Annotated in this window: 104 protein-coding genes, 5 tRNA genes and 2 rRNA genes (2 of these 111 running past the window's edge); 53 read left to right on the forward strand and 58 right to left on the reverse strand. The window is 31.5% G+C overall.

The genetic code is table 11. The features are described 5' to 3' along the window. The 5 genes from ACXIHB_RS13400 to ACXIHB_RS13420 all read left to right on the forward strand — a co-directional run. A 23S ribosomal RNA gene (locus tag ACXIHB_RS13400) occupies positions 1 to 2167 on the forward strand (it extends 707 nt beyond the left edge of the window). 98 nt (positions 2168 to 2265) lie between these two features. After that, positions 2266 to 2374: ribosomal RNA gene (gene rrf, locus ACXIHB_RS13405) — 5S ribosomal RNA — on the forward strand. A 139-nt stretch (positions 2375 to 2513) separates the two neighbouring features. Continuing rightward, on the forward strand, positions 2514 to 4607 hold the full coding sequence (pta, locus tag ACXIHB_RS13410; protein WP_462098442.1) for a phosphate acetyltransferase: 2094 nt from the start codon (positions 2514 to 2516) through the stop codon (positions 4605 to 4607). Between the two features lie 22 nt (positions 4608 to 4629). Further along, a complete protein-coding gene (locus ACXIHB_RS13415) occupies positions 4630 to 5811 on the forward strand; it encodes an acetate/propionate family kinase (RefSeq protein WP_073184748.1) in 1182 nt (393 codons plus the stop codon). Position 5812: 1 nt separating this feature from the next. Then, positions 5813 to 6604, forward strand: a complete 792-nt coding sequence (locus ACXIHB_RS13420; protein WP_462098443.1) for a tRNA pseudouridine synthase A — start codon at positions 5813 to 5815, stop codon at positions 6602 to 6604. Positions 6605 to 6617: 13 nt separating this feature from the next. On the opposite strand, the gene ACXIHB_RS13425 is transcribed toward ACXIHB_RS13420, so the two are convergent. The 4 genes from ACXIHB_RS13425 to ACXIHB_RS13440 form a co-directional block, all read right to left on the reverse strand. Further along, complete coding sequence (locus tag ACXIHB_RS13425; RefSeq protein WP_349265055.1) at positions 6618 to 8270, reverse strand: ArnT family glycosyltransferase; 1653 nt, start codon at positions 8268 to 8270, stop codon at positions 6618 to 6620. Between the two features lie 3 nt (positions 8271 to 8273). After that, positions 8274 to 9140, reverse strand: coding sequence for a lysylphosphatidylglycerol synthase transmembrane domain-containing protein (locus ACXIHB_RS13430; protein ID WP_239179954.1), 867 nt, complete (start codon positions 9138 to 9140; stop codon positions 8274 to 8276). Continuing rightward, on the reverse strand, positions 9133 to 10083 hold the full coding sequence (locus tag ACXIHB_RS13435; protein ID WP_462098444.1) for a glycosyltransferase family 2 protein: 951 nt from the start codon (positions 10081 to 10083) through the stop codon (positions 9133 to 9135). The genes ACXIHB_RS13430 and ACXIHB_RS13435 overlap by 8 nt, the downstream gene beginning before the upstream one ends. 102 nt (positions 10084 to 10185) lie before the next feature. Next, entirely contained in the window at positions 10186 to 11328 is a 1143-nt protein-coding gene (locus ACXIHB_RS13440) for an acyl-CoA dehydrogenase (RefSeq protein ID WP_462098445.1), read from the reverse strand. A gap of 92 nt (positions 11329 to 11420) precedes the next feature. Here ACXIHB_RS13440 and ACXIHB_RS13445 point away from each other — a divergent pair, with 92 nt between their 5' ends. The 25 genes from ACXIHB_RS13445 (at position 11421) to rfbB (ending at position 37135) form a co-directional block, all read left to right on the forward strand. Continuing rightward, positions 11421 to 12485: an anhydro-N-acetylmuramic acid kinase gene (locus ACXIHB_RS13445; RefSeq protein ID WP_462098446.1), complete on the forward strand. Its 1065-nt coding sequence runs from the start codon at positions 11421 to 11423 to the stop codon at positions 12483 to 12485. A gap of 180 nt (positions 12486 to 12665) precedes the next feature. Beyond that, entirely contained in the window at positions 12666 to 13892 is a 1227-nt protein-coding gene (locus ACXIHB_RS13450; protein WP_462098447.1) for a Glu/Leu/Phe/Val dehydrogenase dimerization domain-containing protein, read from the forward strand. A gap of 172 nt (positions 13893 to 14064) precedes the next feature. Further along, positions 14065 to 14748, forward strand: a complete 684-nt coding sequence (locus tag ACXIHB_RS13455; protein WP_047790255.1) for a MotA/TolQ/ExbB proton channel family protein — start codon at positions 14065 to 14067, stop codon at positions 14746 to 14748. Then, positions 14748 to 15140 (forward strand): ExbD/TolR family protein, encoded by a 393-nt coding sequence (locus ACXIHB_RS13460; protein WP_047790254.1) that lies wholly within the window; start codon positions 14748 to 14750, stop codon positions 15138 to 15140. The genes ACXIHB_RS13455 and ACXIHB_RS13460 overlap by 1 nt, the downstream gene beginning before the upstream one ends. Further along, the gene (locus ACXIHB_RS13465) at positions 15141 to 15947 is read left to right on the forward strand and encodes an energy transducer TonB (protein ID WP_462098448.1); all 807 of its coding nucleotides are present in this window, start codon (positions 15141 to 15143) and stop codon (positions 15945 to 15947) included. It abuts the gene before it with no gap. 31 nt (positions 15948 to 15978) lie between these two features. After that, the gene (locus tag ACXIHB_RS13470; RefSeq protein ID WP_462098449.1) at positions 15979 to 17187 is read left to right on the forward strand and encodes a bifunctional folylpolyglutamate synthase/dihydrofolate synthase; all 1209 of its coding nucleotides are present in this window, start codon (positions 15979 to 15981) and stop codon (positions 17185 to 17187) included. Positions 17188 to 17257: 70 nt separating this feature from the next. Further along, positions 17258 to 17332 (forward strand) — tRNA-Val (locus tag ACXIHB_RS13475). Positions 17333 to 17360: 28 nt separating this feature from the next. Next, positions 17361 to 17435 (forward strand) — tRNA-Val (locus ACXIHB_RS13480). A 107-nt stretch (positions 17436 to 17542) separates the two neighbouring features. Further along, positions 17543 to 18823, forward strand: coding sequence for a nucleotide sugar dehydrogenase (locus ACXIHB_RS13485; protein WP_173359665.1), 1281 nt, complete (start codon positions 17543 to 17545; stop codon positions 18821 to 18823). Then, complete coding sequence (locus tag ACXIHB_RS13490) at positions 18823 to 19755, forward strand: Gfo/Idh/MocA family oxidoreductase (protein WP_462098450.1); 933 nt, start codon at positions 18823 to 18825, stop codon at positions 19753 to 19755. Before ACXIHB_RS13485 ends, ACXIHB_RS13490 begins: the two co-directional genes overlap by 1 nt. A 29-nt stretch (positions 19756 to 19784) precedes the next feature. Next, positions 19785 to 21110: a UDP-glucose dehydrogenase family protein gene (locus ACXIHB_RS13495; RefSeq protein ID WP_462098451.1), complete on the forward strand. Its 1326-nt coding sequence runs from the start codon at positions 19785 to 19787 to the stop codon at positions 21108 to 21110. Further along, on the forward strand, positions 21110 to 22126 hold the full coding sequence (locus ACXIHB_RS13500; RefSeq protein ID WP_462098452.1) for an NAD-dependent epimerase: 1017 nt from the start codon (positions 21110 to 21112) through the stop codon (positions 22124 to 22126). Before ACXIHB_RS13495 ends, ACXIHB_RS13500 begins: the two co-directional genes overlap by 1 nt. A 94-nt stretch (positions 22127 to 22220) precedes the next feature. Next, positions 22221 to 24575 (forward strand): SLBB domain-containing protein, encoded by a 2355-nt coding sequence (locus ACXIHB_RS13505; protein ID WP_462098453.1) that lies wholly within the window; start codon positions 22221 to 22223, stop codon positions 24573 to 24575. Positions 24576 to 24587: 12 nt separating this feature from the next. Beyond that, positions 24588 to 25688 (forward strand): Wzz/FepE/Etk N-terminal domain-containing protein, encoded by a 1101-nt coding sequence (locus ACXIHB_RS13510; protein ID WP_462098454.1) that lies wholly within the window; start codon positions 24588 to 24590, stop codon positions 25686 to 25688. A gap of 58 nt (positions 25689 to 25746) precedes the next feature. Then, complete coding sequence (locus ACXIHB_RS13515) at positions 25747 to 27165, forward strand: lipopolysaccharide biosynthesis protein (protein WP_462098455.1); 1419 nt, start codon at positions 25747 to 25749, stop codon at positions 27163 to 27165. Next, entirely contained in the window at positions 27152 to 28144 is a 993-nt protein-coding gene (locus ACXIHB_RS13520) for a polysaccharide pyruvyl transferase family protein (protein WP_462098456.1), read from the forward strand. The genes ACXIHB_RS13515 and ACXIHB_RS13520 overlap by 14 nt, the downstream gene beginning before the upstream one ends. Before the next feature lie 80 nt (positions 28145 to 28224). After that, entirely contained in the window at positions 28225 to 29181 is a 957-nt protein-coding gene (locus ACXIHB_RS13525; protein WP_462098457.1) for a glycosyltransferase, read from the forward strand. Between the two features lie 13 nt (positions 29182 to 29194). Beyond that, positions 29195 to 30460: a hypothetical protein gene (locus ACXIHB_RS13530; protein WP_462098458.1), complete on the forward strand. Its 1266-nt coding sequence runs from the start codon at positions 29195 to 29197 to the stop codon at positions 30458 to 30460. Further along, complete coding sequence (locus tag ACXIHB_RS13535) at positions 30448 to 31683, forward strand: glycosyltransferase family 4 protein (RefSeq protein ID WP_462098459.1); 1236 nt, start codon at positions 30448 to 30450, stop codon at positions 31681 to 31683. Before ACXIHB_RS13530 ends, ACXIHB_RS13535 begins: the two co-directional genes overlap by 13 nt. A 5-nt stretch (positions 31684 to 31688) precedes the next feature. Further along, positions 31689 to 32441, forward strand: a complete 753-nt coding sequence (locus ACXIHB_RS13540; protein ID WP_462098460.1) for a glycosyltransferase family 2 protein — start codon at positions 31689 to 31691, stop codon at positions 32439 to 32441. A 130-nt stretch (positions 32442 to 32571) separates the two neighbouring features. Then, positions 32572 to 33504, forward strand: a complete 933-nt coding sequence (locus ACXIHB_RS13545; protein WP_462098461.1) for a sugar transferase — start codon at positions 32572 to 32574, stop codon at positions 33502 to 33504. 39 nt (positions 33505 to 33543) lie between these two features. Next, positions 33544 to 34551: a UDP-glucose 4-epimerase GalE gene (galE, locus tag ACXIHB_RS13550; RefSeq protein ID WP_462098462.1), complete on the forward strand. Its 1008-nt coding sequence runs from the start codon at positions 33544 to 33546 to the stop codon at positions 34549 to 34551. Positions 34552 to 34627: 76 nt separating this feature from the next. Further along, positions 34628 to 35506 (forward strand): glucose-1-phosphate thymidylyltransferase RfbA, encoded by an 879-nt coding sequence (gene rfbA / locus ACXIHB_RS13555; RefSeq protein ID WP_462098463.1) that lies wholly within the window; start codon positions 34628 to 34630, stop codon positions 35504 to 35506. After that, positions 35506 to 36060: a dTDP-4-dehydrorhamnose 3,5-epimerase gene (gene rfbC / locus ACXIHB_RS13560; RefSeq protein WP_047790237.1), complete on the forward strand. Its 555-nt coding sequence runs from the start codon at positions 35506 to 35508 to the stop codon at positions 36058 to 36060. The genes rfbA and rfbC overlap by 1 nt, the downstream gene beginning before the upstream one ends. Positions 36061 to 36088: 28 nt before the next feature. Then, complete coding sequence (gene rfbB / locus ACXIHB_RS13565; RefSeq protein WP_159494536.1) at positions 36089 to 37135, forward strand: dTDP-glucose 4,6-dehydratase; 1047 nt, start codon at positions 36089 to 36091, stop codon at positions 37133 to 37135. 57 nt (positions 37136 to 37192) lie between these two features. Here rfbB and ACXIHB_RS13570 read toward each other — a convergent pair whose 3' ends face one another. The 5 genes from ACXIHB_RS13570 to porV all read right to left on the reverse strand — a co-directional run bounded on the left by ACXIHB_RS13570 (position 37193) and on the right by porV (position 43560). Then, positions 37193 to 39022, reverse strand: coding sequence for an amino acid ABC transporter substrate-binding protein (locus ACXIHB_RS13570; RefSeq protein ID WP_462098464.1), 1830 nt, complete (start codon positions 39020 to 39022; stop codon positions 37193 to 37195). 29 nt (positions 39023 to 39051) lie between these two features. Then, complete coding sequence (guaA, locus tag ACXIHB_RS13575; RefSeq protein WP_462098465.1) at positions 39052 to 40587, reverse strand: glutamine-hydrolyzing GMP synthase; 1536 nt, start codon at positions 40585 to 40587, stop codon at positions 39052 to 39054. 71 nt (positions 40588 to 40658) lie between these two features. Next, positions 40659 to 41723: a 3-oxoacyl-ACP synthase III family protein gene (locus ACXIHB_RS13580; RefSeq protein ID WP_462098466.1), complete on the reverse strand. Its 1065-nt coding sequence runs from the start codon at positions 41721 to 41723 to the stop codon at positions 40659 to 40661. 175 nt (positions 41724 to 41898) lie between these two features. Beyond that, positions 41899 to 42381 carry a cytidine deaminase gene (cdd, locus tag ACXIHB_RS13585; RefSeq protein ID WP_047790233.1) on the reverse strand — a complete coding sequence of 161 codons (483 nt, stop codon included), beginning with the start codon at positions 42379 to 42381 and terminating at the stop codon, positions 41899 to 41901. Between the two features lie 81 nt (positions 42382 to 42462). Next, positions 42463 to 43560, reverse strand: coding sequence for a type IX secretion system outer membrane channel protein PorV (porV, locus tag ACXIHB_RS13590; protein WP_462098467.1), 1098 nt, complete (start codon positions 43558 to 43560; stop codon positions 42463 to 42465). Positions 43561 to 43935: 375 nt separating this feature from the next. Between porV and gldJ the strand changes: the two genes are divergently transcribed. Together gldJ and ACXIHB_RS13600 are read left to right on the forward strand one after the other, a co-directional pair. Beyond that, entirely contained in the window at positions 43936 to 45636 is a 1701-nt protein-coding gene (gldJ, locus tag ACXIHB_RS13595; RefSeq protein ID WP_047790231.1) for a gliding motility lipoprotein GldJ, read from the forward strand. A 63-nt stretch (positions 45637 to 45699) separates the two neighbouring features. Further along, complete coding sequence (locus tag ACXIHB_RS13600) at positions 45700 to 46953, forward strand: UDP-N-acetylmuramoyl-tripeptide--D-alanyl-D-alanine ligase (RefSeq protein ID WP_462098468.1); 1254 nt, start codon at positions 45700 to 45702, stop codon at positions 46951 to 46953. On the opposite strand, the gene ACXIHB_RS13605 is transcribed toward ACXIHB_RS13600, so the two are convergent. The 11 genes from ACXIHB_RS13605 to ACXIHB_RS13655 form a co-directional block, all read right to left on the reverse strand. Beyond that, on the reverse strand, positions 46950 to 47801 hold the full coding sequence (locus ACXIHB_RS13605) for an N-acetylglucosamine kinase (protein WP_159615364.1): 852 nt from the start codon (positions 47799 to 47801) through the stop codon (positions 46950 to 46952). The genes ACXIHB_RS13600 and ACXIHB_RS13605 overlap by 4 nt on opposite strands. A gap of 71 nt (positions 47802 to 47872) precedes the next feature. Continuing rightward, positions 47873 to 48388: a DUF2892 domain-containing protein gene (locus ACXIHB_RS13610; RefSeq protein ID WP_167714256.1), complete on the reverse strand. Its 516-nt coding sequence runs from the start codon at positions 48386 to 48388 to the stop codon at positions 47873 to 47875. A 61-nt stretch (positions 48389 to 48449) separates the two neighbouring features. Continuing rightward, entirely contained in the window at positions 48450 to 51596 is a 3147-nt protein-coding gene (locus tag ACXIHB_RS13615) for a cytochrome c biogenesis protein (protein ID WP_462098469.1), read from the reverse strand. Between the two features lie 105 nt (positions 51597 to 51701). Then, positions 51702 to 52580 carry a phosphatidylserine decarboxylase gene (locus ACXIHB_RS13620; protein WP_462098470.1) on the reverse strand — a complete coding sequence of 293 codons (879 nt, stop codon included), beginning with the start codon at positions 52578 to 52580 and terminating at the stop codon, positions 51702 to 51704. 8 nt (positions 52581 to 52588) lie between these two features. Beyond that, a complete protein-coding gene (gene scpA, locus ACXIHB_RS13625) occupies positions 52589 to 54649 on the reverse strand; it encodes a methylmalonyl-CoA mutase (RefSeq protein ID WP_462098471.1) in 2061 nt (686 codons plus the stop codon). After that, the gene (locus ACXIHB_RS13630; RefSeq protein WP_462098472.1) at positions 54642 to 55988 is read right to left on the reverse strand and encodes a methylmalonyl-CoA mutase subunit beta; all 1347 of its coding nucleotides are present in this window, start codon (positions 55986 to 55988) and stop codon (positions 54642 to 54644) included. The genes scpA and ACXIHB_RS13630 overlap by 8 nt, the downstream gene beginning before the upstream one ends. Beyond that, complete coding sequence (locus ACXIHB_RS13635) at positions 55988 to 56305, reverse strand: FtsB family cell division protein (RefSeq protein WP_047790222.1); 318 nt, start codon at positions 56303 to 56305, stop codon at positions 55988 to 55990. Before ACXIHB_RS13635 ends, ACXIHB_RS13630 begins: the two co-directional genes overlap by 1 nt. A gap of 1 nt (position 56306) precedes the next feature. After that, complete coding sequence (gene udk / locus ACXIHB_RS13640; RefSeq protein ID WP_047790269.1) at positions 56307 to 56912, reverse strand: uridine kinase; 606 nt, start codon at positions 56910 to 56912, stop codon at positions 56307 to 56309. A gap of 98 nt (positions 56913 to 57010) precedes the next feature. Further along, positions 57011 to 57084 (reverse strand) — tRNA-Thr (locus ACXIHB_RS13645). 175 nt (positions 57085 to 57259) lie between these two features. Next, positions 57260 to 57334: transfer RNA gene (locus tag ACXIHB_RS13650), tRNA-Pro, on the reverse strand. Between the two features lie 147 nt (positions 57335 to 57481). Continuing rightward, positions 57482 to 57712, reverse strand: a complete 231-nt coding sequence (locus ACXIHB_RS13655) for a hypothetical protein (RefSeq protein ID WP_047790221.1) — start codon at positions 57710 to 57712, stop codon at positions 57482 to 57484. A 366-nt stretch (positions 57713 to 58078) separates the two neighbouring features. Here ACXIHB_RS13655 and ACXIHB_RS13660 point away from each other — a divergent pair, with 366 nt between their 5' ends. Then, complete coding sequence (locus ACXIHB_RS13660; protein WP_462098473.1) at positions 58079 to 58690, forward strand: DUF1684 domain-containing protein; 612 nt, start codon at positions 58079 to 58081, stop codon at positions 58688 to 58690. Between the two features lie 26 nt (positions 58691 to 58716). On the opposite strand, the gene ACXIHB_RS13665 is transcribed toward ACXIHB_RS13660, so the two are convergent. The 4 genes from ACXIHB_RS13665 to ACXIHB_RS13680 all read right to left on the reverse strand — a co-directional run bounded on the left by ACXIHB_RS13665 (position 58717) and on the right by ACXIHB_RS13680 (position 61550). After that, positions 58717 to 59421, reverse strand: coding sequence for a crotonase/enoyl-CoA hydratase family protein (locus tag ACXIHB_RS13665; protein ID WP_047790219.1), 705 nt, complete (start codon positions 59419 to 59421; stop codon positions 58717 to 58719). A 54-nt stretch (positions 59422 to 59475) separates the two neighbouring features. Continuing rightward, complete coding sequence (gene crcB / locus ACXIHB_RS13670; protein ID WP_281980563.1) at positions 59476 to 59868, reverse strand: fluoride efflux transporter CrcB; 393 nt, start codon at positions 59866 to 59868, stop codon at positions 59476 to 59478. A 148-nt stretch (positions 59869 to 60016) separates the two neighbouring features. Further along, on the reverse strand, positions 60017 to 60988 hold the full coding sequence (locus ACXIHB_RS13675) for a BT_3928 family protein (RefSeq protein ID WP_253057100.1): 972 nt from the start codon (positions 60986 to 60988) through the stop codon (positions 60017 to 60019). 16 nt (positions 60989 to 61004) lie between these two features. Beyond that, entirely contained in the window at positions 61005 to 61550 is a 546-nt protein-coding gene (locus ACXIHB_RS13680; protein WP_462098474.1) for a DUF1599 domain-containing protein, read from the reverse strand. 80 nt (positions 61551 to 61630) lie between these two features. Between ACXIHB_RS13680 and folP the strand changes: the two genes are divergently transcribed. Beyond that, positions 61631 to 62449 carry a dihydropteroate synthase gene (folP, locus tag ACXIHB_RS13685; protein WP_462099344.1) on the forward strand — a complete coding sequence of 273 codons (819 nt, stop codon included), beginning with the start codon at positions 61631 to 61633 and terminating at the stop codon, positions 62447 to 62449. 80 nt (positions 62450 to 62529) lie between these two features. Continuing rightward, entirely contained in the window at positions 62530 to 63312 is a 783-nt protein-coding gene (gene cdaA, locus ACXIHB_RS13690) for a diadenylate cyclase CdaA (protein ID WP_047790215.1), read from the forward strand. Between the two features lie 48 nt (positions 63313 to 63360). On the opposite strand, the gene ACXIHB_RS13695 is transcribed toward cdaA, so the two are convergent. The 3 genes from ACXIHB_RS13695 to truA all read right to left on the reverse strand — a co-directional run bounded on the left by ACXIHB_RS13695 (position 63361) and on the right by truA (position 66373). Next, positions 63361 to 63804, reverse strand: coding sequence for a hypothetical protein (locus ACXIHB_RS13695; protein WP_462098475.1), 444 nt, complete (start codon positions 63802 to 63804; stop codon positions 63361 to 63363). Between the two features lie 68 nt (positions 63805 to 63872). Next, a complete protein-coding gene (locus ACXIHB_RS13700; protein ID WP_073184669.1) occupies positions 63873 to 65639 on the reverse strand; it encodes an ABC transporter ATP-binding protein in 1767 nt (588 codons plus the stop codon). After that, positions 65639 to 66373, reverse strand: coding sequence for a tRNA pseudouridine(38-40) synthase TruA (truA, locus tag ACXIHB_RS13705; protein ID WP_047790212.1), 735 nt, complete (start codon positions 66371 to 66373; stop codon positions 65639 to 65641). The genes ACXIHB_RS13700 and truA overlap by 1 nt, the downstream gene beginning before the upstream one ends. A 142-nt stretch (positions 66374 to 66515) precedes the next feature. Here truA and ACXIHB_RS13710 point away from each other — a divergent pair, with 142 nt between their 5' ends. Then, the gene (locus ACXIHB_RS13710) at positions 66516 to 67013 is read left to right on the forward strand and encodes a metallophosphoesterase family protein (RefSeq protein ID WP_047790211.1); all 498 of its coding nucleotides are present in this window, start codon (positions 66516 to 66518) and stop codon (positions 67011 to 67013) included. Here ACXIHB_RS13710 and ACXIHB_RS13715 read toward each other — a convergent pair. From ACXIHB_RS13715 to ACXIHB_RS13730, 4 genes are all read right to left on the reverse strand, one after another. Beyond that, entirely contained in the window at positions 66996 to 68795 is a 1800-nt protein-coding gene (locus tag ACXIHB_RS13715; protein ID WP_253680823.1) for a tetratricopeptide repeat-containing sensor histidine kinase, read from the reverse strand. The genes ACXIHB_RS13710 and ACXIHB_RS13715 overlap by 18 nt on opposite strands. Before the next feature lie 9 nt (positions 68796 to 68804). Continuing rightward, the gene (locus ACXIHB_RS13720) at positions 68805 to 69473 is read right to left on the reverse strand and encodes a hypothetical protein (protein ID WP_073184662.1); all 669 of its coding nucleotides are present in this window, start codon (positions 69471 to 69473) and stop codon (positions 68805 to 68807) included. Positions 69474 to 69734: 261 nt separating this feature from the next. Further along, positions 69735 to 70391, reverse strand: a complete 657-nt coding sequence (locus ACXIHB_RS13725) for a response regulator (RefSeq protein ID WP_073184660.1) — start codon at positions 70389 to 70391, stop codon at positions 69735 to 69737. A gap of 219 nt (positions 70392 to 70610) precedes the next feature. After that, the gene (locus tag ACXIHB_RS13730) at positions 70611 to 71045 is read right to left on the reverse strand and encodes a DUF4293 domain-containing protein (protein WP_167714247.1); all 435 of its coding nucleotides are present in this window, start codon (positions 71043 to 71045) and stop codon (positions 70611 to 70613) included. A gap of 199 nt (positions 71046 to 71244) precedes the next feature. On the opposite strand from ACXIHB_RS13730, the gene rho reads away from it, so the two are divergent. Further along, the gene (gene rho, locus ACXIHB_RS13735) at positions 71245 to 72864 is read left to right on the forward strand and encodes a transcription termination factor Rho (protein WP_047790207.1); all 1620 of its coding nucleotides are present in this window, start codon (positions 71245 to 71247) and stop codon (positions 72862 to 72864) included. 48 nt (positions 72865 to 72912) lie between these two features. Here the strand turns inward: rho and ACXIHB_RS13740 are convergent, their stop codons facing one another. Genes ACXIHB_RS13740 through ACXIHB_RS13755 form a run of 4 tightly spaced genes read right to left on the reverse strand, consistent with a single transcriptional unit; the run spans position 72913 to position 74996 of the window. Then, entirely contained in the window at positions 72913 to 73461 is a 549-nt protein-coding gene (locus ACXIHB_RS13740) for a 5-formyltetrahydrofolate cyclo-ligase (RefSeq protein ID WP_462098476.1), read from the reverse strand. Between the two features lies 1 nt (position 73462). Continuing rightward, a complete protein-coding gene (locus ACXIHB_RS13745; RefSeq protein ID WP_173359691.1) occupies positions 73463 to 74023 on the reverse strand; it encodes a hypothetical protein in 561 nt (186 codons plus the stop codon). Further along, on the reverse strand, positions 74020 to 74385 hold the full coding sequence (locus tag ACXIHB_RS13750; RefSeq protein ID WP_462098477.1) for an MmcQ/YjbR family DNA-binding protein: 366 nt from the start codon (positions 74383 to 74385) through the stop codon (positions 74020 to 74022). Before ACXIHB_RS13750 ends, ACXIHB_RS13745 begins: the two co-directional genes overlap by 4 nt. Beyond that, positions 74385 to 74996, reverse strand: a complete 612-nt coding sequence (locus ACXIHB_RS13755) for a DUF4230 domain-containing protein (RefSeq protein ID WP_047790203.1) — start codon at positions 74994 to 74996, stop codon at positions 74385 to 74387. The genes ACXIHB_RS13750 and ACXIHB_RS13755 overlap by 1 nt, the downstream gene beginning before the upstream one ends. A 148-nt stretch (positions 74997 to 75144) precedes the next feature. Here ACXIHB_RS13755 and ACXIHB_RS13760 point away from each other — a divergent pair, with 148 nt between their 5' ends. The 6 genes from ACXIHB_RS13760 to ACXIHB_RS13785 all read left to right on the forward strand — a co-directional run bounded on the left by ACXIHB_RS13760 (position 75145) and on the right by ACXIHB_RS13785 (position 80098). After that, on the forward strand, positions 75145 to 76242 hold the full coding sequence (locus ACXIHB_RS13760; protein WP_159615394.1) for a sensor histidine kinase: 1098 nt from the start codon (positions 75145 to 75147) through the stop codon (positions 76240 to 76242). Between the two features lie 5 nt (positions 76243 to 76247). Then, entirely contained in the window at positions 76248 to 77573 is a 1326-nt protein-coding gene (locus ACXIHB_RS13765; protein ID WP_462098478.1) for a sigma-54-dependent transcriptional regulator, read from the forward strand. 183 nt (positions 77574 to 77756) lie between these two features. After that, entirely contained in the window at positions 77757 to 77924 is a 168-nt protein-coding gene (locus tag ACXIHB_RS13770; protein WP_156167091.1) for a hypothetical protein, read from the forward strand. A 44-nt stretch (positions 77925 to 77968) separates the two neighbouring features. Next, positions 77969 to 79270 carry a Glu/Leu/Phe/Val family dehydrogenase gene (locus ACXIHB_RS13775; protein WP_047790200.1) on the forward strand — a complete coding sequence of 434 codons (1302 nt, stop codon included), beginning with the start codon at positions 77969 to 77971 and terminating at the stop codon, positions 79268 to 79270. 11 nt (positions 79271 to 79281) lie between these two features. Beyond that, positions 79282 to 79701: a GreA/GreB family elongation factor gene (locus ACXIHB_RS13780; RefSeq protein WP_047790199.1), complete on the forward strand. Its 420-nt coding sequence runs from the start codon at positions 79282 to 79284 to the stop codon at positions 79699 to 79701. Positions 79702 to 79711: 10 nt separating this feature from the next. After that, positions 79712 to 80098 (forward strand): hypothetical protein, encoded by a 387-nt coding sequence (locus ACXIHB_RS13785; RefSeq protein ID WP_047790198.1) that lies wholly within the window; start codon positions 79712 to 79714, stop codon positions 80096 to 80098. 99 nt (positions 80099 to 80197) lie between these two features. Here ACXIHB_RS13785 and ACXIHB_RS13790 read toward each other — a convergent pair whose 3' ends face one another. After that, entirely contained in the window at positions 80198 to 81196 is a 999-nt protein-coding gene (locus tag ACXIHB_RS13790) for a helix-turn-helix transcriptional regulator (protein WP_253680806.1), read from the reverse strand. A gap of 183 nt (positions 81197 to 81379) precedes the next feature. Between ACXIHB_RS13790 and ACXIHB_RS13795 the strand changes: the two genes are divergently transcribed. The 5 genes from ACXIHB_RS13795 (at position 81380) to ACXIHB_RS13815 (ending at position 87368) form a co-directional block, all read left to right on the forward strand. Further along, entirely contained in the window at positions 81380 to 81712 is a 333-nt protein-coding gene (locus tag ACXIHB_RS13795) for a hypothetical protein (protein ID WP_239180025.1), read from the forward strand. 2 nt (positions 81713 to 81714) lie between these two features. Further along, the gene (locus ACXIHB_RS13800; protein WP_073184632.1) at positions 81715 to 82008 is read left to right on the forward strand and encodes a hypothetical protein; all 294 of its coding nucleotides are present in this window, start codon (positions 81715 to 81717) and stop codon (positions 82006 to 82008) included. 20 nt (positions 82009 to 82028) lie between these two features. Continuing rightward, on the forward strand, positions 82029 to 83600 hold the full coding sequence (locus ACXIHB_RS13805; RefSeq protein ID WP_462098479.1) for a PepSY-associated TM helix domain-containing protein: 1572 nt from the start codon (positions 82029 to 82031) through the stop codon (positions 83598 to 83600). A gap of 130 nt (positions 83601 to 83730) precedes the next feature. Next, the gene (locus ACXIHB_RS13810; RefSeq protein ID WP_462098480.1) at positions 83731 to 86094 is read left to right on the forward strand and encodes a TonB-dependent receptor; all 2364 of its coding nucleotides are present in this window, start codon (positions 83731 to 83733) and stop codon (positions 86092 to 86094) included. A 26-nt stretch (positions 86095 to 86120) separates the two neighbouring features. Continuing rightward, the gene (locus ACXIHB_RS13815) at positions 86121 to 87368 is read left to right on the forward strand and encodes a DUF4374 domain-containing protein (RefSeq protein WP_462098481.1); all 1248 of its coding nucleotides are present in this window, start codon (positions 86121 to 86123) and stop codon (positions 87366 to 87368) included. A gap of 124 nt (positions 87369 to 87492) precedes the next feature. Here ACXIHB_RS13815 and ACXIHB_RS13820 read toward each other — a convergent pair whose 3' ends face one another. From ACXIHB_RS13820 to ACXIHB_RS13850, 7 genes are all read right to left on the reverse strand, one after another. Continuing rightward, positions 87493 to 88905, reverse strand: a complete 1413-nt coding sequence (locus ACXIHB_RS13820; protein WP_462098482.1) for a DUF3526 domain-containing protein — start codon at positions 88903 to 88905, stop codon at positions 87493 to 87495. 2 nt (positions 88906 to 88907) lie between these two features. Then, positions 88908 to 90311 (reverse strand): DUF3526 domain-containing protein, encoded by a 1404-nt coding sequence (locus ACXIHB_RS13825; RefSeq protein ID WP_167714238.1) that lies wholly within the window; start codon positions 90309 to 90311, stop codon positions 88908 to 88910. Between the two features lie 2 nt (positions 90312 to 90313). Next, the gene (locus ACXIHB_RS13830; RefSeq protein ID WP_462099345.1) at positions 90314 to 91012 is read right to left on the reverse strand and encodes an ABC transporter ATP-binding protein; all 699 of its coding nucleotides are present in this window, start codon (positions 91010 to 91012) and stop codon (positions 90314 to 90316) included. 612 nt (positions 91013 to 91624) lie between these two features. Then, positions 91625 to 92326 carry a DUF2490 domain-containing protein gene (locus tag ACXIHB_RS13835; protein ID WP_462098483.1) on the reverse strand — a complete coding sequence of 234 codons (702 nt, stop codon included), beginning with the start codon at positions 92324 to 92326 and terminating at the stop codon, positions 91625 to 91627. A 3-nt stretch (positions 92327 to 92329) separates the two neighbouring features. Beyond that, the gene (locus tag ACXIHB_RS13840; protein ID WP_462098484.1) at positions 92330 to 92965 is read right to left on the reverse strand and encodes a class I SAM-dependent methyltransferase; all 636 of its coding nucleotides are present in this window, start codon (positions 92963 to 92965) and stop codon (positions 92330 to 92332) included. Positions 92966 to 93045: 80 nt separating this feature from the next. Further along, positions 93046 to 93909, reverse strand: coding sequence for an AraC family transcriptional regulator (locus ACXIHB_RS13845; protein WP_047790173.1), 864 nt, complete (start codon positions 93907 to 93909; stop codon positions 93046 to 93048). A gap of 116 nt (positions 93910 to 94025) precedes the next feature. Next, a tRNA-Pro gene (locus tag ACXIHB_RS13850) sits at positions 94026 to 94100 on the reverse strand. 224 nt (positions 94101 to 94324) lie between these two features. Here ACXIHB_RS13850 and trxB point away from each other — a divergent pair. After that, complete coding sequence (trxB, locus tag ACXIHB_RS13855; protein WP_047790172.1) at positions 94325 to 95263, forward strand: thioredoxin-disulfide reductase; 939 nt, start codon at positions 94325 to 94327, stop codon at positions 95261 to 95263. Positions 95264 to 95317: 54 nt separating this feature from the next. Here trxB and ACXIHB_RS13860 read toward each other — a convergent pair whose 3' ends face one another. The 15 genes from ACXIHB_RS13860 to ACXIHB_RS13930 form a co-directional block, all read right to left on the reverse strand. Then, entirely contained in the window at positions 95318 to 95929 is a 612-nt protein-coding gene (locus ACXIHB_RS13860) for an aspartyl/asparaginyl beta-hydroxylase domain-containing protein (RefSeq protein WP_349265098.1), read from the reverse strand. A gap of 117 nt (positions 95930 to 96046) precedes the next feature. Continuing rightward, positions 96047 to 96967, reverse strand: coding sequence for a leucine-rich repeat domain-containing protein (locus tag ACXIHB_RS13865; protein WP_462098485.1), 921 nt, complete (start codon positions 96965 to 96967; stop codon positions 96047 to 96049). 209 nt (positions 96968 to 97176) lie between these two features. Beyond that, complete coding sequence (locus ACXIHB_RS13870; RefSeq protein WP_047790170.1) at positions 97177 to 97587, reverse strand: nuclear transport factor 2 family protein; 411 nt, start codon at positions 97585 to 97587, stop codon at positions 97177 to 97179. Between the two features lie 5 nt (positions 97588 to 97592). Beyond that, positions 97593 to 98117 carry a TetR/AcrR family transcriptional regulator gene (locus ACXIHB_RS13875; RefSeq protein ID WP_047790169.1) on the reverse strand — a complete coding sequence of 175 codons (525 nt, stop codon included), beginning with the start codon at positions 98115 to 98117 and terminating at the stop codon, positions 97593 to 97595. A gap of 316 nt (positions 98118 to 98433) precedes the next feature. Then, on the reverse strand, positions 98434 to 99228 hold the full coding sequence (locus ACXIHB_RS13880) for a cation transporter (protein WP_253057082.1): 795 nt from the start codon (positions 99226 to 99228) through the stop codon (positions 98434 to 98436). A gap of 1 nt (position 99229) precedes the next feature. Next, positions 99230 to 101413: a TonB-dependent receptor gene (locus ACXIHB_RS13885; RefSeq protein WP_173359715.1), complete on the reverse strand. Its 2184-nt coding sequence runs from the start codon at positions 101411 to 101413 to the stop codon at positions 99230 to 99232. A gap of 67 nt (positions 101414 to 101480) precedes the next feature. Further along, the gene (locus tag ACXIHB_RS13890) at positions 101481 to 101891 is read right to left on the reverse strand and encodes a Fur family transcriptional regulator (protein ID WP_073184592.1); all 411 of its coding nucleotides are present in this window, start codon (positions 101889 to 101891) and stop codon (positions 101481 to 101483) included. Positions 101892 to 102272: 381 nt separating this feature from the next. Further along, a complete protein-coding gene (locus ACXIHB_RS13895; RefSeq protein WP_462098486.1) occupies positions 102273 to 102671 on the reverse strand; it encodes a hypothetical protein in 399 nt (132 codons plus the stop codon). A gap of 178 nt (positions 102672 to 102849) precedes the next feature. Next, complete coding sequence (locus ACXIHB_RS13900; protein WP_253057081.1) at positions 102850 to 103278, reverse strand: META domain-containing protein; 429 nt, start codon at positions 103276 to 103278, stop codon at positions 102850 to 102852. 11 nt (positions 103279 to 103289) lie between these two features. Further along, complete coding sequence (locus ACXIHB_RS13905) at positions 103290 to 104291, reverse strand: PliI family lysozyme inhibitor of I-type lysozyme (RefSeq protein ID WP_253057080.1); 1002 nt, start codon at positions 104289 to 104291, stop codon at positions 103290 to 103292. A gap of 274 nt (positions 104292 to 104565) precedes the next feature. Next, positions 104566 to 106374, reverse strand: a complete 1809-nt coding sequence (locus ACXIHB_RS13910; RefSeq protein ID WP_462098487.1) for an acyl-CoA dehydrogenase family protein — start codon at positions 106372 to 106374, stop codon at positions 104566 to 104568. 34 nt (positions 106375 to 106408) lie between these two features. After that, positions 106409 to 106765, reverse strand: a complete 357-nt coding sequence (locus ACXIHB_RS13915; RefSeq protein ID WP_167714205.1) for a four helix bundle protein — start codon at positions 106763 to 106765, stop codon at positions 106409 to 106411. Between the two features lie 33 nt (positions 106766 to 106798). Continuing rightward, positions 106799 to 107989: an acetyl-CoA C-acyltransferase gene (locus ACXIHB_RS13920; RefSeq protein WP_125344664.1), complete on the reverse strand. Its 1191-nt coding sequence runs from the start codon at positions 107987 to 107989 to the stop codon at positions 106799 to 106801. A gap of 68 nt (positions 107990 to 108057) precedes the next feature. After that, complete coding sequence (locus ACXIHB_RS13925; protein WP_047790063.1) at positions 108058 to 110463, reverse strand: 3-hydroxyacyl-CoA dehydrogenase/enoyl-CoA hydratase family protein; 2406 nt, start codon at positions 110461 to 110463, stop codon at positions 108058 to 108060. Between the two features lie 17 nt (positions 110464 to 110480). Further along, positions 110481 to 110945 carry a MarR family winged helix-turn-helix transcriptional regulator gene (locus tag ACXIHB_RS13930; RefSeq protein ID WP_047790064.1) on the reverse strand — a complete coding sequence of 155 codons (465 nt, stop codon included), beginning with the start codon at positions 110943 to 110945 and terminating at the stop codon, positions 110481 to 110483. Positions 110946 to 111134: 189 nt separating this feature from the next. On the opposite strand from ACXIHB_RS13930, the gene ACXIHB_RS13935 reads away from it, so the two are divergent. The 4 genes from ACXIHB_RS13935 to ACXIHB_RS13950 all read left to right on the forward strand — a co-directional run. Beyond that, positions 111135 to 112064 carry an ABC transporter ATP-binding protein gene (locus tag ACXIHB_RS13935; protein ID WP_073184572.1) on the forward strand — a complete coding sequence of 310 codons (930 nt, stop codon included), beginning with the start codon at positions 111135 to 111137 and terminating at the stop codon, positions 112062 to 112064. A 3-nt stretch (positions 112065 to 112067) separates the two neighbouring features. After that, on the forward strand, positions 112068 to 113390 hold the full coding sequence (locus tag ACXIHB_RS13940; RefSeq protein ID WP_462098488.1) for an ABC transporter permease: 1323 nt from the start codon (positions 112068 to 112070) through the stop codon (positions 113388 to 113390). An 81-nt stretch (positions 113391 to 113471) separates the two neighbouring features. Beyond that, a complete protein-coding gene (locus ACXIHB_RS13945) occupies positions 113472 to 114413 on the forward strand; it encodes a mechanosensitive ion channel family protein (RefSeq protein ID WP_462098489.1) in 942 nt (313 codons plus the stop codon). A 186-nt stretch (positions 114414 to 114599) separates the two neighbouring features. After that, positions 114600 to 115343, forward strand: the 5' portion of a protein-coding gene (locus ACXIHB_RS13950; RefSeq protein WP_047790067.1) for a sigma-54-dependent transcriptional regulator. Its footprint extends 420 nt past the window's final position; 744 of the gene's 1164 nt are visible here — the first part of the coding sequence; it begins with the start codon at positions 114600 to 114602; its stop codon lies beyond the right edge, outside the window.

Here is a 115343-nt window from a genome sequence, read left to right on the forward strand (position 1 = left end):
CCGAGTGATCTACCCATGGGCAGGTTGAAGCTGTGGTAACACACAGTGGAGGACCGAACCAGTTGACGTTGAAAAGTCTTTGGATGACCTGTGGGTAGGGGTGAAAGGCCAATCAAACTCGGAAATAGCTCGTACTCCCCGAAATGCATTTAGGTGCAGCGTTGAATAAAAGTTTTATAGAGGTAGAGCTACTGATTGGATGCGGGGGCTTCACCGCCTACCAATTCCTGACAAACTCCGAATGCTATAAAATGTTTTTCAGCAGTGAGGGCATGGGTGCTAAGGTCCATGTCCGAGAGGGAAAGAACCCAGACCATCAGCTAAGGTCCCCAAATATATGTTAAGTTGAAAAAACGAGGTTTGACTGCCCAGACAGCTAGGATGTTGGCTTGGAAGCAGCCATTCATTTAAAGAGTGCGTAACAGCTCACTAGTCGAGCGGTCGAGCATGGATAATAATCGGGCATAAACATATTACCGAAGCTATGGACTTTTAAAAGTGGTAGGGGAGCATTCTATATGTGCTGAAGGTGTGCTGTGAGGCATGCTGGAACGTATAGAAAAGAAAATGTAGGCATAAGTAACGATAAAGGGGGCGAGAAACCCCCTCACCGAAAGACTAAGGTTTCCTCAGCGATGCTAATCAGCTGAGGGTTAGTCGGGACCTAAGGCGAATCCGAAGGGAGTAGTCGATGGACAACAGGTTAATATTCCTGTACTTCTTATAATTGCGATGGGGTGACGGAGTACTGAAAGCACCGCGAACTGACGGAATAGTTCGTTGAAACATTTAGGTATTAGACTGGTAGGCAAATCCGCTGGTTTAGCTGAAGTGTGATAGTACCACAAGTCTTCGGATGCGTGGATAGTGTGCCTAAAAACTTCCAAGAAAAACCTCTAAGCTTCAGATTATAAGAACCCGTACCGTAAACCGACACAGGTAGTTGGGATGAGAATTCTAAGGTGCTCGAGAGATTCATGGCTAAGGAACTAGGCAAAATAGACTCGTAACTTCGGGAGAAGAGTCGCCAACAGCAATGTTGGCCGCAGTGAAAAGATCCAGGCGACTGTTTATCAAAAACACAGGGCTTTGCTAAATTGAAAGATGATGTATAAGGCCTGACACCTGCCCGGTGCTGGAAGGTTAAGTGGAGTTGTTAGCTTCGGCGACGCAATAAAATGAAGCCCCAGTAAACGGCGGCCGTAACTATAACGGTCCTAAGGTAGCGAAATTCCTTGTCGGGTAAGTTCCGACCTGCACGAATGGTGCAACGATCTGGATACTGTCTCAGCCATGAGCTCGGTGAAATTGTAGTATCGGTGAAGATGCCGATTACCCGCAGCGGGACGAAAAGACCCCGTGAACCTTTACTATAGCTTCGTATTGACTTTGGATAAGTAATGTGTAGGATAGGTGGGAGACTTTGAAGCGGCGTCGCTAGGCGTTGTGGAGTCATCCTTGAAATACCACCCTTTGCTTATCTAGAGCCTAACTCAGCAATGAGAACAGTGCGTGGTGGGTAGTTTGACTGGGGTGGTCGCCTCCAAAAGAGTAACGGAGGCTTCTAAAGGTTCCCTCAGCACGCTTGGTAACCGTGCGTAGAGTGCAATGGCATAAGGGAGCTTGACTGAGAGACATACAGGTCGATCAGGTACGAAAGTAGAGCATAGTGATCCGGTGGTTCCGCATGGAAGGGCCATCGCTCAAAGGATAAAAGGTACTCCGGGGATAACAGGCTGATCTCCCCCAAGAGCTCACATCGACGGGGGGGTTTGGCACCTCGATGTCGGCTCGTCACATCCTGGGGCTGGAGAAGGTCCCAAGGGTTGGGCTGTTCGCCCATTAAAGTGGCACGCGAGCTGGGTTCAGAACGTCGTGAGACAGTTCGGTCTCTATCTGCTGTGGGCGTTAGAAATTTGAGTGGATCTGACTTTAGTACGAGAGGACCGAGTTGGACTGACCTCTAGTGTATCTGTTGTCTCGCCAGGGGCACTGCAGAGTAGCTACGTCGGGAAGGGATAAGCGCTGAAAGCATATAAGCGCGAAACCCACCACAAGATGAGATTTCTTTAAAGGGTCGTGGAAGATCACCACGTTGATAGGCTATAAGTGTAAGTGCAGTAATGTATGTAGCTGAGTAGTACTAATAACCCATAGGCTTATGTACGTATCCCGGTCCTAGTGGCGGGAGCAAACTCTTTGATGATTTAGGATATGATTTTACTAATATGTTAACTTTTACAGTTGAAATATACTGAAACGATTTAAGGTGATTATCGCAATGGGGCTCACCTCTTACCATTCCGAACAGAGAAGTTAAGCCCATTAGCGCCGATGGTACTGCCACAGGTGGGAGAGTAGGTCGTTGCCTTTCTTTATTAAACCTCAATCTTTTAAAGATTGAGGTTTTTTTTTGATCTTTATTTTAGGATTGCTGTATCTCGTAGTTTTTAATCCTTTGCCCGTTATTTTTATAATTATAAAAGAAGTAATTTTGCTTTAAAAGCAAGAATATGAATAAAGCAATTTATATCGCAGCGAGTGATGCAAACTCTGGAAAATCTATGCTAAGTTTGGGTTTGATGCAGCTGTTACTTCGTAAAAAACCTAAAGTAGGATACTTTAGACCTATAATTGATAATCCGATAGGTAATAAGAGAGATAATCACATAAACACAGTTCTTAATTATTTCAATTTAAAAAGTGAGTATGAAGATTGTTATGCTTTTACACGCTCAGAGCTTATTAGAAAATTGAATGATGACAGAGAGGATGAAATAATTAATATAATCATTGAAAAGTATAAGAAACTAGAAGAAGAAAATGATTTTGTAATTATTGAAGGAACTGATTTTTCTGATCATGGAGCTGTAATAGAAATGGATTTAAATGTACTTATTGCCAAAAATATTGGAGCGCCTGTAATTATAGTTTCAGGAGGAGTGAATAAATCACTTGAGGACTTTATTCAGAGCTTACGATTAACTTATGATTCTTTTGTAAACAAAGATGTACAGGTTATTGCGGTTGTGGCAAACAAAGTACAAGAAAAGAATATTCCAACGATAGTACAAGAAGTAGGTGTAAATTTACCAAAGTCAGTTTCAATAAATGCCATTCCGATAGATCAAAAATTAAATAACCCAACAATTAAGGAGTTCTTAATGGAAATTGAAGGAAAAGTTCTATTTGGAGAAGGATTGCTAAATAATACTACAGGTGATATTAAAGTTGGAGCTATGCAACTATCTCATTTTTTGCATCATTTGACAGATGATAGCGTTGTGGTAACACCAGCAGATAGATCTGATATATTATTAGGTACCTTACAAGCCAATATTTCTAGTAATTATCCATCTATAGCTGGGATTATTCTTACAGGAGGAATGGAGTTAAATTCTTCAATCATTAAACTTATTGAAGGTCTAGAAAAAGTGGTGCCTATTCTTTGGGTTAAAGATGGAACATTTAGTATTGCTTCTAGATTAGGAGCTGTTCGTTCTCATATTTATGCCGAGAATATTGATAAAATAAAAATGTCTATCAATATGTTTGAAAAATATGTTGATGTTGCAAGCTTGAATGAAAAGTTAGTTAGTTATAAAGGATCAGAAGTGTTAACTCCAAGAATGTTTCAATATAACTTATTAAAAAAAGCTAAAGAAGTGCGTAAACACATTGTATTACCTGAAGGAAACGATGATAGGATTTTGATAGCCGCTTCTCAACTACAAAAAACAGATGTTGTTAAGTTAACAATATTAGGTAAAAAAGTAAATATAGAAGCTTCAGTTAAACGATTAAATATTCCTTTTGATTTCGATAAAACTTTAATTATTAATCCAATAGAATCTGAATACTTTTCAGATTTTTCCAATACGTTATATGAATTAAGGAAACACAAAGGATTAAGTCCTGCTATGGCAGAAGATTTGATGGCTGATGTTTCTTATTTCGGAACTATGATGGTATACAAAGGGTTAGCTGACGGAATGGTTTCTGGAGCAGCACATACTACTCAACATACTATAAAACCAGCTTTACAGTTTGTAAAAACAAAACTAGGATTTTCAGTAGTTTCATCAATTTTCTTTATGTGTTTGGAGGATAGAGTTTCAGTGTTTGGTGATTGTGCTATTAACCCAAATCCAACAGCAGAAGAATTAGCAGAAATAGCAATTTCTTCAGCAGATTCAAGTATTGCTTTTGGTATAGATCCTAAAATAGCGATGTTATCATATTCATCAGGTGCTTCAGGTAAAGGAGAAGATGTAGATACTGTTAGAAGAGCTACTGAAATTGTGAAGGAAAAACGTCCAGACTTAAAAGTAGAAGGACCAATTCAGTATGATGCAGCAGTTGATCCTTCCGTAGGAAAAAAGAAATTACCAAATTCGGAAGTAGCGGGGCAAGCCAATGTGTTAATCTTTCCTGACTTGAATACAGGAAATAATACTTATAAGGCAGTACAGCGAGAAACAGGAGCTTTGGCTATTGGACCAATGTTGCAAGGGCTAAATAAACCTGTAAATGATTTAAGTAGAGGTTGTACCGTTGATGATATTTTTAATACCGTAATTTTAACTGCAATTCAAGCACAAGAATAGCTTGTTTATTAATAAAAAATAGATGAAAGTTTTAGTCATAAATTCAGGAAGTTCCTCAATAAAATATCAATTATTTCAAATGCCTCAGCAAGAAGTACTTTGTTCAGGGTTGATAGAAAGAATTGGTTTAGAACTTGGAAAAGTTCACTATAAATCTAACAATATAAAAGTAGAAAAAGAAGTAATTATCGCAAACCATAAATCTGGTTTAGAAAAGGTTGTTGATTTATTATTGGATAAAAAAGTAGGAGTAATTTCTTCTACAGATGAAATTAAAGTTGTTGGGCACAGAGTAGTGCATGGTGGAAGTACTTTTACAAAAACGGCTATAGTAACTGAAGAGGTTAAAAAGAAAATAGAATCGTTATTTTCATTAGCACCTTTACACAATCCTGCAAACTTGGAAGGGATTAAGGTTTCTGAGTCTATTTTTAAAGATGCACAACAAGTAGCGGTTTTTGATACAGCATTTCACCAAACCATACCGGTTGAAGCGTATAAATACGCAATACCTACTAAATTATTAGAAGAGTATGGAATACGTTTGTACGGTTTTCATGGAACAAGTCATAAATATGTGTCAGAAAAAGCAAATGAGTATCTTCAAAAAAAACATTCAAAAATTATTACGATTCATTTAGGAAACGGATGTAGTATTACTGCGGTTGAAAATGGAAAAAGTATTGACCATAGTTTAGGTTTTAGTCCTGTAACAGGTTTAATTATGGGAACAAGATCTGGTGATATTGACCATTCTTTAATTTTTTATCTAACAAATAATTTGGGATATGATATTAATGATGTTAATAACATGTTGCAAAAAGAAAGTGGAATGTTGGGTTTAACAGGGTTTAGTGATTTACGAGATATTGAAGCTGCTGCTGCCAAGGGTAATAAAAAATGTCAATTAGCCTTGGAAATTAATGCTTATAGAATTAAAAAATATATAGGTTCGTATGTTGCGGTAATGAACGGTTTAGATGCAGTTGTTTTCACAGCGGGTATTGGAGAAAATTCTTATGTAATTAGAAAGTTAGCCTGTACTAATATGGAATATTTCGGAATTGAATTAGATGATGAAAAAAATGTTATTAGATCTAAACAAATAAGAGAGATAAATAAAGAAACTTCAAAAGTAAAAGTGCTAGTAATTCCAACTAATGAAGAGTTAGAAATAGCAAAGCAAGCGTACGAATTATTATAATATGAATTATAACTACTCTTATTTAGTACGGTTTCAATATTTAGGGTTTCGTTTACACGGTTGGCAAAAACAACCTAATTTAAAAACAGTTCATTTTTTTGTTGACAAGACATTAAAGTTTGTGTGTAAAGGAATTCGTTGCAAGTCAGTAGGAGTTGGGAGAACGGATGCAAAAGTTTCATCGACTGACTATTGTTTTCAGTTGTTTATTGATGAAAAATTAGACGAATCTTTTTTTATTGAAGATTTTAATCGCAATTCACCTTCTGATATTCGAGTGTTAGCTGTAGAGCAACTTCACGATGAAGAGTTTAATATCATTCAGCATCCTAAAGTAAAAGAGTATCGTTATTATTTTTCCTTTGGAGAGAAAAATCATCCCTACTGCGCTCCTTTTTTAACGGGGTATTTAGATGAATTAGATGTTGAATTGATGAAAGAAGGTGCACGATTGTTTGAAGGTTTTCATAATTTTAAACATTATTGTACGAAGCCATCTACAGAAACCAAAGTAGAGCGTATCATCGATGTATGTAAAATTGAAGAAAATACGGATTTATCTGCTTCTTTTTTTCCGGAGAAAAGTTATGTGTTAATTATTAGAGGAAGTGGATTTTTACGGAATCAAATTCGTTTGATTATGGGAGCTTTAGCTGAATTAGGAAAAGGAAATTATGATTTAGAGTTCATCAAAAAAAGTTTGAGTCCTGAAAATAGTGATATAGACTTTATGAAAACCATCGCACCAGCTTCTGGACTACATTTACATAAAGTAGAATTTAAAAAAGAGTAAGCGGTAAATTATATTAGGTGTCTTTTTTTGACGCTATTTTTAATAAATACGCACTTCCTAATTTTGATTCCCTAGTTTTAGGATTCAAAAATTTTAAGTTAAGTCTTGTTACTCTAAAATGATCAACTCTGTGTTTCTCCTTTATAATAAACCCTTCTTTTTTTATTTTTTCAAGAGAAATATTTCTAATAACAATCCAAACATCATCGTCTATATTTTTTAATTCTTCTTTTGTAATGTGAGGAGTATTTCTCTGCGTATAAAAATCTAAAGGCCAAGAATAATCATTCTCATAAAAAAAGATATCCTTTACATTAATGGTGTTATTTTGATTAACAATGTTTGCTAGTTTAATTCCACCTTGATATTGTAATAATTCAGGGTAGAAGTAAGAGTTAAGTACTACATTTATAAATACCATTAGCAATACTGAGTTGACAACAATTTTTTTACTAAAATCTTCTTTTTGAATTACGTTAATGAGTACTATTAATAATAGAATGGCACTAAACACTATAATTAAAATAGAAGGAGTGTTAAAAGTGCAACATAAAATTAAAATAACTGCAATAGTTAACACTAAAACCATAAAATAAATAACACCTAAGAATATTTTCAGTGTTTTTTGTTGATTGTCCTTTTGAAGATTGTATAAAACTCCTGCTGTAAAAACAGCTAATAAAGCTAATAATGGATTTAAATAATGTGGTAATTTAAATTTTGAAAAACTAATAATAAATAAGGTAATTAATACTCCACCTATAGTTAATAATTCTATACCTTGTACAGGTTTAAATTTGTTTACAATTAACTTTTTTATTTGATAATATAAGCCATAGTACATTAAGAAAGCCCAAGGTAAAAAAGTCCAAAGTAGAGAATGAAAAAAGAAAAAGTAATCAGGACTGTTTTGCTTGAAACCAGTAGCTGTTATTCTCTCAACATTCTGACTCCATAGAATAAAATTCACACCATCCATTCCAAACTGAACATAGTAAGCATATACTACAGGTGTAATAGAAAGGAAAAAAGAAACCAAACCTATAAGAACTTTATAAGAGAATATTGTATTAAATTTTCTAGTATAAAGGATGTGTGAAACTGTGGCAAAACAAATAATACCAACTCCATAAAATCCTTTAGTAGAAAAGGAGATTCCCATACCAATAGCTCCTAAAATAATAGGAACTAGTTTTCTTGTTGAAACATATTCAAACAATTGCCAAATAGCAAAAATAGTTACTCCAGTTAAGACAGCATCAGTACGAACATCGTGGTTAGCTAAAATGATAGATTGACTAGTTAAGAAGATCAGAGAACCAAAGTGAGCAACACTTTTACTATATAACTTTCCTGTTAATTGATAAATAGAATAGGCTCCTAAAATAGTAAATAATAAAGCTGGAATTCGATAAGCCCATTCGTGTAAACCAAATAGTTTAAATGAAATGGCAGATAACCAAAAATGCATATGTGGTTTATCTAAATAAGGATTAGGACCTTTTAGAAGTTCAAAAAAGTTGTCACTTAAATACATGCGCATAGCCATAGTGGCATGTTGTGCAGAATCATTAGCCATTAAAGGAATAAATAATCCTATAACATAAACGATTGCCACTAAAAAATAGAGGTATTTAATGTTTTTTTGCTGGTAAAAAAAGTCCATAAACTATTTATTTATTGAAACAGTTGTTAACCGTACCTTATTTATAATAAAAGCCAATCCTATTAAAGAAATTAAAGCCGTAATAATATTAAATGAAAGTCCAATACTTGTAGCTATTGTTTCTTGGGTATTTAAAAAAGTTGAGGCTTTTAAAAAGATATACTCTCTTGCTCCAAATCCTGCAAAAGAAACTACTGAAAGTACTGATGAAATTAGAAAAACAAAGCAGTAACTAATAATTCCAACTACTTTTAACTGAAAGGCTTTGATAATGCAAACAATAACGCCAACTTGTAATAATTGAATAACTAATGAATAACCAAAACTATAGTTATAATAAGTATTACTGTTTTTAAAAACTCTTATCATAATAAGCTTTGCAATAAAAAAAGAAGCTAAAGCAATAACGATACTTACTAAGAATAATAATGAGTTAGAAAAAAACAAATACCCTCCCATTAAAATTAATAGAGAAAAAATTGCTAATAAACCAATAAGTCTATCAACAAATACACATTTAGTTAACTGTTTTGGTTTCCAACCAAATTGCTTACTCAATATGTATACTTTGTATGCATCCCCACCCACACCTCCAGGTATAAAGAAGTTATAAAACATTCCAACAAAATACAACTTTAAATTGCTAACTTGACTTAGATGAAATTGATTTTGATGAAAAATATAATTTAACCGTAAGGATGAAATAAACTGTGAAGCCATAAATAATAAAATTGCCAATGCTAAATAAAAAGGATTGGATGTTTCATATAATTTGATGACTTGATTAAAGTCAATTTTTGTAAATACCAAGTATAAGAGTAAGATACTTACTCCTATTTTGGCTAGAGTTTTAACAATTTTGTTATTCACTTACATGAATTTTTCTAATAGTATAAGGGCGCTTTTTTTGCGACTCGTAATAAGTTCTCATTAATAAGTCAGTAATAATCCCTACAGTAAAAAATTGCAAGCTAATAATAACGAGCATAACACCAACAATTAATAAAGGTCTGCCCCAAATATCTTGTCCCAATAACTTTAATACTAGTAAGTAGAAATTAATAGCTAGTCCAAAGAACATAAAAAACAACCCAAAATTACCAAAAAGATGTACAGGACGCTGCATGTATTTTCTTTGGAAAATAATTAAAATGATGTCATTGATAACTTTTACAGTTCTTCCTAATCCATATTTAGATTGTCCATGGATTCTCGGATGATGTTTTACAGGAACCTGAGTAATTTTTGCCCCGTTTAGGTGAGCTAAAAGATTGATAAATCGGTGCATTTCACCGTACAAGTTTAAATCTTTAGCTATTTCTTTTTTAAATACTTTTATCGCACATCCTTGATCTTTTAAATCTAAACGAGTAGCTCTTCTAATTAAAAAATTTGCAACTTTAGAAGGAATTGTGCGAATAAAAGAGTCTTTTCTTTTTGCTCTAATTCCTGTAACTACATCCCAATCTTCAGATTCAGCTTTTTCAATCATATGAGGGATATCTGATGGGTCGTTTTGCATATCTCCATCAAGAGTAACGATGTAATCACCTTTTGCTTGGTCAAAACCAGCAGCTAAAGCTAAACTTTGTCCATAATTTTTGCGTAACTCAACCAAAACAACTCGAGGGTTGTTCATGTTAACAACATTTTTCTTTGTGTTATCGGTTGAAAAATCGTCAATGTAAATGATTTCATAATCAAATCCTTTTAAACTATCATCAATCTGTTTAGTTAAAGGAACTACATTGTCTTCTTCATTGTAAACAGGAACAATTACAGATATAAATCCGTAGGATTTTTTATTAGACATAGGTGGTTATTTATTGGGCAAAGTTACTACAAAGAATTTAAAAAAAGTAAAAGCTCATTTTTTAAATGAGCTTTTACTTAAATATAATATCGAAGAGAAAAACTAATCTCTAATTAAACTTCTTGAGATTACAATTTTCTGAATTTCTGAAGTTCCTTCATAAATTTGAGTAATTTTAGCATCACGCATTAAACGCTCTACATGGTATTCTTTTACGAAACCATTACCTCCATGAATTTGAACAGCTTCAACAGTTTGTTCCATTGCTACTTTAGAAGCATATAATTTTGCCATAGCACCTTCACAATCATAGTTTTCACCAGCATCTTTTTTGCAAGCAGCAGCCATTACTAAGTGACGAGCCGCAGCAATTTCTGTATACATATCAGCTAATTTGAAAGCGATAGCTTGGTGGTTGCAAATTTCAGTACCAAAAGCTTTACGCTCTTTAGAGTATTTTAACGCTAATTCATAAGCTCCTGAAGCAATACCTAATGCTTGAGCAGCAATACCAATACGTCCACCAGATAACGTTTTCATTGCGAATTTGAATCCGAATCCGTCTTCGCCAATACGGTTTTCTTTAGGAACTTTTACATCGTTAAATTGTAACGTGTGTGTGTCAGAACCACGAATACCTAATTTATCTTCTTTAGGACCAATGTGGAAACCTTCCATACCTTTTTCAATAATAAAAGCATTGATTCCTCTATGACCTTTAGCTCTATCTGTTTGAGCGATTACTAAATAAGTATCAGCACGTCCACCATTAGTAATCCAGTTTTTAGTACCATTTAATAGGTAGTAATCACCTTTGTCTTCAGCAGTAGTTGCTTGTGAAGTAGCATCAGAACCAGCTTCTGGTTCACTTAAACAAAACGCACCAATTTGCTCACCAGTAGCTAATTTTGTTAAATATTTTTGTTTTTGTTCTTCAGTACCATAAGCTTCTAAACCATAACATACTAATGAATTGTTTACAGAAACCATTACTGAAGCAGAAGCGTCAATTTTTGATAATTCTTCCATAATTAATACGTAAGAAACAGCATCCATTCCACTTCCTCCATATTTAGGATCTACCATTACTCCCATAAATCCTAACTCACCCATTTTGCGAACTAGTTCATTAGGAAACTCTTGTTTTTCATCTCTTTCTATAACTCCTGGCAATAATTCGGTTTGAGCAAAATCACGTGCAGCATCACGAATCATTAAATGCTCTTCTGTAAGGTTAAAATCCATTATCTATTTTATATTTTGTTAAATTCGTAAAAAATGTGTTCAAAGATACTTTTTTAATAGCAATTTTTCAATAGACTTGTTATTTTTACTTTATGCAAGACAACTATATTTATTGTATTGGATTAATGTCAGGAACTTCTTTAGATGGAATAGATTTGGCATATATGAAAATGTATGAAAATTTATACGAAGATTTTAGAATTATACAGGCAGAGACAGTATCATATTCTAATGAATGGAAGAAAAAACTGCAAGAAGCTATAAATTACGATGAGAAAGATTTACAAATTTTAGATGTTGATTATGGTGAATTTTTGGGGAGTATATTGAATAACTTTATAAGAGAACACCGTATTTCTAAATTAAATTTTATAGCGTCTCACGGGCATACAGTTTTGCATCAACCAGAAAACGGAATTACCTTACAAATAGGAAATGGACAAGTCATAGCAAATGTTACTCAGCAAAAAGTAGTATGTGATTTTAGAACTCAAGATGTAGCGTTAGGTGGACAAGGAGCTCCTTTAGTGCCTATTGGAGATAGACTATTATTTACTGATTATGATTACTGTTTAAACTTAGGAGGTTTTGCTAATATCTCTTATGAAGAAAATAAACAAAGAATAGCTTTTGATATTTGTCCTGTGAATATTGTACTGAACCATTACACACGTAAAATAGACTTAGAGTATGATAATGAAGGGGAAATAGCCTCAGAAGGGAAAATTAATATGGGATTATTAAGACGATTGAACGAGCTTTCCTTTTATCAAGAGCTTCCTCCAAAATCTCTAGGATTAGAATGGGTACAGTCAACTATTTTTCCTTTAATAGATAAAGAGGAAGCAGATATATCAACTATTCTAAGAACTTTTGTAGAACATGTAGCGATGCAAATAGGTAATGTTGTTAAAAATGATGCTACTATTTTAGTAACAGGAGGAGGAGCGTTCAATACGTTTTTAATGAAGAGAATAGAGTTTTTTGCACAGACAAAAATAAAACAAGTAAGTACAGAACTCATTGATTACAAAGAAGCTTTGATTTTTGCGTTGTTAGGAGTGCTAAAGACCCAAAACAAAGTAAACTGTTTACAGTCAGTTACTGGGGCAAAGAAGGATCATTCTTCAGGTAATATTTTTTATCCGCAGAAATAATTTAAAGTATTTGAGTAATGTAGTTTTTTATGATAAATTTGTTCGGTAACAACTACACACTAAAACCTATAGTATAATGAATCAACTTTAGCTTCCCCACAGGGGAATAATTACAGCGAATTTTTTGAATATGAAAAAGAAACAAGTAAAGTTGAAAATCATCTATTATAACATTAAACAATGAAAGAATTATTAAAGCAATACGAAGAAAAGCAACCAGAAATAGTATTTAATTGGAAAGACCCTGAAACAGAAGCAGAAGGTTGGACAGTTATTAATTCATTAAGAGGAGGTGCTGCTGGTGGTGGTACACGTATGCGTAAAGGATTAGATAAATACGAAGTAATGTCACTTGCTAAAACTATGGAAGTGAAATTTACGGTATCGGGTCCAGCAATTGGAGGAGCAAAATCAGGGATTAATTTCGATCCGCACGATCCTCGTAAAAAAGGAGTTTTAGAGCGTTGGTATAAAGCTGTTGCTCCATTATTAAAAAACTATTATGGAACAGGAGGAGACTTAAATGTTGATGAAATTCATGAAGTAATTCCGATTACAGAAGATAGTGGAGTTTGGCACCCGCAAGAGGGAGTTTTTAATGGACATTTCAAGCCTACCGAAGCAGATAAAATTAACCGTATTGGTCAGTTACGCCATGGAGTTATTAAAGTGTTAGAAGATGAAAGTTTATCACCAAGCGTAGCCAGAAAATATACCGTAGCTGATATGATTACTGGATATGGAGTTGCTGAAGCAGTTCGTTATTACTACGATATTTATGGAGGAACAGTAGAAGGAAAGCGTGCTGTAGTACAAGGTTTTGGTAATGTAGGTTCAGCCGCAGCGTATTATTTAGCACAAATGGGAGCTAAAGTAGTAGGAATTATTGATCGTGTTGGAGGAGTTATTAAAGAAGAAGGATTCTCTTTTGAAGAAATTCAAGAAATGTTTTTAAATAAAGATGGGAATACGTTAGTGTCTGAAAACATGATTCCATTTGAGGAGATGAATGAGCGTGTTTGGAATCTTCCTTGTGAAGTTTTCGCACCGTGTGCAGCTTCAAGGTTAGTTACTCAAGAGCAAATTAACCAGATGATAAATTCAGGATTAGAAGTTATTTCTTGTGGAGCAAATGTTCCATTTGCAGATAAAGAAATTTTCTTTGGATCTATTATGGAAGATACTGATAAAAAAGTGAGTTTGATTCCAGACTTTATTTCAAACTGTGGTATGGCAAGAGTATTTGCATACTTTATGGAGCGAAGAGTAGAAATGACAGATCAAGCTATTTTTGAAGATACTTCAAATACTATTAAAAAAGCGTTACAAAGAACACATGCTAAGAGTGCTGCAAAAACACAAATAAGTGAAACAGCTTTTGAAATTGCATTAAAAGAACTAGTATAAAGTTCTTTTTTATGACTTCAGAAATACTGTTATTAAGTAATTAAGCATAATAAAAGTAAAAGTCTTCCTTCATTGTTAAAAGTAAGGAAGACTTTTTACATCAAACAATTTTAAATAAAAGAAATCGTTAGTTAAATAGCGAAAACATAATATAAATTCTAATTTAGTATTCATGCTATTATTTCAAGAAACTCAGGAGTTGGTAGAGGAAGTACCTCAAGAAAAAACGTTATCAATCTATAATTTAATTATGGACGGAGGTGTAGGCGGTCAAATTATTATCGCTTTGTTATTCGTGTTGTTAGCCGTGGCTCTTTACATTTATTTTGAACGTTTTTTTGCTATTAAAGAAGCATCAAAAGTAGATGTTAATTTCATGGACCAAATTAGGGATCATGTAACGAACGGAAGAATAGATAGTGCTAAATCACTTTGTGATAATACAGTTACGCCAACAGCCAGATTAATAGGGAAAGGGATATCTAGAATAGGAAAACCTCTTGAAGATATTAATACAGCAATAGAAAATGCAGGAAAACTAGAGGTTTATAAGCTAGAAAGAAATGTGTCAGTATTAGCAACAATAGCAGGAGCTGCTCCAATGATAGGTTTTTTAGGAACTGTAATTGGAATGATTGTTGCGATTCATGAAATAGCAAATTCAGGAGGACAAATAGATATTAAAATGTTATCGGATGGCTTGTATACAGCAATGACAACGACAGTTGCTGGGTTAATTGTAGGGATTATAGCATATATAGCTTATAACCATTTAGTAGTTCGTACCGATAAGGTTGTTTATCAAATGGAAGCAAAATCTGTTGAGTTTTTAGATTTATTAAACGAACCGGTATAATGAATTTACGAGGAAGAAATAAAGTCAATCCAAACTTCAATATGTCATCAATGACTGATATTGTTTTTTTGTTGTTGATATTTTTTATGTTAACATCAACATTGGTTACAGTAAGTGCCATTGATGTCTTGTTGCCTAAAGCTGGAGGTAAAACAGAGAATAATACATCAGTAGCGGTAACTATAACTAATGATGCGTTGTTTTACATAGATAAAACAAAAGTTAGTAACGTAAATTTAGAAAGAGAGTTGTTAACTAAGGTAGGCGTAGATAAAAAGAAAACAGTGGTTATTCGTGGTGATCAAAATGTGCAGTATAAAAATGTAATGCAGGTGATTGATATTGCGAATAGAAACAAGTTAAAAATGATTTTAGCTGTTAAAGGTAAATAAATGACAGTTTTAGATACTCAACATAAACGTAAATCAGCTATTATTACAGCAATTATTCTGATATTATTTGTTATTGGAATACTCAATTACGGAATGAAATATCTCGATCCACCTATTGAATATGGTCTAGCGATTAATTTTGGTACCTCTGAAGTAGGAAGTGGAGAGCCTGTTGAAAAAACTAAAGCACAAGCAACATCACAACAAGAAGAGGTTGTTGAAGAGCAAGTAGAAGAAACCCCAGAGGAAAGAATAAAAGAAGAAATTATTACAAATGATACTGCTGAAGAAGTTCCAGTGGTTGAAAAAAAAGAAGCTGTAAAAGAAACTTCCAAAGAAGAAAAGCCTAAAGAAAAAAAGAAGCCTAAGCCATCAAAAGAAACAACTGATGCTTTAAATAGTTTGTTAAACGGAACGTCAAAAGATGGAGCTAATTCTGGCGAAGGAGATGATAAAAAATCTGGTGTAAAAGGAAATGAAAATGGAGACCCAAATTCAGATAAATATTACGGCAATTCCGGAAGTGGCTCAGGAGGTAATTATAACCTAGCAGGAAGAAAAGCTTTGTCAAAACCTATTCAAAAACCAGACTGTCAAGAAGAAGGTACGGTAGTGGTAAGTATTGAGGTTGATCAAAATGGAAAAGTAATTAAAGCAACTCCAGGAGCTAAAGGGACTACAAATTCAGCATCATGTTTATACGATGCAGCAAAAAAAGCAGCATTAAAAACAAAATGGAATGCAGATGGAAATGCACCATCAAAACAACGAGGAACAATTATCTATAAGTTTTCTCTTTCAAAATAAATACATCTATTTTTTACACTAAAATATTAAGATGACTTATCAACAAGTATTAGATTGGATGTTTGCTCAGTTACCAATGTATCAACGTCAGGGACAAACAGCATTAAAAAAAGATTTAACTAATATCATAGCATTGTGTGATGAGTTAGATAATCCACAAAAAAAGTTTAAAACCATTCATGTAGGAGGAACGAATGGCAAGGGATCTACTAGTCACATGGTAGCTTCTATATTACAAGAAGCAGGTTATAAAGTAGGATTGTATACTTCACCTCATTTAAAAAACTTTACTGAACGAATTCGAATCAATGGAAAAGAAATTTCAAGAGATTCTGTGGTTAAGTTTATAGAAAAGAATAAGATCTTTTTAGAAAAACAAGGGTTATCTTTTTTTGAAATGACGGTAGGAATGGCATTTGAAGAATTTGCGAATCAGAAAGTAGATGTTGCTGTTATAGAAGTAGGTTTGGGAGGAAGGTTAGATTCTACTAATATTATTATGCCAGAAGTTTCGGTAATAACCAATATAGGACTGGATCATACTCAGTTTTTAGGAGAAACATTACCAGAAATAGCGTTTGAAAAAGCAGGGATTATAAAAGAAAATGTTCCAGTAGTTATTGGTGAGCGTCAAAAAGAAACGGAAAATGTTTTTAACACTAAAGCGGAAGAATGCGAAGCACCAATATTTTTTGCTTCAGATAAAAAGCAAAATTATAGGACTGATTTATTAGGTGAATACCAAAAACATAATGTAACAACGGCGGTAATAGCTACTCAGCAATTGAAAGAATTTAGAATTACAGAAGAAAATATTAAAAAAGGATTGTTAAATGTGGTAAAAAACACCAATTTAAAAGGACGTTGGCAGGTGTTGCAAGAAAAACCAAAAGTGATTTGTGATACAGCACATAATAAAGAAGGATTGTTTTATACATTGGAGCAATTAAAAAAAGAAAATTATAAGCAATTACATATTGTTTTAGGTGTTGTTTCAGACAAGGATTTGAGTGAAATTTTACCAATGTTTCCTGAAAAAGCAAAATATTATTTCTGTAAACCGAATATTCCTCGCGGGTTGCCAGTAGATAAATTAAAAGAGCAAGCAAGTGAGTTTGGATTGATGGGGGAGGTGTTTTATTCTGTAAGTCAGTCACTTGCAAAAGCAAAAGTAAATGCATCTAAAGAAGATATGATTTACGTGGGAGGGAGCACATTTGTGGTAGCAGAAATTTTATAGAAAAAAATGTAAAAAAGTTATTGTTAATCTCTAAAACTGTTATATATTTGCACCCGCAATTGACAAGTAAGGGCGCGTAGCTCAGTTGGTTCAGAGCACTTGGTTTACACCCAAGGGGTCAGGGGTTCGAATCCCTTCGCGCCCACAACTCTTACAAAGATTTAATTGCAAACGGGCGCGTAGCTCAGTTGGTTCAGAGCACTTGGTTTACACCCAAGGGGTCAGGGGTTCGAATCCCTTCGCGCCCACTGAAAGTCTCATCTTTTTAGGTGAGACTTTTTTATTTTATAATCATCTCATTCATGCAATTTTTTGTAGTTTTGTGAACTTGAACAATCTTTAAAGAGACTACGTAGTGAATAAGAAAATAGCAATAATTGGGTTAGGGTATGTAGGATTGCCATTAGCAAGGTTATTTGCGATGAAGTATTCTGTGGTTGGGTTTGATATAAATAAAACAAGAGTAGAAGAACTTAATAAAAGTATTGATGTTACTAAGGAAGTAGATTCAGAAGAACTGTTGTCTGTAATACAAAGTGAAAAAACAGAAGAGAAAGGTTTGTTTTGTACATCTCAAGTTGACGATATTAAAGACTGTACTGTTTTTATAGTAACAGTTCCTACACCAGTTGATAAAAATAACAGAGCGGTTTTAACCCCGCTGATAGATGCAAGTAAAACTGTAGGAGGAGTTTTGAAGAAGAATGATGTTGTTATTTATGAGTCAACAGTGTATCCAGGGGTTACAGAAGAAGTGTGTGTACCTGTGTTGGAGGAAGTTTCTGGGTTAAAGTTTAATAAAGATTTTTTTGCAGGATATTCCCCTGAAAGAATTAACCCTGGAGATAAAAAGAATACCATTGAGAATATTTTAAAGGTTACTTCTGGTTCAACATTAAAAATTGCAAAATTTGTAGATGATTTATATAGTTCAGTAGTTACTGCAGGTACTCATTTAGTTTCGAGTATAAAAGTAGCTGAAGCTTCAAAGGTAATTGAAAATTCTCAGAGAGATATTAATATTGCTTTTATGAATGAATTAGCGAAGATTTTTGGGTTTATGAACATTAATACTCAAGAAGTCTTGGAAGCTGCAGGAACAAAATGGAATTTTTTACCATTTAAACCAGGATTAGTTGGAGGGCATTGTATTGGAGTAGATCCATATTATCTAGTGCAAAGAGCAGAAGAGTTAGGGTATCACCCTGGAATTATTTTAGCAGGAAGAAGGATGAATGACGGAATGGGGGAGTATGTAGCTTCTCAAGTGATTAAATTAATGATAAGTCGTGATATCAAAATAAAAAATGCTGATGTCTTAGTTTTAGGCATTACATTTAAAGAAAATTGTCCAGATGTTCGTAATACTAAAGTGATAGATGTGGTTCGTTCGTTAAAAGAATATGGAGCAAAGGTGACAATTTATGATTCTTGGGCAAATATTGATGAGGTTAAAAAAGAATATGGATTACAATCAACAAATAAATTGCCAAGTAAAAAGTACGATGCTATTGTGTTAACAGTAGCACATGAAGAGTATAAAAAAATAGACATTCTTTCTTTAAAGAAAAAAGATTCAGTAGTTTATGATGTTAAAGGGATATTGTCAAAAAAAGTAGTAGATAAAAGTTTATAGTGAAGAATTTTGCACTCATTGGAGCAGCTGGTTACATAGCTCCACGACATTTAAAAGCCATCAAGGATACTAATAATCTGTTGATTGCTGCATTAGATAAAAATGATAGTGTAGGAATTATTGATAGTTATTTTCCACAAGCAGATTTTTTTGTAGAGTTTGAACGGTTTGATCGTCACGTAGAAAAACTGAAAAGACAGCAAAGTATTCAGTTAGATTATGTGAGTATATGTACCCCAAACTATTTACATGATTCTCATATACGTATGGCATTACGTAGAGGGGCAGATGCTATTTGTGAAAAACCCTTAGTGTTGAATCCATGGAACGTAGATGCTTTAGAAGCAATTGAAAAAGAAACGGGAAATAAAATAAATACAATACTTCAGTTACGATTACATCCTAGTATTATAGCACTGAAAAATAAAATTGAAATAGAGAAAAGGGAAGGAAAGTATGATATAGATTTAACTTATATAACCTCACGAGGAAATTGGTATGATATTTCTTGGAAAGGGGACGAAAGTAAATCAGGAGGGATTGCAACAAACATTGGAGTTCACTTTTTTGATATGCTCTCATGGATTTTTGGAAATATACAAGATAATAAAGTACACCTTAGAGAAAAACATAAAGCTTCTGGTTATTTAGAATTTGAAAAAGCACGTGTGCGTTGGTTTTTATCAATTGATGAAACCACTTTGCCAAAGCAAGTTCGAGAAAAGGGGCAGCGCACATATCGATCTATAACTGTGAACGGAGAAGGAATTGAATTTAGTTCAGGTTTTACAGATCTTCATACTATAAGCTATCAAGAGATATTAAAAGGAAATGGGTTTGGGTTACAAGAAGCAAGACAATCAATTGAGATAGTACATGATATCCGTAATTCTAAATTAATAAATACAGGAGAGAAGCATTATCTTTTGTAATATATATATGTATAAAAAAATAGAAAGAAATGAAAGTAACTGTTATTGGAACAGGATATGTGGGATTAGTATCAGGAACATGTTTTTCAGAGATGGGGAACAAGGTTATTTGTGTTGATATTGATCAAGAAAAAATAAATAAGCTTCATCAAGGAATTATTCCCATTTATGAACCAGGCTTAGAAAAAATGGTGTTGAAAAATGTAGAAAAGGAGAATTTATTCTTTACTACTAAATTAGAAGAAGCGATTAATGAAACTGAAATAGTTTTTATAGCAGTTGGAACTCCAATGGGAGAAGACGGATCAGCAGATTTACAATATGTATTGGCTGTAGCTAAAGAGATCGGTCAGAAGATGAACCACAGATTAATTGTGGTGGATAAATCTACTGTACCTGTAGGAACAGCTGATAAAGTAAAAGCTACGATTCAAGCAGAATTAGATAAAAGAAACGAAACGCTTGAATTTGATGTAGTATCTAATCCTGAGTTTTTAAAAGAGGGGGATGCTATTAATGATTTTATGAAACCTGATAGAGTGGTAATAGGAGCAGAATCTGATTATGCTTTTGATAAAATGCGTCAACTATATACGCCTTTTACTATGTCGCATGAACGTTTTATTGCTATGGATGTTCGCTCAGCAGAAATGACAAAATATGCAGCAAATGCAATGTTGGCAACAAAGATATCCTTCATGAACGAAATGGCAAATATCTGCGAGCGAGTTGGAGCTGACGTAAATAATGTTCGAGCAGGAATTGGTTCAGACTCAAGAATTGGTTATAGTTTTATTTACCCAGGCGCAGGATATGGAGGTTCTTGCTTTCCAAAAGATGTAAAGGCCTTAAAAAAGATAGCTGAAGAGAATGGATATGAAGCAAAATTGATTACGTCTGTTGAGGAAGTAAATAATCGTCAGAAATTTGTGATAGCTGATAAAATCATCAATAAATTTGGAGAAGATTTATTAGGAAAAACTTTTGGTCTCTGGGGGTTGGCATTTAAGCCAGGAACGGATGATATGCGTGAAGCGCCTGCAATTTATGTGGTAAAAGAACTAGTAAAGAGAGGAGCTAAAGTACAAGCATATGATCCTAAGGCTATGGAAGAAGCACAACACTTTTATTTAAAAGATGTAGAGAATGTTGACTATAAAAATGCAAAGTACGAGGTGCTAGATAATGCAGATGCGTTGATTTTATTGACAGAATGGAAAGAGTTCCGTTCACCAGATTTCTCTGAGATTGAAAAACAACTGAAAGCTCCAGTTATTTTTGATGGAAGAAATCAATATACTACCTATGGATTGGAAGAAAAAGGATTTGAATACTATCAAATAGGAAAAAACTAATGAAAATTTTAGTTACAGGAGCAGCAGGCTTTATTGGATTTCATCTAAGTCAAAAACTATTAGAGTTAGGGCACACAGTTGTAGGAATAGATAATATCAACGATTATTATGATGTCAATTTAAAGTATGCTCGATTAAAAGAGTTAGGAGTTGAAAGAAAAAGTGCTGAGGTATACTACAAAGAAATAACTAGCAGTACTAGTGAAAAATTTAAGTTTATCAGACTAAACTTAGAAGATAAAAAAGAATTATTTCAGTTATTCACTACAGAAAGCTTTGATGTTGTATGTAATTTAGCAGCACAAGCAGGTGTTCGTTATAGTATTGAAAATCCTAATGCTTATATTCAAAGTAACATTGTTGGTTTCCTAAATATTTTAGAATCTTGTAGGCATCATGAGATTAAACATTTAGTGTATGCAAGTAGTTCAAGTGTTTATGGAATGAATAAAAAGGTACCTTTTTCAGAAGAAGATATAGTCGATAATCCTGTGAGTTTGTATGCTGCAACAAAAAAGAGTAACGAATTGATGGCACATACCTACAGTTATTTATATAAAATACCAACAACAGGATTACGTTTTTTTACTGTATACGGGCCTTGGGGAAGACCTGATATGGCACCGATACTATTTGCCGATGCCATTTTAAATGATCGTCCAATCAAAGTGTTCAACAATGGTGATATGGAGCGTGATTTTACTTATATAGATGATATAGTAGAAGGAGTGAAAAGAGTAATAGAGAAGCCTGTTGAAGAAAGAGATTTGTATAAAGTTTATAACATAGGAAATAATGATTCTGTGGAATTGTTAGAATTTATTACTCAGATTGAAACGAGTATAGGAAAAGAAGCTACTAAAGAAATGTTACCTATGCAAATGGGGGATGTGAAAAAAACTTGGGCAAATGTTGATGGATTAATTAAAGATTATAATTACAGTCCTAATACAAGTTTAAGTAAAGGAATAAAAGAGTTTATTAATTGGTTTAAAGTTTTTTACATTGGAAGTTAAAATGTTATTTAAGAGAATTCTGCTACAAATATTTCTAGCTACTTTTTTGGTGTTAGCTAGTGCTGAGGGACAAGCCCAAAATATTCAGAATCAAATGAGTCAAATAGAAGTTGATGATTTATCTGATGAACAAGTAGCTAAGTACTGGGAAAAAATAAAAGAAGAAGGATATACTCTAGATCAGGCTTTAGCAATAGCAAAAACAAGAGGAATGTCCGAATTACAAGCTCAAAAGCTTAGAGCAAGAATAGAGACGCTTAAAAGTAAACCATTAAATAAAAAAGAGGAAAATGAAGAAGAACTACAAGAAGAAGTAGATAGTACTCAACTTCTTTTTGGGTTAACAGGAGAAGAAGAAAAAAAGGAAGAAAAAAAAGAAGAACTCTTCGGATATGACTTTTTTAATAATCCAAATATTTCGTTTACACCAAATTTAAATATAGCTACACCAGAGAATTATATAATAGGAGCGGGAGATGTAGTTTCAATTGATCTTTGGGGTGCTGCAGAGGTAAATTATGAGAAAAAAGTAAACAAACAAGGAGCAATAAATGTAGAAGGTGTTGGTTATATTCAATTAATAGGATTACCAGTTAGTGCTGCAAAATCTAAAATAAAAAATTACCTAAAAAGAATCTATGCAGGAATAGGAGCTTCTTCTAGTAGTTATAATAAAGTAAATATAGCTGTTTCTATAAAAGAAGTAAGAAATGTTCAAGTGAATATTGTAGGAGAAGTGAAGGTCCCAGGGTCATATTCAATTAGTGCTTTATCCACAGTATTAAATGCTTTATATGCAGCAGGAGGGCCAACAAAGAATGGTACTTTCAGAAGGATCCAGCTTTTTAGGAGAGGAGTGAAGGAAGCTGATTTTGATTTTTATCAGTTTTTAGTAAATGGTTCAGAAGAAGGAAACATAACGGTTCAAGACCAAGATGTTATAATAGTAAAACCTTATGAAAGTAAAATTACTATTGAAGGAGCCGTTAAAAGACCAGGTATTTTTGAGATGAAAGCCGAGGAAAGTGTAAAAGACTTATTAAATTATTGTAGTGGCTTTACCTCAAATGCGTATAGGGAAAAAATTGTTATAGAGAGAATTAAAGGGGTTCAAAAAGAGATTGTGGAGGTTTCACAAAATAATTTTGATTTAGTTAAAATAAAAGATGGAGATTATATCAAAGTAAATGAGATAGTAGATGAGTTTTTGAATAGAGTAAGTGTTGGCGGAGCTGTTTTTCAGCCTGGTAATTACGAATATAAAGAAGGAATGACGGCTTCTAACTTGTTACTAAAAGCTGAAGGGGTAACCAAAGAAGCCTTTTTAGATAGAGGTATTATTGTAAGAACACATGATAAGAGTGATAAGGAAACACTATCTTTTTCTCCGAGAAAGGCAATGGAGAATAAAGAACACATACTCTTAAAAGAAAGTGATAGTATTTACATTTTCACGAAAGAAGAATTGAAAGAAAAAGAGTTCATCACAATTAACGGAGCAGTGAATAAAGAAGGGGAGTTTGATTACATGAAAGGAATGCGTGTTGAGGATTTAATAGTATTAGCGGGAGGATTGAAAGATGGAGCGGATGCAAGCATGATTGATGTATCTAGAAGATTGAAAGATGGAAGTTTTGAAACGGTTAGTGAAAATTTTGATTTAAGTGCAAGTAAAAATCTAGGTACTGATCATTTAGATAATTTTGTGCTAAAACCGTTTGATATTGTTTCTGTAAGATACTTAAAAGGGTATACAGAACAAAAAAGAGTAACTATTACTGGAGAAGTTAATTTTGAAGGAGAATATTCAATTGGTCAAAAAAACCAAAGAATTTCTGATTTAATAGAACAAGCAGGAGGTTTAACAAAATATGCGTATGTAGAAGGAGCCTTTTTAACTAGAAAGAATAACGAAGAGGAAGATGAAAAGCAATCAGACTTTATAGCTGACTTTGCCCAAAGAGATTCATTATCTGGGAATGTTGAAGAGCGTATAAAGAAGAAGAAAGATTTTAAGATTGGAATAGAGTTACAAAAAATATTAGCTTCAGGAGGAAAAAAATCAAAGTATGATATAATTTTAGAAGAAGGAGACGAGTTATTTATCCCTTCTGAAAGACAAACGGTGAAGGTTGAAGGAGAGGTATTGTCACCATCATTGGTAAGATATGAAAAAGGGAAATCATTCAAACATTATATTGAAAATTCTGGAGGTTTTTCAGAAAGGGCAAAAAAGAGCAGAGCATATATAGTGTATGCAAATGGAGATATTAGAACAACAAAAAAGTTTTTGTTCTTTAAATCATATCCAGATGTAAAACCAGGCGCAGTTATTTTAATCCCTAAAAAGCCTGAGGTAACAAATAAAGTTACAACTCAACAAGTAATAGCTATAACTACTGGTTTAGCAACTTTGGGAGTGCTGGTTAAAACGTTAACAGAGAAATAACTTTAACAAACTATGGAAAGTAAAGCTAAATATACTTCTAATGATGAAATAGATTTATTAGAGATATTTAAAACTATCTGGGAGGGACGAAGAACGGTTATCAAATTTCTTATAGTTTTTGTGGTAATAGGTGTGTTTATAGCCGTTTTTTCAGCTAAGGAATATACGGCTTTTACTACCTTAGTGCCTCAAACGAGTGATTCAAAAGTTGGAGGTAATTTAGGAGGTTTAGCAGCCATGGCAGGAATTAATTTAGGTGGAGGAGGGAGTACTGAAAGTATACCTCCTACTTTATATCCGAAAATAGTGCAAAGTGTAACTTTTCAAAGAGAACTTTTAAAAACACCATTAAAATTCTCAAATGTTGAAAAGGTAGTTACTTATCAAGAATACTATGTTAGTTACACAAAGTTTAATTTACTAAAAACTATTAAAGAATACACAATAGGTCTACCAGGAAAGATTACTACATTTATTAAAAGTGATAATGAAACCATAACAGAAGCTGGTAACGATTCAATATACCGAATTACTAAAAACGAAAGTAAGTTGTTTAAGAAAATTCAAGAACAATTAGTAATTGAAAACAACAAAAAGGATGGTTTTGTTAAAATATCATTTTCAATGCCAGAAGCATTAGCAGCTGCTCAAATGACAAAAAAAGCGCAAACGATATTGCAAAAAGTTATCACAAATTTTAAGATTGAAAAAGCAGAACAAGAACTTAACTTTATACAGCAACGATATAATGAGGTAAAGTTAGGTTTTGAGAAAAAACAAGCCGAATTAGCTAGTTATAAAGATAGAAACCAAGGATTAATTACCTCAAGATCTCAATCGTACCTTAGAAGGATAGAGTCAGAGTATAATTTAGCTTTTAATTTGTATTCGGAACTAGCAAAACAACTAGAAACTCAAAAAATTAAAGTAAAAGAGAATACACCTGTGTTTACTGTAATCGAGCCTGTGAGTGTGCCTGTTGAAAAATCAAAACCTAAAAGAGGGGTGGTAGTTGTAGTTTGGTTATTTTTAGGTGTTTTTTGGGGAGTTATGTTTGTTTTAGGGAAAGATTGGATTCAAAATTTAAAGAAAAGTGAGAGTACATTAACATAACTCTTGTTGAATTTAGAATTAAAGAGAAATTTAAATATTAGAAAAATATATTTTTTTAATGATTGACATTAAAAGTAAAAAACTTTTAAAAACAACTTTTATTTATGCTATTGGTAGCTTTGGTTCAAAACTATTAAATTTTGTTTTATTACCTTTTTATAGTTATTATTTAACTAAAGAAGAATACGGTTATTATGACATAGTACTAACAACAATTTCTCTTTTGGTTCCTTTAGTGACATTACAATTGTCTGATAGTATTTTTAGATGGTTAGTAACCTCAGAAAAAAAAAATAAAGAACAAAGTTTTGTTTTAAGTAATGCACTAATGGTGATTCTATTTAATATAATGATTGTATCTCTTGTTTTTCTTATTATAAGAGAGGTTGTTACTATTCAATATTTCTTTTTAATATACTCATTATTAGTAATGTCTTCAATATATCCTGTAATACAACAGGTAGCTAGGGGGTTATCTAAAAATAAACTTTATGCTAGTAGTGGTATAATTTTTTCTTTAGCGTTATTGTTAACAAACATTATATTCTTATTTGCTTTAAAATTATCAATTAAAGGGCTTTTAATTGCCTCAGTTTTGTCGTACTTTATTAGTACGCTTTATTTGATAATGAGATTAAAATTATATAACGTTTTTAACGTTAAGTACATATCTTTTTCTTTAATAAAAGAGTTGTTGGGGTATTCTAGTCCTTTAATTTTAAATACTATGAGTTGGTGGTTGATTGTTTCTGCTAACAAGTATTTAGTGTTATATTTTTTAGGAAAAGAAACTTTAGGGATTTACAGTTTTGCTAATAAATTTCCAGGCTTATTGTTAATGGTAAACTCAATTTTTATTCTGGCTTGGCAAGAAAGTTTAATAGTTAATTTCAATAAAGCAGATAGGAGTCAATTCTTTTCAAAAGTTTTTAATTATTTAATATCAGTACAGTTTTCAGTTACAGCTTTTTTAATTTTAATTTCTGAAATGATGATAAAGTATTTAGTTTCTAATAGTTTTTATTCTTCATGGAAATATATGCCTATTTTATATTTAGGGGTTGCTTTTTCTACTTTATCAAGTTTTTATGGAGCCATTTATTTAGGCTCAAAAGATACTAAAGGATCCTTAAAAACCTCTTTGTTTGGAGGTATAATAAATATAAGCGTGGGGCTGATTTTAATTAAACCCTTTGGTCTATATGGCGTAGCTATTTCAAATTTAATTAGCTTTATAGCATTATTTCTTTTTAGAGGAATAAACACAAAAAAATACGTTCAATTATTTATTGTTAAGGAAAGGCTAATATCATTACTTATAATAATAATAATATCATTGTCAGTAGCATATTTAAATAATATTTTTATAAGTATTTTAACAATATTAGTATTAACTGTTTATACCTCTATTAATAATAGAGAATTACTTGCGCGAATTATAAATAAAATAAAGAAAAGAATATATGGAGTTTCCTAATTATGAAAAAATAAATAATTTAAAGCAGCTAATTCATAATAGCCTAACGCCCTTAATAAATAATGATTATGTTTTGTTAGACGTGCCTAACCATAGAAACATTGGGGATAATCTTATATGGAAAGGAGAAAAGGAATTTTTAAAAACAATTCCTTTCAAAGAAAAGTATTCATGTAACCACTACACATTTGAGAAGAAATATATTTCAGAAAAGGATGTTATTTTAATGCACGGAGGAGGTAATTTTGGTGATATTTATCCTGGTGCTCAAAACTTCAGACTTAAGGTGTTAGAGTTATTTCCAAATAATAAGATTATTTTCTTACCTCAAACAATTTTTTTTAAAAATAAAGAAATTCTAAAGACTCAATCAATTAAACTTAAGGAACATAAAAATTTATACATATGTGTAAGAGATAAGAAATCTCAAAAACTTCTTTCTGAATTTGGTATTGTGGATAATGTTTTACTATTACCAGACATGGCTTTTTGCTTAGACTTAAGAAATTTTATTGATGAAAATAAAAAAAATAAATCTCTTTATTTAAAGAGAACAGATTCAGAATTTAACACAGAGCTTGATGAAGGTAAAATTTTAAATTTTTTAGGTAGGGATAAAATTATAGATATAAAGGATTGGCCAAGTTATAGTAATAACTTAAAAATAAATAGATGGCTAGTTAGACGAGATGTTTACAAATCTAAATTATCTAAATTATTAATAAAAATTCCTTTAATAAAAAGAGCAATTAATCCAGAATATGGAATGAATTCAAAAGGCAATCTTGAGAAGTATATTATTTCAGGGATAACCTTTATAAATGGGTATGATAATATATGTACAACCAGATTACATGGTTTTATACTTAGTATTCTATTAAATAAAGAGGTAGCTATAGTTGATAACTCTTATGGAAAGAATAAAGAATATTTTGATACATGGTTGAGTGATTTTGAGAAGATTAAATTTATTAAATAATAAAAAACTTAATTTTATCTAATTAAGAAAAAAGGCATTTTTAATGCATTGGATATATGATGGTTAAGATTACGGTATTAATGTCAATTTACAATGAACCTGTAGACTGGATTGGAAAAGCAATAGACTCAATTTTAAATCAGACATTTAATGATTTTGAGCTAATTTTAGTTAATGATAAACCTACTAGAATTGAAAATAGAGAATTATTAAAGGGCTTCAAACTAAAAGATAGTAGGATCATTGTAATAGAAAATGATAAAAATTTAGGGTTAATAAAATCATTAAATAAAGGACTAAGTATTGCTAGAGGTAAATATATAGCAAGAATGGATGCAGATGATTTTTCTGTAAGGCACAGACTTAAAACTCAATATGATTTTATGGAAGCTAATCCAGATTATATAGTTTGTGGTTCTAAGATTAAATATTTTGGAAGAATTAAAAAATTTAAATCTAATAATTGGATTAAAATTGAAGACAATGAGATTAAAGCAGAGTTAATTTTGAACTCTTGTTTTGCACATCCAACTGTTATGATTAGAAAACAATTATTGTGGGCTAATGATATTTGCTATAATGAAAATTATCCTCATGCAGAAGATTATAAGTTCTGGTTAGATTTGAAAAAGATTGGAAAGTTTTATAATATAAATGAGGTTTTATTATATTATAGGATTAGTGAACAACAAGTTTCTTCTAAAAATAAATTAATACAATCTAGTACAGCCAAAAGAGTAAGAAGAGAGTATGTTTTAGATTATTTATCAGAAAAAATAATGGAAGATATAGAGAATAACAATATAACTATAAAGACACTAAAAAGAATTAAAAAAGAATTAAAAAAAAATGCGTCTAATGATATTTCAAGAAATATTATACTAATTACTTATCTATCAATAAAGAACTTTGGAATATTGTTGCTATTAAATTATATTATAAGTCTAGATTTTATAAAACATATTCCACCGATTAGTAATTTTTTTAGAGTTGTAGAGAATTGTCTTTTTCCTAAGAGAAAAATGAGTAGGTTGTAAGCAAAATATACAAATGAAGTTAACTCTATATGTAATTTTTTTCTTTATTATTTTCAACTTCCCTATACCAGGAGTTCATAGTTCAATTTTCTTAGCTATTATGGTGATGTTACTTCTATATTTCAGAAAAGGAGGGCGTAATATTGATCTTTACAAGTTAACGAAAATTTTAAGAACATCACAATTTACTTTAATGTTTTTTTTATATCTTGTGTTAATAGTCTATACTTTTTTATGGGCTTTTCTTCACGGAACAAATGATTATTCTATTATTAAAAACTTAACTTTGTGTTTTATAACAATTTTAGTAGGCATATTATTTGTACCCTTGGCTATAAATCATTTATTTAAAGAAGATGATTACCTGGTTGAATTTAGTAGATTAATATTAGTTGTTTTTATAGTACAATCCGTAATACAAATTTTAGCATTCGTAGAGCCATCTGTAGCAAAGTTTGTAACATTTTTTAGAAAAGAGAAAATACAAGGTTTTGATTATGGTGGAATTAGAGGTTTAGCATTAACAGGAAATCCTTATTTTAGACTCTCAGCAGGTTATGGGTTGAGTTATATAATTTTCTTTTATTTGTACTTTAAAAAGAAGGTTAATTTCCCAGTAATTGTTTTTTTATTATTATTTATAGGTTCTTTTTTTTCAGGAAGAACAGCTTTTGTAGGTCTAGCTGTTGCCATTATAAGTTATTTCGTTTATTCGTTTGTTGAAGTCAGATTATTGTTTACTAGAATCTTTAAATTTCTGGGGTTAATTATAATAATTGTTAATGGAATAATACTAGTATATTTCTTTTTTGTTCCTGAAAATATAAGATCTATTGTTGATGATAAATTATTACCGTTTGCTTTTGAGTTTGTATATAATTATCAAAGCACGGGTGAATTATCTACTTCGTCTTCAGATACATTAAATTCAATGTATTTTAAAGTACCGGAGACTACTTTTATCTATGGAGATGGGAGATATATGGCTGATAATGGAGTGTCATACTATAAATATACAGATGCAGGTTATATGAGGAATCTATTGTTTTATGGAATTTTTGGATTAATATATATCATAGTATCTCAAATTTTAATATTTATTAACCCTTTTTTAAGTACAATGAATAAAAATAATAAATTGTATCTTTTGTTTATTTTAGGTTTTTCTTTTATTCTGCACTATAAAGGAGAAGTCCTAATGTTTTCACCGCTATATCAATTAGTAGTTGTCATTTTTTCATTTTCATACTTATTAAAAGATTTTAGATGTCAAAGTTAATAGTACACATAGGAGAGTCGATAACAGGAGGAGGAGCTCAGTCAGTATTGAGAAGTACAATGGAAATACTCAAAAACAATGAATCAATTTATGAACATAAATTGATTTGTAGGGCATCACCTTCAAATGAAGAACTGATAGATAAAACTTTCCCTGTGAAAGGGGATAGTAGTTTTTTCTCTAATTTATTTTCATATTCAAATTATAGAAAACTAAAAAGGTATCTATATAAGACAAAACCAGCGATAATACACATACATCATTATGCAAACTTATCACCTTCTATTTTATTCTCAATTTATAGATATAAAAAGCACACACAAGTTAGAGTAGTACATTCTGTACATACTTTTGAGTATTTATGTTCACATCATGCAGCTTTTGATTACAAGAAAAATGTAAAGTGTTTAGATTGTTCTAAAAAAAACTTTAAAGTAAAAATCTTTATGAGAATATGTGGACCTAAAGGTTTTTTTCATTCATATGGTAAAGGAATTTCTAGCTTGATAGCTTCTCTTTTTTTAAGGCTAAAGGTGGTTGATTTTTGGACAACTCCCTCTAATTTTTTAAGAACAAAAATGTTAAATCAAAGACATATAGATGAAAGTCGTGTATTTGTACTGAGAAACCCAATTCTTGATTCAAGTATAGGTAAGAAAAACAAAAAAGTAAACAAAGATAAAGCTTTTAGATTTGTTTACTTTGGTCGTTTTTCTGAAGAGAAAAATATAGACTGTATAATAAAAGCATTTAATGAAGTTGTTAAAGAGAATATTAAATGTAAATTAATGTTAATTGGAAAAGGAAATTATAAACAAAAAATTAAAAAAATGGTTGTTGATTTAGACCTAATTGATAATATTGAGTTTATTGAGTTTTTACCAAAGAAAGATTTAGAAAAAGAACTGAGAAAATGCGATGTGTCACTATTATCTTCTAAATGTTATGAGACTGCTTCAATGGTTGTCGTTGAATCTATACAGTTAGGTTTGGTGCCTATTGTGAGTAATCATGGAGGAATGAAAGAAATGGTTGAATGTTGTAATGCGGGAATTAAGTTTTCTGATGGGGATTATATTGATTTATCAAGTAAGATGATTGAAAGTTATAACAATTATGAGCACTATTTAGATGAAGTAGAAAAAAGTAAAAGAGAAAATTTAAGACAATTCAATGAGAGTAGATACTTTAAAAGGTTAATTGATTTGTATTCAAAAATTTAGTAAAAATGAACGAGAGAGTTTCAATTATAACACCAACATATAACTCAGAAAAGTTTATTTCTGAAACTATAGAAGCTATTCAAAAACAAACATATACCAATTGGGAGCTTTTAATTACAGATGACTGCTCTACGGATAATACTTTAAAAACTGTTAAAATTTATACAGATAAAGATAGTAGGATAAAAATATTTCAATTAGAGGCAAATTCAGGAGCAGGTATAGCAAGAAATAATTCTATAAAAGAGGCAACAGGTAGGTTTATTGCTTTTTGCGATAGTGATGATGTTTGGCGAGAGGATAAATTAGAAAAACAAGTTGCTTTTATGTTAAAAAATGATTTGTCTTTTACATACTCTGCTTATCAAAAAATGAATGAAAAAGGAGATAAAGGATCTGTTATTTACCCACCTAAAAAAATAACTTTTAAAAGTCTATTAAAAACATGTACGATAGGGTGTTTAACTGCAATTTATGATACAGAAAAGCTAGGTAAAAGATATATGCCCATTATAAGGAAAAGACAAGATTATGGTTTGTGGCTTACTATATTTAAAGATATAAAATATACTGAAGGTATTCATGATGAGGCTTTAGCTTATTATAGAGTAAGATCTAACTCTGTATCCAGTAATAAACTTAAAGCAGCAAAATATCATTACAGAGTTTTGAGAGAGTGTGGAGAGGTTAGTTTAATCAAGTCAATATACTTTTTTTTTTATTATTCTGTTAGAGGAGTTGTTAAATATTTAAAGTAGTAGGTTGTTAAAATTAAAGCATAGTAGTTTCTTAAAAAATTCTTAATATTGCGTTGTGAACTGAAAAGGTGATTACATATTAGAGATTTAATACTTCTCTTCTTAGGCGTTCACTTTTTAAGATGAAATAATGATAAAAAGAAAAAAGGAAAAATGTCTGTTTGTTAACGTTAGCAAGTCGCTAGATAAATTATTATCTAGTAGTAAAATTGCAGATAAATATGAAATTGTTTTTTATAAAGAGTTAGAGCCATCTAAAATAACATTCACAAACTATATAAAAGAGAACTATATAAAAGTTGTAGTTTTCGAAAGTTCTCAGTTAAATGAACTATCAAAAAAACAAGTTAATGAATTAATTAAGTTAAGATTGTCAGGTGTTGAAATTCACGATTCTGAAGACTTTTATGAATGTATCAATAAAAGAGTACCAATCATAAAAACACAGGACAATCAATATTTTTCTGACGAGATTTTTAGTTTAAGACGTAAACGTAGATTATTATTCTTTAAAAGAGGATTTGATATTTTATTTTTCCTAATTCTTTTCCCTATTGCGTTACCATTAACAATAATTGGTTGTTTTTTCACCAAGCTTACTTCAAGAGGAACGATGTTTTACTCTCAAATAAGAGTAGGTAGAGGAGGGAAGCCTTTTAAAATTTATAAAATACGAACCATGAAGACAAACAATGGAGGGTATACGGTGGCTAACGATAATAGAATTACTCCAGTGGGTAAATTTTTGCGATTCTCTAAAATAGATGAGTTACCTCAGTTATATAATATTTTAAAAGGTGACATGAGTTTGATAGGACCAAGACCAGAACAACCAAAATATGTAGAGGAGTATAGTCAAGAAAATCCATTTTTTAATTTAAGGCATATGATACGGCCTGGTGTTTCTGGTTGGGCACAAATACACTTACCTAAAGCAACTCCTGAAGAAAGTCTTAAAAAATTGGAATATGATTTGTTTTATATCAAAAGGTATTCTTGGAAATTAGATGTTAAAATTTTATTAAAGACTATAAAGATCATTTTCACAATGAATAGTCATTAAATAGTTTCTAAAAAGTAGTTATAACATCAAGATTAAGAAATGAAAAAAATACTAGTAACAGGCGGTTTAGGCTTTATAGGATCTCATGTCGTAGTAGAGTTACAAAACTCAGGTTTTGAGGTAGTGATTATCGATGATTTATCTAATTCTAAAATAGATGTATTGGAACAAATTACTAAAATATCCAATATTAAACCAGACTTTTATAAGATAGACTTACGAGATAAAAAAGCAGTAAGTAGCTTTTTTAATGATGGTACAATTGATGGAGTAATACATTTTGCTGCTTTTAAGGCTGTAGGAGAAAGTGTTCAAAAGCCATTGGATTATTACGAGAATAATATCAACGCTTTAGTTTATCTGTTACAAGAAATGAAAAATAGGAATATTGATCATTTTATTTTTAGCTCATCATGTACGGTTTATGGACAAGCAGATGAGTTACCTATTACAGAAGACGCTCCAGTAAAGATTGCTGAATCTCCTTATGGTTATACTAAGCAAATAGGAGAAGAAATTATTAAAGATAGTTGTAAGGCTTATGATATGAACGCTATAGCTTTACGATATTTTAATCCTATAGGAGCTCATGAATCTATAAAAATAGGAGAGTTACCATTAGGTGTTCCACAAAATTTAATTCCATTTATCACGCAAACGGCTGCTGGTATTCGAGAAGAACTAGCTGTTTTTGGAGACGATTACCCAACATCAGATGGAACTGCTATTCGTGATTATATTCATGTTGTAGATTTAGCAAGAGCTCATGTAAAAGCATTACAGCGTTTGTTGAATAAAGAAAATGAAGAAAATTTTGAGTTTTTTAATGTGGGAACTGGCAAAGGAAGTTCTGTGATGGAGATTATAAAAACTTTTGAAAAAGTTACTCAACAATCGTTGAATTACAAAATAGTAGGAAGAAGAGAAGGAGATATCACAGCAGCGTATGCAGATACAACTAAAGCGAATGAAGTTTTAGGGTGGAAGCCTCAAGAAACATTAGAAGAGGCTTTATTATCCGCCTGGAAATGGCAGCAAAAACAGTAATAATTTAGAATTCAAAGCTCAGGTTTTCCTGAGCTTTATTTTTTCTATAAATTAGCGTACTTTAAACGTTTAATAAATGAAGGGTATTATATTAGCAGGAGGTTCGGGAACACGATTATATCCAATTACTAAAGGAGTATCAAAGCAGTTACTTCCGGTATATGATAAACCGATGATTTATTATCCATTATCAGTATTGATGTTAGCTGGTATTCGAGAAATATTAATTATCTCTACACCAGATGATCTTCCAAATTTTCAAAAATTATTAGGAGATGGTAATGATTTAGGAATACACTTAAGTTATGCAGTACAACCTTCACCTGACGGATTAGCACAAGCATTTATCATTGGTGAAGAATTTATAGCGAAGGATGATGTTTGTCTTATTTTAGGAGATAATATTTTTTATGGTCATGGATTACCTGAAATGTTGCAATCTGCAATTGATAATATAAAGGAAAAAAATAAAGCCACTGTTTTTGGCTACAATGTAAAAGATCCAGAACGCTATGGAGTGGTAGATTTTGATGTTAATGGAAATGCTATTTCTATTATAGAAAAACCTGAGATTCCTAAATCTAATTATGCGGTAGTTGGTTTGTATTTCTATCCAAATGATGTAATTAAAGTAGCCAAAAATGTAAAACCATCAGAAAGAGGAGAGTTGGAAATTACTTCTGTAAACCAGTATTATTTAGAAAACGAACAACTAAAAGTTGAATTGATGGGACGTGGTTTTGCTTGGTTAGATACCGGGACGCATGATTCTTTATTAGAAGCAAGTCAATTTATTGAAACCATTGAAAAACGTCAAGGTTTAAAAGTAGCATGTATAGAAGAAATAGCGCTCTATATGGGGTACATTAATAAGGAACAAGTCAGAAATTTAGCAGGGCCTTTGAAAAAAAACAGCTACGGACAATATTTATTAAACTTAGTAAAAGAGAAATAATGATTTTTACGAAGACCAAAATTCCTGAAGTTGTTGTTATTGAACCAAAAATTTTTGGAGATCAAAGAGGGTATTTTTTTGAATCTTTCAATCAAAAAGAATTTAAAGAAAATATAGGAAATGTAAATTTTGTTCAAGACAATGAGTCGAAATCGACTTATGGAGTTCTACGCGGATTACATTTTCAAAAGCCACCTTTTGCTCAAGCGAAGCTAGTGCGATGTATTCAAGGAAAAGTATTAGATGTAGTTGTAGATGTTCGAAAAGATTCACCTACCTATAGTAAGCACATCACCTTAGAATTATCTGAAGAAAATAAAAAACAACTATTTATACCGAGAGGGTTTGCACACGGATTTGTAACCTTATCCAAAGAAGCTGTTTTTGCATACAAAGTAGATAATTGGTATGCCCCTGAATATGACTCAGGAATTATTTGGAATGATACTACATTGAATATTGATTGGAGAATTGATACTGAAGATATAATACTTTCTTCAAAAGACCAACAACTTTCTACTTTTACAGAGTTAAAAACTCCGTTTATTTATTAGTAACTTTGAGTTTATATACTAAACTTTCATGAGGAATATATTAATTACAGGAGGAGCTGGCTTTATAGGCTCTCATGTGGTAAGATTGTTTGTAAATAAATACCCAAACAAACACATAGTAAATTTAGACGCGTTAACATACGCAGGAAATCTAGAAAATTTAAAAGACATTGAGCATCAACCGAACTACACCTTTGTAAAAGGAGATATTTGTGATGAAGATTTATTGAAAAAATTGTTTTCTAGCTATTCAATTGATGGAATTATTCATTTAGCAGCTGAATCGCATGTAGATCGCTCTATTACAGATCCTTTGTCGTTTGTTAAAACAAATGTTTATGGAACCTTAAATTTATTAGAAGTAGCAAAAAATAGTTGGAAAGACAATTTTAAAGGAAAATTGTTTTATCATATTTCTACGGATGAGGTTTATGGAAGTTTAGGAAATGATGGTTTTTTTACTGAAAAAACTTCGTATAATCCCCAATCACCATATTCAGCATCCAAAGCTTCATCAGATCATTTTGTAAGAGCATACAAAAATACCTATGGTTTGCCAATCGTAATTTCTAACTGTTCAAATAATTACGGATCATATCAGTTTCCTGAGAAATTAATTCCGTTATTCATTAATAATATTTGTAATAACAAATCTTTACCAGTGTACGGTAAAGGAGAAAATGTAAGAGATTGGTTATATGTGGAAGATCATGCGAAAGCAATAGATGTTATTTTTCATAAAGGGATAATTGGAGATACGTATAATATTGGAGGGCTTAATGAATGGAAAAATATTGATTTAATTAAAGTTCTAATAAAAGTAGTAGATAAGTTTCTTGGAAGAGATGAAGGAGCGTCAGAAAAACTTATCACTCACGTTAAAGATAGAGCAGGTCATGATTTTCGTTATGCAATAGACGCATCAAAGCTTAAGAATGAGTTAGGGTGGGAACCTTCTTTACAGTTTGAAGAAGGAATAGAAAAAACAGTTAAATGGTATTTGGAAAATAAAGATTGGGTTAAGAATGTCACAAGTGGAGAGTACCAAAAATATTACAAAGAAATGTATGGGTAATACAAAAGCCAAAACTTTTTAGTTTTGGCTTTTGTATTATAAAATTTAGATTAGATTTTATCTAAGTCTACTTAAACTTAAATCTTCATTGTATTTAACAATAAATAAACCTTGATTTCCACTGCTCCCAAACATCTTTTTATGGTAGTCAAATTTATTTTCAACACGTAAAGAAACACCTTTTTTAAAGGTGTCTGTAAGTTCATTTCCTGAAGCCAAACGCATTAAAACATCATATGTTATATCAAAACCTTTAATAGCATAGTCTGAAGGAATAGTGTTGTTTTTTTGTAAATATTTATTGTTAAAATCTTTAGTTTCTAAGGCATTTTCGTCTGAATAAGTATTAGAAACATAAGTGAAATTTATACTAGCAAGTTTATTATTATCAATCTTATCGTAAGCATTGCCTTTACTAATAGCAAATACCTGAACTTTAGTTTCGTCAGGTAAGCTAATCATACTATTTAGAGCATCAGCAACTACTACATTGTCGTCAGAAGCAATTATAACCCAGTTATGTCTTTTAGAAGACATCTTACTTGTAAAACGCGTTCTCTTTATATAGCCTTTTTCAGGCTTTAAGATATGTATATTATTAATACTATCATGTTTTTTCAGTTCAGATATAATTATAGAAACTTTTGAATTTGTGTCTTTCTTTTCGTCACTGACAATAAATATTTCTTGATCTTTATAACTATCTTTTAAATAAGATGCTAAGTATATCTGATAGCTGTTTTTTTCAGGAGCTGTCTTAATTAACTTAGGTGAAGAAAATTTATCTTGTTTATTAGAGTAGTGTGGAAAAACGACTTTAGAGTTTACATTACGAGCAATAACTTCTGCTTTATCAGAATAAAAAGGACCAATAATTACATCTGTATTTTCTAATTTTTTATTTTCAAGAATTGTGGTTACATTCTTTCCTCTATTTCCTGTATCAAAAACGTTAACATTTACTTTAACTCCTTGTCTTTTTATAGAATCAATAGCAATTTCTGCTCCCATATAGAAGTCAGTTACCATATTAGTTAAAGGGTTGTCATCAAAAATATCTTTATTTGATTTTTCACTATATTCATCAGCCTTGAAAGGAAGTAAAATAGCAAGATTAATAGATGTGTTAACTTGAATAGAATCTTTGTAAAAAGAATAGTTTTCTCTTTTACTAACCTCTTCAATAGGTTTTATTTTTAATAATTGACCTACTGATAATTTATTGTCAGCCAAATCTGGATATTCTGGGTTCAAGCGTAGTAAGTCCTCTTTAGATACATTGTAAAAACGAGTTAAACTATACATAGTTTCTTTACTCTTAACAGTATGCGTTAAGAATTTTTCTAAAACTTCATTTTTATTAATGGTAACTGTTTTTTCTAAAGCCTTAACCTTTAATATCTGACCAATACTTAAATTATTACTTTGAATATTGGTGTACTCAGGGTTAAATTTAATTAAATCCTCTTTTGTTATACCATATTGTTTTGTAATACGATACACAGTTTCTCCCTTTTGAACTTCGTGAGTTTCATACTCAACAACTGTTTGTTGAAAAACAGTATCATCTTCTTCAGTTTCAATAGCCGTACCTTCGTTATTATTAGTATCGGTAGTATTTACCTCTTCTTCAGCTGAGGTAGTAGACGAAGAAGTACTCTTTTTAATTTTAGGGTTTGGTATTACAATTACTGTGTTAGCTTCAGGACGTCTTCCGACATCAGGGTTTAAACGTAATAAATCTTTCGTTTTTATGTCTAAACGATCCGCAATGTCTCGCATCGTTTCACCTTCTTGAATTTTGTAGGATACATAACGTTTTTGCTGGCCACAAGAAACGGCAAAAGTTAAAACACAAACTAATAGTAAAAACTGTAATTTCTTCATCTACTCTTTTTTTATATTAATGGTGGATTTTATTCCCACTCAATTGTTGCTGGTGGTTTAGAGCTAATGTCATATACAACTCTGTTTACACCTTTTACATTATTAATTATTTTATTTGATGTTTTTTGTAAAAACTCATAAGGTAAATTTACCCAGTCAGCAGTCATACCATCAGTGCTTTCTACAGCTCGTAAAGCTACCACTTTTTCGTAGGTTCTTTCATCTCCCATAACCCCAACAGAATTTATGGGTAATAAAATAGCACCAGCTTGCCATACTTTATCATACAACCCACTTTCTTTTAATCCGTTGATGAATACAGCATCTACTTCTTGTAAAATACGAACCTTTTCAGCTGTAATATCTCCTAAGATTCTAATAGCTAAACCAGGCCCAGGAAAAGGGTGACGACCTAATAATTCTTTATCAATTCCCATAGAAGCACCAACCCTACGTACTTCATCTTTAAAAATCATACGTAAAGGCTCAACAACTTTCAATTTCATGAAATCAGGTAAACCACCTACGTTGTGATGACTTTTTATAGTAGCTGAAGGACCACCGTTTACAGAAACTGATTCAATCACATCAGGGTATATTGTTCCTTGAGCTAACCATTTAGCATCTTCTATTTGATGCGCTTCATCATCAAAAACATCAATAAAAACTTTACCAATGGCTTTACGTTTCGCTTCTGGGTCACTTAATCCTGCAAGTTCTTCCAAAAAACGTGCCGAAGCATCTACACCTTTAACGTTTAATCCCATACCTTCGTATTGCCTTAATACGTCAGTAAACTCATTTTTACGTAACAATCCGTTGTTAACAAAAATACAGTGTAAATTACTTCCTATAGCTTTGTGTAGTAGAACTGCAGCTACGGTAGAATCTACTCCGCCTGACAATCCTAAAACAACTTTATCATTACCTATTTTAGCTTTTAACTCAGCAACCGTTTCGTCTACGAAAGAATCTGGTGTCCAAGTTTGGGCTACTCCTGCTATATTAACTAAAAAGTTTTGTAATAATTGTTTACCATCTGTAGAATGATATACTTCTGGATGAAATTGGATAGCATAAGTAGTCTCTCCATCAATTTTGTATGCTGCATTTTGTACATCATGAGTACTTGCTAATAATGTTCCTCCAGTAGGTAACTCTTTAATTGTGTCTGAATGACTCATCCAAACTTGACTTCCTTCAGAAATATCTTTAAAGAACTCTTCTCCTTCTTTAATAAAAGATAAGTTAGCTCTACCATACTCACGAGTATTAGAAGGAGCTACTAAACCACCAGAAAAATGAGCTAAATATTGTGCGCCATAGCACACTGCTAATAATGGTTTCTTACCTCTGATTTCAGACAAATCTGGATGAGGAGCCTCTTCTGAACGAACTGAAGATGGGCTTCCTGAAAGGATTACAGCTTTAAAATCGTTTAAATTTTGTGGTATTTTGTTGTAAGGGTGAATTTCACAATAAATATTTAATTCTCTTACACGGCGCGCAATTAACTGTGTGTATTGCGATCCGAAATCTAATATAAGTACGTTGTGTTGTTGCATGCGCAAAAATAGCACTTACATTTTATATTTGCGAGAATATTTAGTAAGAAATTAAAGAGTTTTTTAAACTATTAAATCTTGTAAACTATAGCATTAATATTCATACCAGCACCTACTGATGCTAAAATAATAACATCTCCTTTTTTTACTTCTTGGTTTTCAATATTTCCTTTTAAAACTAAATCAAGTAGGGTAGGTACGGTTGCTACTGAACTATTTCCTAATTTATGAATGCTCATTGGCATCACACCTTCAGGAATTGGTTTTTTGTACAAACGATAAAAACGTTTAATAATAGCTTCATCCATTTTTTCATTGGCCTGATGGATGAATATTTTTTTTACATCATCAATAGCTACACCACTTTTATCTAAAGCAGTTTGCATAGCTTTTGGAACATTGATTAAGGCAAATTCATAAATTTTTCGTCCATGCATCTTAATGTAGCGTACGTCTTTGTCTTTGTTTTTATCGTTTGAATTTCCAAAAAATAAAAAGTAGGCTTCATCTTTAGTAAAGGTTTGCGAAGCATGGCTTAAAATTCCACTATCATTTTTATCAGTAGCTTCTATGATGCAGGCACCAGCACCATCACTATAAATCATAGAGTCACGGTCATTCATGTCAACAACCCTTGATAAAGTCTCACCACCAATAACTAAACATTTTGTAGCAATTCCTGCTTTTATAAACGCTTGTGCTTGAATGACACCTTCAACCCAACCAGGACAACCAAATAAAATATCGTAGGCAACACAGTTAGGGTTTTTTATTTGTAACAAATGTTTTACACGAGTAGCTAAACTTGGAAGAATGTCACTTTGAATGGCATTCTTTTTAACATCACCAAAATTATGAGCAAAAATAATATAATCTAATTCTTCTTGATTAATTTTAGCATCTTTAATAGCTTTTTGCGCAGCAAAAAAACCTAAATCTGAAGCTTTATATTCATCTTTAGCGTAACGACGTTCTTCAATGCCAGTAATGGATTTGAATTTTTCAATAATTATAGGGTTAGCGTTGTCAAAAGATGTTCCATCGGCATTTAAAAATGAATGATTATTAAAGTTAGCATTTTCCTTTTTGATAGATGGGATAAATGAACCTGTTCCTGTAATTACTGATTTCTTCATTGAAATAAATGATTTTTTTAGGGTTGGTAATTACAAATAAAATATTTTTATTGATGATAACCGTTTTATTTACATTCAATTTCAAATATTTGTTATGTTTTTAAAAAAAACAAGTTAAATTGTTTTTTTTAAAATTAGAGGTGCTTTTTTTTGTGATTTTGATACTCGACGGTTGTTACAAATATGAGCTATCAAATGAAAAAGGTAATAATGAAAGTAACGATTCCGTTTTTACTATTTGTCCAACTTCTCCTGTAAATAGTATTTCAATTGGTTGTTTTTGGTTGATTTCATATTCTGATAATGTTTGACGACAAGCTCCACAAGGACCAACAGGTTTATCTACCGTAGAGTTTTCAGAAGCAGCAGTAATGGCTATTTTTAGTACTTTCATGTTAGGGTATTCAGAGCCCGCTTTCCAAATAGCTACTCGCTCTGCGCACATACCTGAAGGATAAGCAGCGCTTTCTTGATTGTTTCCTAAAACAACTTGACCATTGTCTAGTAATACAGCAGCTCCAACATTAAATTTAGAGTAAGGAGCGTAAGCTTTTTGTCTTGCCTCAATAGCTTTTTGAATTAAAAAAGCATCTTCAGTTGATAATTGTGATATATTATCAAATACAGTTGCTTTAGTAGTTACGTCAATTTTCTTCATCGTAAATAAATTAGTCAAAAAAAGCAGTCGGTAAGACTGCTTTTGTATTCTGATACGAATTTATAAAAAAAATACCACTTTTTAATATACTTCATATAGTTCTCCTAAATCAAAAGATAAAGAAAACCGTAATGTATTTTCTAACGGGTTGTTAACAGCTGCAGTATTTATTAAATAAGATAAATCTAAAGTAAAAGCTCTAGCAGTAAATCCTGTACCTAAGGTAAAGTATTGACGTTGTCCTTTTTCTTCACTCTCATGAAAATAACCAGCTCTAAGAGCAAAGGCATTGTTATACAGATATTCTGCACCTAAAGCCCATGTAGTTTCTTGCAATTCTTCACTAAAACTTCTATCTCCTAAAGATGTAAACATTCCTTCAAACCAACCTCTCTCTGAGTTAGGACTTGAAGGAACAAGTAATTTTGTAAGTTCCAAGTTAAGTCCCAAAATGTTTTTGTCATCAAAAATGAAATCAAAACCACCACCAATTTTTGCATTGGTTGGGATAAAGTTTTCAGGTCCGCTATTACTGTAATTTACTTTCGGTCCAATATTAGCGATGTTAAAACCTAATCGGTAACGTCCATTAAAATTTCCAAAGTTTTTTTCGTTAGATTGGTAATAACCAGAAACATCGACAGCAAAAGAGTTTACAGCTTTTAGGTCAGGGTTAGTACTAGTGATTTTGTAGTTTGAGTGGATATATTTCAAACCAATTCCCATAGAAAAAGTTTCACTTAACTTTAATGAATAAATACCAGTAATAGCTAATTCATTAGGGTTTTCTGTTCCATTAGAAGCACCACTGTCATTAGTTAAAGCTACTTCTCCAAGAGAGAAATACTTTAAATCAACACCCCAAGCAGATTTTTCACTGTACCTATTAACGTAAGAGCCTCCACCAACAAAAATATCGTCAGTTAAGTTTCTAAGCCAAGGCGTGTAATTGAGTCCTATGCTAATTTTATTTTGATTAAATGCAGTTTTTGCAGGGTTATGAAAAATTGAATAAGCATCTGAAGAGGTAGCTACTCCAATATCTCCCATACCACCAGCACGAGCATCAGGTGTAATCAATAAGAAAGGCATTGCCGTTGTGTTTATTGATGTTTGGGCTTGCGCTTTATTTTGAAGGGTAAAGCACACAAAAAATAATACGATAGATAATTTTTTCATGTAAAATTTGATTAATTGTTTAGCAAATATATAATTTTTCTTGAGGGAGTTTATAACTAGTAACTTTTTTTAGATTTCGTATAAATAAAACTTAATGGTTTATTTATTAGTTAACTAACTAAACGAGTTTGCTTAAACAATATTATATATTGTATACGTAATAATGAAAAAAATATTTTTACGCTGTTAAAAAATAATAAACTTTAATGGTCTGTTTTTTAATCTTTTTCTTAGATTCGTAATACTAAAGTATAAAAACTGTCGTTTGTAATCTAGCATAGATAAGGTTACTAAATGTGAATTTATAAATAAATTAGTTGTAAGAAATTAGAAATATTGTAAATTGCGACACCCTTAAAAAACAGTTAAAAATACATGAAAAGTACGTTGAAATTATTTAGTTTATTGGCGATCACTAGTTTATTAATTACTTCTTGTAAAAGTAATGGAGGTGGGTCGAGTAAATCTTCATTAACTGGTTGGAACTTTAATGACCCAAACTATGGAGGATATTTAAAGGGAGAGTATAAAGAAGGAAAAAATGTACCACCAGGGATGGTTCACATAGAAGGAGGTACTTTTACCATGGGATTAGTACAAGATGATGTTATGTTTGATTGGAATACAACTCCACAAAAAATGCATGTTCGTACTTTTTATATGGATGAAACAGAGGTAACGAATGCAGAATATGGGTTATTTATGCAGTATACTAAAGATGTTTTTCCTCCAGAAGATCCACAGTTTAAAAACATTTACCCTTCGGTATTACCAGATACTTTGGTATGGAGGAAAGGTTTAGGGAATACGAATCTTTTATCAGAGAGTTATTTAAGACACCCTTCTTATGCTGAATATCCAGTTGTAGGTGTTAGTTGGATTCAAGCAAATAAATATTGTAAGTGGCGTACCAATGCTGTTAACTTGAAAATTTTAATGGATAAAGGTGTTATAAAAAACATTTTTAAAGAAGATTCTATAAGCTTTAAAGGAGAAAATAATTTTGATACCGATACTTATTTAACAGATCCTTACGCGATATTCGACGGAGACTCTACAATTTATAAAAAGGGTATACCAGTTCCAAAGGTAAAAGGAGAACCAAAACCAGAAAAAGGAACCTTCACAGGTAGACAGGTTACATCTTCAGATGGTATTTTATCTCAAAAATTCAGACTGCCTACTGAGGTAGAATGGGAATATGCTGCAAAAGCTATTTTTGAAAACCGTGAATATAATAATATTAGAGGAAGAAAAAAATATGCTTGGAGTGGAAAGTATACTCGTGACAGAGATAAGAGAAGAAGAGGAGATCAATTAGCTAACTTTAAGCAAGGAAAGGGAGATTATAGTGGTATTGCTGGATGGAGTAGTGATGGATCAGATATTCCTAATGCAGTAAGAAGTTACCCTCCTAATGCTTTTGGACTATATGATATGTCTGGTAATGTTTCTGAATGGGTAGAAGATGTATATAGACCAATTATCGATTCTGAAGCAAATGACTTTAATTATTTTAGAGGTAACATTTTTACTAAAAAATTAATCAATGAAGAGGGTAAAGTTGTTATTGTGGGTGATGGTGAAGTAGAGTATGATACTTTAGAAAACGGTAGAATTGTTCCTAAAGATTTACCGGGAAGTGTTAAGTATATTCCTATTACTAAAGAAGATACTTACATGAGAAGAAATTATAACTTAGCTAACAATTCTAGTTTAGGTGATGGAGATCAGGCTTCTTCTAAGTTCTATGGATTAGATAAAGATCAATTAGATCGTACAAAAAGAATGTATAACTCTCCTCAAAAGCCAGAAGCTGAAATTGACACATTAGGTAATGTGGTTAATAATTATAAATATGATGATAAGAGAAGAACTACATTAATTAGTGATAAGTCTAGAGTATATAAAGGTGGTTCTTGGGCTGACAGAGAGTACTGGTTAGATCCAGCTCAAAGAAGATATTTCCCAGAATATATGGCAACAAACTACATAGGGTTTAGATGTGCTACAGATAAAATGGGACCAATGGTGCTAAATAAAAGAAAAACAGCTACACCAGATAGAGCTAGATAATAAAATAGTATTTTATACAACAAAACCTCATTGAATTTCAATGAGGTTTTTTATTTTTACTTTATGAAGATAGAAGAGTTATACAGTTTATATATCACACATGGTTTAGTAGATACAGATACTAGAACTATTAGAAAAAACACACTTTTTTTTGCATTAAAAGGAGAGAATTTTAATGGAAATATGTTTGCCGAAGAGGCAATAACTAATGGAGCTAGTTACGCAATAATTGATGAAGCTGATTATAAAACTTCAGAAAAATTAATTTTGGTTGATAATGTTTTGGAAACTCTACAAAAACTTGCAAATCATCATAGAAATCAATTAGGAATTCCTGTAATTGCATTAACAGGAAGTAATGGGAAAACAACAACAAAAGAATTGATAAATTCAGTTTTATCAAAAAAATATAAAACTACAGCAACTTTAGGAAATCTTAATAATCATATTGGTGTACCATTAACTTTATTGTCAATGAATAAGAATACAGAAGTTGGCATTGTAGAAATGGGAGCAAATCATGCTAAAGAAATTGAGTTTTTATCAGAAATAACAAACCCTGATTATGGGTATATAACAAATTTTGGAAGCGCACATTTAGAAGGTTTTGGTTCTTTAGAAGGTGTGGTAAAGGCTAAATCAGAATTATATGATTATTTGAGAGCCAAAAACAAAAAAGTTTTTGTTAATCCCAATGATGAAAAGCAGATAGCTAAAACAAAAGATATAGAGAGTATTACCTTTGATGAAAGCATAAAGTTTATAGAGGCTAATCCATTTGTAAAGTTGTCGTATAATAATACAGAGATATTAAGTAATTTAATAGGAGCCTATAACTTTGCTAACATATCAGCGGCGATAACTATTGGTAATTACTTTAATGTAACAACAGAATTAATAAAAGAGGCAATTGAAAATTACGTCCCTTCTAACAATAGGTCTCAGGTAATAAATACAAAAACTAATAGAATAATTCTAGATGCTTACAATGCTAACCCTACAAGTATGAAAGCAGCCTTAGAGAGTTTTAGTAAGCTGCAAGCTAATAATAAAACAATAATTTTAGGAGATATGTTTGAACTTGGAAAATATAGTTCAAACGAACACCAGAGTATTGTAAATTTTATAAAAGAATTAAACTTAGACGAAGCTTTCCTTATAGGTGAGAATTTTTATAAAACCACTACTAAGTATAAAAGGTTTAATAGGGTTTATGAGTTTGAAGAATATATAAAGAACAACCAAATTGAGAGTAGCACAATTTTAGTAAAAGGCTCTAGAGGTATGGCTTTAGAAAGAGTTGTAGCGCTTTTTTAAAAAGAATTATTTCGGTGAAAGTTAACCAAATTATCAATAGGACGTTGAATTACATTAGTAATAGATAAATTATTTTTAGAGGCGACATTGTCTAATATATCCTGAAAGTAATAAGCAATTGATCCGATAAAATAAATTGGTGTTTGACTATTTTTTTCAAAAGGAAGAATACGATACTTGAAAAACTCTTGAACCCCTTTTTTTATCATTTTTCTGACGTATTTTTCATCTCTATACTCCAGCATAAATTTAGCAAAAGAAGCTAAATACATATTTGGATATGGTTTTTTATATAGATTTATTTTTACGGTATCAGTATCAAGTTCAAAAGAAGTTTTAAATGCTGAAGCTATTTTTTTTGGCATTTTATTATAGTAAAAATCACGTAATAATTTTTTGCCAAAATAATTCCCGCTAGCTTCATCCATAATAGTGTAGCCAAGTGATGGAGCTGTAGTAATCATGTCTTTTCCATCATAATAACAGCTGTTAGAACCTGTTCCTAAGATACACACAATACCAGGGTTTTTACCAGTACTAGCATAAACAGCGGCTAAGGTATCTTCAGAAACAAATACAGTTGCTTTTTTAAAGATAGATTTTAGAACATTTTGTAAACTTTTAGCAGCTTTAGGACTTCCACAACCAGCTCCATAAAAGTGGACTTGTAAAGTGTCGTTTTGTATTTTTAATAAGTTGTTAGCACTATTTATTGTGCTAAGCATTTCATCTTTTGTTAAAACAGACGGGTTTAGACCTAGAGTAGTTGTTCTAAAAACTTCTTTTTTAGTATCATCGAGAGCTATCCAATCAGCTTTAGTAGAACCACCATCGGCAATTAAAACCATTTCTTATCTTATTTACAAGCTAAATATACTACTAAAAGAGTTAAGGAAAATATCAAAAATAAGATGAAGCATTAAATTTTCTTCATTTGTTGTTTCATCATTTGCATTTGCTCTTTAAGCATGCCATGTTTATCTAGCTTTTTAGCTTCTGCCATTAAGTTTGTAGCCTCTCTTTTTCTACGTTTAGTCATTGCTATTCCAGCCAATTGTAATTTAGCCATGGCTAAGTCATGATCCATAGCTAGACCTAACTTAACAGCTTTCTTTAAAAACTTTTCGGCTTGAGTAATGTTAGTTTGAGATAGCATAATACCATGTAGGTAATTATAATACCCTTCTTGCTTTTTTGTTAATGCAGTAGATGGGTTTTTAATATACCCTAACCATTTTTGAGCTCCAGCAAAATTTTGTTTACGTAGTTGTAAGAAAGCTAAAAGAATAAACTCATTTTTAAAATAAAATAAAATAAATAGTCCAGCAAGTAATAGTATTGATATACCGTTCATAATGTGCCCTTGTGTGAACTCATATACAGACCATATAGTAATTAAGGTAGCTAAAACTAATTTTATATTTTTATTGAACATAATTGTCTCTTCTTTTTATCGGTTTGCAAAAATACATTTTTTTAACAGAAAACCTATCAACTTATTTTTTGTAATACTTTTTGTTTTTTATCCAAGCAAGAGTTCCTAAAACAGCAACAAAAGCTAAAGAATAATAAACTGATGCTGGCGTAACTACTTTATCACCACTTGCATAAGAATGTAGGCCAGATAAGTAAAAATTAACCCCCATGTAAGTCATCATAATTGATGAGATGGCTAAAATAGAAACTAAATTGAAAGTGTATCTTCCTCGTAAACCTGGTATTAAACGCATATGTAATACAAAAGAATATATCATAATAGAAACTAAAGCCCAAGTCTCTTTAGGGTCCCATCCCCAATAACGTCCCCAGCTTTCATTTGCCCACATTCCACCTAAAAAGTTACCAATCGTAAACATTACTAAACCAACAGTTAATGCCATTTCGTTTATAATAGTTAATTCTTTAATGTGTAAATCCATTTTCTTTTTGTTCTTCTTGTTGGTAAAAACGATTAAAAACAAAGCAAATACACCAAGAATCATTCCTAAGAAGAAAGGTCCGTAAGCAGCAACAATTATAGAAACGTGTACATATAGCCACCAAGAGTTTAATACTGGTTGTAAGTTAGCAATCTCAGGGTCTAACCAATTTTGGTGAGCAAAAGCTAAAATAATCGAGACTAAAAATGTTGTAGCAGCTATGGTTAATGAAGATTTTTTTCCTAGAATTAACCCAAATAACATAGTTGCTAAACCTACAAAAATAATGGACTCATAAGCATTACTCCAAGGGGCATTGCCACTAATATACCATCTAGCTGTTAATCCTAATACATGAAAAACGAAAAGGAAAATAACAATTCCTATAAGTATCTTAACTATATTGTTAACCCATGGTTTGTTATTAAAAATTTGTAAGAAAACAAAAACAATTAAAAGTAAACTTACGTATCCGTAATATTTAGAAAGTTTTACAAAAATATTTAACTTATTGTAAGCTATTTCTAAATCGATTTTGTCTTTAGAAGGAATAACTTCTGAACCAAATTTTTGTTGGAATTTCTTAATTCCATTTAAAACCTTATTGGTTTCAGTATAATCTCCCGATTTTTTTGATGCTTGTAATAACTGTAAATATACGGGTAATGACTGACGAACAAAAACAGAATCTGTTCCTTTAAAATTTGCCTGTAGTGTTTCGGGCTGCGAAACCCATTTGTTATTTTCGTCGTTAGGAATTGGATAAATACGTAATATACCACCTCCTAAAGCTTGCGATAACAACCAAACTCTTCTTTCAATCTTAATAGCATCTTGTTCAAATTTATTTTGAATCCTTTTCTTCTCAGCTTCAACAACAAGTTTGCTAATTTTTGAAGAGCCATCAGGGTTGTAAAAATCAATAAAACGAGCATATTCAGTATCTTCAGAAAGCCCTAAAATTTCTCTAATTTGTGTGTTTCCTTTTTCCAGATACACAAAGGGAACGTTTAACCAAAGCATCGGACTTTCTGTAATTGAAAGTAAAATCTGGCTAGGATCCATGTCTTTAAATTTATCTACATGGGCTACTTTTCTAACTAATTCTGAAGCAAAGGTGTGGGCAGGCTTCATACGTCCACCAGCATCTTGAATAACTAAAGAACTAAATAAATCAGCATGTTTATTATCTACTTTATTTGCGATTAAAATAGAATCAATTTGGGCTTCAGAAACTTGTTTTGGTTCATGTTGTTTATGTTGCGTATAACTAGCTAAAGAAATAAATAAAGCAATTAGAGATAGCTTGGTTTTCTTGTTTCGTATTTTAACTAATGATTGTTTTAAGTCGTAAAAACGAGTATTTTTAACAAATAAAGAAGCAGTTAAACCAAAGAACAATAAGAAATAACCAATGTAAGTGACCCAAGTACCCCAAAAATCGTGATTTACAGATAAATGTGTTTGCTCGTGTTCACCGTCAATTTTATAACTTGATTGGAAAAATTTATATCCTCCGTAATCTAAAATATGGTTCATAAATATTCTATAATCGAATGTTTCGTTAGGAGCAATTACAGTAACTTCACTAGCATAAGCTGCGGCACTTTCTGATCCTGGATATTTTTCTAATTGAAAATCATTTAATTTTACGCTAAAAGGGGTTTGTAACAATTTAGATCCATACCAAGCTCTAAAATTTAAATTTCCAATACTAAATTGTTGTTGATTGTCTACATTAAACTTGCCTCCATAAAACTCAACACGTTCAGTTTCTCCATTTGTAGTTATATCAAAAATTACGGTGTCATATTTTTTATCATCTTTTTTACCCCTAACTGTTTTAATCTCTCCTTTTTCTGGAGACTTAGGGACTACAAATTGTAATCCATTTACGTTGTGAAGTGTTAATAATTGAAAATGTTGAGCACTATCTTTAACTATTAAACCTTTCTTTTGATCAGCCATTCTAAACCAATCTCCATTATTTTTAGAAATCATTTTTAAGCTACCGTCTTCATAAAAGAAGTTAATTGAAGCTGCCTCTTTATTAGGAGCTTCAAAGCCTACTAAAATATTATGAATATTTTCAATAGTTCCTCTCTTAATGTAATGCTCGTGTCTGCTTCCATCAGAACTTTCTACAAAAAATAAATGCTCTGTTCCGTTTTCGTCTAAAACCATTTTTGTTTCAGACCAAGGAATATAGTCAACTAAATTAAAAGTAACCGTATGATTTTTTCCTGCCTTTTTAGGTTGAAAGTTTTCTTCAAAACTTGCAGAGTTTTTACCCCAAGCAGATAAAAGTAATTTGTTTGCAGTAGTTTTTTGAAATTCACCATTGTCAATAATGACATTTAAGTAGGTATGCTCAGAATAAAATTGATTGGTTGTTTCTCCTTCATCGATAACCATTAAACCTTCATAACTAATATAACGAGTAATACCGGCGCCTATTAAGATTAATAGAAATGATATATGAAATAATAACACAGACCATTTTTCTTTTTTGTATAATCGGTACTTAAAAATATTTCCAAAAAAATTGATAACAAAGAACACCATAATCAACTCAAACCACCAAGTATTGTACACTAATGCTTTAGAGGTTTGGGTTCCGTAATCGTTTTCAATAAAAGTGGCAATTCCCATGGCAATGGCAAAAACAAAAAATAATACAGCCATTAAACGGGTAGAGTAGAGAATATCTAAGATTTTTTTCATCAGTAAATCTGCTAAGTATAAAACGTTGCAAATTTACGGATTAAAGCTCGCTTTTTTGAAAGAATGAGTGTTATTTTGAGAAAAGAATTGTTAAAATTAGCATAATTAAATACCTATCTTTTCTCCCATTTTAACAAAGGTTTCCATCTTGTTTTTGGTGTTGGTTAAAATATCTTCATCAATAGTTATTTTGGAACTATTAACTAATAACACAATAGTTGAACCGCCAAAAGCAAAATATCCCATTTCATCGCCTTTTTTTATTTCGGAATTAGGTTTGTAGGTTTCAATAATACTTCCAACCATGGTCGCTCCAACGGGAGCAATTATAATATCTCCTTTGTCTTGTGTTGCCAAAGTACAGTACTCTCTTTTGTTTTCGCAGAATACTCTAGTGAAGTTAGCAGCCAAAGCGTGCGGAGAAACTGAGAAGTAGCGTCCTTTAATTTTGGTTACTTCGGAAGGAGTTCCGTTGTATGGAAAATGATACCTGTGGTAATCATTTGGAGCGAGTCGTAAAATAATTAAAGAATCGTTTTTATGTTTTGTAGCTAGCTCTTTATTGTCTAGAAATTCCTCTAAGGTGAATTTTCTTCCTTTAATAAAGAAGTTGTGAATATCAGAAATGTTTTTAAATGCTAACATTTTTCCGTCACCAGGAGAAACAAAGCCTTCTTCAATAGGACGAGCGTCAGGTTTTAATTTTCGATAGAAAAAATCATTGAAAGAAATATAGTCCTCAGAAGGTCTTTCTGCCTCACTCATGTCAATTTGAAGCTCTCTAACAAAACTGTTTATTTTGTTAATAGAATTAGGTTTGTTCATGAGTTTACCATACCACGATGACAAAAATTTACGTTTAACTAATGGTAATAAAGCCATTTTTCCAAATGGATTATTATATAGCAATTTTAAATACCCTTCTCCAGGAGGGGTTTCGGTAATTATTTTACCTGTTTTTCTATCAATAAATTTTATTTTCATAACTGTTATTATTCTACACTATCAATTAAAATAGTTAACATATCAATGGCAGCTTGCGCAATTTTAGTTCCAGGGCCAAAAACACCTACAGCACCAGCGTCAAATAAGAATTGGTAATCTTGTGCTGGAATTACACCACCAACAATAACCATAATATCTTCACGGCCATATTTTTTAAGTTCAGCAATAACTTGCGGAACTAACGTTTTATGTCCTGCAGCCAATGATGAAATACCTAAAATATGTACATCATTTTCTATAGCTTGTTTGGTGGCTTCTTGTGGTGTTTGGAATAATGGACCTATATCTACATCAAAACCTAAATCAGCATAACCAGTAGCAACTACTTTAGCACCACGATCGTGACCGTCTTGTCCTAATTTAGCAATCATAATTCGAGGACGTCGCCCTTCTAATTCTGAAAACTTATCAGCTAATTCGGTAGCGTTTTTAAATAACTCGTCGTCTTTTATTTCTTTACTATACACGCCAGATATTGTTTTATGTACTGCTTTATGACGTCCAAAAATAGTTTCAAGAGCGTCAGAAATTTCACCTAAAGTAGCTCTGTTTCTTGCAGCTTTTACCGCTAAATCTAATAAATTTCCTTCACCTGTTTTAGCAGATTCAGTTAAATCACGTAAAGTTTTATCTACTTCAGCTTGATTTCTTTTCGATTTTAAGTCGTTTAGTCTGTCAATTTGAGACTGACGAACTGCTTCATTATCTACCTCCAAAATATGTAAAGGATCCTCTTGCTCTAATTGGTATTTGTTAACACCAACAATAACATCTTGTCCACTATCGATTTTTGCTTGTTTTTTTGCAGCAGCTTCTTCAATACGCATTTTAGGAATCCCCTTTTCAATAGCTTTGGTCATTCCTCCTAATTCTTCAACTTCTTGAATTAGCTCCCATGCTTTATTGGCAATTTCTTCAGTAAGTTTTTCTACATGATAACTACCTGCCCAAGGATCAACTGTTTTTGTAATATGGGTTTCTTGTTGTAAGTATATTTGTGTGTTACGAGCAATGCGTGCTGAAAAATCGGTAGGTAAGGCAATTGCCTCATCTAAAGCGTTGGTATGTAAACTTTGTGTTCCTCCAAAAGCAGCAGCCATAGCTTCAATTGCAGTACGGGCTACGTTGTTAAAAGGATCTTGCTCAGTTAAACTCCATCCACTAGTTTGGCAGTGAGTTCTTAATGCTAATGACTTTGGGTTTTTAGGGTTAAATTGCTTTACCAATTTAGACCATAACATTCTTCCTGCACGCATTTTGGCAATTTCCATAAAATGATTCATTCCAATAGCCCAGAAGAAAGATAAGCGAGGAGCGAAGGTGTCAATGTCCATTCCTGCTTCTAGCCCTTTTTTAATGTATTCCAATCCGTCAGCTAAAGTATAAGCCAATTCAATTTCTGCAGTAGCACCAGCTTCTTGCATATGGTATCCAGAGATAGAAATTGAATTAAATCTAGGCATATTTTCAGAAGTATATCTAAAAATATCAGCAATAATTTTCATTGATGGAGTAGGTGGGTAAATGTAAGTATTACGCACCATAAACTCTTTTAAAATATCGTTTTGAATAGTTCCTGATAATAGTTTAGGAGCTACACCTTGTTCTTCAGCTGCTACAATATAAAATGCCAAAATTGGTAAAACGGCTCCATTCATAGTCATGGAAACGGACATTTTATCTAATGGTATTTGGTCGAACAAAACTTTCATGTCTTCCACAGAATCTATAGCAACACCAGCTTTTCCAACATCACCTTGTACACGTTCGTGGTCTGAGTCGTAACCACGGTGTGTAGCTAAATCGAAAGCAACTGATAATCCTTTTTGACCAGCAGCTAAATTTCTACGGTAAAAAGCATTGCTTTCTTCAGCTGTAGAAAAACCTGCATATTGACGAATTGTCCAAGGTCTACGAACATACATGGTAGAGTAAGGTCCACGTAAGTTAGGTGCAATACCTGCAACAAAATCTTCGTGTTTAAAGTTTTTGTTTTGCTGTTCTTGGCTTTTATCTATTTGTATGTTTGATATATCTTTTCTACTCATTTTCTAAACGTTCTTGTTCTAGCTTTTCAGCTAATCGTTTTTGAATAATAGGTTGAATTAGTGTTTTTTCGTTACGAATTTTCAAGAAAGGCGAAACTTCTAAATCGTTTTTCATCTTGTCATTTTCGTTTTGAATTTTGTTTGTTCCAAGTAAAACTAATTCTCCTGAGTCAAATAATTGTTGTTCTTTATCTGCAGACTCTTTTATTTTTCGTTGGATAACTCCTTCTTTTAATTGTTTTAAGAAACCACCACCTTTTTCTATTAATTTAAAAACTTCTAGTGCTTTTTGGGCAAGTTGTTGAGTAATTGTTTCAATGTAGTATGCACCATCAGCAATCTTTTGAGCTTCTGCTAGCTCACTTTCTTGCTGTAAAATTAGTAGCTGGTTTCTAGAAATGCGTTCCCCAAATTCATTTGAGTGGTGGAAAATTTTATCATAGGAACTATTAGCTACAGTGTTGGTTCCTCCTAAAATAGCACTCATACACTCAGAGGTAGTGCGTAGCATGTTTACATTGTAGTCGTATATAGTTTTGTTACGTGAACTTGGTTGTGTAAAAATATGGGCAGTAGCTTTGGTGTTGTATTCGTTTAATAAAGAATCCCATAAAATCCTAAAAGCTCTTAGTTTGGCAATTTCAAAAAAGTAATTACTTCCTACAGAAAAATTAAAGTGAATATTGTTTGCAATTGAGCTTCCAAAATGATTCAAGTATTCGTTTGCGTGTGCAAGTGCATATGCTAATTGTTGAACTATGGTTGCTCCTGCATTTTGATAAATGGAAGCATTAACACAAATAGCATTTTGAGTAGCTTTTGCTATTTCTTCTAACTGTGTATGATCGCTTTTAAGATTAGAGTACCAGTTTCCTGAGCTAGCTAAGTTTCCTATAACATCTATATTGAAGTAGCACTTGTCCGAGTTTGTGAAATCAGCTAGTTTTTTTACAAATTGTGATGATAAAAAATTAAAAGTAAAGTAAAGTAAGGTTTTTTGAGTGTCAATTCCTTTTAATAAGGTATTGTAGTCAAACTCTTTTTTTGCGCTGAATTTTATGGCGTTTGCTCCTCTTTTAATTGAGTCGATAGCAAATGTATTTGCTTCTTCTTCATTCTCAATGTTAATAGATTGACAAATTGCAAAACCTTTATTTGGGGTATTAATCTGAATATTGGTTCTGTCTTCTTTAGTGTAAAAAGGTTTTACAGTAATATCTTCTTCAGTTTTCCATAAAAGTGTATCGTTATAATCGGCACCTTTAAGGTCTACTTGTATTTTTTGTTTCCATTCCGCAGGGGTAACACCTTGAAATTCGTCAAATAAATAGTTACTCATTACTTTTTTATGGTATCAAATTCAATAATATAAATATCTTCATCTTCTTTCTTCATTAAGTACTTTTCTCTAGCATAGCGTTCTAGTTGAAGAGAGTCTTGTAGTTGTTGGATGGTTTTTTTGTCTTTCTTGATTTTTTTTTCATGATAATCAATCCAGCTCTTTAGTTCATTAATCTCTTTATTAAACTCTCTATGGGTAAGGTAAGAATTTTCATCAAAAAAAAGCATCCAAACCACAAAAACAGTGAGTATAATCACATAAATATTAGTGACTATTTTAAAGGAAGGTTTGTTTTTAATTGATTTTAAACTCATGTTATAAACGGTCGTTAATTACAGTTCTTACAATATCTATAGCTACGGTATTATATCTATCGTTAGGTATAATGATATCAGCATAATTTTTTGTAGGTTCGATAAATTGTTGGTGCATAGGTTTTAAAGTGCTTTGGTAACGGTTTAAAACTTCATCAACATCTCTACCTCGTTCTTTAATGTCTCTTCTTACACGTCTAATCAAGCGTTCGTCAGCATCAGCATGAACAAAAACTTTTATGTCACACAAGTTACGAAGTTCTTTGCTATTAAAAATTAAAATACCTTCAATTATAATAACTTTTCTGGGGTGTGTTTTTATGGTGTCTTTGGTTCTATTGTGAGCAACGAAAGAATAAACAGGTTGTTCGATAATACATCCATTTTTTAATTCAGATAGGTGATCTACCATTAAATCAAAGTCAATTGCTCTAGGATGGTCAAAATTAATCTTAGTACGTTCTTCGTAAGTTAGGTTGTCTGTTTGTTTGTAGTAGGAGTCTTGAGAGATAACGCAAACTTCATCTGCAGGAAGTTCGTTAATAATTTGGTTTACTACCGTGGTTTTTCCACTTCCTGTACCTCCAGCAATACCAATAACAAATATATTCTTCATTAAGTTTTTGTAAAAATAGAGTTATGACAAATTTAGCAAAATAAGCGCATAAAAAAAGCGCTAACTTTTTGTTAGCGCTTTTAGTTTTGAGCCGATGGAGGGACTCGAACCCACGACCTGCTGATTACAAATCAGCTGCTCTAGCCAGCTGAGCTACATCGGCGTTTGCCTCAAAAGCGTGGCAAATATATAATGTTTTTTGAAACTGAAAAAACTTTTTTTTATTTTTTTTAAAAGGTGTTTTTTGTAATGATTTTAGAAGTTTTTTAAGTTGTTGAATTTTAGTTTGTTTTGATTATTTAGAGAGGTAGAATTTTTTTGAAAAAAAATAAAAGAAGTCGGGATGAGTGGATTCGAACCACCGATCTCTGGTCCCCCAGACCAGCACTTTAACCGGACTAAGCTACATCCCGATGTTACAAATATATTTAAAAAAGAAAAGTTCTAAGTAATTTTACTTAGAACTTTATCAAGAATAAATATTATAATGAGAGTGGTAGTTGATGAAACTACTATTCCTATTGTGTATACTGTAAACGAGCTTAAACATTATTTATTGTTTAAGCTGTTAAAGGTTTTCCTTTTAAACGTTTTTCAATGCGTTGTTTTACAGCTGTTAACCGTTTCATTAAATCCATTAATGCGCTGTCTTTTGTTTGTTTATATACCTCATTAATCTCTAGTATAAGAGCTTTTGCTTCTCTAGCGGCTAGTATTCTATCACTAGTAGTAATAAACTTGAATTTTCTGTTTTCAAATTCTTCCGCCTTATTGATTAATTCTGAATTCATAAAATTTACCAATTTAATTTAAAATTTCTTTATTAGGTTTTGTCTGATAAAAAAGATATGTGCCTAAAAATAACTGGGGCGACAAATATATGGGAAACTTTCTGTTTCTAAACAAATAAGCTTATCAATTTGGTTTATTAGTTAATAAGTTTTTCTTATAAGACTAAAATATTTTTTAGCATTATCGTATTATCAGTTATAAGTATTATCTATAAATATAAAAGTAACGATTTTATTTTGCTATTTCAAATTATTAATAGAAAATTAACAGTTTTAGCTGATTAATTTAGTGAATTTTTAAGGAATGAGAGAGTTTTTAGTTATTATGCAGTACTTTTGCGTTTATATAGACGTTAAAGTAGGAACATGAGAAAGTTATTATTCTTAATTTTTGTTGTTTTAATATTTTCTTGTAACAGTCAAGGAAAAAGAAGTGTTTTAGGAGATTCTAATTTTCAAAAGGAAATGAATGCTAAGTTTAAAGATGCTTCAAGATCTCCGCTTACAAAAAAAGGGTTAAAGAAATTTAAAGGCTTAGATTTTTTCCCTATTGATAAAAAGTACACTGTAAAAGCTAACTTAGAAAAGACGTTTAATACTCCTATTACTAATTTTCCTACAACAACAAACAGGTTGGTAATGTATAGAAAATATGGAGTTTTATCTTTTTCTATTGATGGAGAAGACTTTAAACTTACTATTTATCAAGATGTAAATCCTACTCCTGAGTATGCAAATCATTTGTTTTTACCTTTTTTAGATAAAACAAATGGAAAAACATCGTATAAAGGTGGTCGTTTTATAGATATTTATACTACCGATATACAGGAAGATGGAACTGTAGAGGTAGATTTTAATAAAGCTTACAATCCTTACTGTGCATACAGTGATAGGTATTCTTGTCCAATTACGCCAAGTGATAACTACCTAAATACAGAAATTAAGGCAGGGGTAATGGCATATAAAAAAACAAAATAAAAGAGTCCTGCAATTGCAGGACTCTTTTATTTTGAAGGAGGTGTTAAACCTTCTTCACTGTCTTGTTTAATTGCTTTTATTAACGAATCCAAATATGGTTTTCTTACCTTGAGTTTAGTTTCTTTATGAGCTTTCTTGTTTAGTTTAGAAAACATTGAAGCTACTTTGATTGCAGTAGGTAATAGATGTTCTTGAGGAACAATTTTATCTAAAAAACCAGCGGTAATAGCATCTTGTGGATTGTAGATTTCAGAGCAACTAACACTTCTTTCAAAATAAACAGGGGTTAAACGTGCTTTAGCTATTTCAATACCGGCATTGTGCATGGTCATACCGATTAAAACTTCGTTTAATCCAATTTTAAAATCACCTTCAATTCCTAGTCTATAGTCAACAGATAGGAGTAAGAAAGCTCCTTTTGCCACAGCATGACCAGAACAGGCAGCAATTATAGGGTAAGGAAAAGACAACATTCTATGTGATAAATTAGATCCTTTGGTAACCAATTCTAAAGCTGATTCAGGAGATTGAGTCATGCTTTTTAAGTCGTAACCAGCAGAGAATATTCCTGGTTGTCCTGTTAGTATTACTGGTTTTTCTTCTTTTTCAGCTTTGTCAAAAGAGGTGTTTAAAGCATCAATCACTTCATGAGAAATAGCATTAGCTTTTCCGTTAGTAATAGTGATGGTTACATAGTTTTCTTCTGATTTGTATTGTATAAGTTCACTCATTTGTTATATAAATTTACTCACAAAGTGAGATTTGTTTTTAGGGTAAAGTGTAGTTTAAATAGTTTGTGAATTCGTCCAAAAATAATTTACTAAGTAAATTCCTGCGAAAACAGCTAAAAATCCGATGATAAAGCTAGTAACAGTATATAGCGCAAAAGAGGCGAAATCTCCAGATTTTAGAAAGATATGATTTTCATAGGCAAAGGTTGAAAAAGTTGTTAATCCGCCACAGAAACCAGTAGCTAATAATAAAGTGTGGTTTTGTGTTATGGTTTCGTTTTTAGTAGCAAGTCCTAAAATAATTCCAATAAGTAAACTACCAAGAATGTTAGCAACAAAAGTTCCGTACGGAATTCCTGTTTGAGAGCTGTTTAGAGCTTTTCCGATAATATATCGTAAAACGCTTCCTGCTCCACCACCTATAAAAACTAATAATAACTGTTTCACAAAAAATACTTCTGGGTTAATAGCCAAATTTTGCTCTTTTATTGAATGAGATGTTGTAAGAATCTCTACAGGAGCTTTTCATGTCATTGCGAAAATAAGAAAACCTCACAAATTTGTGAGGTTTTCTTTATATATATGTTATAGCGGTTTATAGTTCTACATCGTCAGCATCTGTCCAATTCCATTTTCCTGAAATGATTCCCTTTTTTACAGTAACAATACCAGGGTTAGCTCTGATTACGGTTTTTAGAGCAGTTTCATCACAAAAACCAAAGGTGTAAGGAAGGCCATATTCTTTTTGGGTAGCAGCTAAATCTTCAATGTAAGAAGCGGTTAATACATAAACTTCATAACCTTGTTCGCTAGCTTGTTTTGCAATCTTAGAAACATCAGCGATACCTTCTTTTTCTGTTTTCTTTAAATTAGACATAATAACAAGCATTGCTTTTTCTTTTGCAAGCATTTCTTCTAACTTATCTCCTTCGTCTGTCTCTATCATGAAATCATGTATAGGAGGAAGTTCGTCGCTATCTTCTGGGTATTCCATTCCTTTGGCAATATCTGTACCTATAGAATAAGCTCTAAAATCAATAATTGGTAAATGTTGTAAAACATAATAAGTTATAATTAATGATAGAAAAACAGAGCTAAAGGTTGTTAAAGAAGCAAATTTATTTGAAACTAAAGGTTTAATGTGTTTAACTCCAATAATAAGAATCACAATAAAAATCATAAAAACAACATTCTTGTAAAATGTTTCTTTAGGTGTAAGTTTTAAAGCGTCACCAAAACATCCACAATCTGTAACTTTGTTGTAGGTATAAGAGTACCAAGTTAAAAATAAGAAAACTAGGTTTAAACCAAATAAGCTCCAAACAGTAAGTTTAGGTTTGTAACCTACTAAAAGCATAATACCTAAAACCAATTCGGTAACAATTAAAAGAATTGAAAAAGGTAAAGCGAAAGGAATTAAGAATTCTAAATTTAATACATCGGCGCCAAAATATTCTTCAAATTTATATTGAGATCCGATTGGATCTATCAATTTTACAAATCCAGAGTAAATAAAAAGAAGTCCTACAAGTACTCTTGAAATATGAGTTAGCATTTTTAAAATCATAGGGGTGTTTTTTAGGTTAATTATCTGATTCAGAAAGGTGAATCATGGCAAAAATAGCATAATTAATCATATCTTGATAATTAGCATCAATTCCTTCAGAAACTAAAGTTTTGCCTTGATTGTTTTCAATTTGTTTTACACGAAGTAGTTTTTGCAGAATTAAATCGGTTAACGAAGAAACTCTCATGTCTCTCCAAGCTTCACCATAATCATGGTTTTTGTTTTCCATTAACTCTTTGGTGATTTTTATATGTTTATGGTATAAAGTAGTAGCCTCTTCGGTAGTTAAATCAGGTTGCTCAACAATACCTAACTCAATTTGAATTAATGCCATTACCGAATAATTGATAATGCCTATAAATTCTGATTTTTCTCCTTCATCAACTTTTCGCTCAGTATTTTCTTGTAATTGACGTATACGTTGAGCTTTGATAAATATCTGATCGGTTAGCGATGGAAGTCTTAAAATCCTCCAAGCACTACCATAATCGCTCATTTTTTTTATAAATAAACTTTTACATTCTTCAACTACAGCATCATACTGTTTTGAGGTATCTTGCATCTTTCCTGTTTAAAAGTATTCGACCAAAAATAGTAAATATTACAAGCTTTTCATTTATTTTTACTTGGAAATTTAGCATGATGACAATTAATTGTAAAGGAACCTTGGTGGATTTAACTAAGCCTAAGGTTATGGGGATTTTAAATGTTACTCCTGATTCTTTTTTTGATGGAGGAAAGTATAAAAATGAACGAGATATCCTTGTACAGGCAGAAAAGATGTTGAGTGAAGGGGCTACGTTTATTGATGTAGGTGCATATTCTTCAAGACCAGGAGCAAAGCATATTTCGGAAGAAGAGGAACTACAAAGAATGCTTCCTGTGGTGGAGTTGTTGGTTAAAAATTTTCCTGAAATTATTATTTCGGTAGACTCATTTAGAAGTAGAGTAGTGGAAGAGTCGATAAATGCAGGTGCTGGAATTATAAATGATATTTCTGGTGGAAAGATGGATGTGAAAATGCTTGAGACAGTGGCAAAATTACAAGTTCCATATATTATGATGCATATGCAGGGAACACCGCAAAATATGCAACAAAATCCTCAATATGAAAATGTGGTTACAGAAGTGGTTTCTTTTTTTGCAGAACAGCTTTTTAAATTGCGCCAGCTAAAGGTGAATGATGTAATTATAGATGTTGGTTTTGGTTTTGGTAAAACACTTAATCAAAACTATGAGTTGCTTAAAAGGTTATCAATGTTTAAAAGTTTAGATGTTCCTATTTTAACTGGGGTTTCTAGAAAATCTATGTTATATAAATTGTTAGGAATTACATCGCAAGAAGCTCTAAATGCTACTACTGTAGCAAATACAATTGCTTTGCTAAACGGAACCCATATTTTAAGGGTGCACGATGTAAAAGAAGCAGTTGAGGCGGTTAAAATTGTGGAACAGTTGTAATAAAATCCTTACATTTACTTATTAGGTAAAGACAAAATGCCTAAAAGCTTGTTTTAAAGTTAAAAAACTTCAAAAAATTAATGAATTTAGATTTCATCAACTTTTCGTTTCTTGATGTGTTAGATATTTTTTTGGTAGCTGTGTTGCTTTTCTATATCTATAAGTTGTTAAAAGGAACCGTAGCAATTAACATTGTAATAGGAATTGCATTTATATTTTTAATATGGAAAGTTACTCAAGCCTTGCACATGGAGATGTTAAGTGGTATTTTAGGTTATTTACTTTCTGGTGGTGTTATAGCATTGATTATTGTGTTTCAACAAGAAATTCGTAAGTTTTTATTAATGATAGGAACTACTAACTTTTCTACTAAAAAGGGGTTTTTAAATCAGTTGAAGTTTCTAAAAACTGAAATTCATTCCGAAACAGATGTTGAAACTATTTTAACAGCTTGTGTTAACTTGTCAAAAACTAAAACAGGGGCATTATTAGTCATTGAAAAAACAAACAACCTTGATTTTTTAATTAATACGGGAGATAAAATGAATGCTTTGGTGAATGAAGCAATTATAGAGAGTATTTTTTATAAAAATAGCCCGTTACATGATGGAGCAACAGTTATTCGTGATAATTATATTGTAGCTACTCGAGTAATACTACCTATTTCTAGTAGTACTAAAATACCTTCTAGGTTTGGGTTACGCCATAGAGCAGCTATTGGGGTTAGTGAGAAAACAGATGCCCTTTGTTTATTGGTTTCAGAAGAAACAGGTGAGCTTTCTTATATAAAAGATGGTGAATTTGTGTTGTATAAGTCGCTGGAAGAACTTCGTAAAAAATTAGAAAAAGATGTCATGGCATAAAAAAAGCTCGCATCTTGCGAGCTTTTTTTATGTTCTGTTCAAAAAAGATTATTGAGCAGGAGCCATTTTAGATTGAATAGCAGTCATAACTTGGCTAAACTTAACAGCATCATCTTGACTTAAATTACCAAGAATTTCTTGTGATTTACTAGCTAATTCAACACCTTTTTGAGCTAATTCAGAGTTTTTTACTACATCTCCTTTTGCTTCTATGTATGTTTTAGCATACTCAGTATAAGACTGTAAGTATTCACCTACTTTTGGATCTTCAAATTCAGGAATTTCGATACCTTCAATTGCAGACTCTACAGCTTTAACAGCATCTTCAGTAGTTTCTTCAACTTCCTTAGCAGCTTCTTTAGTTTCTTCAGTAGCTTTGTCTACTGTTTCAACAGCTTCTTTTTTAACGTCTTTAGCTTCTTCTTTTGTGTTTTTACAAGAGGTTGCTAATAAAGAAGCAACTACAAATGCAGATAAAATTACTTTTTTCATCGTTTTTGATTTTTAATTTTTAGATTGAATAACAAATGTACTATTTTGATTGATGTAAACAAATTTATTTACACTACCGTTTCATTATTAAACTGTTTTTCGTACAAATTCTTATAATAGCCGTCGTGTTTTTTTAATAACTCTATGTGATTTCCTTTTTCGACTATGGATCCTTTGTCCATAACTATAATCATATCAGCCTTTTTAATAGTTGCTAAACGATGAGCAATTACAATAGAAGTTCTATTTTTTGTAATTTCATCCGTAGCATATTGAATCATTTGTTCTGCATGTGCATCAACTGAAGAAGTAGCTTCGTCTAAAATTAAAATACTAGGTTTACTAACATATGCTCGTAAGAAAGCAATTAATTGGCGTTGACCAGATGATAACATACCACCACGTTCTTTTACATTATAATAGTAATTGTTAGGAAGACTCATAATAAATTCATGAATTCCTATTTGTTTAGCGGCAGTTTGTACTTCTTTGAGAGAAATTTTATCATTTTTAAGAGTGATGTTGTTTAAAATACTATCAGAAAATAAAAAAACATCTTGTAATACCACAGCTATTTTTTGACGTAAAGAAGTTATTTTGTAATCTTGAACAGGAATATTGTCAATAGATATTTCACCACTATCTATTTCGTAAAAACGATTTATAAGATTAATTATAGTTGATTTTCCGGCTCCTGTAGCCCCAACAATGGCAACGGTTTGTCCTTTTTTAACACTAAAATTAATACCTTTTAAAATTTCTTCCCCTTTTATATAGCTAAATTTTACATCTTTAAAGTTAATAGCTCCTTGTATGTTGTTAGCAATAATTGATCCATTCTTATCTATAGAGCTCTCTGTGTCTATTATGTTAAAAACACGTTCACCAGCAACAATCCCCATTTGTAACTGATTAAATTTGTCAGCTATTTGTCTTAAGGGTCTAAAAAGCATTTGAGCCATTTTTATAAAACCAATAATGGCACCAACACTTGCAGCTTTGTTTTCAACTACTTGTAAACCACCATACCAAACAATTAAACCTATTGCAATTGAAGATAAAATCTCTGCGATAGGGAAAAAAATAGAATAATACCAAACTGTTTTAACATGTGCTTTTTTATGTTTGTTATTAATATCAATAAAGTTTTTATACTCTATCTTTTCTCTATTAAAAAGCTGAACTATTTTCATTCCCGTAACTCTTTCCTGAACAAAGCTGTTTAGGTTTGCTACTTGGTTTCTTACATCTTGAAAAGTAGATTTTATGGCTATTTGAAATAATTTAGTAGCATAAATTAAAACAGGTAAGGTTGCAAGTGCTATTATTGCTAGTTTCCAATTGGTATATAGCATTACGACTATTACCACAATCATTTTCAAAACATCGCTAACGATCATAAAAACACCTTGTGTAAAAAAATTAGCAATAGTTTCTATATCAGAAACAACACGAGTTACTAATTTTCCAACTGAAGAGTTATCAAAATATCCCATTTTAAATTGGAGTATTTTTCTAAAAGTGATAGCTCTTATGTCTCTAATAATATGTTGTCCAACCCAGTTAGCGTAGTAAATAAAACTAAATTGGAAAAAGACTTGAATTAATAAAACCACAATCATGGCTATTGTGAAATACAATAGTCTAGAAAAATCTTTGTTTGTAATAAAGTCATCTATGGCTGCCATTAAAATGACAGGGGTTAGCACAGCAAATCCTGCTAGTAAAATAGTAGATAATGCTGCAATTATAAATCGTATGCGATACTTTTTTGCAAAACTCATTAGTCGTGCAAAAATTTTAATATCGAATGCTTTTCCTGTTGTTTTACTCACTATATATATTCGTATTTTACTTTTGTTAAAAATAAACCTTTTGCAGGAACAGATACGCCTGCTTTACTTCGATTTTTACTTTCTATAATTTTTTTGAAATCATTTACAGTTATTTTTTCTAAACCAACGTCAATTAAAGTTCCAACAATAGCACGAACCATGTTTCTTAAAAAACGATTGGCACTGATATGAAACGTTAACTCATTACCATTTTTAATCCATTTAGCATTGGTTACAGTACAGTTAAATGTATGTACATCTGTCTTTACTTTTGAAAAGCATTCAAAATTTTCATAATCATATAAAGTTGCAGCGGCTTTATTCATTAACTCTATATTTAATTGCTGGTGGTGTAATTGCCAAGTAGTATTTAATAAAAAAGGATTTCTACCTAGCCAAATTTTGTACTCATAGCTTCTACTAAGTGCATCAAAACGAGCATGAGCATCGTTATGTACTAGTTGAGTATTAAAGATAACGATGTCATTAGGTAAAATAGCGTTTAACTTGTAGGTGAAATTACTGTTTAGTGGGGTTTCTACATCAAAATGAGCAAACATTTGAGATGCATGCACGCCAGCATCTGTTCTTCCTGCACCTACGATAATTATTTCTTTTCTTAAAATAGTGCTAATAGCCTTATTTATTTTTTCTTGAACGGATATTGCGTGTGGTTGTATTTGCCATCCGTGATAATTTTTTCCGTTGTATGCTAATTCAATGAAATACCTCAAGAAGTGTAAAGATTTTAAATAGCTAAATTATAAAATTATAACTTGAAATGTACTAGATATGAGGTAAAATAATGTTTTAAGTTTTGCTAAAATACTTATAAGTTAATAATGTGTTGGTTTGATTTTTATTAGTTTTGTTTCAATGAAGAAAATTTTATTACTTTCCGATACACATAGTTTTATAGATGAACAAATTTTAAAGTTTGTAAAACAAGCTGATGAGGTTTGGCATGCAGGTGATATTGGAAACCTACAAGTTACTGATAGTATAAAAAAGCTAAAACCACTGAGAGCAGTATATGGAAATATTGATGATAAAAGTGCTCGGGCAGAATTTCCGTTAGATAATAAATTTATAATAGATGGCGTTTCGGTTTGGATAACTCATATTGGAGGCTATCCGAATAAATATAATCAAAGGGTTCGAGAAGAGTTAAAAAGTAATACACCACAACTGTTTATTTGTGGACATTCGCATATATTAAAAGTTCAGTATGATAAGAAGCTGAATTTGTTACATTTAAATCCAGGAGCAGCAGGAAATCATGGATTTCATAAAGTTAGAACGATGCTACGTTTTGAAATAGATAATAGTAATATAAAAAATATGGAAATTATTGAGTTAGCTAACAGAGGTTAACTTGTTAAAGTTGTTTTCTTTTCTTAATATTGGAACTATAATTTGTATTGTAGTGCCTACATTTATTTGAGACTTTATAGTTAGCTTACCATCCATCATGTGAACTCTAGCTTCAACTTGGTTAAGTCCAATACCATCAGAAAAAGAAGAAGACGAGGTAGAAAATCCTACCCCATCATCCTTAACGAGAACGGTTAGTTGATTCTTCTCTTCTTTTAAATCTATTTGTGCATGTTTGGCTTTACTATGTTTCAAGATATTATTGATTAATTCTTGAATCACATTAAATATTTTTATTTCAAATTCTTGATTATATCTATTGATGTTTTTTGCAGAAACCTCAAGTTTTAATTGGCTATTAGAATATTTTTTAACAACATCTTTAATAGCATATTCTAGCCCAAATTTTAAAAGGATAGAAGAAACTAAGTTGTGAGATAAGTCTCTAACTTTTTGAGAGGCTTCTGAAATAATAGCTTGTGTTTTTTCTATTTCTTGTGGTGTATCTCCGTTAAATTGTTTTTTTGTGGCTGTTAAATGCATATTAGCAGATGAAAGTAAAGCACTAACATTATCGTGTAATATTTCTGCGATAAGTTTTCGTTCAGTTTCTTTTCCGTCAATCGTAGCATTAAGAATCTTAATTTGAGCTTCGGATCTTACTTTCTCAAGGTTTTGTTGTTGTATAAGTTTACTTTCAGATAACTTGAGGCGTAAGTTTTTTTGACGAAGTTTATAGTTATATATAATTACTCCTGAAACAATTAATACTAAAAAACTTAAAGCACCAAAGAGCATAGAGGTTTTAGCTTCTTGTGCTTCTTCTAGTTTACGTTGTTCTTCGACTAAATTAACTTTTTGTTTCTCTAAGTCAACTTTATGTTTTTCAAAAACTCCTTTAACAATTCTTCGCATTTCTCTATCAGTTAAAGTATCTTTTATTATATAGGACTTTTCTTGATATTCATAGGCTTTATAATCTTTCAATAAATACAATGCCCATGCAATATTATAATATATGTCTTGTTTGTGTTTTATTGCATCTAGGCTACTATCGTTTCTTATTATGTTTATTGCTTCAAAATATGTCTTTTTAGCTAATTCATATTTTTTTTCATTCAATATGATATTGGCTAAATTGGTAAGGGCTTTTGATTCTGATAACCTTTTATTATTCTGCCTATGTATTTCAATAGATTTTTTGATGTATTCTTTCGCAAGCTCATAATTTGATTCTTGTATGTAAGTTGCTGAAAGATTATTATATGCTTTTCCTTTTATGTAGGTCAAGTTTTTATTGAGTGGATCTAATTCTGTAATTTTTCTGTAATAAAGTTTAGAGCTGTCTCTGATACCTAGTATAGAATATTGTACACCTATTCTTAGATAGGTATTAGCTAATGTTGTGTCATTCGGAAATTTATTATAATCATTACTGTCGATTAAGGATTTCTTCGTCAAGATTTTTAATGATTGATTAAAGAAATTTAGGGCCTTTTCATGATTGTTTCTTTTTTTGAAAATGTTTCCTATTAGAAACAAACATTTGTATTCCATCTCTAAATTTTTTCCGCTCACTGATTGAGATAAATCTAATAATTGCTCGAGTGCTTTGGAGTACTCTTCATTATTGTACAATTTTAAAGCACTATCATACCTTGAATTTTCATTTGATGGTTTATTTTCCTGAAAATAGACAAAATAATTACATGTTCCTGCTTTTATATATAAAGCAGGAAGAATTATAAAAAAAAGAGAAAATATGTTTTTTCTAAAGTCCAAAATTTTTGATTAAGAGGCTATGTCCCATACTACTTTAGGTTTTTCTACTATGGTAGATTCCTCGCCTCTACTTAAATATTTATGATTTACAAAATTTAACTTAATCAAGTTAGAGGAATTGACCTGTAACTGTCTCGAAAACCTGTTCTCTACTACTGATTCTCCGTTGGCTAAATGCACTTCGTAGGTTTCTGTTTCTTTGTTGTATACGAAGTCTGTAGTTACATTATTATTTACAGTAAAATCTAATTTATAAGTACCATCTCCATTTGCTGTAATACTATACGAATTTAAAAATTCTGTAATTCCTTTAGCAAAGGTAATATTTTCGTCTTCAATGTAAATATTAGTCCTTTTTCCGTTCCTGGTTTCTAGGAAACCAATTTTTAAATGATTGTTTTCAATAGAAAAATCATTAGAGTGTTTTGTAGATGTTTTTTGTGCAGTTTCAGCTAAAATAATCTCTTTAGAATTGTCTGTATTAGTCAATGTAGTTACATCGGTATTATTAGCTGTATTAAAATCAATAGAGTAGGCCCCAGTTGCATCTCTTTTAAGTGTATATGATTGTAATAAACTTTCTGGATTATTCTCTATAACTTCTGCTTCGTTAGAAGAACAAGAAGCAAAAATAACACTAAGACTCAAAGCTAGTAAATAAGGAGTAAAGTTTTTCATGACTTGTATATTTATTGAGATTAGATTTTTTAAAAAATAGCGATGTACTTAGGATAGATGTTAAGAGACGGGGGACAATATCTCTTAGGGGATAAAAGAAAACAAAATGAAGGGGTTTTCTATACTATGTTAAATAACGCGTACATCGCTATTGGGTTTATTATTAGTAGCAGTTGATTAGCGATGCATGAAGTGAATAGACTCGGGGGGCTTCTTCTTAATCTGGGGGACTAAAGAAAATTTGAAGGGTTGATTATGTCTTTACACTATTTTGTTTCTCACAGCATACATCGCTAAACCTACTACATTTTTTACTTTTAATTTTTTATATAAATTACTTCTATATGTTTCTACTGTTTTAATACTAACATTTAGTTTTTTTGCTATTTCACTAGAGCTTTTTTCTTTTGCTATTAATCTTAATACAGCAATTTCCCTCTCGGTTAAATCTCCATGCAAAAACTCTGGTTCATCTTCGTCTTTTGCATCTGAAGCATATAAGTCTAACAACTTTACTTTAATGTCTTCGCTAATGTATTGTATACCATTGTGAACGACTTTTATAGCGTCAATTATTTGCTCATTAGCTCGACTTTTATCAACAAAACCATTGGCTCCTAATGCAATCATTTCTTGAACAAGTTTTGGATCACTCAAACCAGAAAGAATTATTGTTTTAATAGTTGTATTACGTTTTCTAAACGTTTTTAAAACTTCAATACCATCCATTTCAGGCATGTTTATGTCTAAAACTAATACATCAGCTGTGTTTTTTGAAGACCAATTTACTACTTGCTTACCAGTTAAAGAATAGCCTTCAACTTCAATGTTATCTTCAGTATTTAATAAAGCAATGACACCGTCTATTAATATCTTATGGTCATCTGCTATGTGAACTTTTATCTTGTTGTAATTCATGATTGTTATTACAGTTACAAATTTATGAGGTTAAAAGAGTGTGTACAATACACAGTATCCCTAATTGTTTTATTAGTGACTCAGGGAAAACCCTGAGTTTTTTTTAACATTTCTTTAACATTTAAAGCTAGAGGGCTTGAATAGCCTACGGAATCAAAAATAAAAAACCGAGATTTAATTCTCGGTTTTTTTCGCACTAAATATACTAAGATGTTAGGTTTATCGTAATCTATCTACAGATTTTACAAGATCTTCATCCTTCTTAATGGCTCTATTTGCTAAAACTAATAGCAAAATAACAATGATAGGAAAGAACATCCCAATACCTTTCTCAGAAACCAAAGCTTCTCCAGATAATGTTTGTGATAAATAAATCAATAGTCCTAATAAAAAAAGGTTTATCAATATGTTTAACCGGTTTAGTACAAATTGTAACTGACGATTTTTAAATAGAAATATTGTTACAATAGCTACTAAAGCCGAAATAAAAAATAAAACAGGAATACTTTTTTGTAAGATTGAGTTCTCAGAAAATAAATCTAAAACATAAATAGTATTAGTTTGGGAGTTACTCCAAAGACTAACTATAAAAGTCAATCCTCCAGAGATAATTCCTGCTACTAATAGGTATATAGATTGTATTCTTTGTATCATAATTTTTTATCGGGTAGCAAATGTAATACTTCTTTTTTTAAAAAGAAATATTAGAAGTTAAAATATTTGTATATATTTGCCTTGTATGTAACCGCACAAAATTATTATATAGCCCCTATATAATTAGCACTCAAAACAAAACTTAATACAAAACAATTCTTTACAAATAAGGAATTTTAGTAACTTAATTATTTAACGAATGTTCGATATTTCGGAATTAAAAACTAAAAAATTAGCTGATTTACAAGTTATTGCCAAATCAATAGGATTAACAAAGATTAGTCAACTAAAAAAACTAGACTTAGTATACAAAATTTTAGATGCGCAAGCAGAAGCAAGTGCTAATGAGGCTAAACCTAAACCTGCTGCACCTAAAGCAGACAAGCCTAAAAGGAAAAGAATAGCTAAAACAGAAGCTAAAACTACTGCAGAAAATCCAGAAAAGGTTGTTAACGAAACTGAAGTGAAAAAAACTCCAGAAAAAGTAACTCCAGAAAAAAAGGAAGTTGTTAATAAACCTAAGAAAAGGCAAGAAGAGAAGAAGCAAGTTCAAGCTTCAGAGGATAAAAAGCAACAACCTCAACAGCAAAAGCAGCAGCATAATAAAAACCACAATAATAGAGGTAATAAGCATAATAAAAACCAGAATACTAATAAGCAGCATCATAAAAGTGGTAATAAGTACCGTGACCCTGATTTTGAGTTTGATGGTATTATTGAAAGTGAAGGTGTCTTAGAAATGATGCCTGATGGATATGGTTTTTTACGTTCTTCAGATTACAACTATTTATCATCACCTGATGATATTTATGTGTCACAGTCTCAAATAAAGTTATTTGGATTAAAAACAGGTGATACAGTTAGAGGTAACGTACGTCCTCCAAAGGAAGGCGAAAAGTACTTCCCGTTAATTAGAGTATCAAAAATTAATGGATTAAATCCTAACATCGTAAGAGATCGTGTATCTTTTGAACACTTAACACCATTATTTGCTAATGAAAAGTTTAACTTAGCGGAAAAAGGAAGTTCATTATCTACTAGAATTATCGATTTGTTTTCTCCGATAGGAAAAGGGCAACGTGGTATGATTGTGGCACAACCTAAAACGGGTAAAACAGTATTATTAAAAGATGTAGCAAAAGCAATTGCAGCGAATCATCCAGAAGTATATCAAATCGTTTTATTAATTGATGAACGTCCTGAAGAGGTTACCGATATGCAACGTAGTGTACGTGGTGAAGTAGTTGCTTCTACTTTTGATGAACCAGCGGATAAACATGTTCGTGTAGCTAATATTGTGTTAGAAAAAGCAAAACGTTTAGTAGAGTGTGGGCATGATGTTGTAATTTTATTAGATTCTATTACACGTTTGGCAAGAGCTTACAACACGGTAGCACCAGCATCTGGTAAGATTTTATCAGGAGGTATTGATGCTAATGCATTACACAAACCAAAACGTTTCTTTGGGGCAGCTCGTAACATTGAAAATGGAGGTTCTTTAACTATTATTGCTACTGCGCTTACTGAAACTGGTTCGAAAATGGACGAGGTTATCTTTGAAGAATTCAAAGGTACGGGTAATATGGAGTTACAATTAGAGCGTAATATTGCTAATCGCAGAATTTATCCTGCAATTGACTTAATTAAGTCGAGTACACGTCGTGATGATTTATTATTAGATGAAAAGACTGTACAACGTATGTGGGTATTACGTAAGTATTTAGCTGATATGAACCCTATAGAAGCGATGGAGTTTATTCAAGACAGAATTAAAAGATCTTTAAATAACGAGGAGTTCTTGATTTCAATGAACGGATAGTCGTTAGTTTATATAAAATAAAAAAATCCCGCTAGATGTGGGATTTTTTTATTTTGGATATATCACAAAGTCTAATGGAACGTCAAACTTATGAGTATCTTTTATCTTTTTGATAGGGGGAAAGAAGTTAAGTCCAATGGTACGAGTATCTTCTCTACATTCAGATAAAAATCGATCATAAAAGCCCTTTCCGTAACCAACTCTATAGTTCTGTTCGTCAGAAATTAACATAGGAACAAAAACTAAATCAATATCTTTTACATTAGCTTCTTCCGCATTTATAGGTTCAGGAACTCCAAATTTATTGAGTTCTAGCTCAGTGTCTTTTTCAAAATAGAAATGTGAAAGAGTATCATCTTTGAAATTACAACGACTAACAATAATTCTTTTTCCTTTGTCTCTAAAAAAATCGATGATAGGTTGAGTGTCTATTTCATTGAACTTTCGCATGGATAAAAACAAATGTACAGTATGTATATCATTAGTTTGTAACTCGAATATTTGTTGGTAAATGCTCTCTTGTAATTTTTCTTTTTCTGTTTGAGTAAGCGTATTTCTCTTTTGTTTGTATAGTTTTCTAAGGTCAGATTTGAGCATGTTAGCTGATTTTATTTTGATTCATTTTTCGTTGAATTAAGAAAATCACAATTGCAGTAATCGCTGAAGAAGGAATGACTACTTGAGAGAGACTTAACTTAAAGTAATCGGCAGTGAATCCTATTATTACTAGAAGTAAAACTGTTAAGACTATACCGTAAGAAATATAACTCAACGTGGATTTTTTTGAAGTTTTTACAAACTCTTTGTTAAGTATGAATAAGTTTTTTCTTTGTAAAAGACTGTTTTTAAAGTTTGTGATGAATCTATTCCAACAATTTATTTCTGCTTGTGAAACAAACTGATTAGAAGGATCAACAAGTCCTTTTACAAAAACTAGATTGTTGTCAAAAGTTATTTGAAATTGACTTTTCCATTTAAGAGGGTTGAGAACAAGTCCGTTTTTTAACTTTGATCCTTGTTTAAACTCTAATTGAAAAAAGTTTTCTTCACTCTTAAACTTACCTTCTTTAAAATATTCTTTTGTGAGTTTATAGTTTAATTCTGTAGAGTTAGGAGTTATAAGTTCAAAGGAGTATTCTAAACTATCTTGTTCTATCATAAATTTCGGAATTCTTCTTGAAGTTTTTTTGTTAATCCTTTCACTATAAGTTCGTATGAATGGTTAATTAATTCAAAAGCAAAAGTATCAGAAACATCATTGTTCAAAGTAACTGTGTTCCAGTGTTTTTTACTCATATGAAATCCTGGGTTAATACTTTCATATTCAGTTCGTAATTCTAAAGCACGCTCAGGCTCACATTTTAAATTAATTTTAGGTTCATGTTGCTCCCAACTATTTAAACCCGATAAAGCAAACATTTTATTCATTACTTTAAATACTAAAACATTATCATCAAACGGAAAATGTTCCGTTACTCCTTTTTTGGTAATGCAATAGTTATGAAATTCTTCAATATTCATTATTCAATTAAATTTTGAGTTGATTCAGGAATTTTTAAAGCAGTGTAGTCTAGTTTCCATCCAATGGTTTCCACTAAATTTTGCATTAAGGTAACTGCTTCTAGGGCTTCTTTGTTTGCTGTTTGCATTAAATTGCTTTCAGGTATTTTTTGAAGAATGTGTTCTCTCGCTTCTTTATTTACTTCAGTTAAATCTTCAGAACTAAATTTGTTAAGTAATCCGTTTTGAATATCATAGAAACGTAAATTAGGTTCTATTGAAAATACTTCAGGTTGAGGAAATTCAGAAAGAACTAATACTTTTTTCTTAGTATCTGTATGCATTTTTATTTTCCTAAAATCAAAACCAATATGCACTTTAGCATTAATTAGAATAATGGCTTTTTTCTTACTGGTAACAAGTCCTAAAAATTTTTCTTTGGTGTTTTCATGGTGATATATTTCGGCAAATTCTCCTTCAACAGTAATTAATTTAGATACTTTTTTTATTTTATCTAACAAAACTACCGATTGTTTTTCGGTCAAATTTTTTCTTTTTACTGAGGTGAATTTTTTAAAAATATAATAGGATATAATGGCTCCTCCTGCCAAACCTATAAAAAGTAATTCCATAACTACGAATTTACATAAAATAGGTAAAGCATAAAAAAGAATATATAATGTAAGAGTTTTTAAAGACAAAGTGAGCAAAGGAGAGTTATTTTGTATTTTTATTCCCAGAAAGAGCAAGAGTTTATCAGAACTTAATAAAAACTAATCAATGAGGTCAGTAAGTACAACAGAAAAAGAACTAAAAGAGCGTATAAAAGAGTTAACCTGTCTTTATGAGGTAACATCTTTAATAATAAACGCTAATCTTGATCAAGTTGATGTAACTTTAAAAGCAATAACGAAAAGTTTAAAAAAAGCATTACAGTTTCCAAAAAGCACCCAAGTTTTTATCGATATAGAAGAGTATTCTGAAGAGAAAAGTAAAACAAAGAAAGAGCTTTGTATAATTTCAAGTACTATTCTGGTATTTAACATACCTAAAGGAAAAATATCAGCATTTATAAAAGGAAAAGAACTTAAGGATAATCTATATTTAAAAGAGGAAAAAGAATTATTTGATACAGTTGCTATAAAAATAGGGGGACTTTTAGAGCGTATTGAAATAAAGAACAATGAGCTGTCGATGAGGCGTAAAATGGAACACGCCGATCGTTTATCAATCTTAGGAGAATTAACCGCTGGTATTGCCCATGAATTAAATACCCCGCTAGCTAATATTTTAGGTTACTCAGAATTATTGAAAGCAGATATGTCTAGTAATGAAAAGGCTTTGGCAGATGTAGATAAAATTATTCAAAGTACAATTTTTTCAAGAGAAGTAGTAAAAAAACTCATGTATTTTGCTTGTGAAATGCCACAAGAAATGAAAAAAGTAAACATTATTCCGAGTATAAAAGATGCAATAAACTTATTGGATGCTACTTTTAGAAGACAGTCTGTAAAATACCTAGTGAAAGTGGAAGAATCTGAGTTGTGGTTACGGGCAGATACAGTTCAACTTACTCAGATTATTTTCAATCTTATTATTAATGCTATTTACTTTTCACCTAAAGATGGACTGGTGACTATTGAAACATTTCAAACAGATAAAGAAGTGATATTAAGAATTTCTGATGAAGGGATAGGATTAAGTGACGAAGGTCTTGAAAAAGTATTTCAGCCTTTCTATACAACGAAGCCAACAGGAGAAGGAACAGGGTTAGGGTTAAGTGTTGTGCATGGTATTGTATTGAGTCATAAAGGAACAATAACAGCTAAAAATGGCATTGAAAAAGGTGCTATCTTTGAGGTTAGATTACCAAAATAAAAGAAATGCCGTTAAAAAAGGAAAATATATTAATAGTAGATGATGATGTTCATATCTTAGAGTTGTTACATCGACATTTACAATCTTGGAATTATCATACCTACAAGGCAGTATCAGTTAAAGAAGCAGTTACAATTTTAAGAGATACCCCAATTGATTTGCTAATAACCGATTTAAAAATGCCAGAAGTGGATGGCTTTGAGCTTGTAAAATTTGTTTCAGAACACTATCCAAAGTTACCTAAACTTATAGTAACAGGATATCCATCTGTTCAAGATTCATTAGAAGCCATTAAGTCAGGAGTAGTAGCATACCTAACGAAGCCTTTTACAAAAGATGAGTTGAAAACAGCAATGGATGATGCTTTAAAAAAAGCAGAAAAAAGTCATAAAAAAACTACTCAAGAAAAAGAGAAAAAGGACTTTTATGGAGATATGATAGGGGCTTCAGAAAAGATTAATGAAATTTTTCAAATAATAGATCGAGTAAAAAATAATAAAGCAACAGTTTCTATTAAAGGAGAAAGTGGAACAGGTAAAGAGTTAGTGGCTCGTGCAATACATTATGAAGGGAAATTTGCTAAAGGACCATACATAGCGGTAAACTGTGGAGCAATTCCTGAAAATTTATTAGAGTCTGAGTTGTTTGGTTATATAAAAGGCGCTTTTACAGGAGCGGATAGTAACAGGAATGGTTTTTTTCAAGCGGCTAATGGAGGAACTATTTTTTTAGATGAAATAGGAAATGCTTCGTTAAATGTACAATCAAAGTTATTAAGAGCTTTACAAGAAAAAGAAGTGGTGAAGGTTGGAGCTCAAAAAACAGAGAAAGTAGATGTTAGAATTATTGCTGCTACCAACAATGATTTAAAAGAAATGATTCAAAAAGGAACATTTCGAGAAGATTTATTTTATAGGTTGACAGTAGTAGAAATAGAAGTACCACCTTTACGAGAAAGAAAAGAAGATATTTCTATGTTAGTAGAAAAATTTCTGTTTAAATATGGGGTAGAATATAAAGATAGGTTCGTAAAAATAAGCCCTAAAGCCTTAGCTATACTACAAAGATATAATTGGCCAGGTAATATTAGAGAGTTAGAAAATATAATACAACGTGCGGTAATTATGTGTGATCGTATAGTAGAAGTAGAGCATTTACCTGATTCACTAAAGTATAATGTCGATTTTTCTGAGGAAAGATTAATCCCCTTAAAAGAAATGGAAAAACGTCATATACAATATGTATTAAACGCAACTAATAACAATAAAACAAAAGCAGCAAAAATTCTTCAAATAGACCGTAAGACATTACGAGAAAAGCTGAAAGAATAACAAAACTTTTTATGGGTGTTTTTTCTCCACTTGAGGAGAAATTACCCGTTTTTATTTTAAGTAAAAATTTATAAAAACTTCCAGAGCTTCTTGTTTGCAAGGGGTTGGGAGTTTTTCTTTTTTTTGGCATCATTAACGGTATATCATTTGCTTTTAAGAGAGAGAATAAAATAAATATAATTTATGAATGCTAACCCTTTTAATATTTGTCCATCATGTACAGAGATAAATATATGTGTGTTAACCAAATTTAAAGAAAAGGTATGGTCGTGTAGTGAGTATAATGAGGTAGATGTAAAAAAAGAAAAAAAACAGGCAGTCATTATAGAAAAAGAAATGCAAGCTGTATAAAAACAGAAAAAATTAAAAGCAACATAAATTCAAACATAAGTGAGATGACTTTAACTAAGGAATTAAAAAAACCAGTGAAGCGAAAGAATGCTAGAGGGATGGTTGATAATGTACTAGAGCAATTTAATAGTGCGTCTGATCAAATTGGTTTACACCCTAATATTCGTAAAATATTAAGCATTACGAATAACGAAATTATTGTTAATTTTCCTGTAAAGATGGATAATGGAGACGTTGAAATTTTTCAAGGATATCGTGTACAGCATAACAATGCTTTGGGACCATATAAAGGAGGTTTACGTTACCATCCAACGGTAGATATTGATGCAGCCAGAGCATTAGCTATGTGGATGACATGGAAAACATCTCTTGCTGGCTTACCATACGGTGGAGGTAAAGGAGGAATTCAAATAGACCCAGCAAAATATTCAAAAGATGAATTAGAGCGTATTACCAGACGTTTTACGTTTGCATTAGGAGATAATATTGGACCAGAGCATGATATTCCTGCTCCAGATGTTAATACAAACGCTCAAACAATGGCGTGGATGGCTGATACCTATATGAGCACAAAAGCACCAGCTGAACGTTCAATGAATCAACATGTAGTTACAGGAAAACCAATAGGTAGTGGAGGTCTAGAAGGAAGAGACAGAGCTACAGGTTATGGAGTTTTCTTAACCATCAAGTTTTGGGTAGAAGAAAATAACCAAACTTTAGAAGGAAAAACTTTTATTGTTCAAGGGTTTGGAAACGTTGGGTATTGGGCGGCTTACTTTTTAGAACAAGAAGGAGCAAAAATGATAGGGGTTCAAGATGCTTATGGAAGTATTCAAAATACGAACGGAATTAAAGTAGATGACCTTTTCAATTATACAAAAGCTAATAATGGAAGTTTGGTAGAGTACCCAGAATCAATAGCAATAGAGAAGGAAGATTTTTTTGCTACTGACTGTGATATTTGTATACCAGCAGCATTGGGTAATCAGATAACTGAAGATAATGCACACTTAATCAAAGCTAATTTAATAGCTGAAGGAGCAAACGGACCTATAAATGTTGAAGGAGAAAAAATTCTTTTAGAAAAAGGAGTAACAATTATTCCTGATATACTATGTAATTCAGGAGGAGTAATCACTAGTTATTTCGAGTGGCTTCAAAACCGTAACGGAGAGTTGTGGAATATGGAAGAAGTAATTACGCGATTAGACAAGAAGCTAAAAGATTCCTATACTAGAGTTTCAGATTATGCAAAGTTAGAAGGTGTTGATATGCGAAAAGCAGCTTACTGCATAGCGATACAACGTATTGAAAAAGCGTATGTTCAACGAGGTATTTTTCCATAAAAAGGAGTAAAATGAAACACGGAAGTTTAGTTTTAGAGAAAAAAGAGTATGTGTACATTAAGAGTTTACTTAATGTTTCAGCGCATACCGAAGAAAGTAAAGTACAAACATCATTAGGTAAGTTTGCTGAGGAGTTAAAAACAGCAAAAATTTTAGATGAAGAACAAATGTTTGATGATGTCATACGCTTAAATACTGTTGTGACTATAGCTTCTGGAGATGTTTGGGAAAAAACTATTCAGATTGTAAGACCAACTGAAAAGGATTTGAAAACCAACAAGGTTTCTATTTTAACGCCAATAGGTATAGCTTTATTTGGTTATGCTCTAAATGATGTAGTTCATTGGGATTTACCAGGAGGGAAGAAAGAAGTTAAAATTTTAAAAGTAGTTCAAGAAAAAAAGAACGAAAGTTTCAGCACCTTAATTTAAAGATAAAAAAATGACACTTAATAATCACGGTAGCGATATAGATGTAGTACATAAATACAACCATGTAGAATTAAAAGGATGGGTAGATCAGTTACAGTATATTAATAAAGAGATTGAGAACCTTTTAAGCTTGCATGAATACTCTTTAGTCAATAAAACTATCTCTAAAGAAATACTAGAACTCTTTTCTAAGAGAAAAAAAGTAAATAATGAGCTTTATAAAACTGTTTTATCATATTCAAATACCTATGTAAATGTAGCAGAATGTGACGATATACAGTGCGATATGGCTTATTTAGAAGAGTACGATAGGTTACGTGAGAATTATCAAAATAATTTAGAAGCTTATCAAAAACTTAAAGACAAATTTTTTGATGAAGTCTTATTAAAAGAATAGCATTCTTGTTAAGCAAGTATGTTAGATTTGTAGAGTTAGTTGTAAAACCTTGGAATCATGTAGTTCCAAGGTTTTTTTGTTTTAAAAAAGAAGTACTTATTAATTTTTTATATCATAAAAACTTAGTTCACTTAAAAATTTACTAGGAGAAGTACCAAACTTCTTTTTAAAGGCAGTAGAAAAGTGTTGTGGGTTTTTATAACTTACCTTTTCAGAAACCTCATTTACGGTATGGCCTTTTAATAATAGTTCTTTAGCCTTATTCATTCTTAAATTAGCAATAAATTTAAATACGGTAATACCAAATGTGGTTTTAAACCCTTTTTTTAAGGCATATTCATTGGTGCCAATTTCTTTACATAACAAAGATAAGGTTAGCGGAGATGTATAATTATTAAGTATATATTCATAAACCCTTTCAATTTTATTAGCTTCAGTAGTAGTTAGCTTTGTTGTGTTTTTTTTAGGAGTACTAGGTGTAAACTGATAAAGTTGTAATAAAAGAAGATCTAATATTTTAGAGGTAATATGTATTTTTCGAAAATGATTATCCCATTCAGAGGCAATAACTTCTTTTATCAAAAAATGCATTCTTGAATTTATTAAGCAGTTTTCTGAATTAAGTTTACCAAATTTTTTATCACTAATGATTTTTTTAAAATCATCAAACCTAATATCATCGGGTAAATACTGAATGAAGAATAAAGGAGATAAGTTAAGGCGTACAATAAAAGATTCTGAAGATTCACACTCTAAAAAGCCTTTTGTATTGCTATAAAAGTTAATATTATGTGAGTTAGAGTTAAAAAAATACTTACTTTCTATTTCAGGTATATGTATAGTAAACTTCCCTTTTAAGTTAAATAACATTTCTATACTTTCTCCTTTAATATTAAAAGATATTTTATAGCCTTTTATAGTTTTTATGGAGCCAAAACCTATTTTGAAGTTTTCAAATACATGCTCCTTATACCAACCTTTAAAATTATTTTCATTAAAGTTAGTTACTAAGGTTTTGTAAAAATTATCATTTATATTTTTAATATTAGATAGCTTATCAAAAATAGCTTCTTCATTATTATATATGGTAACCTTCATGCTTTCTTATTCCGTTTAACGTATGTTTTTTATCCGTTTAACGTATCCCCCGATTTTCGAATAAAAATTAGTTTTGCAGAAGACAAAAATAATTTATTTTTATTTAGTCTTAATAAGTAAAATTAGTTTTAACATAAAAAATGACAAAATCGATTTTAGTTATAACTTATAAAAAAAAATAGCATGTTAACAATTATAGGCTGTTTAGCTCTCATAGGTTTTTATTTTTTATACAGTACTTCAAATAGAGCAGATTTAACATTTTATTTACCTCTTCAAAAATGGATTAATGAGAATAAAATAAAAGGAAAGTATATAGGTGTAGTCTTGTTAATTATTGGTTTAACTAGCGCGATTTTATATTTAGGTTTTGGCGCAGGAATATTTTCATATTTAACTCTATTAATGTTAGTGTCAAGTTTAGTTGTTTTAATTGAACCTTTACGCTTTTTAAAATTCTCAATATTAGTTGTTATGATGATTTTATCACTATTACTTGAAGTTTATCTTAAATAATTATGCCAGCAAATAAAAAATATTTGACAAGTTCACCTATCCAGCGTATTGCAAAAATAAGTGCTGGTTTTGTAGGAGGATATGTTGTAACAGAAACCTTTCACATCATGTTAATGACTTTTTTAAACATACCAAATGTAATAATGACACTACGTTTTTTTGGATTTATTATGTGGGCAGTTTTAATGATTTTAGCCTTTTTAGCCAAAAGTGCATGGAAAATATGGGCACTTTATACCCTTGTTAGTCTTCTATTTATTATAGTCATTTACTTAAATAATCCAAATCAATTATAATAAAATATTAAAATACCATTATGGCTAAGAGAGTATATAATATAATGTTTCATACACATACCATTAGTGGTATTGTTATAAGTGCAGCATTATATGTAATTTTTTTTACAGGATCTATTTCTTTTTTAAGAGATGAAATAATAGCTTGGGAAAGAAATGAGCCCGTTGAAAAAAACTTTTTTTTAGAAGGAGATTTTGATGCTTTATTAAATAATTTAGGAGAAGAGTATTACCTAAAAGGTAGAGACATTTCTTTTTATAGAAATATAGAAGGACAAAATGTAATCACCAGAATGGGGCAGTCTAAAGATACATTGGTACCAAAAAAAGAGCCTAAAAGAGCTTTTTTTTATACAAATTTAAAAACCTTTAAAAAAGCAAATTATAACCAAAACTATTCTTTAGGAGAATTTTTTTACAGGCTACATTTTTTTGCACAATTAAATTTTTATGGACGATCTGGGTATGTTTTTGCTGGTTTAATAGCTTTTTTCTTTTTGTTTGCAATTATAACAGGAATTATCGTTCACTGGAAAAAAATAGTACCTAATTTTTACCAATTTCGACCAAAAACCAAATGGAAAACTATTTGGACAGATGCGCATGTTGCACTGGGTGTAATAGGACTACCATATCAGTTTATATTTGCTGTTACAGGCGCATACCTAATTATTGGTTATATGGTAATGCTAGCACCTGTGCAAAACTATATTTTTAATGATAATTCTAAAGCTTTAACAGAAGCATTGAATTACGAAAAAGATATAAATTATGAGTACAAAGCAGTAGAATTAGAAAAAACTATTTCTATTAATGATTTTTTAGTTAGAACTAAAAAAAAATACCCAAGCTTACAATTAAATAGTGTCGAAATATTTAATTATGGAGATGCAAATATGCATGTAAAAGTAGGAGGATACCCAAAGTATAAGGATAACTTTTTAAGCTCAGGATCAATCACATTCAAAGCTTCAGATGGATATATAGTAAAAACAAAAGATTCAAAAAATAGCTTATCATATATAGAAGGAGCTACAAATCTTTTAAAAAGATTACACTTTGGAGATTTTGGTGGTTATGGAATGAAATTAATTTACCTGGTTTTAGGTTTTGTTACCTGTTTTGTAATCATATCTGGTGTACTTATTTGGTTAGTTGCAAGAGATAAAAAAAGCGTACCTAGTTACAAACGTAAATTCAACACTTGGTTAGTAAATATTTATATGGCTATATGTTTAAGCTTATATCCAATAACTGCTCTTGTTTTTATTACCGTTAAATGTTTTTCAAACAGCAATGGAGACAATAGAAAAGTATTTATTTATCAGATATTTTTCTGGGGATGGCTTATACTAAGCTCACTTTTTATCGTAAAAAAAGACAATTACTTTACCAATAAAATATCACTTTTATTAGGAAGTATTTTAGGATTTCTAGTACCTATCTCAAATGGTGCTATTACAGGCAATTGGCTATGGATTTCTTGGCAAAAAGGATATTCACAAATTCTTGTGGTAGATGCTTTTTGGTTGCTACTTTCAATAACATCATTTAGTATTTTCTTCAAAATAAAAAGAAATAAAAAGCTTTAAAAGAATCATCTTAATAATCAGTATTATTTACTCCGTTTAGCGTAGCTAATTATCCGTTTAGCGTATAAAGCTTACAGTTTTATAGGAGTAATTTTGTTTTTAATTTCAATTAAGTCTAAATAAAAACAAAGTGAATATATTTAAGAAATCAATAAGTTTTATAACGATTAACCTTCTATTTTTATTCGTAGGATATACACAATCTAAATTATCCGGAACAGTAGTAGATGCGTGGAAAAAACCAATTCCTGGAGCAACAGTTATTATAAAAGACACGAATAAAGGAGTTTCAACTGATATAAATGGTCATTTTCTTTTTAAAGGTAAGCTTAAAGGAAAATATGTACTTAAAGTTTCTTTTGTAGGCTTTAAAACTAAGGAACTATTTTTTAAGATAGAAGAGGGAGAAGAACTAGTATTATCAATACAATTAGAAGAATCATCAGTAGAGTTAGATGAGGTACTTGTAACAGGAAAAAGTATCGTAAAAAAAGTAAAAGAAAAAGCATATAATGTAGGTGTTGTTGATGCTAAGGCATTACACCATACCTCTCTTGATCTAGGACATGCTTTAGATAGAGTTTCTGGAGTACGAATAAGAGAAAGTGGAGGAGTAGGGTCTCGAATGAATTTTTCTCTTAATGGTTTTAGAGGAAATCAAGTCCGATTTTTTATTGATGGAATACCCATGAATAACTTTGGATCATCTATGCAGATTAATAATGTTCCTGTAAGTTTAGCAGAACGCATAGAAATATACAAAGGTGTTGTACCTATAGGTTTGGGAGCAGATGCATTGGGAGGAGCGGTAAATATTATCACAACAAAACATAAAAAAAGCTACTTAGAAGCTTCGTATTCTTTTGGTTCGTTTAATACTCATAGATCACATGTAAATGCTGTTTATGTAGCAAAATCGGGGTTTACTGCGCAATTAAATGCTTTTCAAAACTATTCTGATAACGATTATAAAGTAAACGTTGATGTATCTGATTTAATTACAGGAGCGTATTTTCCTAATCAAAAAGTAAAACGATTCAATGATACTTATCATAATGAAGTAGTTATGCTTAATACAGGTTTTGTAAATACCAAGTTTGCTGATGAATTATTGTTTGGAATAACTCTAGGACAGAGTTATAGAGAAATACAAACAGGAGCAAGAATGGTAAGTGTTTTTGGAGATTGGCACAGAAGAGGAAATATTATAATGCCCACAATTAAATATAAAAAGGACGACTTTATTATTAAAAACTTAGATTTTAAGTTAAGTGCTAATATAAATTTAGGTGAAGAAAAAAATATTGATACACTACACAGGCGTTATAATTGGTTTGGAGATTTTAAAGAATATGATGGCCCTGGAGGAGAACGTTCGTATTCTTTATATAAATATAAAAACAATGCAGGAACTACTACCGCTAGTTTGAACTATAACTTAAACGAAAAACATAAAATTACTTTTAATAATACTCTTAATACATTTGATAGAGTAGGGCATAATGAGTTAAATCCTGATGATGAAATTTATGAGCACCCTAAAAAAACGATGAAAAACGTCATGGGTCTTGGGTATGATTTCAAAAGTTCAAACTGGAATACTTCAGTTTTTATAAAGAAGTATTATCAAAGAAATGAGTTTGCAGAGGCATATAATCCTAGTGGAAACTCTGGGGATGTAGCTTATAGAAATCGAGCTCATAAATTTAATCATACAGGGTATGGTTTTGCGGCAACATATTTTATAAACGATGATATACAATTAAAAGCTTCTTATGAAAAAAGTTATCGTTTACCAGAAGCAAACGAACTTTTTGGAGATGTAGTTAATTTGGAAGGAAACTTAAGTTTAAGACCAGAAAGTAGTAATAATTATAACCTAGGAGCAAGCTTTTGGATTAGTGATGATGATAAGCAAACTTTCAATTTTAATGTTAATGGTTTTTATAGAAATGCAAAGGATTTTATACGGCAAAAACTCAAAATAAACCAAAGCGAGCATATTATGGACAATTTAGGGAGTGTAACCAACCTAGGTGTAGAAGCAGAGGTAAGATATAACTTTAATAATCAAATCTCTTTAGGAGCAAATGCTACATATCAAAATTTAAGAAATAATACTAAGTATGAAGAAGGAAAAACAGAAGTTAGTATTGTATATAAAGACAGAATACCTAATGAACCATACTTATTTGGTAGTGCAGATGCAAGCTATTCTTTCTCCAAACTATGGAATAAAGAGGATAAACTAAGTATAGCCTATAACTTATTGTTTGTTCATGATTTCTATTTGTATTGGCCTAGTTTAGGAAGTGGTAAGTATGGAGTTCCTGAACAAATAGCGCATGATATAAGTGCTACCTATTCATTTAACAAAAAATTACAGTTTACTTTAGAGTGTAGAAATCTGTTAAACGATAACCTCTATGATAATTTTAGCTTACAAAAGCCAGGAAGAAGTTTCACTGGGAAAATTAAATATACAATCTTTTAAAAACACAAATTATAAATTTAAAATCAATGAAATACAAAAATGTTTATTCAGCTTTATTAATTGCGACCGCAATTTTTACTTCTTGTAGTGATGATGAAAACCCAAAACAAGGAGAAACTCCACAACAAGGAGCTAAATACATAATAACAGTAACACCAAAAGCGTCAGAGGGAGTTGCAGATTATATACTTACAGCAGATAATTTAACCCAAGGAAAAATTAGTATTGTAGGAAACGGTATTGAGCAAGATGGAACATATCGTTATTATGTAACTAGTAATAATAAGTTTTTTAGTCTATTATACGGACAAGGAAACCCAGGTGCAGTAACAACATACCAGTTAAATAATAAAGGAACGTTAGATAAACTGTCTAATTTTCAGTCGGAAACTGTACAAGCATTTGCACCAGTTAAAGACGATTTACTATTAATAAAAATATCAAGAAGTTCTGACTCCCCTATAGCTTCTTGGTACCGTCTTGATACCAGAACATCACAATTTGTAGCCGAAGGACAAATTAATACTAAGGACTTAGCAAATAAGGAAAATGGTGAGTTAGCTTTCTTTACTTGGATAACTCAAGTAGGTGATTATGTGTATTTGCCTTATTTTACAATTAAAGGAAATTCTACAGATAGATTTGGAACGAACTACCCTAACGAAGCCAATATTGCAGTGTATTCTTATCCAGAAATGGAGTATGTAAAAACGATTCATGATGATAGAACTAGTCATATTGGACGTTATTTTAACAATGGTTTGTCTGTAGATGAAAAAGGAGATACATATGCTTTTTCTTCTTCTGTAGCAACAACTAATGGAGAAATAACATCTACAAAACCATCAGCAATAACAAGAATAAAAAAAGGAGAAACAGCATTTGACCAAGCTTTTTATTATAACATTGAAGAAGCTTCAGGTAATAGATATGTTACTTCTCATTTATATTTAGGAAATGGTAAATTTTTAGTAAACTTGCACGATACAGCTTCAAAAGGGACATATAGTTCTGGAAAAGATTTGGCTATTGTAGATGTATATGCAAAAACGTTAACAGATGTAACTGGGCTTCCTACAAAAGAAGAAATAGAAAGTATTGCATCAAAAGGGCATTATGTGTCTAAAGCTGAAGGAATAGTTTATATTGGTATAACAACAAAAAACGGGAGTTATGTTTACAATATAGATGCTAGAACAGCAAAAGCTACACAGGGAATCGAAGTAGAAGGAGGAACGATTACAGCAATTAATAAATTAGATCCTGCAAATTAATATTGTTTTTATTATAGGAGTATTATTAAAATATTTAGTTTATCCAAAAAAACCTTGGTACTTTCCAAGGTTTTTTAATTTTTATACTAATGAAGTCTATACCCTTTTTTAGGAAGGTAAAAGACTAACTAAAATAAGATGTTTTTTTCTTAATAAGAAAACCAATGAGTATCACTACAGAAGTCAACATTAAAATAGCTATTAAGTTTTTTGTTGTTTTCTGTTCTAAAGGTTTAAATATAAAAGTAGGACGACTCTCATAGGTTTCTATTGTGTATTTTTTGCTTTTAAATAAAAGCGGAACAATGTGGTCTCTCCATTTATTGGAGAAAGATACTACTTGTTGTTTATAATTTTCGTAATCGTTAGCTGAGGTTCCAGCAATTTTATTTAAAGCTTCTTGCATGAGAATAGCTGGAGATGTATATTTAAAATAATCAACAACCTGTTGTTGTTTTTTTAAAGCCTTATTATAGTTTAATAATAAAGGAGAAAGTTGTTGTTCAAGTAAATCTTGTGAGGCAAAATAACGATGCCAGAAAGTAAAATTTTTATTTTCTTTATTAGCTAACTCAGGATGATCTCGTAAATACCCATCTAAAATTTCATCTTGTTTTTTCTCAATTTCTCTATTTGCTTCTCTAATCTCATTAATCATATTTAAGCGAGAAGGTGTAGGGTATATAGAGGTACTAATTTGATTAGCAGTTGCAGGAATAACTAAAACAATTAGTAACCACAGACCAATAAGAGATAAAGCATTTTTAGAAGAATTATTGATCTTTAAATTAACAATACCTGCTAGCGAAAACCAAAAAGCTTCGTAAGCAATTAATAACATAATAGTAGCAAATAATTGAGAAAAGTTTAAAAGAGCATTTTTTGTAAAAATTAAAATACAAACTAAAAAAACAACTAAAGAAATACTAGCAAATAAAATAAAACGAAAACCTAATTTTTGAATCAACCACTTTCTAATTGTTAAAGGTTGAGATCCGATAAGCCTTAATGTACCTAGTTCTTTTTCTCGGGATAAAATATTATAGGTAAATGCAATGATTAATAATGGTAGTATGAAAATAAATACAAAAGAAATATCAAACGTACCAAACAATAATTGGACAGGGTTAGCAATTTCTGTATAATCTAGTGCAAAATTATTGCCAAATATGCTTGGCTTCATAAAATGAGTGTATAAATCACTTTGACCTGTAGCAATAAAAGATAGAGGTTGAGCATCCATAGCAACAACCCTAGGGTGTCTTGTACCAACAGTTGAAGGATTGTTAGGGAGCATCCAATAAGGGAGTCCTGTGTCTATACCGTTTTCAATATCAAGAATGTTTTTTAGCATTTTAGTATCACTCTCTACTAAGTTTTGTTTTACTTTAATAATATCGTCGGTACGTTGTTTTACTTTTTTTTGTCCATTATATGTAGCAAAACCTATAAAAGAAAGAAGTATTACAGTTAAAAGTGTAATCCATCCATTTCTAAATAAAATTTTCAATTCGTAATTTATGGTTTGGAAAAACATAATTATAATTTTTTAGAGAAAGTAATTAGTAAATAAAAAGGTACAAGCAACCAAATAAAAAGAATAAAAAAGTTCTTAAAGTTCCAGGTAATGATAGTAGATAAATTTGGAGGATGATATTTAAATTCGGGTAGTTTTGAAAACTTATCAGCTTCGGTTTTGTAGCTCCAATCTCCTGTTTTTGAATTGTTTTTGAAATCATCATTTAAAAACTTCTGAGTACTAACCCTATAACTTTCGGCTGCATCGGTAAAGTTCCAATGCGCTATATAACCAGTATTGGCAATATCCATAGAAAGAATTCTAATAGGTATAAAAGGAGAAATTACGGCTAGTTTTTGATAAGTAGTGTTTTGATTTTCAAAAACCTCTTTTAAAAAACCATAATGTTTTTTGTAAACTCTAGCTTCATGTTCTTCTCCTTTTTGCATTCTGTAAGCATCGTAATTAAAAGGCAGTTGCTGAATACTATCTACACCGTACTCTTTTAATGTTCTTTCTTTTAAAATTTGAGCCTCTTTACTCCATGGATTATGACCATCTAGTCCTTTTTCTTTATCTTGTTTAATGCTAGCTTGAAATTGTTGTTTCGTTGGGTAAGGATGAAAGTCGTTTGCTAAGTTGGTAGCTATTTTCGGTGTAATGAAGCAAAACAGAATCCATAAAGACATATTTACAACTAAAGAAATTCCTGAAGATTTACTAATTGATGATATAAGTATAGTTATGGTAACAATAATCATATAATAAACTAAGTAAGAGGTATAAAGTAGGCTTAAATTGTTCCAACTAAAAAGACCTGTAAAACTGTTGGAAGAAAGGAATATGCCAACAACAAGAAAAACTATTGTATTTAATATGAAAACTGGAATAAAGATAGAAAACCATTTACCTAAAGCTAGTTTTACAGGTGAAACACCTTGACTTTTTAACAAACGTAGTGTATCTAATTCTTTTTCTTTAGTAAAAGTATTGTAGCCCATTAATAATATAAGCAGAGGAATTAAATATAACAGTACAAAGTTGAGAGATAATGTACCAAACCTTGCTAGTTCTGTTTGATCCGAAGCTTCACTATAAGCAGCTTCATTTCTTTTATGAGCTTCTAAGAAAATAGAGTTTCCTGTATATTTATTCACACCATTATCAAATAATGATAAAGCAAACTTAGGTTTAAAAGCATATGTGCCGTAATGAGCAGCAGAGTGAGGATTTTTATCTCCTTGCGTATCCCACATACTCCTTTCCTTTTCTTTAGAAATACTATATTGTTTATTTATAGTTTTAAATTGATTATAACTAGTAATACCAGCAATTAAAAGGAGTATAAGTATTATGATTATTGAAAACCCAAAGCGTCCATCTCTCCGTAGTTCAGTAAGTTCTTTACAAATAATAGTTTTCATAATTAAGCTATTACATTTTTAAAATTCATAATATCTAAGTACAATTTCTCTAACTCTGATAATGTTATTTCATCAGAAGCTTTAGTACTTTGTAGTGTGCCATTACGCATAATGCCTATGTGAGTAGCAATATCTTTTGCACGAAACAAATCATGAGTAGCCATTAAAATAGCAACTCCTTCAGATTTCATTTTTAATAAAAGATCAGAGAATTCATTACTAGATTTAGGATCTAAACCCGATGTAGGTTCATCTAAAAGTAGAACTTTAGATTCTTTAGCAATAGCTAAAGCAATTCCAACTTTTTGTCGCATTCCTTTAGAAAATGTATTGACATATTTATTATGAGCTTCTTTTTGTAAACCTGCTTCTTCTAAAAATAAACTAAGTTCAGGCTTGTCAATTTTTTTTCCAGAGAGTTTTAAAAAATAATCTAAATTTTCTATAGCAGATAATGAAGCATATAGCATTAGATTTTCTGGAATATAAGTAATGAAATTTTTAGTTTTGATTGGATGTTTAGTAACCTCCAAACCATTAATTTTTGCAATTCCAGATGTAGGATTAATAAAGTTTAATAACATGTTAATTGTTGTAGATTTACCAGCACCGTTGGCACCAAGTAAACATAAGATTTCACCTTCATTAACCTGTAAGTCTAAATTATTTACAGCAATAAAATCACCATATTTTTTTGTCAGCTTGTTTGTTTGTTTGTATCATGTATATGTAAGTTTTAAGTAACTAATTCTATTAATATCTAGTACTACTACAGTAATTAATAAACTCTAAAAAATAGAAATATTAATTATGTAGTAATGTTTTGTTTTTTAGTATCTTATTTTAAGATAAACTACCAGTGTTTAATTCTGTATTTTAATAAAGAACTAATAAATAGGAGGGGGCCTGGAAAAAAGAGAATAGTTTATAAAGTCTTTGAAGTATATAGTAATTTTGAAAAAAACACTATTAAAAATAGGTTTATTTACAGCAGTGAAATTTATAGTGATTGTTTGAAGGCAAATAATAGGAGTTTTATTACCTACTATAACGTATTCACAACTGCTACAATCCTCCACTGTACTATCTTCATGAGTAAGAGCATGTAATCCAACCAGCTTAACACTAATAAAGACTGTTAAGAAAATAAGGGCAATATGTGCTTTAAAGCGTTTCAAGCTATGTGTTATTTTAATGACTAAAATAATAAAATCTTTATATATAAGTATGTATTGCTTAGTTAAAAAAAACAATCTCAAAAACATTAAAAAGAGATATTTAAGAGATAATAATTTATATTATAAGAGAATATGTTAGAGTTTTTTTCTAAAATCAATTTTATGAGATAGTTTTACCATTAAAGTATGGTTGTTTTCAATACGGTTTTCTTTTATAATTATGTATTGATTCATATAGCCTATACTTAATGCCAAAGCACTATTTAAAGGGATATCAAAAGCACCATAAATTCTGTTTTGACTAAGATTTTTATTATTTGCATATCTATCAACATCTAAAAATACTTGATTAGAGAATGACAAGCCTATTATTGTTTTACCCTCTTTAGATCGTATGATTGGTGTTTTTGCACCAAATATTAATCGTAATCTATGTCTTGTTTTGTCTTCCATAATACGCTGTTCTAGTAGCATTCCATAATTGACAGAAACTTTTTTAATTTTATTTTTTATGGTGAAGTACTCATAAATACGATGTTCAGTTCTCTTTGTAGGAACGGGATGTGCTCCATAAGGAAAGAGCACTACCCATTCATATCCAGCACCAAAACTTAGATTTTTTAAGTAGTCATAACTTGTGCCAATCCTTAACTTTGATTGCTGCCAATCCTTAACAAAATTATGTCTACTCCAAGAGTATAACGTTTCAATATTGAACTTTTTAGTTAATTGGTACTTACCAGAATAATACCACCATGAATTAAACTGGTCGACTTTTTGGGCATAACTCTTAAAAATTACAAATAAAAATACTGTAGCTAGTAATTTTTTCATCATTGTCTAGAGTTTTTTACCTATAAAACGAATCACACTTCCTTTACCGTTGTGAGAATTTCCTTCATTCAAAAAGACTTCTTTTTCTTCTAAAAATTGAATTTCAAAACCAGTAAAATCTTGTTGTATTTGTTCTAAAGAAAAAAGCATGTCTACATCTTTTGGACCACCTATTTTAGGATTATTTTTCTGATAATTTAGATGATTTTTACTAAAAGCTTCAAAAATTATATACCCATTAGGTTTAAGAAGTGTAGTCAATTTTTGATGAATACTAGAAATTTTCCAAGCAGAAAAATGTGCGTAAATTAAACCAATAACATCAAAAGACTCTCTTGGAAATTCAAGATCTTGTATATCGCCTACAATATATTTTAGAGGCACACCTGATTCGTTGGCTAATTTTTGAGCCTTATTCTTTCCTTCAATACTTAAATCGGTTGCAGTAACATTCCATCCTAATTTGGAAGCATATACACCATTTCTACCTTCTCCATCAGCAGGCAGTAAAATAGTTCCTATTTTTAATTTTTGAAGTTCTTCTTTAAAAAATAAGTTAGGCTCTTTACCATAAGCAAAATCTAAGTTTTGATACCTTTCATCCCAAAATGCTGTATATTTTATATCGCTTTTTTTCATCATATTTTGATTTAAATTATATGATGTAAAAGTATAGTGAGTTTAAAATTTTATGATAGGATAAATGTAAAGTAGTATTGTACTTATTTTAGTTTTTTTCTATATGCATCAGGAGAATAACCTGTATGTTTTTTAAAAAATCTAATAAAATAAGAAACATCATCATAACCTAAGTGATATGCTATTTGGTTTATTTGATTGGAAGATGCTAAAAGATATCTTTTGGATTCTAATATAATTTGCTCGTTTATAAGTTCTGAAGCTGTTTTACCTAAAGTCTGTTTTGTTATAGTGTTTAATTGATAGTTAGATAGATTTAACATGCTAGCATATTTTGAAACTTGTTTTATACTAGTAATGTTTGTTTCTAATAAATGTAAAAATTTATCAAGAGATTCTTGAATATACAGATCTTTAGTGTTAGGAGTTTTATTGTTGGTATTTCTTAGCCTCAGTAATTCTATAAAAAAAATATGAAGATTAGATTTTATAACTTCTTTATATGCTTCAGTTTTATCCTTGTATTCTGAAAAAATAGATGTCAATAAAAAATTAATTTTTGAAAAAAGGTCTTCCTCTAATTGATAATAATTTGAAGCACTTACTTTTTGTAATAGAGAATTCATTCTTTTATTAAAAGGATAGTAAAAATCAGTATTAAACTGAATCATAAACCCCTCACTATTACTTCTTAGTTCTAATTCGTGCACTTGACCAGGTCGGATTATAAAAATAGTATGATCTGTAACATCATAATTAACAAAATCTATTTCGTGATTTCCAGTGCCTTTTTTCAATACTAAAAAGAAGAAAAAATCATGTCTATGAAGCTCGTGAACCATATCTTTTCCATTAAGAAGTTCCTGAAGATTTTTAATCATAAAATCACCAGATAGGTTAGGTTCTTTTTGAGAAGTTTTTAAATGTCTTACAGGGATGGTTTTCATGAGGTTAGAATCTAACTAATGTAATACAAATTTAAGTAGAAAAAGAGCAAGGAATAATAAGTAATTCTAAAAAATAAAAAAGTCCTATAAATTATATAATTCATAGGACTTTTAAGTCGGGGTGGCAGGATTCGAACCTGCGACCTCCTGCTCCCAAAGCAGGCGCGATGACCGGGCTACGCTACACCCCGAAAAGTGTAAAAATCGTAATGTAGTTTATCTCGAGTAAAACGAGAGGCTACACCCTGTTTTTAATTGGGACTGCAAATGTAGAAAAAAAAAGTGAACTACAAATAAAAAAAAGAAACAATTATTAAATAATTTGACCTTATAAGGTAATAGTTAAAATATATTTAAAAGGATATAACTAGAAATAAAAAAAAATTACATTTGTAACTTCAAAAAATTCAAGATAATGGCAGAAAAAATTAAATGTTTGATTATTGGGTCTGGTCCAGCAGGTTACACAGCAGCAATATATGCAGCAAGGGCAGACATGAAACCAGTTATGTACACAGGAATGCAAATGGGAGGACAGTTAACAACCACTACAGAAGTTGATAATTTTCCAGGTTATCCAAAAGGTACTGATGGTACAGCAATGATGGAAGATTTAAAAAGTCAAGCAGAGCGTTTTGGAACAGATGTACGTTTTGGAATGGTAACTAAAGTAGAGTTTTCTAACGAAGAAGGAGGAATTCATAAAGTAATTGTGGATGAATCAACAGAAATAGAAGCTCAAACTGTTATTATTTCTACAGGAGCTACTGCTAAATATTTAGGTTTAGAAAGTGAGCAACGTTTAATTGGTGGTGGAGTTTCTGCTTGTGCTACTTGTGATGGGTTCTTTTATAAAGGACAAGATGTTGTTGTTGTTGGAGCAGGTGATACCGCAGCAGAAGAAGCAACCTATTTAGCTAACATTTGTAGTAAAGTTACCATGTTAGTTCGTAAAGATTATATGCGTGCTTCAAAGGCAATGCAACACCGCGTAAACAAAACAGAAAATATTACTGTTATGTATAACACTGAAATTGATGAGGTATTAGGTGAGAATGTTGTTGAAGGAGTTCGTGCTGTGAATAATGAAACAGGTGAAAAAACGGAGATTCCAGTAACAGGTGTATTTATTGCAATAGGGCACAAACCAAATACTGAATTGTTTAAAGATGTTTTAGACATGGATGAAACAGGTTATTTAATTACTAAAGGAAAATCTACTAAAACTAATTTACCAGGAGTTTTTGCTGCAGGTGATGTGCAAGACAAAGAATATCGTCAAGCTGTAACAGCCGCAGGTACAGGATGTATGGCGGCTTTAGATGCTGAACGTTACTTGGGAGCATTAGAATAAAACATAAAGTATATAAAATTAAAAAAGGGTACGTATTAGCGTACCCTTTTTATTTTATTTAGAATTTTGTTCGCTTTCACGAATAAGCTGTCGAATCCAATCATTAGGAATCATATCAATAGTAAGGTTTATGCGTTCCTCATCACCATTATTAATAACTTTATGAGGATCGGTAAGTCGCATATACCAGCATTCCCCAGGTTTCATGAGTACGGGAGTGTTATTCAAATAAAAAGTTACATTTTCATTATTTAAGATAGGAATAGTAAGTCGTATTACTGATTTTTCAACCTCCAAACCTAAGGTAGGATCTGTGTGTTCTTTAACTGTTGAGTGTGGAGCCAGTCGAAGTAACCTAACTAAATTAACAGTAGTATTCTCTTTAAAAAAATCGATAACACTAGTTAAATACGGAGACTTTTTTAAGGCATTAGTATCTAGCCAATCTGTCCAAGAACCATCAGCATAATCTTCAGCAGGGGGCGGAAAAGGTAATGAGGTATCCACTAAATGTGCGGGTGACCGTAAAGGAATTACATCATAATATTCAAAATTATCTAGCTGTAAAGCTTTAGCCTCTTCAAGCATTTTAGCGGTATTAAAGTTAAGAGGTAGCTTAATACGATCACTAAAAGCATTACTTGTCCTAGTAGTAACTGTTTCCATAGACCTATGTTTATAAAAGTTTGAGTTAGTATATTGTAAAACTACAAAAAAGTAGAATTTTTTTCCTAAGTGTTACATTTTTATAAAGTTACCTCTTTTATTCTAACCATTTGTAATTTATAAGCAAGTGTCACTTAATTTTTGACTATCAGATTTATAAACAGTTGGTATTGCTTGGTCTGCATTAATTTTAATACAAGTTAAATCAGGATTTCTGTCTACTCTTAAATCTTCAAGTTTCAAATTAGAACTAACATCTAAATTAGTAAGTAAATTACTAGTGATGTACAGATGTTTTAAATTGATAAATGAATGAATATTAATAGCATTTATTTGATTGTCTGAAGCTAAAAATGTTTCTAAAGGGCTAATGTCATCAATACTAATAGAAGTAATTTTATTACTTGTTAATACAACACTTTTTAATTTTGAGGTGTTTTCTGTTTTAAATGAAGTTAGTAAATTGTTAGTTACCGTTAATTCTTCTAAAGAATTATTAGATATATTTAAATGAGTTAATTTATTAAAAGATAAATTTAATATTTTAAGCTTACCAGCTTTTTCCAAGCCTGTAATAGTCGTAAGGTCGTTAGAATGAATATCTGCTAAAAGAAGATTAGGATTATTACTAAGATCAATAGTAGTTAAGTAGTTTGCGTTTAAATATAAGGTATCTAACTTTGTGTTAGAGCTTAGGTTAATAGCTTTAATCTTTTGTCCAGCAGCAGATAAATACGTTAAGTTTGAAAAAGCTTCAATACCAGTTAAGTCACTCGTTTCACCAAAACTACGATCTAAGTTTAAGTTTAAACGAGTAATTTTTTTTGCATCTTCTATTGATATTTTTTGATTAATACTACCGTCACTATCTAACTTTTGTTCTACTAATATTGCCTCAAAATGTTTATCAGGTATGCTAATATAAACATCATTTCCAGTATCAGGAGTCTCATCGTCACTAGAACAAGAGGAAAAAAGGAATAGAGCTAAGACAAGTGTAGTGTAAGCAATTTTATATTTTAAAAATAAAGATTTCATAAGCTGTTTAATTTTTTAAGCGTAGTTTTAATTTATGAGATATTGTTATTATTTTAATTTTTAGGAGCAAAATACAGCGAGTAAGATTTAGGAATAGGAGTTTTTTAAATTAACTTTTCCAATTTTTATTCAAGTTATAAAAATACAAAAAGTGACTCTGATGATTTATCAGAGCCACTGTTATTTTTATGCTAAAAAAATTAAGGATATTAAAGATACCTATCAGTTTCCTCTATTTCAAGATCATTAATACTGGCATATCTTTTTTTCATTTGTCCGTTATTGTCAAACTCCCAGTTTTCATTACCATAAGCTCTATACCATTTGCCTTCTTTGTTCTGATATTCATATTCAAAGCGTACAGCAATTCTATTTTCACTGTGAGCCCAATATTCTTTTTTTAGTTTATAATTAAGCTCATTTTGCCACTTTTTACTCAGGAAGTTAATAATTTCTTCTCTACCATTTACAAAAGTGTCTCTATTTCTCCATTCACTATCTATAGTGTAAGCTAATGCAATTTTTTCAGGATTTTGAGAGTTCCAAGCATCTTCTGCTAGTTGAATTTTTTGTTTAGCTGTTTCAAGAGTAAAAGGAGGGAGTGGATGTTTCTGTTCCATAATAATTATAGTAAGTTTTGTATTATTTTTTTTGATTTATATACTATTTCATTTGATTTGAAGAGTTGACTTTCTATGATAGCACTTTCAAAAAGTAGGTAAATATGGGTAGCTAGTAATTCGTTATCTGTTAACTCCTGAAAAAAATTATTCAATTCTTTTTTATGAGATTGAATCACTATGAGTATAGTTTCTTGCTCTTTTGATATTTCTGATAGAATATTCAAAAAACTACACCCCCTGAAATCCTCTTTTGTATTCATATGAGCTACAAAATCAAAAGAAAGGAGTATTGTGTCTTTTGAATTTTTACTTTTTGAAGTAAACTTAAATAGTTCTTTAAACCAAAATTCGTGTCTATTGTTTAAGAAGTCGACACACAAAGCATCTTTTGATTTAAAGTGCTGATAAAAACTTGCTTTGGCTACTTTAGCTTCTTTAATAACTTGGTTAATACCCGTGCTGTTATAACCTTGTTGATGAAATAAATGGGCTACAGTTTCTAATATACGTTCTCTAGGGCTACTCATACTCTTAATTTTTGTCAAAGTTATATGAATTTTAAAGAACAGACAAGTCTGTTCGGAGTTTTAACATTTTTAATTTAATAAATAAACTAATTCTGTGGAAGTTATTTACACTTCCACATTTTTTATATGCCAAGAGTTAAATCATTTAATGAAGAAGAAGCATTAACCAAAGCAATGTGTTTGTTTTGGAAACGAAGGCTATTCAGCAACTTTTGTTTAAGATTTGGTTTACCATTTAGGAATTAATAGGGCTAGTTTATATGATACTTTTGGAGATAAAAAAGAGCTATCAAACTCTATCAATGTAGCCTTGTCTTTACTTACTTAGTTTTAAAATTCGAAAAGCTCCTTGAATTACTAAAACAAAAACAATGGTTCCAATAATCAAATCAGGTTTGCTCGAACTTAACCAATTTACCAAAAGTCCAGCGATTATAACTCCTAAATTGATAATCACGTCATTCGAGGTAAAAATCATACTCGCTTTCATATGTGCCTCTTCTTTGCTTTTTGACTTTTGCAAAATGTAAAGACAAATTCCGTTTGCGATAAGTGCAAAAATCGAAACGATAATCATTGTCGAAAAATCGGGAAGTTTCTCGTCTCCGAAAAATCTTCTTAAAACTTCCACAAATCCAATAATCGCAAGTGTGATTTGAAAATATCCAGCAAGTTTTGCAATCCGCTTTTTCTTAATCAACGTTCCGCCAACTGCAAACAAGCTAATTCCGTAAACGAAACTGTCGGCAAGCATATCCAGGCTGTCGGCAACAAGTCCCATTGATTTTGAGATTATTCCTGTTGTCATTTCGATAATAAAAAAGACAAAATTTATCGCCAGTACAATCCAAAGTAGCTTTTTTTGGTTGGTGTTTTCTACAAAATCTTTTTCGTTGGTTTCTTCGGTCGAGATTTTCTTTCCGCCTAATTTTAATTCGATAATTGACTTTTCAATTTGGTCGTTATGACCATCGTGAAAAACGGTCAATTTTCGGTTTGGAATGTCAAAATCAAGATTTTTGATTTCTTGAATTCCGTCCAGTTTCATTCGGATTAGATTTTCCTCTGAAGGACAATCCATCTTACTGATTTCAAATATCGTTTTGTTCATTTTAGTCGTCATCTTCGTTTCCAAAAGGTTTGATAATTACTCCAACGCTAAATATAAAACCGTCTGTTGGTGCATATATTTCGGGAAATTCTGGATTGTCGTGTGGTGGCAAAACCAAAGGCGAGAACCTGCTTTGTCTTCTATCGGTAAAGTTTTCAAAATTCACAAAAGTTGTTCCCCATTTAAAATTTCGCATTGCCACAAAACCCATTGTTATGAAGTCGGTTGTTTCTGTTCCATTAGACAAAAATTGCTTTCCTGTGTAAAACGTTTCATAACCGATTCGCCATTTTTCAGATTCGTACATCAAAACACTTCCTGCGTTATGTTTTGCTGTCAAAGGTTTTTGAGGATTGCCAGCTAAATAGTTCAACCTTGTGTCAATGAGTGCATAATTTAGGAACCACCTAAAATCTTTATAGGTAAACTTGATGTTTGTTTCAGCACCTTTGCTCAAAATTTCATCTGTTGCATTCTCAAATTGGAAAAATCCATTATCAGTTGAATTTAACAGTAATGCATCATTAATCGCAGTTACATAAAACAGTTGATTAATAGAAAAACCAACAGTTTCAAATAAACGTGTTTGATAGTTGAAATCAAGATTTACACCATAAGAACGTTCCGCATTTAGTGAAGATTTATCAATACCAAGTACATTTCTAAAATTGATAAATTCCGCCTCTTCTGTAAAAATATCTGGAATTTTGTAACCTAATCCACCACCAATTCTGCTCGAAAATCCACTATCGTTTTTGTATAGCAATGAAACTCTTGGAAGCGGAAAGAATCCAAAATCAGTATTGTAATCTGCTCGTAATCCTGTTTCCAAAATCCAATTATCCGAAATGTCATAAATATTATTTACAAATGCTCCGAATGTTATGTCTGTTTGGTCACGTTGCAAAGTCACATTATTATTTTCATCAAAAGCAGAAGTATAGAGATTTGCACCAAAAATCCAATCTGTTTTATTGGCGGACTTTTGATAGTTTATTTCCGTGAATGTATTGGTTTGTTTACCATCAAAAACAAAATCGGGAATGGTTAGTTTTCTATCAAAGAATGAGATGCTGTTTTTAATATTTAATGAACTAACCGAATCTAATTGAGTTTCGTAAACCGCTTGACTGCTCAACCTTTTTGATAGATTTTCTTCGGTATATTGATGGATGCCATTTGCGCCACTTTCAATTTTTGTGATGTCGCCACCAATTCTGTCGTCATACGTTCCGTTTAAGCTAAACCAAAATGTTGTTTTTTCTGATGGATAATAAAAGAATTTTGGGTTGAAAGAAATAGATGTTGTTTGTGGTAAATTACTAAAGCCATCATCTTCTGGGTCGTAAGCCTTTTGATAATGACCTGAACCGTATAATGAAACTCCAAATTTTTCATTTCGTTTGCTATAAAATACATTAGCTGTACTTCCTAATGCTTGTGTTTGTGTCAACATAATATCCAAAGTTGGCTCTTCGTCAGGTGTTTTTGATACCATATTTATCAAACCTCCAATTGCTCCACCACCATAAAGTGTTGATGAACTTCCTTTAATGATTTCAAATTGTTTTAAGTCCAATGGCGGAATTTGCAGAATACTCAAACCGCTTGAAAATCCGCCATAAAGTGGAAATCCATCTCGTAAAAGTTGTGTGTAACGTCCATCAAGACCTTGAATTCTAATGTTGGTATTCGCACTACTTAAAGAAGTTTGTTGCATCTGTATTCCTGTACTTTCCCGAAGTACCATTGAAATATTGGTTGGGTTCATTACCGCTTTTTCGCCTAATTCTTCCGCTCCAATAAATTCAATTCGAGTTGGAATTTTTCTAACAGTTCGTGTACTTCTTGAAGATTGTATGACAACTTCGTCAAGTTCATTACCTCCAGATTCGAGCTTGAAAGCGAACTCCTTTTTTGTTCCAACATCAATAGTAGTTTCTATGGTTTTGAAGCCTATGTATGAAATTTTTATAATATGGTTTCCATTTGGGATTTCTGTAAATGTGGCAATTCCGTCAAAATCTGTTACTGCTCCTTTTTCTAATTCTTCAAAATAGACCGTAGCACCCAATAATGGTTCGTTGGTTTCTGCATCGCTAACAGAAATGGAAATATCGCTCGTCTGTGCGAAAGATATAATTGATACGAATAGAAATAATGTGTTTAAAAATATGTTTTTCATCTGCTTATTCTGGTTTAAAAGAATAATGCAAATGTATTTAGGATTTACTGCAACTCGATTGCAAAGATTACTTGTTGCAGTTGTCGCACAAGCCTTTTACGACCATATTTGCTTGTTGTAACTTAAAGTTTTCGGGAAGTTGAATTTTTGGAATAGGAACATCAAAAAGGCAGAATGTTTTATCGCAGTTTGTGCAATAAAAATGATAGTGCAAATCCTTTGGGTCGCAGTTACAGCCTTTGGCACAAACCGCATATTTGGTCATTCCAGAACCATCTTCAATGCTGTGGATGACTTTGTTTTCCTCAAATGTTTTGAGTGTTCTGAAAATCGAACTTCTGTCCATGTATGCCAATGCGTTTTCAATATCTTTTAAAGATTGGGCTTTTTCTTGGCTCAAAAGATGACGTAAAACCACAGTTCTGACTGCGGTGTTTTTCACTTTTTTTATTTTTAGGATTTCTTCTTCGGTTTGCATTTTCCTAATGTATCATTTTTTTCGAGCGTTGGCGAAAAACAGCTCTTTTATTTTTTTCAGCGGTGGCTTTTTGCGGTTGGAAAAAAATAAATGTGCTGTTTGTGCGGTTGGCTTTTTTAGTTCAAATGTTCAATTTTAGCACGGTTTTTTGCATTATGCACAACTAGTTTATATACGTAATAAAATTACTTATATATTCCTTTTACGGTAAGATATGCGGAACTTTTAGCAATTTTATTAACACTTTCAAATATAAAGAAATAAGATAAAAAAGTGCAACTTTTTTATCGGGACTACAAACGAAGCCTAATCGGTTGTCTTCCTTCTTCAGTAATAGGAGCAACTTTAAACAAGTTGACACACTTTATTGAATACTCCCCGTTAATCGGGCGCTAATATCACGGCATGCTCCGAAGACACCACGGCATGGGTCGCTGATATCACGGCGTGCTCCGCAGACACCGCGGCATGGGTCGCTAATATCACGGCATGCTCCGAAGATACCACGGCACGGGTCGCTGATATCACGGCGTGCTCCGTTGACACCGCGGCATGGGTCGCTGATATCACGGCGTGCTCCGCAGACACCACGGCACGGGTCGCTGATATCACGGCATGCTCCGAAGACACTACGGCATGGGTCGCTAATATCACGGCGTACTCCGTTGACACCACGGCACGGGTCGCTAATATCACGGCATGCTCCGCAGACACCGCGGCACGGGTCGCTGATATTACGGCGTGCTCCGCAGACACCGCGGCATGGGTCGCTAATATCACGGCATGCTCTCTGCTTTTACATCAGTACAGATTCAACCCAACATTCACTGTATACTTATTAGCGGACGTTGCCTTTGGCAGTAAAAAATAAACCTCATACCAACAAACCAAAAAAAGGCTGTATAGTATGAGGTTTCCCCTAAGTTATTAATTCGTTTAAAGTAACAACTATCGTGAATTATTTTTCAGTAGTTACTTTTTTAAAGCGCATCATGGTTACATCGTCCATTAATAAGTTTAGTTTTCCTTCTAAGTCAAAACTATACTTGTTTACTTTTTTAATGGTTTTTAAAAACTCTTGTTCTCCTTGTCCGCAGTACATCATAGTTGTTGGTCCTGGTTCTCCAAAAGAAATCGCATTTTCTTCTCCTAACGTAAATTCAGCAGCATAACCGTTACAACCATTATTTCCTGTAGCTTTCTTTGTTTCTTTATCAAACGTAAGTTGTGGCTTTTTATCAGGAAACAATCCTTCAAAAGCAATTCTAGGTCCAGAGATGTATTCTAGTTCCCAAGCGGTTCCGTATAATTGTTCAGCAGTATCTTTTTTAGCACAAGACACTGTAATTAATAGAATTACTGCGAATACAAATGATAGTTTTTTCATAATATGTAAGTTTAGTTATTAGTATTAAATTCAGTTGAGTTTTTTACTACAAATTTTCTTGATGCTTCACCATCTACCAATTTGTATGTAATTTGTCTGGTACCTCCTGTTGGGTTAGCATTAGAATCTTCTTCTTTATAAATAGGAAAACGTTGCGCTAAGGTTGTTTCAATAATGGTAAATTCATCGTGCCCCATATATCCCTTACTTAATTCTTTATTATCGGTAATAGGAGGGAAGTATATTTGACTCATCGATTTTTTATTGTTTACTGAAAATCCTATTACATTTCCGTAGCTTCCACTTCCGTCAGATTTTGTATAGATTAATATTTCTGGAGAACCATCAGAGTTTAAATCTTCAATTTCAGCATCAACAACACTACCATCAATTGTTTGAGTAACGGCAGAATTGTCAATTTCTAATCCGTAAGGAGTAACTGTTAATTCAGTTTCCATTCCATTTTTTTGAGTAGCAATGCTAAAACTAATTCCTTGTAAGGTTACATTTTTTCTAAAAATGGTTTTGTCTATCTGTGTTTGGTCAAGGTTTCCTTCAATTTTATGATAAGAACCTGCAAGACTTCCTCCACCTGAACAGTAAAAGTTTAATAAACCGTTATCTTCTTTGTTTGCCGTTGCAATAGAAATTTGTTTGTTTTTAAAAGAAAATACTACAGTCTTACCATTTATGTCAGTTGTATACGTGCTGTCATTTGCTTTTTTAGCAAGAGCGTCAAAAGTACAAGTAGGTTTTTTCTTGTCAGCACGTGAGCGAACAGCAATTTTTATATTGTCATTTGCGGCAGGTTTTACAGCAACTGAAACCCAATCGTACCCTTCGTTTCTTTTTTCATATTCTGAAGAAACGTAGTTTCCTGTAACATCAGTAATTGTAGCTACAGTTTCTTGTTTTGTGGTTTCTTGTGTATCTGTTTTTTTTGCTTCGTTTTTACAGCTAACGATGGCTAAAAATGCTATTACTAGTAGTGCTGAATTGGTAAGTTTTATCATGCTATTTTATGTTTTTTGCTTCTAAATAACAATAAATATACCATTAAAGATATGAAAAAACGTTTTAAGAAAACCTTAAGATTCTTGTTTTTTAGTAGGTTGATATTGTAGCGTATAGGTTTAATAACGTTTTTTGAGGGCATAAAAAAAGACCGCCAAAACCTAATTTGACGATCTTTTAAACAAACAACTAAATTCTAAAACCTATAAAAGTTGAAGAAAGTTTTAAAAAACTACCTATGCTTGTTAGCAACATTAGGTAGTTTTAATATGTTTAGAAGCAGTATTTATTTTCTGCTTTTAATTTTTCTGCGATTGTATTACGTAATTCAACTACGTTAGGGTAGTTTGCATACTTTGTAAAACGCTTAAGTCCCATTAACATCATACGTTGCTCATCACCTTCAGCGAAAGAAATAATTCCTTCTCTTGCACTTTTGGTAATAATTTCAACAGCATTGTGTAAGTATAACTTAGCCATTGCAATCTGTTCTTTTTGAGCCTCTTCACCAAAACGCTTCGCGTTCTTTTCTGTTCTTAAAATTCCAGATTCTGCCATATATATTTCAATTAAAATATTTGAAGCAGCAGTTAATAACTGTTGGTGTTGCTCTAACTCTGGTCCAAATTTTTGTAACGCAGCTCCTGCAACCATTAAGAATACTTTCTTAAGTTTAGCAAGAATTTCTTTTTCTTCTGAGAATAATTCAGAATAATCTGGAGTATCGAAAGAAGGAATTCCCATTAATTCGTTTTGAACTGCCATTGCAGGATTTAATAAATCTACATGACCTTTCATTGCTTTTTTAACTAACATTCCTACCGATAATAAACGGTTAATTTCGTTAGTTCCTTCGTAGATACGTGCAATACGAGCATCTCTCCAAGCAGACTCCATTGGAGTTTCTTCAGAGAATCCCATACCTCCAAAAATTTGGATTCCTTCATCAGCACAATTTTGTACGTCTTCTGAAACTGCTACTTTTAAGATAGAACATTCAATAGCGTATTCTTCAACACCTTTTAATTCTGCTTCTTGATGCGTGTTTCCTTCAGATTCACGAATAGCGATTCTGTCTTCAATATTTTTAGCTGCTCTATATGATGCAGACTCACCAACATAAGCGTTAGTAGCCATTTCAGCTAATTTCATTTTAATAGCTCCAAACTCAGTAATAGGAGTTTTAAATTGCTTACGCTCGTTTGCATAGTTTACAGCATGAGTTACAATTCTTCTTTGAGAATCTAAACAAGCAGCAGCTAACTTAATACGACCAACGTTTAAGGCGTTCATTGCGATTTTGAATCCACCACCACGAACAGATAACATGTTTTCAACAGGAACTAAGGTATCGTTGAAAAATACCTGACGAGTTGAAGAGGCACGAATACCTAATTTGTGTTCTTCTTCTCCTAAAGTTACTCCGTTAGGATTGTTTTTATCATATTCTAAGATAAAACCAGTAATGTTTTTATCGTCTTCGATACGAGCAAAAACGATGAAGATTTCAGCAAAACCTGCATTCGAAATCCACATTTTTTGTCCGTTAATTTTGTAGTGCTTTCCGTCTTCAGTTAACTCAGCAGTAGTTTTTCCTGAGTTCGCATCCGATCCAGCTCCTGGTTCTGTTAAACAGTAAGCTCCAAAACGCTCTCCCATTGCTAATGCAGGAACATATTTTTGCTTTTGCTCTTCTGTACCGTATAACGTAATTGGCATCGTACCAATACCTGTATGTGCACCAAAAGCTGTACTAAAAGATCCTGTTCCACTTGAAATGTAATCACATGTTAACATTGTAGAAACGAATCCCATTCCTAATCCGCCATAAGCTTCAGGAACAGCCACACCTAAGAATCCTAATTCACCAGCTTTACGCATAGTTTCTTCGGTAAGTGCATAATCTTTCTTTTCGAAACGTTCTTTATGAGGAATGATTTCACGGTCGTTAAACTCTTTAACCGCATCACGCATCATTGTTTGCTCTTCTGAAAAATCTTCAGGAGTAAATATATCTTCACATTTTGTTTCTTTTACTAGGAACTGCCCTCCGCGTAAAAGATCTTTTGTTAATTCTGACATAGTATATTAGATTTTAAGATTCAAGAGCCAAGAGTCAAGACTTATTCAGACCAGATTGGAAACTTGAAATCATTTTTTGTATTGACTTAATTTTTTGTTCTAATTCTTTAAACTTTTCTTCAGATAGGTAGCTTTCATTAAAAGCAATAATTAATTGTGTTTCCCATTCAAATGAAGAACCTAAGCTATCTTCTAAATATTTATTAAAATGTTTGTTAGTGCTTTTACTTGAACCCTCAGCTATGTTAGAAGGAATAGAAACAGCACATCTATTCATCTGAGAAACCAAGCCAAACTTTTCAAAGTTTGGAAAGGTTCTAGTTAATTTATAAGAATCAGAAACTAAATTCATGCTTTCAGTCCAAATTTTTAATTTTTTGAAATTGTGCATCGTCTTGTTTCTTGATTCTAATAGTCTTGTTTCTTAATTTAGGAATTCAAAAATACCAGCAGCACCTTGACCAGTACCTACACACATGGTTACCATTCCGTATTTGTTATTCATGTTACGCTTACGCATTTCATCAAATAACTGAACAGATAGTTTACCACCAGTACATCCTAATGGGTGACCTAAAGCAATTGCCCCACCATTTACGTTAACGATATCCGGATTTAATCCTAATTCGCGAATAACAGCTAACGATTGTGAAGCAAACGCTTCGTTTAGCTCAATTAATTCAATATCACTTTGTTGTAAACCTGCTTGTTTTAATGCTTTTGGAATAGCTGCTACAGGACCAATTCCCATAATACGAGGTGGTACTCCTGCTGCTGCATAACTTACTAAACGAGCTTCTGGTTGAATACCTAACTCTTTTACCATATCTTCACTCATTACCATAACAAAGGCAGCTCCATCACTTGTTTGTGATGAGTTACCAGCGGTAACAGAACCGTTAGCAGCAAATACTGGACGTAATTTTGCTAAGGCTTCTACGCTGGTTCCACGACGTGGACCTTCGTCTTTAGTAACTGTGTAATTTCTTGTAGCGCGTTTTCCGTTTCCATCAATGTAAGTTTCTTCTACATCAATTGGAGCTATTTGATCTTGGAAACGATCACTATCTAATGCTTTTAAAGCTTTCATGTGCGATTCGTATGCAAATTGATCTTGATCTGCACGAGATACATTGTATTGTTGAGCTACTGCTTCTGCAGTATTACCCATTCCCCAATAGTAATCTTCGTGACCTGCATTTACGATATCGTAGTTTAATTCTGGTTTAAAACCTGTCATTGGTACAGAACTCATGCTTTCTGCTCCACCAGCAATAATACATTCTGCCATTCCAGATTGAATTTTTGCTACTGCCATACCAATAGTTTCTAATCCTGATGAGCAGAAACGGTTTACGGTAACTCCAGGAACATCTACAGAATCTAATCCGATTAACGAAATAATTCTTGCCATGTTTAATCCTTGAGAACCTTCTGGCATTGCGTTACCAACAATAACATCGTCGATACGCTTTACGTCGAATTCTGGCAACTTTGTCATCATATACTTGATGGTTTCAGCAGCTAATTCGTCAGCTCTTTTAAATCTGAACACACCTTTTTTAGATTTCCCTACGGCGGTTCTATATCCTTTTACTATATATGCTGTTTTCATATTTTCTTGCTTTTGGCTATTGGCTTTTAGCTATTTGCTAACAGCTAGAGGCTAATAGCATAGTAATTTTAATTACGTAAAGGTTTACCAGTTTTTAACATATGCTGAATACGCTCTAACGTTTTTCTTTCAGTAGTTAAACTTAAGAAAGCTTCACGCTCAAGGTCTAATAAATACTGCTCAGTAACTTTTGTTGGTTCTGATAAATCTCCTCCAGCCATTACATAGGCTAGTTTGTTTGCAATTTTCTGATCGTGTTCAGAAATATATTTAGAAGCTTCCATAGAGTCTGTTCCTACTAAGAACATTCCTAAGGCTTGCTTACCTAATACTAAAACATCTTTACGTTTTACTGGTTGTGTATAACCTGCTTCAGCTAATAACACAGCGTGCTTTTTAGCTTCTGCAATTTGACGGTCTTTGTTTACAACCACAACATCTTTTCCTTTTTGTAGTAGGTTTAAGTCGTATGCTTCATAAGCTGAAGTTGCCACTTTAGCCATACCAATAGTTAAGAAGTGCTCTTGTAATACGTTTAATTGAACATCACCAGTGTGGAATAAGTCCTGAGCTCTTAACGCCATTTCTTTAGATCCACCACCACCAGGAATTACTCCAACTCCAAACTCTACTAATCCGATGTATGTTTCAGCAGCAGCAACTACTTTATCAGCGTGTAATGATAATTCACATCCACCACCTAATGCCATTCCGTGAGGAGCAGCAATGGTAGGAATTGCAGAGTAACGCATACGCATCATGGTATCTTGGAAATATTTGATCGCCATGTTTAACTCATCGTACTCTTGCTCAACAGCCATCATAAAAATCATTCCGATGTTGGCACCTACAGAGAAGTTTGCAGCTTGGTTACCAATTACTAATCCTTGGAAGTCTTTTTCAGCTAAATCAACTGCTTTGTTTAATCCTGCTAAAACATCACCACCAATGGTATTCATTTTAGATTGGAATTCACAGTTTAAAATTCCGTCTCCTAAATCTTCAATCACAACTCCAGAGTTTTTGAATACCTCAGTAGTTTTACGAATGTTATCTAAGATGATAAATGAATCTTGTCCTGGTTTTTTAACTTGTGCTTTTGCAGGTACATCGTAGTAATATGTTGCACCGTCTTTAACTGTATAGAAAGATTTTTCTCCTTTAGCTACCATTTCAGTAACCCAAGCAGCAGGCTCTTTTCCTTCAGCTTTCATTAATTCGATACCTTTTTCAACTCCTACAGCATCCCAAATTTCGAAAGGACCATTTTCCCATCCGAAACCAGCTTTCATGGCATCGTCAATTCTGTATAATTCATCAGAAATTTCTGGAATTCTATTTTGAACATACGCAAACATTGCTGCGAAGTTCTTACGGTAGAATTCTCCTGCTTTATCTTTTCCGCCAACTAATACTTTAAATCGGTCAATTGGCTTATCGATTGTTTTTGTTAATTCTAAGGTAGCAAATTTTGCTTTTTTAGACGGACGGTATTCCATCGTATTTAAGTCTAAAGCTAAAATTTCACGCTTTCCTTCAGCATTGGTTGTTTTTTTGTAAAAACCTTGTTTGGTTTTGTTTCCTAACCACTTATTTTCCATCATTGTGTTGATGAAATCTGGCAACTTAAATAAGTCGTGTGCTTCATCGTTAGGACAGTTTTCATAGATTCCGTTAGCAACGTGTACTAAAGTATCTAATCCAACAACATCAACAGTACGGAAAGTAGCTGATTTAGGGCGTCCAATAACTGGCCCTGTTAATTTATCAACCTCTTCAATAGTTAGCCCTAATTCTTTTACTTGGTGGAATAACGATTGGATTCCGAAGATACCTATACGGTTTCCAATAAACGCTGGAGTATCTTTTGCTAATACTGAAGTTTTTCCTAAGAATTTAGAACCATAATCCATTAAGAAGTCTGTAACTTCTTGTTTACAGTCAGGTCCTGGAACAACTTCAAATAATTTTAAATAACGAGGAGGGTTAAAAAAGTGTGTAACCGCAAAGTGTTTACGGAAATCTTCACTACGTCCTTCGTTCATAAACTTAATAGGAATACCTGAAGTGTTGGTAGAAATAATAGTACCAGGAGTACGGTATTTCTCAACTTGCTCAAAAACACTTTGTTTAATGTCTAAGCGTTCAACAACTACTTCCATAATCCAATCTACATCTTTTACTTTGTGTAAATCGTCCTCAAGGTTCCCAGTAGTAATTCTATCTGCAAATTTTTTATTGTAGATAGGTGATGGTTTCGACTTTAATGAAGCAGTCAAAGCATCATTTACCAAACGGTTACGAACTACTTTGTCTTCTAAGGTTAATCCTTTTGCTTTTTCTTTGTCGTTAAGCTCTCTTGGAACGATGTCCAAAAGCAATACTTCAACGCCAATGTTAGCAAAATGACATGCAATACCTGATCCCATGATACCAGAACCGATAATTGCTACTTTTTTAATTCTTCTTGCCATTTGTTTGTTGGTTTGTTTTATACAGCTTTATTGTCAATATTTTCTTCTTCGTATATTAACTTATCTGTAATTAGTTTGTTTATTGTTGTTGTTACTTTGAAGAAGGTTTCTAATTCTTCTTCAGTAATATGTTCTCTTACTTTATTATTGAATTGGTATACATGCCCTTTTGAAACTTCACGCATTTCTTTACCATATTTAGTAAGCTTTAAAATAACGCTTCTACCATCATTAGGATTTTTTTCGCGACATATAACTCCTTTGTCTTCCATTGTCTTTAACAAACGAGAAAGACTTGTAGGTTCCATTCCCATTAACGGTCCCAGAGCAGTTGAAGGAGTACCGTTTTCAAAATCTATATTCAATAAAGCAAAAGCCGTAGCCATTGTGCTATCATGCTTTGCAGCTTGCTCGTTATACATTTTAGCAACGGCTTGCCACGTGGCTCTTAATTGGTGATCTATTGATTTATCCTTATCCATGAATGCCAAATATATAAAATTTTATTATGCATGCATAGTATTTTATAAAAAAGTTATGCATGCATAATAAAATTAACAAAAAATTAATCTTGTAACGTTTAGAGAGAAGCGTATACTAATTGAGTATAAAAATATGTAAGTTTGTCACTACTGTTTTTAAATAAACGGTAATTAATCAACTATAAATCTATGAACAATTTATTAGAAATTAATAATGTAGTAAAACGTTATGGCGATTATACTGCATTAAATAATGTTTCAATGCACATTCCTAAAGGTAGTGTTTTTGGTTTGTTAGGGCCTAACGGTGCAGGAAAGACCTCGCTTATTAGAATTATCAACCAAATAACAATGCCTGATGCTGGTGAAATTATTTTAGATGGAGAGAAGTTAGCTCCAAACCATATAGAACATATAGGATATTTACCTGAAGAAAGAGGGTTGTATAAAAGTATGAAGGTAGGAGAGCAGGCATTATACCTTGCTCAATTAAAAGGGTTGAGTAAATCGGAAGCTAAAAAACGATTGAAATATTGGTTTGATAAATTTGATATTGGAGCTTGGTGGAATAAAAAGATTGAAGAGTTGTCTAAAGGGATGGCTCAAAAGGTACAGTTTATAGTAACGGTATTACATCAGCCTAAATTATTAATTTTTGATGAGCCTTTTTCTGGATTTGATCCTATCAATGCGCAACTAATAGCTAAAGAAATTTTACAGTTGCGTGATGAAGGAGCTACCATTATTTTTTCTACTCATAGAATGGAGTCTGTAGAGGAAATGTGTGATTATATAGCGTTGATTAACAAATCGAATAAAATTTTAGATGGTAAGCTAGAAGATATTAAAAAGGAGTTTAGAACAAATACTTTTCAGGTTGGATTAGCTACTTCTAATTCAAAAGAAGTGGAGCAAAAGCTAAAAGAAAACTTTGAGGTTTTACCAGCAGATTTTAAATTGTTAAATGAAGGGTTAAAATTAAATGTAAAACTTACCAACGGAAGTTCTCCAAACGATTTGTTATCGTATTTAACAACTCAGGGACAAGTACAACATTTTGTAGAGTTAGTGCCAAGTGCCAACGATATTTTTATTCAAGCAATCCATAAAAACAGTTAAGCAATGAAAAGATTACGATTAATTATAGAACGCGAGTTTATTGCTAAGGTTAGAAATAAGTCGTTTATCGTTATGACTTTCTTAAGTCCATTGTTAATGATTGGTATGGGGGCTTTAGTATTTTTTTTAATGAAAAAGAACGATGAAAAGGTTAAGAAGATAGTATATGTTGATGAGTCTGGAATGTTCTCTAAAGATATTTTTAAAGATTCAAAAACAGTAAAGTATGAAGATTTTACAGCCTTAGGAATTAAAAACTCTAAAAAGAAGGTCGAAGAAGGAGATTACTACGGAGCTTTATACATTCCGAAACAAGATAGTTTAGAAATGTTGGCAAAATCGATTGAGTTTTTCTCTAAAGATTCGCCAAGTATGTCTATCATGGAACGTTTAGAAGATAAAATTGATAAGGAGTTACGTCATAAAAAACTAACAAGCTTCGGAATTGATATTGCGCATATAGAAGAGTCTAAAATTTCATCAGAAATTAAAATGTTGAATTTCTCTGGGGAAAAATCATCAAAATTAATCAACGGATTAAAGATTGGTGTAGGAGCTATCGCAGGATATTTATTGATGATGTTTGTAATGATTTATGGGACATCGGTAATGCGTAGTGTTATTGAAGAAAAAACAAGTAGAATTATTGAGGTAATCGTTTCTTCAGTAAAACCTTTTCAATTAATGTTAGGAAAGATTATTGGAAATGCATCAGCTGGATTGTTACAGTTCTTTATTTGGGGAATTTTGTTTTTAGTGTTTAGCCTAGTAGCATCTTCTTTCTTTGGAGTTGATATGATGGAAATGCAGTCAGCAAAAGTATCACCAGAACAAATGGAAGCTATTCAACAAACAGCAACCAATAAAGGTGAAATGATTGTGCAAGAAATTTTTAGGTTGCCTTTAGTAAAAATGTTTTTCTTATTCATTTTCTACTTCTTAGGAGGGTATATGTTGTATAGTTCGTTGTTTGCAGCAGTAGGTGCTGCGGTAGATAATGAAACGGATACACAACAATTTATGATGCCTATTATGCTACCGTTAATTTTGGCAGTTTATGTAGGTTTTGCAACGGTTATTAACGATCCTCATGGTCCGGTTTCAGTAATATTTTCTTATATACCTTTTACATCTCCAATAGTGATGTTAATGAGAATCCCGTTTGGAGTTGCTTGGTGGGAAATAGCCATTTCTATGTTGCTATTAATTCTTACTTTTATGGTAATTGTATGGATTGCCGCTAAAATTTATCGTGTAGGTATTTTAATGTACGGTAAAAAACCAACCTACAAAGATTTATGGAAATGGATTCGTTATAATGGGTAATTAACACTTTTATGAAATTACTTAATATTGTTTAAAAGTGTTGATTATAAATTGTGTGTAACGATTATAACATAAACTAGGATGAAAGAAATAATAAAAGAAATAACGGATTTTCTAAACTATAGAATACCAATAGGAGGAAAAGATATTGAGTTTACAGTAAAAACAATTTTGTTTTTAATAGTAGGTTTACTTTTAGTGAAGCTTTTGTTGAAATATTTAAAAGTACTAGCAAAAAGTAAACTAGAACAGGAAGACAAAAATAAATTTGATACTATTTTCTCATTTACTAGTTGGTTAGTATATGTAATTGTTTTTTCAATAGGTTTAAGTTCAGCAGGAGTCGATTTAAGTGCGATTTTAGTAGCGTCTTCTGCTTTGTTAATAGGTATTGGTTTGGCGTTACAAACCTTTTTTCAAGATATAATCTCTGGAGTTTTTATTATTCTTGATAAAAGTGTTCATGTGGGGGATATTATTGAACTAGATGGAAAAGTTGGTAGGGTGGAAGAGATAAAACTGAGAACCACTAGAGCCGTAACAATCGATAATAAAGTATTGGTTATTCCTAATCACAAGTATTTATCTAACAGCCTATATAACTGGACGCAAAATGGTACTACAACTAGAGAAAGTGTAACAGTGGGTGTGGCCTATGGTAGTGATGTAGCTTTAGTGAAAAAATTATTGTTGCAAGCGGCCAGTGAACATCCAAAAGTATACCAGCATCCAGCTCCTTTAGTACTTTTTGAAAATTTCGGAGATAGTTCGTTAAATTTTAAATTAATTTTTACGTTAAATGATAGTTTTCAGGCAGCGATACCAAAAAGTGATATACGGTTTAAAATAGACGAGCTGTTTAAAGAGCATAATATAAGTATTCCGTTCCCTCAAAGAGATATACATATTGTAGATGCCAAAGGGTTGCATTTTGAACCTCCAAAAAAAGAGGTACTCCAAAACAATCAGAAAGAAATTGAAGGTAAAGAGGAAGGAAATTCTAAAGAAGAACTAAATAATTAAGCTGAAAAATGTTTGGCTTGCTTTTTGAGTTGTAACCACCAATGGTTCTTTCTTGTTGTAAAGAATGTGTTAATAAAGTAACGTTAATAGGTTCAGAAAACGAAGTAGGTGAGCTCCAAAAAATGATTTCTGATTTCAAGAATTTATTAAACTAGCCTTTTTAATATCTAAAAGACTAAAAAAAATATGAGTAAAATATTAATAATAGAAGATGAAGCTGCAATTCGCAGAGTATTAAAAAAAATTATTTCTGAAGAAAACGATTCCTATGAAGTAGAAGAAGCTGAAGACGGTTTGCAAGGAATTGAAATGATAAAGAAAACAGATTACGATTTGGTTTTGTGTGATATTAAAATGCCAAAAATGGATGGTGTTGAGGTGTTGGAAAAAGCTAGAAAGTTAAAACCTGAAATACCAATGGTAATGATTTCTGGTCATGGTGATTTAGATACTGCAGTAAACACCATGCGCTTAGGAGCCTTTGATTATATTTCTAAACCGCCAGATTTAAATCGATTATTGAATACTGTAAGAAATGCTCTAGATAAAAAGGAGTTGGTAGTAGAAAATAAGCGTTTAAAGAAGAAGGTGAGTAAGAATTATGAAATGATTGGAGAGAGCGATGCTATTACTCATATTAAAGATATTATTGAAAAAGTGTCTGCAACAGAGGCAAGAGTTTTAATTACCGGACCTAATGGAACAGGAAAAGAGTTAGTAGCGCATTGGTTACACGAAAAATCTGACCGTTCTAAAGGTTCTATGATTGAAGTAAACTGTGCAGCTATACCTTCTGAGTTAATAGAAAGTGAATTGTTTGGGCATGTAAAAGGGAGTTTTACAGGAGCTAACAAAGATAGAGCAGGAAAGTTTGAAGCAGCTAATGGAGGAACCATTTTCTTAGATGAAATTGGAGATATGAGTTTGTCG

This window comes from Tenacibaculum sp. IMCC1, assembly GCF_054906355.1.

Coding starts and splice junctions, on each gene's coding strand:
- pta (WP_462098442.1), top strand. CDS start 2,514: ATGAATAAAGCAATTTATATCGCAGCGAGTGATGCAAACTCTGGAAAA.
- ACXIHB_RS13885 (WP_173359715.1), bottom strand. CDS start 101,413: ATGAAAAACATATTTTTAAACACATTATTTCTATTCGTATCAATTATA.
- rho (WP_047790207.1), top strand. CDS start 71,245: ATGTTCGATATTTCGGAATTAAAAACTAAAAAATTAGCTGATTTACAA.
- cdd (WP_047790233.1), bottom strand. CDS start 42,381: ATGAAGAAAATTGACGTAACTACTAAAGCAACTGTATTTGATAATATA.
- ACXIHB_RS13610 (WP_167714256.1), bottom strand. CDS start 48,388: ATGTTCAATAAAAATATAAAATTAGTTTTAGCTACCTTAATTACTATA.
- ACXIHB_RS13740 (WP_462098476.1), bottom strand. CDS start 73,461: ATGCTCAAATCTGACCTTAGAAAACTATACAAACAAAAGAGAAATACG.
- ACXIHB_RS13920 (WP_125344664.1), bottom strand. CDS start 107,989: ATGAAAACAGCATATATAGTAAAAGGATATAGAACCGCCGTAGGGAAA.
- rfbB (WP_159494536.1), top strand. CDS start 36,089: ATGAGGAATATATTAATTACAGGAGGAGCTGGCTTTATAGGCTCTCAT.
- ACXIHB_RS13465 (WP_462098448.1), top strand. CDS start 15,141: ATGACAGTTTTAGATACTCAACATAAACGTAAATCAGCTATTATTACA.
- ACXIHB_RS13780 (WP_047790199.1), top strand. CDS start 79,282: ATGAAACACGGAAGTTTAGTTTTAGAGAAAAAAGAGTATGTGTACATT.
- ACXIHB_RS13770 (WP_156167091.1), top strand. CDS start 77,757: ATGAATGCTAACCCTTTTAATATTTGTCCATCATGTACAGAGATAAAT.
- ACXIHB_RS13420 (WP_462098443.1), top strand. CDS start 5,813: ATGAATTATAACTACTCTTATTTAGTACGGTTTCAATATTTAGGGTTT.
- ACXIHB_RS13785 (WP_047790198.1), top strand. CDS start 79,712: ATGACACTTAATAATCACGGTAGCGATATAGATGTAGTACATAAATAC.
- ACXIHB_RS13710 (WP_047790211.1), top strand. CDS start 66,516: ATGAAGAAAATTTTATTACTTTCCGATACACATAGTTTTATAGATGAA.
- ACXIHB_RS13820 (WP_462098482.1), bottom strand. CDS start 88,905: ATGTTTTTCCAAACCATAAATTACGAATTGAAAATTTTATTTAGAAAT.
- ACXIHB_RS13510 (WP_462098454.1), top strand. CDS start 24,588: ATGGAAAGTAAAGCTAAATATACTTCTAATGATGAAATAGATTTATTA.
- trxB (WP_047790172.1), top strand. CDS start 94,325: ATGGCAGAAAAAATTAAATGTTTGATTATTGGGTCTGGTCCAGCAGGT.
- porV (WP_462098467.1), bottom strand. CDS start 43,560: ATGAAAAAATTATCTATCGTATTATTTTTTGTGTGCTTTACCCTTCAA.
- ACXIHB_RS13660 (WP_462098473.1), top strand. CDS start 58,079: ATGAGAAAGTTATTATTCTTAATTTTTGTTGTTTTAATATTTTCTTGT.
- ACXIHB_RS13795 (WP_239180025.1), top strand. CDS start 81,380: ATGTTAACAATTATAGGCTGTTTAGCTCTCATAGGTTTTTATTTTTTA.
- ACXIHB_RS13450 (WP_462098447.1), top strand. CDS start 12,666: ATGAAAGAATTATTAAAGCAATACGAAGAAAAGCAACCAGAAATAGTA.
- ACXIHB_RS13600 (WP_462098468.1), top strand. CDS start 45,700: ATGAAGATAGAAGAGTTATACAGTTTATATATCACACATGGTTTAGTA.
- ACXIHB_RS13655 (WP_047790221.1), bottom strand. CDS start 57,712: ATGAATTCAGAATTAATCAATAAGGCGGAAGAATTTGAAAACAGAAAA.
- ACXIHB_RS13460 (WP_047790254.1), top strand. CDS start 14,748: ATGAATTTACGAGGAAGAAATAAAGTCAATCCAAACTTCAATATGTCA.
- ACXIHB_RS13800 (WP_073184632.1), top strand. CDS start 81,715: ATGCCAGCAAATAAAAAATATTTGACAAGTTCACCTATCCAGCGTATT.
- ACXIHB_RS13765 (WP_462098478.1), top strand. CDS start 76,248: ATGCCGTTAAAAAAGGAAAATATATTAATAGTAGATGATGATGTTCAT.
- ACXIHB_RS13905 (WP_253057080.1), bottom strand. CDS start 104,291: ATGATAAAACTTACCAATTCAGCACTACTAGTAATAGCATTTTTAGCC.
- ACXIHB_RS13925 (WP_047790063.1), bottom strand. CDS start 110,463: ATGGCAAGAAGAATTAAAAAAGTAGCAATTATCGGTTCTGGTATCATG.
- ACXIHB_RS13945 (WP_462098489.1), top strand. CDS start 113,472: ATGAAAGAAATAATAAAAGAAATAACGGATTTTCTAAACTATAGAATA.
- ACXIHB_RS13665 (WP_047790219.1), bottom strand. CDS start 59,421: ATGAGTGAACTTATACAATACAAATCAGAAGAAAACTATGTAACCATC.
- ACXIHB_RS13415 (WP_073184748.1), top strand. CDS start 4,630: ATGAAAGTTTTAGTCATAAATTCAGGAAGTTCCTCAATAAAATATCAA.
- ACXIHB_RS13775 (WP_047790200.1), top strand. CDS start 77,969: ATGACTTTAACTAAGGAATTAAAAAAACCAGTGAAGCGAAAGAATGCT.
- ACXIHB_RS13620 (WP_462098470.1), bottom strand. CDS start 52,580: ATGAAAATAAAATTTATTGATAGAAAAACAGGTAAAATAATTACCGAA.
- ACXIHB_RS13875 (WP_047790169.1), bottom strand. CDS start 98,117: ATGAGTAGCCCTAGAGAACGTATATTAGAAACTGTAGCCCATTTATTT.
- ACXIHB_RS13900 (WP_253057081.1), bottom strand. CDS start 103,278: ATGAAAAAACTATCATTTGTATTCGCAGTAATTCTATTAATTACAGTG.
- ACXIHB_RS13505 (WP_462098453.1), top strand. CDS start 22,221: ATGAGTCAAATAGAAGTTGATGATTTATCTGATGAACAAGTAGCTAAG.
- ACXIHB_RS13635 (WP_047790222.1), bottom strand. CDS start 56,305: ATGAGTTTAAAATCAATTAAAAACAAACCTTCCTTTAAAATAGTCACT.
- ACXIHB_RS13730 (WP_167714247.1), bottom strand. CDS start 71,045: ATGATACAAAGAATACAATCTATATACCTATTAGTAGCAGGAATTATC.
- ACXIHB_RS13695 (WP_462098475.1), bottom strand. CDS start 63,804: ATGAAAAAAGTAATTTTATCTGCATTTGTAGTTGCTTCTTTATTAGCA.
- folP (WP_462099344.1), top strand. CDS start 61,631: ATGACAATTAATTGTAAAGGAACCTTGGTGGATTTAACTAAGCCTAAG.
- ACXIHB_RS13840 (WP_462098484.1), bottom strand. CDS start 92,965: ATGATGAAAAAAAGCGATATAAAATATACAGCATTTTGGGATGAAAGG.
- ACXIHB_RS13570 (WP_462098464.1), bottom strand. CDS start 39,022: ATGAAGAAATTACAGTTTTTACTATTAGTTTGTGTTTTAACTTTTGCC.
- ACXIHB_RS13495 (WP_462098451.1), top strand. CDS start 19,785: ATGAAAGTAACTGTTATTGGAACAGGATATGTGGGATTAGTATCAGGA.
- ACXIHB_RS13745 (WP_173359691.1), bottom strand. CDS start 74,023: ATGATAGAACAAGATAGTTTAGAATACTCCTTTGAACTTATAACTCCT.
- ACXIHB_RS13935 (WP_073184572.1), top strand. CDS start 111,135: ATGAACAATTTATTAGAAATTAATAATGTAGTAAAACGTTATGGCGAT.
- scpA (WP_462098471.1), bottom strand. CDS start 54,649: ATGAGTAGAAAAGATATATCAAACATACAAATAGATAAAAGCCAAGAA.
- ACXIHB_RS13805 (WP_462098479.1), top strand. CDS start 82,029: ATGGCTAAGAGAGTATATAATATAATGTTTCATACACATACCATTAGT.
- ACXIHB_RS13940 (WP_462098488.1), top strand. CDS start 112,068: ATGAAAAGATTACGATTAATTATAGAACGCGAGTTTATTGCTAAGGTT.
- ACXIHB_RS13470 (WP_462098449.1), top strand. CDS start 15,979: ATGACTTATCAACAAGTATTAGATTGGATGTTTGCTCAGTTACCAATG.
- ACXIHB_RS13445 (WP_462098446.1), top strand. CDS start 11,421: ATGCAAGACAACTATATTTATTGTATTGGATTAATGTCAGGAACTTCT.
- ACXIHB_RS13890 (WP_073184592.1), bottom strand. CDS start 101,891: ATGCAAACCGAAGAAGAAATCCTAAAAATAAAAAAAGTGAAAAACACC.
- ACXIHB_RS13865 (WP_462098485.1), bottom strand. CDS start 96,967: ATGAAATCTTTATTTTTAAAATATAAAATTGCTTACACTACACTTGTC.
- ACXIHB_RS13515 (WP_462098455.1), top strand. CDS start 25,747: ATGATTGACATTAAAAGTAAAAAACTTTTAAAAACAACTTTTATTTAT.
- ACXIHB_RS13545 (WP_462098461.1), top strand. CDS start 32,572: ATGATAAAAAGAAAAAAGGAAAAATGTCTGTTTGTTAACGTTAGCAAG.
- rfbA (WP_462098463.1), top strand. CDS start 34,628: ATGAAGGGTATTATATTAGCAGGAGGTTCGGGAACACGATTATATCCA.
- ACXIHB_RS13870 (WP_047790170.1), bottom strand. CDS start 97,587: ATGGAACAGAAACATCCACTCCCTCCTTTTACTCTTGAAACAGCTAAA.
- ACXIHB_RS13525 (WP_462098457.1), top strand. CDS start 28,225: ATGTCAATTTACAATGAACCTGTAGACTGGATTGGAAAAGCAATAGAC.
- ACXIHB_RS13725 (WP_073184660.1), bottom strand. CDS start 70,391: ATGAATTACAACAAGATAAAAGTTCACATAGCAGATGACCATAAGATA.
- ACXIHB_RS13790 (WP_253680806.1), bottom strand. CDS start 81,196: ATGAAGGTTACCATATATAATAATGAAGAAGCTATTTTTGATAAGCTA.
- ACXIHB_RS13425 (WP_349265055.1), bottom strand. CDS start 8,270: ATGGACTTTTTTTACCAGCAAAAAAACATTAAATACCTCTATTTTTTA.
- ACXIHB_RS13440 (WP_462098445.1), bottom strand. CDS start 11,328: ATGGATTTTAACCTTACAGAAGAGCATTTAATGATTCGTGATGCTGCA.
- cdaA (WP_047790215.1), top strand. CDS start 62,530: ATGAATTTAGATTTCATCAACTTTTCGTTTCTTGATGTGTTAGATATT.
- ACXIHB_RS13880 (WP_253057082.1), bottom strand. CDS start 99,228: ATGAACAAAACGATATTTGAAATCAGTAAGATGGATTGTCCTTCAGAG.
- ACXIHB_RS13675 (WP_253057100.1), bottom strand. CDS start 60,988: ATGATTTTAAAAATGCTAACTCATATTTCAAGAGTACTTGTAGGACTT.
- ACXIHB_RS13455 (WP_047790255.1), top strand. CDS start 14,065: ATGCTATTATTTCAAGAAACTCAGGAGTTGGTAGAGGAAGTACCTCAA.
- ACXIHB_RS13825 (WP_167714238.1), bottom strand. CDS start 90,311: ATGAAAACTATTATTTGTAAAGAACTTACTGAACTACGGAGAGATGGA.
- ACXIHB_RS13530 (WP_462098458.1), top strand. CDS start 29,195: ATGAAGTTAACTCTATATGTAATTTTTTTCTTTATTATTTTCAACTTC.
- ACXIHB_RS13930 (WP_047790064.1), bottom strand. CDS start 110,945: ATGGATAAGGATAAATCAATAGATCACCAATTAAGAGCCACGTGGCAA.
- ACXIHB_RS13915 (WP_167714205.1), bottom strand. CDS start 106,765: ATGCACAATTTCAAAAAATTAAAAATTTGGACTGAAAGCATGAATTTA.
- ACXIHB_RS13835 (WP_462098483.1), bottom strand. CDS start 92,326: ATGATGAAAAAATTACTAGCTACAGTATTTTTATTTGTAATTTTTAAG.
- guaA (WP_462098465.1), bottom strand. CDS start 40,587: ATGCAACAACACAACGTACTTATATTAGATTTCGGATCGCAATACACA.
- ACXIHB_RS13535 (WP_462098459.1), top strand. CDS start 30,448: ATGTCAAAGTTAATAGTACACATAGGAGAGTCGATAACAGGAGGAGGA.
- ACXIHB_RS13815 (WP_462098481.1), top strand. CDS start 86,121: ATGAAATACAAAAATGTTTATTCAGCTTTATTAATTGCGACCGCAATT.
- ACXIHB_RS13605 (WP_159615364.1), bottom strand. CDS start 47,801: ATGGTTTTAATTGCCGATGGTGGTTCTACTAAAGCTGATTGGATAGCT.
- ACXIHB_RS13615 (WP_462098469.1), bottom strand. CDS start 51,596: ATGAAAAAAATCTTAGATATTCTCTACTCTACCCGTTTAATGGCTGTA.
- ACXIHB_RS13520 (WP_462098456.1), top strand. CDS start 27,152: ATGGAGTTTCCTAATTATGAAAAAATAAATAATTTAAAGCAGCTAATT.
- ACXIHB_RS13760 (WP_159615394.1), top strand. CDS start 75,145: ATGAGGTCAGTAAGTACAACAGAAAAAGAACTAAAAGAGCGTATAAAA.
- ACXIHB_RS13860 (WP_349265098.1), bottom strand. CDS start 95,929: ATGGAAACAGTTACTACTAGGACAAGTAATGCTTTTAGTGATCGTATT.
- ACXIHB_RS13755 (WP_047790203.1), bottom strand. CDS start 74,996: ATGGAATTACTTTTTATAGGTTTGGCAGGAGGAGCCATTATATCCTAT.
- ACXIHB_RS13630 (WP_462098472.1), bottom strand. CDS start 55,988: ATGAGTAACTATTTATTTGACGAATTTCAAGGTGTTACCCCTGCGGAA.
- ACXIHB_RS13910 (WP_462098487.1), bottom strand. CDS start 106,374: ATGTCAGAATTAACAAAAGATCTTTTACGCGGAGGGCAGTTCCTAGTA.
- galE (WP_462098462.1), top strand. CDS start 33,544: ATGAAAAAAATACTAGTAACAGGCGGTTTAGGCTTTATAGGATCTCAT.
- ACXIHB_RS13680 (WP_462098474.1), bottom strand. CDS start 61,550: ATGCAAGATACCTCAAAACAGTATGATGCTGTAGTTGAAGAATGTAAA.
- ACXIHB_RS13580 (WP_462098466.1), bottom strand. CDS start 41,723: ATGAAGAAATCAGTAATTACAGGAACAGGTTCATTTATCCCATCTATC.
- ACXIHB_RS13435 (WP_462098444.1), bottom strand. CDS start 10,083: ATGTCTAATAAAAAATCCTACGGATTTATATCTGTAATTGTTCCTGTT.
- ACXIHB_RS13540 (WP_462098460.1), top strand. CDS start 31,689: ATGAACGAGAGAGTTTCAATTATAACACCAACATATAACTCAGAAAAG.
- gldJ (WP_047790231.1), top strand. CDS start 43,936: ATGAAAAGTACGTTGAAATTATTTAGTTTATTGGCGATCACTAGTTTA.
- ACXIHB_RS13720 (WP_073184662.1), bottom strand. CDS start 69,473: ATGAAAAACTTTACTCCTTATTTACTAGCTTTGAGTCTTAGTGTTATT.
- ACXIHB_RS13845 (WP_047790173.1), bottom strand. CDS start 93,909: ATGAAAACCATCCCTGTAAGACATTTAAAAACTTCTCAAAAAGAACCT.
- ACXIHB_RS13500 (WP_462098452.1), top strand. CDS start 21,110: ATGAAAATTTTAGTTACAGGAGCAGCAGGCTTTATTGGATTTCATCTA.
- rfbC (WP_047790237.1), top strand. CDS start 35,506: ATGATTTTTACGAAGACCAAAATTCCTGAAGTTGTTGTTATTGAACCA.
- ACXIHB_RS13750 (WP_462098477.1), bottom strand. CDS start 74,385: ATGAATATTGAAGAATTTCATAACTATTGCATTACCAAAAAAGGAGTA.